The organism is Rhodoferax koreense (assembly GCF_001955695.1).
GTDB classification, from domain to species: domain Bacteria; phylum Pseudomonadota; class Gammaproteobacteria; order Burkholderiales; family Burkholderiaceae_C; genus Rhodoferax_B; species Rhodoferax_B koreensis.
The window spans coordinates 4,975,574-5,087,964 of the sequence record NZ_CP019236.1 but is presented as its reverse complement, the minus strand read 5'-3'; the positions used below and the strand labels follow the sequence as shown (position 1 = coordinate 5,087,964).

Here is a 112,391-nt window from a genome sequence, read left to right as displayed (position 1 = left end):
CAGCGTCCGCACGCCGGGCAGGCTCGGCAAGGGCACCGGGCCGGCGACGGCGAGCGCGCGCAGCTGGCCGCTGCGGATGAAGGGCAGGGCGGTGAACAGGCTGGGGAACATCAGCTGCGTACGGCCGCTGGCGGTGTCGGCGATGGCCGGGGCCGCGCCTTCGTGTTTCACGCCGGTCATCACCGTGTCGGTGCCGAGCTGGAACAGCGCGGCGGCGAAGTGCGGCGGCGTGCCGTCGCCGGCCGAGGCATAGGTGATGCGGCCGGGTTCGGCCCGGAGCTGCGCCACCAATCCGGCCATGGTCGCCGCGGCCACGCCGGGATGGGCCACCATCAGCGTCGGCGAGGAGCCGACGAGTCCGATGGGCGCGAAGTCGGCCACCGGGTCGTAGCCGAGCTTCTGCAGGGCCGGGTTCATGGCGTGGGTGCCGACATAGCCGAACATCAGGGTGTGGCCATCCGGTTCGGCATGGGCCACGTATTCGCTGGCGATGGCGCCGTTCGCACCGGCGCGGTTGTCGACCAGCACCTCCTGGCCGAGCAGCGGCCCCATCTTGCTGGCGACGATGCGCGCCATGGTGTCGTTGCCGCCGCCGGCGCTGGTCGGCACGATGATGGTGATGGGTTTGCGCACGGGCGTGGCCGCCGTGGCCGTTGTTGCCGTTTCGGCGGGGCGCGAAAAGACGTAGTCGGGCAGGTGCATTTCGCCCTGCATGATCTTGCGTGCGGTGCGCACCAGCGCGGCGCGCTTCACCTGAGCCTCCTGGCCCTGTCCTTCGAGTTCCACTTCCACGTCGATCTGCCCCGCGGGGTGCAGCACCACCAGTTGGTGTCCGCCAGGCGCGCGGGCGATGCCGCTGGCCACCGTGCCGGGCAGGGCGAAGGCGCTGGCCACGCCGATGGCGCCGGTGACGGCATGGGAGGCGTGGCAGCGACGCGGCGTGAAATAGCGCGAGGTGATGCTGTTCGGCGTGTCGCCCTCGCTCACCAGCACCGGCTTGGGGATCACGCTGTTGGACACGTCGCCCAGGCCCATCATGCGGCCGGCCTGCAGGCGCAGCGTTTCGATGCGTTCGAGCAGTTCGGTGTTGGCGTCGAGGGCCACCGGCTTCTCGCGGCCGGTGACGCCCAGGTCCGCGGCGCGGATGATCATCAGCGGCATGGCCGCATCGATGCAGGTGACGGCCGTGCCGTCGATGTGATCGATGCGCCGACCGGTGGGAAACACATGGCCGGTGACGGCGCCCCAGGCGTCGAGGAAATCCAACAGGATCGGCGCCGCGGTGCCGGCCACGCCGTCGATGCGGGCCTCGCCCTCGTAGGTCACGCGGCGGTTGGGTGTGCGCACGGTCACGTCGATGCGCGAGCGGGTATTGACGTTGAAGACACGCACGCGGGTGATGCCTTCCTGCGCCTGCACCAAACCCTGTTCGATGCCGAAAGGCGCCACGCCGGACAGCATGTTGCCGCAGTTGGGCCGGGTGTCGACCGAGCGGTGGCCCACGCCGACCTGGGCGAACAGGTAGTCGAGGTCGCAGTCGGGCTGGGTGGAACGCGAGACGATGGCCACCTTGCTGTTGAGGGTGCTGCCGCCGCCCACGCCGTCGAGCTGCAGGGGGTCGGAGGCACCGATGGCGCCGATCAGCGCTTCGTCGCGGGCCGCGTCGCTCTCAGGCAGCCATTCGCGCAGGAAGAACGGGCCGCGCGAGGTGCCCGCGCGCATCAGGACACAGGGGATGATTTTGTTCATCCCTCATTCTGCGAACCACGGCAACGTTTGTGAATTGCATAATTGGGATCGATTGATCCACGCTTTGCAACAAAACGGTTCAGGGCGGCGGATTGCGGTCGGGCCCCGGTCCCCATCCGCCAGGCCGGCGCTGCGCCTGCTGCTCGCGTTCCTTGGCCATCTGCTCCTCGAGTTGCTGCCGGCCGCGCTTGGCCACCGCCAGCGCCTTCACGCGGTCGCGGCGGTGCGGGTACAGCTCCTCGAACAGCGCAATGTTGTGCAGGCGAAAACGCATGGTCTTCTGTCGCGCGATGTTGGGTGTGAGGCCGAGCAGTTCCATCACCGAACGGGCGCTGCGCAGGCTCGACTCGAACAGTTCGCGCTCGACCTGGACCACGCCACGGTCGCGCAGCTCGCCCCAGTGCGGCACGTCGCGGGCACGCGCCACGATCTTCAAATGCGGGAAATGTTCACGTGCGATGTCGACGATCTTCAGGCTCTGTTCGACCTCATTGACCGCCACCACCAGCACCTTGGCCGTGGCCGCACCCGACATGCGCAGCAGGTCGAGCCGCGTCGCGTCGCCGTAGAAGCAGCGGTAGCCGAAGGCGCGGATGGCCTCCACCGTGTCGGCGTCGTGGTCGAGCACGGTGCAGCCGATGCCCTGGGCCAAGAGCGTGCGGCCGACGATCTGGCCGTAGCGGCCGAAGCCGGCGATGATGATCGGTGCCTCCTGCTGTTCCGCAATTTCCTCGAGCGTCCTGCCGGTGCCACGCATCGCGAAACGCGGCATCAGAAGCTTGTCGACCGCCACCAGCAGCAGCGGGCTGACCAGCATCGACAGGGCCACGGCCGCCACGAGCTGCGAGGCCACCTCGGCCGAGAACACATGGGCGCCGGCCGCGGCCTGGAACACCACGAAGGCGAACTCGCCACCCTGGGCCAGCAGGATGGTGAACACCGGCCGCTCCTGGAACGGCAGGCCCATGGCCTTGGCCAGGCCCCAGATCACGGCCATCTTGGCGGCGAGGAAGCCGACCACGATCAGCGCCGTGGTGCCGGGCTCGCGCAGCAGCACGCCGAAATCCACGCTCATGCCCACGGCGATGAAGAACAGCCCGAGCAGCAGGCCCTTGAAAGGCGCGATGTCGGTTTCGAGTTCGCGCCGGTATTCGCTCTCGGCCAGCAGCACGCCGGCGAGAAAGGCGCCAAGCGCCATCGACAGCCCGACGAGCTGCATCAGCGCGGCGATGCCCACCACCAGCAGCAGCGCGGCGGCGGTGAAGATCTCGGTGCTGTTGGTGCGCGCGATCCAGCGAAACAGGGGGCGCAGCAGGAGCCGGCCGCCAAGGATGATGCCCACGATGACTGCTACGATTTTGAGAGCTTCCACCGCGCGATTGGTGTGCTCTGCAGCCTGATTTGGCTCCAGACCCTGGCCGAGCAGCGGGATCAGCGCGAGGATGGGGATGGCGGCCACGTCCTGGAACAGCAGGATCGAGAAGCTGGCCTGGCCGCTGCTCGTGGGCAGCAGGTTGCGCTCGCCCATGACCTGCAGCGCGATGGCGGTGCTGGAAAGCGCCAAGCCGAGCGCCGCCGTCAGGCCGACCTGCCACGGCACGCCGAAGGCGCAGGCGCCGAGGAAGATGGCGGCGGCGCAGCCCGCGACCTGGGCCGTGCCCCAGCCGAAGATCGGCCGGCGCAGGCTCCACAGGCGTTTGGGCTCGAGTTCCAGGCCGATCAGGAACAGCATCAGCACCACGCCGAATTCGGCGAAATGCAGGATGTCCTGCACGTTGGTGACGAAGCCCAGGCCCCACGGACCGATGGCGATGCCCGCGGCCAGGTAGCCGATGATTGAGCCCAGGCCGAGGAATTGCGACAGCGGCACGATGATGACCGCGGCGCTGAGGTAGACGAGGCTGTTGACCAGCCAGGCGGGTGCGTGTTCCATGGCAGTGTTAGACGTCCGCTTCGATGCCGGGGCCGGTGCGGCGCATCGCCTCGTAGGCCAGGGTTTCCGCGCCGGCCCAGGCGGGGTAGGTCTGCAGGTGCTGACGGAAACTTTCGACATGGGCCACGACCGCGTCGCGGCCTACGCTGTGCGCGCCGTGCAGGATCAGCGGCGGCAGGAAGCGCATGCCGCACAGCGATGCGGTCTGCTCGTAGGGCGGCAGGAAGGCATCGAAGTAGTAGCGGTTGTAGCTCTCTGGGTGGTAGGACTCCTCCTGGCCGCCGGTGGTGGCCACCAGCCACAGGTCCTTGCCGCGCAGCGCCGTGCCGGGCGCGTTGGCCGGCGCGGCGGCGTTGTCGCCGGTGCCGCTGGAGACCGCGCCGTAGGCCCAGCCGTAGGTCAACACGTCGTCGAGCCAGAGTTTCTGCAGTGCCGGCATGGCGTACCACTGGATCGGATGCATCAGCACGATCAGCTGCGCCGCGGCCACGCGGGCCTGCTCGGCCGGCACGTCGATGCAGTAGTCGGCGTAGGTGGCGTAAAGGTCCTGGATGTCGACACGGGGCGCGCCGATGCCTTGGCTGTCGGCCACGCTGCGCGCGGCTTCCAGCAGGCGGCGGTTCACCCGGGATTCGTTCCAGTCGGGGTGGGCGGCGATCAGGTAGACCGATGGGGTGGCGTCGGGAGGATGGGAAGGTGCGGAGGGAGCAGGAGAGGAATCGGCCATGCCGGTAACATAACGCAAGTTGGCGTTAGCAAAGTGTGTCGATCGGCAATTCCATCCAGCAAGGAGCTTCGCATGCAGGTTGTGGTCGTGGCCAATCCCAAGGGCGGCGTGGGCAAGACCACGCTGGCCACCAATATCGCCGGGTACCTGGCGTCCAGGGGGCATGCGGTGATGCTGGGCGACGCCGATCGCCAGCAGTCGTCCCGGCTGTGGCTCGGCCTGCGCGCGCCCACCGCCGCACCGATCCAGACCTGGGCGCTCGGCGACGACGACATCGCCCGCCCGCCCAAGGGCACGACCTACGTGGTGCTCGACACCCCGGGCGGCCTGCACGGCAAGGCCTTCAACCGCGTCATGAAGTTCGCCGACCGGCTGGTGATTCCCTTGCAGCCGAGCGTGTTCGACATTTTCGCCACGCGCGCCTTCCTCGACCAACTGGCCGAACACCGGCATGGCAACAAGCTGCAGATCGCCCTGGTGGGCATGCGGGTGGACGCGCGCACGCTGGCGGCGGACAAGCTCAAGGCCTACGTCGACAGCCTGGGCCTGCCGGTGCTGGGTTTCCTGCGCGACACGCAGAACTACGTGCACCTCGCGGCCAGCGGGCTGACGCTGTTCGACGTGGCGCCCGGCCGGGTCGAGAAGGATCTTGAGCAATGGGCCCCGATCTGCCAATGGCTGGACGGCGGTCCGTGACTTCGTTTTAGGCGAAGCCGCACTGCCGCCAGGCTTCGAACACCGTCACCGCTACCGCGTTCGACAGGTTCAGGCTGCGCTGGCCCGCGCGCATCGGCAGCTTGAGCCGCTGCGACGGGTCGAAGGATTCGCGCAGTCCGGGCGCCAGGCCACGGGTTTCCGAGCCGAACACGAACCAGTCGCCGGGCTGGAACTGCAGTGTGTGGGCGATGCGGCTGCCGTGCGTCGTGAGCGCGAACATCCGGTCGGGCGCGGGGCGTTCATCGGCCAGAAAGGTGGCCCAGTTCGCGTGGCGGCGCAGTTCGGCGTACTCGTGGTAGTCGAGCCCGGCGCGGCGCATGTGTTTGTCGTCCATCGAGAAGCCCAGCGGCTCGACCAGGTGCAGCGTGCAGCCGGTGTTGGCGGCCAGCCGGATCACGTTGCCGGTGTTGGGTGGGATTTCGGGTTCGACGAGGACGATATGGAACATGCCGCCATTTTCACCGGCGACGGGCTCAGTCCGCCGGCGTTCGCGCCAGCACCAGCGCCGAAACGCTGGCGGCGCCGCCCTCGCGCACGGCCAGCGCCGCGGCGAACAGCGAAGCGCCGCTGGTCATCACGTCATCGACCAGCACCACGCGCTTGCCGCGCGCCACGGATGCCCGCAGCGGATCGAGCACGAAGGCCCCGCGCACGTTGCGCTGGCGCTCGGCCCGGCTCAGGTCGCGCTGCGGCGGGGTGTCGCGCACGCGCAGCAGCAGGTGGGCGTCGAGCTTGTGCGGCGCGAGGCAGCGCGACAGTTCCAGCGCCTGGTTGTAGCCGCGCTCGCGCAGCCGCCCGCTCGACAGCGGCATCGGCAGCACGAGGTCGGCGACCTCCAGCGTGGGTTCGGTCCAGGGGCTGTGCCGCATCAGGTCGGCCAGGGCGTGCGCCCAGCCCACCTCGTCGCGGAACTTGAAGGCCGCGATGCAGCCCGACCACGGGTAGGCGTAGTCCACCGCGGCGAAACAGGCATCGAGCGGCGGCGGATGGCGCAGGCAGCTGCCGCATTGGGCGGCGCCGGTGGAGGCCGCGGGCAGCGCCAGGGCGCAGGTCCGGCAGCGCGGGCGCGGCTGGCCGAAGCGTTGCACGCAGGCCTCGCACACGGGCCGGGCCGGCCAGGCGCGGCAGATCGCGCACTGGCTCGGCCATGCCGCGCCGGTGCGGGCCAGCCGCCGCAGCGCATGCAGGGTCTGGACGGCGAGCCTGGGCGCGAACTGCATCGCCTCAATATACTCGCAGGCTTTGTGCGCGGCCACCGGCCGCCGCCGCCCGATGCCCACCGAACTTCCCCCCACCATCGACCCCCAGGCCGCCGCGCGCTGGGCGGGCCTGCGCACGGCCGCTTCGCCCTGGCTGCACGAAGAAGTGGCGCGGCGCATGGAAGACCGCTTGCAGTGGATCAAGCTGCAGCCCAAGGCCTGGGCCCACTGGCGCCCCGTGCGCGGCGGCCTGCAGGCGCATGGCCTGCTTTCGGCGCGCTACCCAGAAGCCACATGTTATGTGGTGGAGGGGCACGCGGATCAAGCGCAGATAGCTATTCAATCTGTAGCAAAACCATGGTGGACGGCGGCCCGCTGGAAGGCCGGTGCGCAACGCGCCGAACTGCCGCCGGACAGCAGCGTGCAGATGCTCTGGGCCAACATGCTGCTGCACAGCGCGGCCGATCCGCAGGCGCTGATGGCGCAGTGGCACCGCGCGCTCGCGGTCGACGGCTTCCTGATGTTCTCCTGCCTCGGCCCCGACACGGCGCTGGAGCTGCGCGCCGTCTACGAGGCGATGGGCTGGCCCGCGCCGGGCAACGAATTCACCGACATGCACGACTGGGGCGACATGCTGGTCGCTGCGGGCTTCGCCGAGCCGGTGATGGACATGGAGCGCATCCACCTGAGCTACGCGACGGCCGCCAGGCTGCTGCTGGACCTGCGCGAGATCGGCCGCAACCTGCATCCTGGACGCTTCCCGGCGCTGCGCGGCAAAGCCTGGCGCGCGGATCTGGAGCAGGCGCTGGCCCGGCAACTCGCCGATGCCGAGGGGCAGGGTCGGCTGTCGATGACCTTCGAGCTGATCTATGGCCATGCGCTCAAGCCGAAACCGCGGCTCAGGCTCGATGCGCAAAGTGCGATATCGCTGCGTGACATGCGCGACATGCTGCAGCGCGGCCCGCCGGGCGCTTCGTAGCGGGCATTCGGCGAGGCGGTACAGGGTTTTCCCGCCGTCGGAAATCCACCACGGGCCGCCGTGCCACGGGGAGCCCATGGGGTAACCATGGCTACAATCAAGAGTTGTAAATAGATTTTGGGTATCTCCCCACGCAGTCGGCGGATGAGTTCACACATAGGACCGAATACAGGTCCGGGCGATCCACCGAGTTTTGTGAGCGTCAACCGTGTCGAACCTGGTATTTCGTTTCGCCACTGTTTCGGGCCAGAACATCCACTGGTTCCTGAAGCGCAACTGCTCGGTGACACCGGCGCAGCTGGGCTGGCTGTACGCCTCGATCTGCGTGGTGTCGCTCGGCATCGGGACGTTCTTCTGGGTGCAGGGCGCCAGGCTGATCATGCCGTTCGCCTGGCTGGAACTGGCGGTGGTGGGGCTGGCCTTCATGGTCTATGCGCGCCATGCCACGGACGGGGAAAAGATTTCGCTGCAGGACGGCCAACTGGTGGTCGAGCTGGAAAACGCCGGCCGGCTCGAGCGGGCAGAGTTCCAGCGCGAATGGGTACGCATCGAACCCAAGGCCGGCGACCACTCGTTGATCGAGGTGTCGGGGCGGGGGCGGTCGGTGGAGGTGGGGCGCTATGTCAGGCCGGAACTGCGGCCGGCACTGGCCCGGGAGATCCGCATGGCCCTGCGCGGTGCGTGATGCGCGCGGGCCGGGGGGCGAGCGGATGGGGCAGACAAATGGGTTCGATCGAGCTGTTGAATAAATGAACACGATGAAGATGATGCATAAAAAGTTCAAGTTCGCTTCACTGATCTCCGCGCTGGGCGTGGCGGGCGGTGCCTGGTTCAGCACGGCGGCCCACGCCGTGAGCGATCTGCCGGGCGGGCCCGCCGTGCGTCAGCTCAATCTTGGCCCTGCCGTGACCAAGATCGCCGAGGAGCAGCAATGGCTGCACTGGTTCATGCTCATCGTCTGCACCGTGATCTTCATCGCGGTCTTCGGCGTGATGTTCTATTCCATCTGGAAGCACCGCAAGTCCAAGGGCTACAAGGCGGCCAACTTCCACGAGTCGGTGGTGGTCGAAATCATCTGGACCATCGTCCCCTTTGTCATCGTGATCCTGATGGCCCTGCCGGCCACCAAGGTGGTGGTGGCCCTGAAGGACACCACCAACGCCGACCTGACCATCAAGGCCACCGGCATGCAATGGAAGTGGGGCTACGACTACCTCAAGGGCGAAGGCGAGGGCATCGGCTTCGTGTCCACGCTCGATGCCTCGCAACGCGCCATGTCCAACAGCGGCGACGTGAGCAAGGCCGCCGACGACTATTTGCTGAAGGTCGACAACGCTTTGGTGGTGCCCGTGAACAAGAAGGTGCGCATCATCACCACGGCCAACGACGTGATCCACGCCTTCATGGTGCCGGCCTTCGGCATCAAGCAGGACGCGATCCCCGGCTTCGTGCGCGACACCTGGTTCCGCGCCGAGAAGATCGGCAGCTACTACGGCCAGTGCGCCGAGCTGTGCGGCAAGGAGCATGCGTACATGCCGATCCACGTGAAGGTGGTGTCCGCCGAGGACTACACGAAGTGGGTCGACGTCGAGAAGAAGAAGGCGGCCGCCAAGCTCGACGACCCGAACAAGGTCTGGACGCTCGACGACATCCTCAAGCGCGGCGAGAAGGTCTATGCGGCCAACTGCGCGGCCTGCCACCAGGCCAACGGCAAGGGCGCCGGCCCGATCAAGCCGCTGGACGGTGCGGCCGTGGTGCTCGACGCCGACCACAACAAACAGATCCATGTGCTGCTGAACGGCCAGAACAATGGTGCGATGCCGTCGTGGAAACAACTGAGCGACACCGACATCGCCTCCGTCATCACCTATACCAAAAACAACTGGTCGAACAAGACAGGCCAATTGGTGCAGCCGGCTGAAGTGCTGGCCCAGCGTGGCAAGTAAGCCCGCAGCGCGACACCACGGCAAAGACTAGACAAGGAATCCAGATGAGTGCAGTTCTCCCCCACGGCCACGACGACCACGCCCATGACGACCACCACCACGCGCCCACGGGCTGGCGCCGCTGGGTGTTCGCCACCAACCACAAGGACATCGGCACGCTGTATCTGCTGTTCAGCTTCACCATGCTGATGGTGGGCGGCGTGCTGGCACTGCTGATCCGCGCAGAGTTGTTCCAGCCCGGACTGCAACTGGTCAATCCCGAGCTGTTCAACCAGCTCACCACCATGCACGGGCTGATCATGGTGTTCGGCGCGATCATGCCGGCCTTCGTGGGCTTCGCCAACTGGATGATCCCGCTGCAGATCGGCGCCTCCGACATGGCCTTCGCGCGCATGAACAACTTCAGCTTCTGGTTGATGATTCCCGCCGCCGTGACCCTGGTGAGTTCGTTCTTCATGCCCGGCGGCGCGCCCGCGGCCGGCTGGACGCTGTACGCGCCGCTCACGCTGCAGATGGGCCCGTCGATGGACGCCGGCATCTTCGCCATGCACATCCTGGGCGCCTCGTCCATCATGGGTTCGATCAACATCATCGTCACCATCCTCAACATGCGCGCCCCCGGCATGACGCTGATGAAGATGCCGATGTTCTGCTGGACCTGGCTCATCACCGCCTACCTGCTGATTGCCGTGATGCCCGTGCTGGCCGGTGCCATCACCATGACGCTGACCGACCGCCACTTCGGCACCAGCTTCTTCAACCCCGCCGGCGGCGGCGACCCGGTGATGTACCAGCACATCTTCTGGTTCTTTGGCCATCCCGAGGTCTACATCATGATCCTGCCGGCCTTCGGCATCATCAGCCAGATCGTGCCGGCCTTCGCGCGCAAGAAGCTGTTCGGCTACGCCTCCATGGTCTATGCCACCTCGTCGATCGCGATCCTTTCGTTCATCGTCTGGGCGCATCACATGTTCACCACCGGCATGCCGGTGACGGGCCAGCTGTTCTTCATGTACGCCACGATGCTGATCGCCGTGCCCACCGCCGTGAAGATATTCAACTGGATCGCCACCATGTGGCAGGGCTCGATGACCTTCGAGACGCCGATGCTGTTTGCCGTCGGCTTCATCTTCGTGTTCACCATGGGCGGCTTCACCGGCCTGATCCTGGCCGTGGCACCGATCGACATCCAGCTGCAGGACACCTACTACGTCGTGGCCCACTTCCACTATGTGCTGGTGGCCGGCTCGCTGTATGCCATGTTCGCCGGCTTCTACTACTGGAGCCCGAAGTGGACCGGCGTGATGTACAACGAAGCGCGCGGCAAGATCCACTTCTGGTGGTCGCTGATCGCGTTCAACGTGACCTTCTTCCCGATGCACTTCCTGGGCCTGGCCGGTATGCCGCGCCGTTACGCCGACTACCCGATGCAGTTCGCCGACTTCAATGCGATCGCATCCGTAGGTGCTTTTGCCTTCGGCCTGGCGCAGGTGTATTTCTTCTTCTTCATCGTCCTGCCCTGCATGCTCGGCAAGGGCGAGAAGGCGCCGCAAAAGCCATGGGAAGCCGCCGAAGGACTGGAATGGGAAGTGCCGTCCCCTGCACCGTTCCACACCTTCGAGAATCCGCCCAAGCTCGACGCCACCGCGACCCGCGTGATCGGCTGAAGGCACTTCACCCATGACGCCCGAACAGAAAAAGAACAACCGCCGCACCGGCCTGATCCTGGCGTCCGTGGCCCTGGCCTTCTTTGTCGGCTTCATGGTCAAGATGATCCTGCTGAGCCGCTAGGCCACCGTCATGAACATCCGCACCGAAAACGCCAAGATGGTCGGCAAGCTCGCCGTGGTGGCGGCCGGCATGTTCGCGTTCGGCTACGCGCTGGTGCCGATCTACAACGCCATCTGCGAGATGACCGGCATCAACATCCTGGCCTTGGCCGAGCGCGAAGTACCCGGTGTCGGCAACGCGGGCAAGAACGTGAAGTTGCCCACCAACACCCAGGTCGACATGAGCCGCACGATCACGGTGGAGTTCGATGCGAATTCACGCGGTCCGTGGGAGTTCAAGCCGGAGAAGCGCTCGGTGCAAGTGCATCCGGGCGAGCTAACGACGGTGATGTACGAATTCCAGAACACGCAGAACCGGCGCATGGCGGCCCAGGCGATTCCGAGCTACGCGCCGCGCCAGGCCCAGGCGCATTTCAACAAGCTCGAATGCTTCTGCTTCAACCAGTACACGCTTGATCCCGGCGAAAAGAAGCAGTGGCCGGTGGCCTTCGTGATCGACCCAAAGCTGTCGAAGGACGTGACCACGATCACGTTGTCCTACACCTTCTTCGAAGTCGGGGGCAAGACGCCGCCGGCGCCGGAATCCACCGCGGACGCGAGCAAGATGGTCGCGCCCGCCAAGGGTTCCTGAGGTTCATGCGATGAGCGAGCCGGCCGAAGGCAAAGGATCGTTGTGGTCGACCATCAAGGCGGTCGGCTGGGGGCTGGTGGGGATTCGCAAGCGCAGCGGTTTCGAGAGCGATCTGGTGAAGATCAATCCGCTGCACCTGATCGTGGTCGGTCTGGTGACGGTGCTGGTGATCGTGGTGGGTTTGATCGTGCTGGTCAATTGGGTGGTGGCGAAGTAGCCTGTTCCCGGGTGATGGGTCGGGTCTGCGAAAAGATGAGAAAAGACTTCAGAAGAGAATGAGGAGCTGAAATGAGTTCAACTGCACACGGCGCAACGCCCTATTATTTTGTGCCAGGTCCATCGCGCCATCCGGCGATGGCGGCGCTCGGCCTGTTCTTCGTGATCCTCGGCGCGGCCCAGTGGATCAACGGTGCCGACTGGGGCAAATGGTCTCTGGCCTTCGGCATGCTGTTCTGGTGGGGCGTTTTGTTCCAGTGGTTCCGCGACGCGATCGGCGAAAGCGAAGGCGGGCTGTACGGCCACAAGATCGACCTGTCGTTCCGCTGGAGCATGAGTTGGTTCATCTTCTCGGAAGTGATGTTCTTCGGCGCATTCTTCACCGCGCTGTGGTGGGCCCGTTCCCATTCGGTGCCGGCGCTGGGCAGCCTCGACAACGCGCTGCTCTGGCCTGACTTCAAGGCTGTCTGGCCCAGCCTGGCCGCCGGCGTGACCGCGTCGCCGGCCGGCACCATCGAGCCGTTCACCACCATGACGCCGTTCTGGCTGCCGACCATCAACACCGCGCTGCTGCTGAGTTCGGGCGTGACCTTGACGATTGCGCACCATGCGCTGATCGCCGGCCAGCGCAGCAAGACCATCCTGTTCATGTGGGCCACGGTGATCCTGGGCTTCGTGTTCCTGTGTGTGCAGGGCTACGAATACTTCCACGCGTACAGCGAGTTGAACCTGAAGCTGAGCTCTGGCGTCTACGGCTCCACGTTTTTCCTGCTGACCGGCTTCCACGGCTTTCACGTGTTCGTCGGCATGTTGATGCTGCTGTTCATCACGCTGCGGCTGATGAAGGGCCACTTCACGCCGGAAAAACACTTCGGCTTCGAAGGTGCGGCCTGGTACTGGCACTTCGTCGACGTGGTCTGGCTCGGCCTGTACGTCGTGGTCTACTGGATGTGATCCGCGGTGACTGACCCCCGAAAAAGCGCCGCTTCGGCGCTTTTTTGTTGGCCGCCTACTTGCCCGTCGGTATGCCGGTCGGATGCAGATAGCCGAGTTTCCAGCCCACCAGGATGCAAATGAACAGCAACACCGAAAAGCCGATGCGAAACGCCAGCGCCCGCGCCATGCGGCCGGCCTTCGGGCGGGACTGCGCATCGTCGTCCTGTCCACCCCTGAGCATGAAATACAGGGCCGCGGCCAGGCTGAGGAAGATGGCGGCGAATGCGGCGGCGGCGAGGTACAACATGGGCTGCATTATCCCGTGAGCGCGCGAACGCGGTTCTGGCTGATGACAGTGGCGGCCCTGCTGGGCCTGGCCGCGACCGTTTCGCTCGGCCGCTGGCAACTGTCGCGCGCCGCGCAGAAGGAAGCCCTGCAGGCCGCCATCGACGCGCAGAACCGCCTTCCCGCCATCGACCTGTCCCGCGCCCTGCCCGGTGCGCCGGAACTCGTCGCCCTGGAACACCGTCAGGCCGTGGCACGCGGCCGCTGGCTGCCGCGCTACACGGTGTTCCTGGACAACCGGCAGATGCATGGTCAACCCGGCTTCGATGTGCTGACGCCGCTGCAACTTCCCGGCGGCGGCGCAGTCCTACTCGTGCAACGCGGCTGGGTGCCACGCAATTTCGTCGACCGCACGGCGCTGCCGACGATCGACAGCCCGGCGGGAGAGGTCGAGGTGCGCGGCCGGATGGCCCCGCCGCCCGGCAAGCTTTATGAGTTCGGGGGCGGGCAGGGTGGCGCCATCCGGCAAAATCTCGACATGGCGGCATTTGCGGCGGAGACCGGCTTGCCGCTGCTGCCGGTATCGCTGCTGCAGACCGGCGCCGACGAAACGGGTGGGCCGTTGCAGCGGGACTGGCCTGCGGCCAACCTCGGGGTCGAGAAGCACTACGGCTATGCGTTCCAGTGGTTCGGGCTGGCCACCCTCATCGTTTTTCTTTATGTCTGGTTCCAAATTGTCCGACGCTACTTTCTCCCGCGCAGGCGCCAGTGATCTGCCATCCGGCGACCAGCCGCTGGGGCTGACCGTGCATACCATGCCCACTCCGCAGGAGGTGATCGACGGCCATCCGCGCCGCCGCATTTCCGGCCGCTGGAAGATGCTGGCCGTGATGCTGGTGTGCGCCGCGCCGGTCATCGCCTCCTACCTCACGTTCTACGTGATCCGCCCCGAAGGCCGCAGCGTGTTCGGCGAACTGATCCAGCCGCCACGCCCCGTGCCCGACCAGGTGGTCATGGGCATGGACGGCAAGCCGCAGAACCTGCAGGCGCTCAAGGGCCAGTGGCTGCTGATCAGCACGGCCGGCGGCGCCTGTGACGCGGCGTGCGAAAAGCACCTGTACCTGCAGCGCCAGATCCGCGAAAGCCTGGGCCGCGAGAAAGACCGGCTCGACTGGGTCTGGCTGGTGAGCGACGCCGAGCCGGTGCGCGAAGCCCTGCTGCCCGCGGTGAAGGGGGCCACGGTGCTGCGTGTCGGTGAACTGCAGATCGCCCAGTGGCTGTCGCCCGCGGTCGGCCACCTGCTGCCCGACCACCTGTACGTGGTCGACCCGATGGGCAACTGGATGCTGCGCTTCCCGGCACAACTCGACATGGCTGGCGCCGCAAAGGCCAAGCGCGACATCGACCGCCTCTTGCGCGCCTCCGCGGCCTGGGACGAGCCAGGAAGATGAGCAGCCAGGACCTTTACGACCTGTCGCCGATCGCACGCATCATGCTGATGGGCGTGGTGGTGGCGCTCGGTCCGCTGGGCTGGGTGTGGGTGCGCAACCAGCGGGCGTCCACCACGCGCCGGTTGCAGGCCCTGACCGTGCTCACGCTGTTCCTGACCTTCGACCTGGTGCTGTTCGGCGCCTTCACGCGGCTCACCGATTCCGGCCTGGGCTGCCCCGACTGGCCCGGCTGCTACGGCAACGCGAGCCCGGTCGGCGCGCATGCCGACATCGCCGCGGCGCAGTCGGCCATGCCCACCGGTCCGGTCACGCACGGCAAGGCCTGGATCGAGATGGTGCACCGCTACCTGGCCACGGGCGTCGGCGTGTTGATCCTCACGCTCGCCGTGGTGAGCTGGGTCGAATACCGGCGCAACCGTGGCTCGGCGCGCAGCGCGGTCAGCCCATGGTGGCCGACCTTCACGCTGCTGTGGGTGTGCCTGCAGGGCGCGTTCGGCGCGCTCACCGTGACCATGAAGCTGTTCCCGGTCATCGTCACCCTGCACCTGCTCGGCGGCCTGGCGCTGCTGGCCTTGTTGTGCGTGCAGTCGCTGCGCTACGCCCAGGCCGATGGCCGGCAGCGGCCCGAGGCCGTGGCGCCGGCGCTGCGCGGCCTGCTGCTGGCGACCTTCGCGCTGCTCGTGGTGCAGATCGCGCTGGGTGGCTGGGTCAGCACCAATTACGCGGTGCTGGCCTGCAGCACGTTCCCGATGTGCCAGGGCAGCTGGTGGCCCGACATGAACTTCACCCAGGGCTTCGAGTTCTGGCGCGCGCTCGGCCGGCTGCAGGATGGCAGCCACATCAGCTTCGCCGCGCTGACGGCGATCCACTACGTGCACCGGCTGATGGCCTACGTGGTGCTGGCGGCGATGCTGGTGCTGGCCTGGCGCCTGCGGGCGGGCAAGGTGCTGCCCGGCCCGGCGCGCTGGCTGCTCATCCTGGCCGCGTGGCAGTTCGCCACCGGCCTGAGCAACGTGGTGCTCGACTGGCCGCTGGTGGCTGCGGTGTCGCATACCGGCGGCGCCGCGGCGCTGGTGGTGGTGTTCACCTGGGCGGTGTGCACCAGCCGCGCTATTCCCCTGCCTGCGGCCTCGGCCGACGCCGCCGCTTCCCGAATGAATGTTCCGAGACCTCTTGCATGAGTGCCGTTGATCCCGTTTCCCCTGTCCCTCCCGCGGCCCCGGGTGCGCCCACGCTGCGCGCGCCTTCGCGCATCCGCCAGTTCTATTCGCTGACCAAGCCGCGCGTGGTGCAGCTCATCGTGTTCTGCGCGCTGATCGGCATGGTGCTGGCCGTGCCGGGCCTGCCTTCGCTGGCCGAACTGCAGCTCGGCCTGATCGCCTGCGCCGGCATCTGGCTCGTGGCGGGCGCGGCCGCGGCCTTCAACTGCATCGTCGAGCAGGGCATCGACGCCAAGATGAAACGCACGGCCTGGCGGCCCACGGCCAAGCACGAACTGCAGGACTGGCAGACGCTGCTGTTCTCGGCCGTGTTGTGCGCGGCCGGCTCGAGCATCCTGTACTTCCTGGTCAACCCGCTGACCATGTGGCTCACCTTCGCCACCTTCGTCGGTTATGCCATCGTCTACACGGTGATCCTGAAGCCGCTCACGCCGCAGAACATCGTGATCGGCGGTGCGTCCGGCGCCATGCCGCCCGTGCTGGGCTGGGCCGCGATGACCGGCGAGGTCGGCCCCGAGGCGCTGATCCTGTTCCTCATCATCTTCCTGTGGACGCCGCCGCATTTCTGGGCGCTGGCGCTGTACCGCGTGGAGGACTACCGCAAGTCCGGCCTGCCGATGCTGCCGGTGACGCACGGCAACGAGTTCACGCGGCTGCAGATCCTGCTCTACACGCTGATCCTGTTCGCCGCCTGCCTGATGCCGTTCATCTACGGCATGAGTTCCTGGCTGTACCTGGTGGTTGCGATCGCGCTCTCCATCGGCTTCTGCGGCTATGCCGTGGCGCTGTGGCGCAACTATTCGGACGCGCTGGCGCGCAAGACCTTCCGTTTTTCCCTGATCCACCTGAGTGTGCTGTTCGCGGCCCTGCTCGTCGACCACTATGTCCTCTGATCCGATGCGTGCTGCCATGAACAAACGAGATGCTATCAAAAAAATAGCTGCCTGCGCCGTTGTGGTGGGCGTGGCAGGCCTTTTGGGTGCTTGCTCCGAAACCAAGCCGAACTTCAATGCCATCGACCTGACCGGCGCCGACTATGCGCGCGATTTCCAGCTCACCGACCACACCGGCCAGCCGCGCAGCCTGAAGGACTTCAAGGGCAAGATGGTGGTGGTGTTCTTCGGCTACACCCAGTGCCCCGACGTCTGCCCGACGTCCATGGCCGAACTCGCCGAGGTCAAGGCTTCGCTCGGCGCCGATGCCGGCAAGCTGCAGGGCGTCTTCATCACCGTCGACCCGGAGCGCGATACGCCGGAGGTGCTCAAAGCCTACATGGGCAACTTCGACCCGAGCTTCATCGCCTTGCGGCCGACGCCCGAGCAGCTCGTGGCCGTGGCGAAGGACTTCAAGATCTACTACAAGAAGGTCGACGGCAAGACACCCACCAGCTACAGCATGGACCACTCGGCCGGCAGCTACGTCTACGACACGCAGGGCCGGCTGCGGCTGTACGCGCGTTACGGCAGCGGCGCGCAGGCCCTGTCGTCGGACCTGAAGCAGTTGCTCAAGCAATCCAGCTGAAGGTCCAGCCGGGGCCTTTTACTCCGCCTTGATGCCGCGCGAGCGGATCAACGCACCCATCTCGGCCGTGTCGGCCTTGATGCGGTTGGCCAGGCCCTCGGCGGAGGAGCCAACCACCACCCAGCCCTGGTTGAACAGCTTCTCGCGCATTTCCGGCGTGCGCACGATATCGCTCACCATCGCCGAGAGCCTGTGCACGATGGCCGGCGGCATCGAGGCCGGCGCCGCGACACCGTTCCAGATCTCCAGCCCGAAACCGCGGATGCCGACTTCGGCCAGGCTCGGCACCTCGGGCATGAGCGTGCTGCGGCCGTACGACGTGACGCCGATCGCCTTGAGCTTGCCGGCCTTGATCTGCTGCGCGGCCAGTGCCGGCGGCAGCAGCGCCAGTTCGATCTGGCCGCCGAGCATGCTGTTGAACACCTGGGCGTAGCCGGGGAAGGGGATGTGCACCGGCTTGATGCCGCTCTTGTCCTTGAGCAACTCCATGCCCAGATGGCCGACGGTGCCCACGCCGGGCGTGCCGTAGCTCCACCGGTCGCCGGCCGCGCGTGCCGCGTCGAAGAAGCTCCGGGCGTTGCCGGTGCCGCCCACGGCCACGGGCGCCGCCAGCACCAGCGGCGCGGTGCCGATCAGGCTCACCGGCGCCAGGTCCTTGAGCGGGTCGTAGGCGATGTTGGGATTCAGCAGCCTGGCGATCGTCATGTTGCCGTTGATCATCAGGCCGATGGTGTGCTGGTCGGTAGCCTTGGCCACGATGTCCGCACCGATGTTGCCGCCCGCGCCGACCTTGTTGTCCACGATCACCGGCTGGCCGAGCAACCTGGCCAGCGGCTCGGCGATGGCGCGCGCCGTGAGGTCGGGCGACGAGCCCGCCGGGAAGCCGACGATGATCTTCAACGGCTTGATCGGCCAGGCGGCGGGTGCGGTCTGGGCGACGGACCAGTTGGCGATGGCGGACAGGCCCAGCGCCAGGGCCGTGCGGCGGGAAAATGTTGGAGCGAACATGGGCGGCGGGCGAAACGGTTGAACAACGGTTGAAAGCAGGCGGCCATGAAAAAACGCCAGCGCTGGAGGGCGCTGGCGTTCGAGGGGCGACGAAGCCGGTGCGTCAGGCGTAGTATGCCAGCGCCTTTTTCATCTTCTTCATCGCGGCCGATTCGATCTGGCGGATACGTTCGGCGCTCACGCCGTAGTCGGCCGCCAACTCGTGCAGCGTCATGCCGCCGGAGCCGTCGTCGTTCACCTTGAGCCAGCGCTCTTCCACGATGCGGCGGCTGCGGTCGTCGAGTTCGCTCAACGCATTGGTGATGCCGTCGCTGGCCAGCGTGTCGCGTTGGCGCGCTTCGAGCAAGGCGGTCGGCTCCTGGTGCGTGTCGGCCAGGTAGGCGATCGGGCCGAAGCTGTCTTCGCCGTCGTCGCCCGGACCGGGATCGAGCATCACGTCGCCACCCGACAGGCGGGTTTCCATCTCGATCACGTCGGAACGCTTCACGTTGAGCTGGCTGGCCATCGACTCGATCTCGCCTTCGCTCAGCGTGTCGCGGTGCGTGACTTCATTCGCGGTATCGGCCTTGAAACCCTGCTTCATGGACCGCAGATTGAAGAACAGCTTGCGCTGTGCCTTGGTGGTCGCCACCTTGACCATGCGCCAGTTCTTCAGGATGTACTCGTGAATCTCGGCCTTGATCCAGTGCAGCGCGTAGCTCACCAGGCGCACGCCCTGGTCGGGGTCGAAACGCTTGACGGCCTTCATCAGGCCGACGTTGCCTTCCTGGATGAGGTCGCCATGCGGCAGGCCGTAGCCGAGGTATTGGCGGGCGACGGAGACGACCAGGCGCAGGTGGGACAGCACCAGCTTACCGGCGGCATCGACGTCGTTGTTGTCCTTGAGCTGGCGCGCGTACTGCTGTTCCTGCTCGAGCGTGAGCATGGGCATGCGGTTGACTGCCGAAATATAGGCGTCCAGGTTGCCCAGGGACGGCACCAGCGTCCATGGATTGCCGGCAGACAGTGCGGGGGCCATGGTTCCAGTTTGAATGTTCATACCAGATTCCTTTTCTCTAAGGCTAAATGTTAGCACTCGATTGGATAGAGTGCTAAGGCCGAAGTTCCCATTCTGACTATGGCCGCGATAGCTTTACCCTACGTTGACGAGACGCAAGCCCGGGCCCGCTGTCAACCCACGACCGCGGGGTAGGCGGCCAGGCCAGGCTGTTGGGCAGCGTTATGACCCGCGCCGTCGTGGCCCCACCAATCCTTGAATTCCGTGAACGTGACCTTGCAACCCGTGCAACGGTATTGCCCCGTCGGCCGCAGCGCGCCGGTCGCATCGCGGCCGATCACGGGCTGGTAACTGGTGGTCCCGCATCGACCGCACTTGTAGATGGTTTTATAGGTCGTCATCATGCCCACACTGTAAGGGCATCCATGCTTTGGCACGTAGGACAGGGGTGTAAGCGCCTGTAAGCAGAAGGGAATAGGCGATGAAAATACTACTGAATTGGCGTCAAACGCAGAATCTGTCTGCGCATTCAGCTATCAAAATAGAAGCTTAGGCTTGCAGAGGAATGCCTGGTTCGAATTTCGACCGCTTCAGGCTGAAGAAGGCCTTCACGTTGCGCACGTTGGCGTCGCTGGTGAACAGCCGCTGCGCCAGCGCCAGGTAGTCGGGCATGTCCCGTGCGAACACCACCAGGCAGAAATCCGGCCCCGGCGATACGCGGTAGCACTGCTGCACCGCCTGGTCGGCAGCCACACGCGCCTCGAAGGCTTCCAGCAGGTCCGCGCCCTGCCGGTCCAGCGTGATCTCGACGATCGCCGTGAGGCCGTAGCCCAGCGTCGGCGCCAGTTTCTCGGTGTTCAGGATGGCGACCTGCCGCTCGATGAACCCGGCCTCCATCAGCCGCTTGATGCGCCGAAGGCATGTCGGCGGCGAAATGTGCACGCGTTCGGCCAGCGCCTGGTTGCTGAGCGAGGCATCGCGCTGGAGCTGATCTAGCAAGCGGAGATCGGTGGCGTCGACGTCGATTGATTCCATTGAATGATTTTATTTGAAATTAAATTTCCCATTAATTTTTCAACGAAATCAGATTTCATAAAGCGTGAAAAATTGACGGCCGTGCAAAGGCCATCCACCTTACGATGCGGCCTCAATCTACCTGGAGCTTCTTATGTGCGGCATCGTCGGCGCGGTATCCACCCGAAACATCGTTCCCATCCTCGTGCAGGGCCTGCAGCGGCTCGAATACCGCGGCTACGACTCCTGTGGCGTGGCGGTGCATGAAGGCGGCGGCCTGCAGCGCGCCCGCAGCACTTCGCGGGTCGCCGAACTCATGAGCCAGGTGGCCGAGGACCACATCGAAGGCGGCACCGGCATCGCCCACACCCGCTGGGCCACCCACGGCGCGCCGGCCGTGCACAACGCGCATCCCCATTTCAGCCACGGCACCGGTGCCGACGCCGACACCCGGCCCGGGCGCGTGGCCCTGGTGCACAACGGCATCATCGAGAACCACGACGAACTGCGCGCTGCGCTGCAGGCCAAGGGTTATGTGTTCCACAGCCAGACCGACACCGAAGTCATCGCCCACCTGGTCGACAGCGTCTACGACGGCGACCTGTTCGAAGCCGTCAAGGCCACCGTGCGGCAACTGCGCGGCGGCTATGCCATCGCCGTGTTCTGCAAGGACGAGCCGCACCGCGTGGTCGGCGCACGCGCGGGCTCGCCGCTGATCCTGGGCGTGGGCCAGGAGGGTGCGGGCGGCGCCAGCGGCGGGGAGAACTTCCTGGCCAGCGACGCCATGGCCCTGGCCGGCGTGACCGACCAGATCGTCTACCTGGAGGAAGGCGATGTCGTCGACGTGCAGCTCGGCAAGTACTGGATCGTCGACAAGGCGCACAAGCCCGTCACCCGCGCGGTGCGCACCGTGCGCGCGCACAGCGGCGCCGCGGAGCTCGGCCCGTACCGCCACTACATGCAGAAGGAGATCTTCGAGCAGCCGCGCGCCATCGCCGACACGCTCGAAGGCGTCATCGGCATCGTGCCCGAGCTCTTCGACGGCCAGCCGCGCGAGGACGGCACGCACGTGGCCGCCTGGCGTGTGTTCAAGGAAATCGACTCGGTGTTGATCCTGGCCTGCGGCACCAGCTATTACAGCGGCTGCGCGGCCAAGTACTGGCTGGAAAGCATCGCCAAGATTCCGACCCAGGTCGAGATCGCCAGCGAATACCGCTACCGCGATTCGGTGCCGAACCCCCGGACGCTGGTGGTGACCATCACCCAGTCCGGTGAAACCGCCGACACCCTGGCCGCACTGCGCCACGCCCAGAGCCAAGGCATGACGCATACGCTCACGGTCTGCAACGTGGCCACCTCGGCCATGGTGCGCGAATGCGAACTGGCCTACATCACGCGCGCCGGCGTGGAGATCGGCGTGGCTTCCACCAAGGCCTTCACCACGCAGCTCGCCGGCCTGTTCCTGCTGACGCTGGCGCTCGCGCAAAGCAAGGGGCGCCTCTCGGAAGCGGAAGAGGCGCGCCACCTCAAGGCCATGCGCCACCTGCCCGCCGCGCTGCAGGCCGTGCTTGCGCTCGAGCCGCAGATCATCAGCTGGGCCGAAGACTTCGCCAGCAAGGAAAACGCCCTGTTCCTCGGCCGCGGCCTGCACTATCCGATCGCCCTGGAAGGCGCGCTCAAGCTCAAGGAAATCACCTACATCCATGCCGAGGCCTACGCCGCAGGCGAGCTCAAGCACGGCCCGCTGGCCCTGGTGACCAGCGACATGCCCGTGGTCACCGTGGCGCCGAACGACGCCCTGCTCGAAAAGCTCAAGAGCAACATGCAGGAAGTCCGCGCGCGCGGCGGTGTGCTCTACGTGCTGGCCGACGCCGACACCCACATCCAGAGCGAAGAAGGCCTGAACGTGATCCGCATGCCCGAACACTACGGCGAGCTTTCCCCGTTGCTGCACGTCGTGCCGCTGCAGTTGCTGGCCTACCACACGGCCTGCGCACGCGGAACGGATGTGGACAAGCCGCGCAATCTGGCGAAGAGCGTGACGGTGGAGTGAGCCTGGCCGATCGGGGCGGAATCCGCCCCGACGCCCCGCCTTCTTCATGGAGAAGGATTGGGTTACAGTGTTTTACATTGTTAACCGCGGGCTGCGATGCCGAGCGAGACGGATGAGGGAAGCTCCGGTGGACGTCGTGTGCGACGCATCAGCCAAGGAGAACCCATGAAGCACGGAATCCGCTCGCCCATCGACGGCGCCCGCAACGCCATCTCGTCGCATCGTCGGTCGTTCAGCCAGGCCTGAATTCGCGACCCGCCGCGAGCGATCACCGCCATGAGCCACAGATTCTGGCGTTGGGTTCCAGCCTTGGTGGTGCTGGGTGGTTTCCTGCTCTCGGGTTGGGTCGCGCGCCAGCTTTGGCTGGACGAACAGGCGCAATGGCAGGCGCGGGCGCGGGCGGAGACCAAGCGGCTCACCGAATCGCTGCATGAAGCCATCGACGCTTCCTACGGTACGCTGTCCGCGCTCGCGGCGCTGGCCGAATTGAACCCGGACATCGAGGAATCCAGCTTTCTCACCGCGCTCAACAGCATGGAGTCGCGCGCCGCCAATGCGTTCGGGCGCGGCGTCGGCCTGTTCCAGCTGCGCAGCAACCGTTGGGAACTGCGCGCGGGCAGCGAGCGCGTGCCGGAGGCCCACCTGCTCGACCCGTTCGACCCAGAGTCGGGCAGCGCGCTGATCGCCGTGCTCGAATCCGCCCGCACGCGACCGAACGCGTGGACCATTTCCGAGCCCGTGACGCACAACGACGCCACCTACGTGCGGGTGGCCCTCGCGTTGACCTCCGCTCCCGAGATCGTGGTGGTGGGCACCGTGGACCTGGAGCGCATGGTCGGCAGCCTCCTGTTCAGCGGCGCCACCGACGGCATCCAGGCGCGGGTGTTCATCGACCGGGTCGACGGCAGCCACACGCCCTGGCTGCGCGTCGAAGACGAGGAGCCCGGACGCTTGATCGTGCCCACGCAGATCTTCACGGCCGGCGTCACCTTGGGCATCGACTGGATCGTCAGCCCCCGCTTCGGCGGCGCGCTGCGGCAGACCGCGGCCTGGACCGCGCTGGGCGCAGGTGGCGCGCTGTCGCTGCTGATGGGCCTGCTGTTGTGGCGGCAACTGCGCGCCAACGAAGTCGTGAGCCGGCGCGTGGAAGTCGCCACCGCCGCGTTGCAGGACAAGCAGGCCGAGCTGCGCCTGCTGCTCGAATCCACCGCCGAAGGCATTTTCGGCCTGGATGCGCAGGGCCGGGTGACGTTCGCCAACGACGCGGCAGCGGCCTTGCTCGGCCATGCCGACGCGGCAGCGATGATCGGCAGCGACGGACGGGCGCTCACTGGCGCGGGGGCCGGCCCCGGTTCCGAGCTTGATGCCGACCCATCGGCCCAGGGTGCGCCCTACTGGAACGCGGTGCGGCGCCTGGAAACCGTGGACAGCGAAGACGAGCAGTTCGTGCGGCAGGACGGCAGCCGTTTCTTCGCCGCCTACGTGGTGTCGCCCCTGCGGCGCCATGGCGCGTTCCAGGGCGCGGTCGTCGCCTTCTCCGACATCAGCGAACGCAAGAAGGCACAGGCCCTGCTGCAGGAGGAGCGGGCGCAACTGCAGTCCATGCTCGACGCGGCACCCATCGGCGCGGCCATCGAGGTCGATGGCCTGTTGCGCTTCGCCAACCGCCACATGCGCGAGCTGGGTGGCTTGCGGCTGGGCGAGCCGGTGGCCGGCATGTACGTGCATCGCGCAGACCGCGAGCGCGTGCTGGGCCTGGTGCAGGCCACGCCGGTGGTGCGCGACGTGGCGGTGCAGGTGTTCGCCGCCGGTGGCGAGGTGCGCGACATCCTGCTCACGCTGATGCACCACAGCTTCGAGGGCCGGCCCGGCCTGCTGGTCTGGCTCGATGACGTGACGCAGGCGCGCGAGGCCGAACGCGTGATGGACGAGGCCCGGCAGAAAGCCGAAGAGGCCACCCAGGCCAAGAGCGATTTCCTGGCCAACATGAGCCACGAGATCCGCACCCCGATGAACGCCATCATCGGCATGTCGCAGCTGGCGCTGCAGTTCCCGCTCGACGACAAGCCGCGCAACTACATCGAGAAGGTGCACCGCGCCTCCGAACACCTGCTGGGCATCATCAACGACATCCTCGACTTCTCCAAGATCGAGGCGGGCAAGATGCGCGTGGAGGCCATCGGTTTCGAGCTGGCCGAAGTCATGGACCACCTGGCGAGCCTGGTGGGTTTGAAGGCCCGGGAAAGCGGGCTGGAGCTGCACTTCGATCTGCGTGGTGCCTTGCCGATGGCTTTGGTGGGCGACCCGCTGCGGCTGGGCCAGGTGCTGGTCAACCTGGGCAACAACGCCGTCAAGTTCACCGAGGCGGGTGACGTGGTCGTCGGCATCGAGGAAGTCTCGCGCGGCGAGGGGCGCACCGTGCTGCATTTCTGGGTGCAGGATTCCGGCATCGGCATGACCGCGGCGCAATGCGCGCAACTGTTCCAGTCGTTCAGCCAGGCGGACGCTTCCATCACCCGGCGTTATGGCGGCACCGGGCTGGGCCTGGCCATCTCCAGGCGCCTGGTCGAGCTCATGCAGGGCCGGATCTGGGTGGAAAGCGTGCCCGGCGCCGGCTCCACCTTCCACTTCCACGCCACCTTCGGCCTGCCCGGCGCGCAGCGCATGCTGCATGCCGAAGAACTGGCCGGCGTGCGCGTCCTGGTGATCGACGACAACCGGCTCGCACGCGAACTCATGGCCGGGCTGCTCACCGGCTTCGGCATGGTTGCCGAACTGGCGGCCGATGGCGCCGAGGGCTTGCGTTGCGCCGTGGCCGCCCACGCGGAGGGGCGGCCCCATGCCCTGGTGCTGGTCGACTGGCAGATGCCGGTGCTCGACGGGCTCGGTTTCATCGCACAACTGCGCAAGACCCTCGCCATCGCCACTCCGCCGGTGGTGCTGGTCACCGCCTACGACCGCGAGGAGGCCCGGGTCGCGGCACAGCGCGCCGGCCAGCCGCTCGACGGCATGCTGGTCAAACCCTACACGCCGTCCAGCCTGCTCGAACAGGTCGGCCTGGTGCTGGGGCACACCGGCCTGGTCGAGCGGCCCGAGCGCCGGCGCAACGGCATCGACCCGCGCGACCATCGCCACCTGCGCGGCGCGCGGCTGTTGCTGGTGGAGGACAACGCCATGAACCAGGAGCTCGCGCTGGCCCTGCTTCAGGGCGCGGGCATCGAGGTGGTGGTCGCCAACCATGGCGCCGAGGCGCTCGACATCCTCTCGCGCGACGCGGCGTTCGACGGCGTGCTGATGGACTGCCAGATGCCGGTGATGGACGGCTTCACCGCAACCACCCGGCTGCGCGAGAACCCGGCCTGGGCCGCGCTGCCAGTGATCGCCATGACCGCCAACGCCATGGCGGGTGACCGCGAACGGGTGCTGGCGGTCGGCATGAACGACCACATCGCCAAACCGCTGGACGTGGCCGAGATGTTCGCCACCATGGCGCGCTGGGTCACGCCGCGCCATCCAGCGCCGGCTTTCGCGTCCGCCCCCGTGCTCGAGCCAGGGTCGGGCGCCGAGCAATCGCCGGTGCCTCGGGAGGCCGCCTTGCCCTTGCTGCCTGGCATTGACAGCGCGGCCGGCCTGGCACGCACGCTGGGCAACGATGCGCTGTACCGCCGCCTGCTGCTGCGCTTCCTGCAGGGGCAGGCCGGTTTCGCTGAGCGCTTCGTGGCGAGCCGGCGGGCGGGCGATCTTGAAACGGCGCGGCGCGAAGCCCATACCCTCAAGGGCACGGCGGCCAGCATCGGGGCGATGGCCGTGGCCAGCGCGGCGGCTGCGCTGGAACGCGCATGCGATGCAGAGAGCGAGGATGTCGACGACCTGCTGGACGCGGTGCAGCAGGCGTTGGCGCCGGTGCTGGATGGGCTACGGTCGATCGAGGCGCCCGAGCGCGCCGCAGGCGCCGACCGCCCGGACGTCAGCCATGTCGCCGCCCTGCTGCATCGCATCGCTGTGATGCTCAAGGACAGTGACCCGGACGCCATCGCGCTTGGCGAAGACCTGCTGGAGGCCTGCGGGGGTGGCGCCTGGGAAACGCAGGCCCGCGTCCTGCATGGCGCGCTCGAGTGTTACGACTTCGACAAGGCGCAGCCGCTGGTCGAGGCTTTCCTGCTCGGCCTGGCGCAAGGCAGCCCGGCGGATTCCACGGCATGATGCGGTGAGGAACACCAACCCCAACGAATGCCACGACATGCCCGACACCCCATCTCCCTGCGAACCCGGCGACACCGCCGACAGCCCGCATCGTCCCGCCGGCGGCATGCGCAAGGGACTGACGAGTTACGGCGACCAGGGTTTCTCGCTGTTCCTGCGCAAGGCCTTCATCAAGGGCGCAGGGTTTACCGATGCCGCGCTCGACCGGCCGGTGATCGGCATCGCCAACACCGGCAGCAGCTACAACCCCTGCCACGGCAACGCGCCGCAACTCATCGAGGCGGTGAAGCGCGGCGTGATGCTGGCCGGCGGCCTGCCGATGGACTTTCCGACCATCTCGGTGCATGAGAGCTTTGCCGCGCCCACCAGCATGTACCTGCGCAACCTCATGGCCATGGACACCGAGGAAATGGTGCGCGCCCAGCCCATGGACGCGGTGGTGCTGATCGGCGGCTGCGACAAGACCGCGCCGGCCCAGCTCATGGGCGCGGCCTCGGCCGGCCTGCCGGCGATCCAGCTCATCACCGGCTCCATGCTCACCGGCAGCCACCGTGGCGAACGCGTCGGCGCCTGCACCGATTGCCGCCGCTACTGGGGCAAGTACCGCGCGGGCGAGATCGACGCCGAGGAAGTGGCCGACGTGAACGACCAGCTCGTCGCCAGCGTCGGCACCTGTTCGGTGATGGGCACGGCCAGCACTATGGCCTGCATCGCCGAGGCGCTGGGCATGACGGTGCCCGGCGGTGCATCGCCGCCGGCCGTCACCGCCGATCGCATCCGCATCGCGGAGCAGACCGGCGCGCAGGCCGTGCAGATGGCGCGCGACGGCCTGTCCATCGACAAGGTGCTCACGCCCGCAGCCTTCGAGAACGCCATGCGCGTGCTGCTGGCCATCGGCGGCTCGACCAACGGCATCGTGCACCTCACGGCCATTGCGGGCCGCATGGGCCTGGAAGTCGACCTGGATGCGCTGGACCGCATGGGCCGCGAGACGCCGGTGCTGCTCGACCTCAAGCCCTCGGGCCAGCATTACATGGAGGATTTCCACCACGCCGGTGGCATGGCCACGCTGCTGCGCGAATTGAAGCCCTTGCTGCGGCTTGACGCGATGACCGTCACCGGCCGCACCCTGGGCGAAGAGCTGGAACGCGCCGGCCCGGGCTTTCCGCAGGACGTGGTGCGCACCATCGCCCACCCGATCTACCCGCAGGGCGGCATGGCGGTGCTGCGCGGCAACCTCGCTCCGGCGGGCGCCATCATCAAGCAGTCCGCGGCCGACGCCCGGCTCATGGAGCACGAGGGCCGCGCGGTCGTTTTCGAGAACCTCGAAGACCTGGCCACGCGCATCGACCGCGACGACCTCGACGTCACGGCCGACGACGTGCTGGTGCTGAAGAACATCGGCCCCAAGGGCGCCCCGGGCATGCCCGAGGCCGGCTACATCCCGATCCCGCGCAAGCTGGCGCGCGCCGGGGTGAAGGACATCGTGCGCATCTCCGACGGGCGCATGAGCGGTACGGCCTTCGGCACCATCGTGCTGCACGTCACACCCGAATCCGCCATTGGCGGGCCGCTGGCCCATGTGCAGAACGGCGACCGCATCCGCCTCAGCGTGAAGAACCGCGAAATTGCCCTGCTGGTGCAGGACGAGGAATTGGCCCGTCGCATGCGTGCGAACCCCGTGGTGGCGCCGACGGCCGAGCGCGGCTACCGCAAGCTGTTCCTGCACAGCGTGACCCAGGCCGACCAGGGTGTCGACTTCGATTTTCTGCGTGCCGCCACGATGGTGGGCAAGGTGCCGCGGTAGGCGGATCGCCCCGAAGGCCCGCTCCGGCAAGGTCAAAAGTTAAATTTGTGGCAAAAAGTAAGCAATTTTGAGGTCATGATGGCCGGTTCGGTTTGACGCTGGGGAAGCGTGCATTCGATACTTGTTATCAGTGCAAACCAAATTCTCGCTCCATCTTCATGCAATTCGCCTGAAATTCGGCCGAAAAGCGCTTTACGGCGTTCTGGGCCTGGCGCTGGCTTTGCTCGCTGCGCTGGAGTTGGGCTGGTGGCACAAGCTCGATGCGCTCGACAACCGTGTCGGCGACCGCATGCTGCGCTGGCACGCCAAAGGCCGGACACCACCGGCCGACGTGGTGCTGATCGACATCGACCAGCCATCGCTGCAGAACGTGCAGATGCTGGACGTGGCCGGCGCGTGGTCCTGGCCGCGCGTGATCCACGCCGAACTGATCAATGCGCTGGCGGCCCAGCACCCGCGCGCCATCGTGCTCGACCTGATCCTTTCCTCGCCCGACCGTTTCCGCCCGGAAAACGATGCGCAGCTGGCCAAGGCCCTGGCCTTCGAGCATGCTTTCGTGCCGATCATCCTCATGGAAGACGCCGCCCGCCAGGCCACCTTGTCGATGGCGCCGAAGGCCATGGGCATCCGCGCCTTGCCCGGCGCCGACCCGGCGGCCCATTACGGCATCGAAGGCCCGGCGGCCCTGCCGGCCGAGGTCTGGCGCACCGGCTACATCAACTTCGTGAAGGACCGCGACGGCATGGGCCGGCGCACCGAGACCGGCCGCCAGATCGGTGGCTGGTGGGTGCCGCACATCATCGGCCGCGTGGCCGACGCGCTGCAGCTGCCGCAGCCGGCTGAAGCCACGTTCCGGCTCAACTGGTACGGCAGCGAGTTCACGCGCATTCCCTATGCGCAGGCCTATCTCGCCAGCCAGAGCGGGGACGGCAAGCTTCCGTTTGACGCGCGCGGCAAGATCATCGTGATCGGCGCCACGGCCACCGGGCTGATGGACTTCGTGCCGACGCCGATCGACGCCACCACGCCCGGCCCGTTCCTGCTGGCCACGGGGCTGGCCAACCTGCAGGCCGGCGATTGGCTGCGCGCCGCGCCGCGCTGGGCGAATCCTGCGTTGGCCATTGCGCTCATCGCCGGCCTGTGCCTGTCCTTCATCGGCCGCGTGTCGCCGGTGTGGATCGTGGCCGCGTTCGCCGGCGTTGCCGCGGCGGCGCTCGGTGCGGCGTATGGCGCGCTGGCCGCCAACCTCTACTGGATGCCGGTCTCGGCCCTGGCCATGGGTGCTGCCGCCTTGCTGGGTTTCGGGCTGCTGTCCGCGCGGTCCGAGATGGGCCAGCGGCGCCACGTGCAGGCCATGTTTTCGCGCTTCGTCGATCCGCGCATCGTCGATCGGCTTTCGGAGGCCGACCAGGTGGCGCAGGCCGAGGTTTCCGCGAGCCGCGAGATCACCGTGCTGTTTTCCGACATCCGCGGCTTCACCAGCCTGTCGGAACACCGCCGGCCCGAAGAGATTGTGGCCATCCTCAACCGTTATTTCGAGATGCAGGTCGACGTGATCTTCCGCCACCAGGGCACGCTCGACAAGTTCATCGGCGACGCCATCATGGCCTTCTGGAGCGCGCCGGTGCAGCAGCCCGACCATGCGGCGCTCGCGGTGCAGGCCGCGCTCGACATGTGCGACGCGTTGACGCGCTTCAGCGAGGACATGGCCCGCGAAGACGCGAGCGCGCGCTTCGACATCGGCATCGGCGTGCACACCGGCCAGGCCGTGGTCGGCTTCCTCGGCACGGCCAGGCGGCTCGACTACACCGCCATCGGCGACACGGTGAACCTGTGCAGCCGCATCGAAGGCTGCACCAAAGGCGTGGCGCGCGTGCTGGTCTCCGAGGAGACGCGCCGCAGGTGCGCCGATGCCTTCGACTTCACGGACCGCGGCGCCTTCGAGGTCAAAGGCCGCGAGCAGACCGTGCAACTGTTCGAACCCCGCCCACGCGGCTCGTCTTCACCCGATTCCCTTTCCTCTCCATCTATCCCATAGCAGGACCAGCCGATGCTTATCCCATGGATCCATTTTCTGAAGGGCCTGATCGCGGCCGGGCTCATCGGCTTCGGCCTGGCCGCCGCGGCCCAATCGATCGAGGTCACCACCGCCACCGAACTGCGCGCGGCGCCCGCGCTCGATGCGAAGGTACTGGCTCGGGTGGGCCTTGGCGCCCGCGGTGAACGCACGGGCAGCCAGGGCGGCTGGGTCAAGGTGCGCATCGTCGAGCGCGAAGGCTGGCTGCGGCTCACGCACACCAAGTCGCTGGAGGCCGCGCCCGCCGTGGCGGCGCAGCCGGCGGTGGCGAACCCGATCACCGGCCTGGCGGGCATGTTCGCCGCCACCAGCAACAAGCCCACGGCCACCACCGGCACGCGCGGCCTGACGCAGGAACAACTGGCGAACGCGCAACCGGCGCCGGCCGAGGTGCAGCAACTCGAACGTTATGCCGTCACCGGCGACCAGGCTGCGCAATTCGCGCGCACCGGCAAGGTCGTCGGGCAGTCGTTCGAGCAATACACCGGAGCCGACAAATGAAGATCCAGCGCCTCGCCGCCGCGCTGTGCGCGACCTCGTTGTTGCTCGCCTCCGGCTGCCAGACCAACCCGGCCGCGCCAGGGCAGGGCGGCGTGCTGAACGGCCTGTCCTCCGCACTGTCGGGCAACGGCGGCAAAGGGAACGGCCTGGCCGATGGCATCCGGGACGTGATCGACGGCACCACGGCCGTGTTCAAGGACTACTCCGGCGCCGACCAGCAGGCCCTCGGCTTCGAGTTCTCCTCGGTGCTGCTCGGCGCGCGGCCACTGCTGCGCAACGATGCCGTGCAGCGTTACGTCAACCAGGTCGGCCGCTGGGTGGCGATGCAGGCCGAGCGCCCGCTCGACAAGGACGGCAAGGAGATCAACTTCGCGTGGCGCTTCGGCGTCATCAACTCCGATGCGGTCAACGCCTATGCCACGCCCGGCGGCTATGTTTTCGTGACCGTCGGCCTGATGCGCCAGCTCAACTCCGAAGCCGAACTCGCCGGCGTGCTGGCCCATGAGATTGCCCACGTCATGCGCGGCCATTATCTCGTGGCGATGAAGAAAAGCGGCTTCACGCAGATCGCCGGCGGCATCGTGCGCGCCAAGGCCGACAACGCCCAACTGAGTGAGGCCGTAGTCAACGCGGTGCGCAACATCTACGCCAAGGGACTGGACCAATCGGACGAGTTCGATGCCGATCGCCAGGGCCTGCTCTATGCCGCACGCGCCGGCTACGCACCGGCGGGGCTGCCAACCGTGCTGAGGATGTACGCTGCGAAAGGCTCGAAGAACGACAGCAACTACCAGATGTTGTTCGGCACCCATCCGGCTCCCGCCGAAAGGGCGGCCAAGCTCGAAACACTGCTCGGCGGCAAGTTCGGCGCGGCCACCGGCGCGACCAACGAGGCGCGCTTTGCCGCGATCAGGCGCATGCTGCGCTGAAGACGCTCAAGCGCTCGTTTGGGTGCGCGGACCGAGGCGTCGTCGTACTTCTTCGACATCGGTGCCGACCGCTCGCACCGCCTCCTTGAGCTCGATCTCGGTGCAATGCAGGGTGCGCGCCCAGTAGCGCACCTCGTAGTCACGGTCGATGCTGATGGGTTCGCTGGTGGTCGTGGGCGTGCGTTCGGTCTGAATGGGATTCATGGTGATTTGTCTCCGTCATGCTGATTTTTGCCAATGCCCCCGGTTCGTGCTGTAGGACGGCCCAGCGTGCGGTTGAAGGCTGTTGTCCGCACCGGCGGGCCCGGTGGCTGGGTGTAGGCGGTCACCCACAGCGCGGCTGGTGCTTGGCCGATGCACAGCGGTGGCCGATACGGCAGAGTGGAAGCCATCCACAGGGAGGCCCGCGATGACGCCAGTTCTTCAGCCCCACACCTCCATCGCGGCGCCGCACCGTCCAGGCCACGGGCTGCTGCTGGACTGCCGCCCGCAGATCGTCATGCCTTACACCCAGGGCCTGCGCGGGCATGCGAGCGACCATGAGAAGGCCACGCGCGACGAGATCGTGCGGCGTCTCGCGCTGCTCAAGGGCTGCGCCAGTTCCGCCGAAAAGCCGCAGGCCGAGTGGGGCGCGGCCGGCGGCGCCGTTTACCTGGTGCCGAGCGACACCCTGGTGGTAACATCCCAGGCCCACGCGCTCGGCGTGCACGGCGTGTCCGATCTCTTCGGCGGCGTGGTGCCGCATGCCTTCATGGCCACCAAGGCCATCACCCATCCGTTGTACAGCGCCGACGCCGCGGCACCCCCGCATTGGAGCGTCGATTTCCCGGCGCAGGTGGCGTCGGCCGTGCTGCCCGGTTTCACGGCCTTCTCGCGCGAGGATGCGCGGCTGGCGGCTACGGCGCTGCTGGCGCTGGGCCCGGTGCGCGTGAAGATGGTCTGCGAGACCGGCGGCCGCGGGCAGACGGTGGTGGAAGATCTGCTTGGATTCGACGCGTGCCTTGCGCCCGTCGGCGATGACGTGCTGGCGCAGGATGGCGTGGTGCTCGAACACCATCTCGACCAGGTCCAGACGCTGAGCGTGGGCCAGGTCAGCGTGGCGGGCACCGTGGCGTCCTATTTCGGCACGCAGCGCCTGACGCGCAGCAACCACGGCGCGATGGCCTATGGCGGCTCCGAGTTGACCGTGGTGCGCGGCGGCTTCGATGCGTTGCGCAGCATTGCGCCGAACGAGTGCGTGCGCACGGCGGTGCAGCAGGCCCTGGTGTACGACCGTGCCGCCAAGACCTGCTTCGACGGCTTCTTCGCGTCGCGGCTGAACTACGACGTCGCCCAGGGGCTGGATGCCGCGGGCCGCTGGTGCTCGGGTGTGCTCGAGCAATCCTGGCGCGTGGGCGGCGCCACCGGGGCGGAGATCGCCGCGCTCGAAGTTTTCGACGCCGCGCCGGACCGCTGTGCCGTGCGCACGCGCTGCATCGAGATCTTCGGCCCTTGCGAGCCACCGCCGGCGGACGCCGTCGTCTACTTCCAGGGCGAGGACAGCCAGGCCGGCCCGCTCACCAAATACACCACGGTTTCCAGGACGTTTTGAACCATGCCCACACGCCACAAGACCATCCACATCCCCGTCGGCCGGCGCAGCATCGCCGGCACCCTGGTCGCGCCCAACACCGTCGTGCCCGGCGTGATGCTGGTGCATGGCTGGGACGGCAGCCAGGAGCAGTACCTGGCGCGCGCGCACGAGATCGCGGCACTGGGCTGCATCTGCCTGACCTTCGACCTCAGCGGCCATGCCAGCGACAAGGCCCAGCGCAACTGCGTGACGCGTGAGGACAACCTCGCCGACATGCTGGCCGCCTACGACACCCTGGTCGGCCATCCGGCGGTGGATGCGTCGGCGGTGGTGGTGGCCGGCAGCAGCTACGGCGGCTATCTCGCCACGGTGCTGAGCGCGCTGCGGCCGATCCGCTGGCTCGGGCTGCGCGCGCCGGCGATCTACAAGGACGAGGACTGGCTGGTGCCGAAGAACCAGCTCAACAAGCAGGAAGTGGCGGCCTACCGCAACACGGTGATCGCGCCGCAAACCAACCGCGCGCTCGCGGCCAGCGCGGCGTTTCGCGGCGACGTGCTGATCGTCGAGTCCGAACACGACACCACCGTGCCGCACCCGGTCATCGAGAACTACCTCGCCGCCTTCAAGCAGACGCAGTCGATGACCTACCGGGTGATCAAGGACGCCGACCACAGCCTGTCGAACAAGGCCTGGAGCCAGTCGTACACGTCGATCCTGGTGAAGTGGGTGTGCGAGATGGTGGAGGGCGCGAAGGAGGACGCGATCCGGGCCAAGACTGGCGGCAAGCTGCCGACGAAGCCGGTGTTGCAGGAGGCGGAAAGCGACGACGAGATGTTATTGGGCCATTGAAATCAGGTCTCACCAGGTGCCGAGTATTGCATCGCCACGCGCGCGGTGCGGCGCAAAAGCTTCGAGCAGGAAGTCCACCAGTGCCCGGGTCTTGGCCGAGATGTTGTGTTTGGTCTGGAACACCAGGTAGATGTCGGATTCGGGCGGTGTCCATTCGGGCAGCACGGGCACCAAAGCGCCGCTGCGCAGCAGTTCGGCCGCGTCCCACTGCGACCGCATCAGGATGCCGTGGCCCTCGAGCGCCCAGCCCAGCACGGTTTCCCCATCGTTGCTGCTCAGCGGCCCGCGCACCTTGACCGTCTCCTGGCGCGCACCGCTGTGCAGGTGCCAGGTGCCGAAGGTCTCGTCGCCCTCTCGCAGGAAGATGCAGCGGTGCTGTGCGAGTTCACGCGGCGTCGCCGGTGTGCCGGCCTGTTGCAGGTAGCCAGGCGCGGCGCACAGCATGCGCCGGTTCGACGCCAGGCGGCGTGCCGTGAGCCGGGCATCGGGCAGTTCGCCGAAGCGCACCTGCAGGTCGAACCGCTGCTCGACCAGGTTCACCGGCCGGTCGTTCAGGTGCAGTTGAACTTCCACCAGCGGGAACGCGAGCGCGAAGCGCGACAGCACCGGCGCGATGCGGCGCCGCCCGAAACCCAGCGTGGCGCTCACGCGCAGCACGCCGCGCGGCAGTGCGCGGCTGCCGGCCACGCTGCGCTCCAGCGCCTCGAGGTCTTCGAGCACACGCGCGCCGTCGCCGAGGTAGATCTCGCCCTCGGGCGTGAGGTTGATGCGGCGGGTGGTGCGGTTCAACAGGCGCACGCCGAGCCTGCGTTCCAGCGCGGCCAGGCGTTTGCTGACCGCTGGCGGCGTCACGCCGAGCTCCTGCGCCGCGGCCGACAGGGAGCCCTGACGCGCCAGCAGCGAGAAAAATGCGAGATCGGAGAAGCCGTCCATCAGTGTCGATTCATAACTTGCAAGACCGGAAGCATTGCCATAATGGATATTATGAGGTGCGGATTCATGGATACGATCGAGTCATCCTTCAGGAACCACCATGTCCCTCACCACGACAGAGCCCGCGCCGCTCTTCCCGGGCTTCGAAGCCCGCGACATCCCGACCGACGATGGCGTACAGATCCACACGTTGACGAACGCGCCGAACCACGAGCGCCCGCCGTTGCTGCTGCTGCACGGCCATCCGCAGACCCACGCCTTGTGGCACAAGGTCGCGCCGAGGCTGGCCGCGCATTTCACGCTGGTGCTGGCCGATCTGCGCGGCTACGGCGATTCGTCCAAGCCATCGGGCGACGCGGACCACGCCAACTACAGCAAGCGGGTGATGGCGCGCGACATGCTGCGCGTGATGCAGTCGCTCGGCCACAGGAAGTTCTCGGTGCTGGCCCACGACCGCGGCGCCCGCGTGGCGCACCGGCTGGCGGCCGACCATGGCGACGCGGTGCAACGCATGGTGCTGCTCGACATCGCGCCGACCCTGGCCATGTACGAGCAGACCGGCGAAGCCTTCGCGCGCGCCTACTGGCACTGGTTCTTCCTGATCCAGCCCGCGCCGCTGCCCGAGCGCCTCATCGCGTCCGACCCGGTCGCCTACCTGCGCGAAGTGATGGGCGGGCGCAGCGCGGGCCTGGCCCCGTTCGACCCGCGCGCCTTCGCCGAATACAGCCGGGCGGCAGGCCTGCCCGGCACGGCGCACGGTGTGTGCGAGGACTACCGCGCCGCCGCCGGCATCGACCTGGAACACGACCGTGCCGACCGCGATGCCGGCCGCCGCCTGGCCATGCCGCTGATGGTGCTGTGGGGCGAAGAGGGCGTGGTGCACCGCTGCTTCAAGCCGCTGGACGAATGGCGCCGCGTCGCCGCCGACGTGCGCGGCGAAACCCTGCCCTGCGGCCATTACGTGGCCGAGGAGGCACCCGAGGCGCTGCTGGCCAAGGCACTGCCTTTCCTGACCGGGGCGGCCGAATGAAGACGCTGTACCGCAAGCTCGTCGATTCACACGCCGTCGCGGTGCTCGACGCGCAGAACGTGCTGCTGTTCTGCGACCTGCACCTGATGAACGAATACACCAGCCCGCAGGCCTTCGCCGGCCTGCACGAGCAGGGCCGCGGCGTGCCCCTGCCGGGGCAGAACGTGGCCGTGGTGAGCCACATCATTCCCACGCATCCGGTGATGAAGCGCGTGATCAACGATCCCGCCTCCGCCCTGCAGGCAAGCAACCTCAAACGCAACTGCGAACGCCACCGGATCCCGCTGTTCGACACCAACGATGTGCTGCAGGGCATCGAACACGTGGTGGCGCCCGAGCACGGCATGGTGCGGCCGGGCATGGTCATCCTCTGCGGCGACAGCCACACCACCACCTACGGTGCGCTCGGCGCGCTGGGCTTCGGCATCGGCACCTCGGAAGTCGAACACGTGCTGGCCACGCAGACCCTGGTGTACCGCCTGGCGCAGGACATGCACATCCGCATCGACGGCCAGCTGCCGCCCGGCACCACGGCCAAGGACCTGATCCTGATGGTGATCGGCCGCATCAGCGCGCAGGGGGCCCGCGGCTTCGTCGTCGAATTCAGCGGCAGCGCGATCGATGCCCTGTCGATCGAAGCCCGCTTCACGCTGTGCAACATGGCGGTGGAGGCCGGCGCACGCGGCGCGCTGATCGCCCCGGATGCCAGGGCCATCGACCACGTGCTGCAGCGGGCGCCCGACATCGACACCGCGGAGCGCGACATGGCGCTGGCCCACTGGGCCACGCTGCGCAGCGACGCCGGCGCGCGGTTCGACGTGACACATCGCTTCAACGCGGGCGAGGTGGTGCCCCACGTCACCTGGGGCACGAGCCCGGACCAGGTGTTGCCCATCGACGGCCTGGTGCCCGGCGTGGACCCGGCCTCGGATGCGGCCACGCAGCGCAGCACGGCCCAGGCGCTGCGCTACACGCGGCTTGCGGTCGGCGCGGCCCTGGCGGGCACGCCGGTGCAGCACGTGTTCATCGGCTCCTGCACCAACGGCCGCATCGAAGACCTGCGTGCCGCGGCCGACGTGGTGCGTGGCCGCCGTGTGGCCGCGGGCGTGCGCGCCATGGTCGTGCCGGGTTCGGGCGCGGTGAAGTCCCAGGCCGAAGCCGAGGGCCTGGCCGCGCTGTTCACCGGCGCGGGATTCGAATGGCGCCAGCCCGGCTGCTCGATGTGCCTGGCGATGAACGACGATGTGCTCGCCGACGGGGTGCGTTGCGCCTCGACCACCAACCGCAATTTCGAGGGCCGCCAGGGCCGTGGCGCCATCACCCACCTCATGAGCCCGGCCATGGCCGCGGCCGCGGCCGTCACGGGCCGGCTGATCGACGTGCGTTCACTGGAGCCTGTGCATGGATGAGATTTCAGTTCCCCATCTCGTCGCCGGCCGCGCCGCCGCGATCCGCATCGAGAACCTCGACACCGACCAGATCATGCCCAAGCAGTTCCTGCGCGGCATCGACAAGGCCGGCCTGGCCGACGGCCTGCTGTACGACCTGCGCTTCGACGCGCAGGGCCAGGTGCGGTCCGACTTCGTGCTCAACCGGCCGCAGGCCGCCGGCACGCGCATGCTCATCGCGGGTGCGAACTTCGGCTGTGGCTCGAGCCGCGAGCATGCCGTGTGGGGCTTGCAGCAATACGGCGTGCGGGCGGTGATCGCGCCCAGCTTCGGCGAGATTTTCTATTCGAACGCGATGAACAACCGCCTGCTGCTGGTGATGCTGCCGCAGGCGCAGGTCGAAGCGCTCATGGCCGAGGCCGACGCGCGGGCAAAGGGTGCGGAAATCGAAATCGACGTCGCTGCAATGCGCCTGCGCAGTGCCGACGTGGACACGGCATTCACTTTGTCTGACCGGCACCGGCGCATGTTCCTCGAAGGGCTGGACGTGATCGGCCTGTCGCTCGCGCACCAGGCGCAGATCGATGCATTCGCCGCACGCCACTGGGCGGCCCAGCCCTGGGTGCGGGACGTGGCCCGCAAGACGCGCGAACGGCTGGCGACATGGAACGCCGCGCCCGCACCGGGGGGATGACCCCGTCCGCCTGCGGCTGCCACTGCGAAAGCGGTGGTGGACTACAGCCCAGGCGCTTTCCGCGGGTTATGCTCGGCCCCCCCCATTACCACGCCCGCAAGGGTTCAGACCGACATGACCGCATTCACCACCTTGAAGAACTCCCTGCGTCCCCTGGCTGTGGCCGGCGTCACCACCGTGCTGGTGCTGAGCCTGAGCGCCTGTGCCGGCATGTCGCGGCGTGACACCAACATGGTCGTCGGCGCGGGTGTTGGCGCGGTGGCTGGCGCGGCGTTGGCCGGTGGCGCACTGGCCACGGTCGGCGGTGCGGCCGTGGGTGCGGTCGTGGGCAACCAGATCGGCCGCAAGTAACCGCAGGGCTCTGCGGCGGCCCGATGGTTCAGCCCGGGGCGCGCCGCAGCCACCACCACGCGGCGCACAGCGATGCGCCGACGAGGTACAGCAGCCAGGTCTGGTCGATCGCATACGGGTAGAGCATCAGCCCCACGCCGAGCCAGAGGCTGGTCCGGTCGTCGCATTTGCGGCCGTGGCGAAAAGCCGCGAGGCCCACCAGGCCGAAGACCACCGAGCCGAAGATGTAGGCCGGGCTCGGCAAGGTGAGGCCGAGCGATTGCAGAGTGGAAATGGTGTCCATCGTCACCCGAGCAGACCACATCGGCGCCGCGTTACCAAGCCGGCACGGCTTTCTTTACCTTCGCTTGACCATTTACCCCGGTTTTGGCCGCCGCAGCGCTTGAACAAATGCGGCCGGATGTCATCTGAGCGGTGTGGCATTCACATCAACGGAGGTCTCCCCATGAACACGTCGGAGCGTGAACAACTCGCGCAGTTTCTCCAGCAGCTGGTGCAAGCCCAGGCCGGCGCCAAGGACGCGGAGGCGCAAAGCCTGATCAGCCGCGCCATGGCCCAGCAACCCGACGCCGCCTACCTGCTGGTGCAACGCGCGCTGCTGCAGGACGGCGCGATCAAGGTCGCCAACGAGCGCATCGCCGCACTGCAGGAAGAGCTGAACCAGATGAAGCAGCCGGCGCGCAGCGGCGGCGGTTTCCTGGACGCGATCGGCTGGGGCCGGTCTCCGGCACCACCCAGCACGCCGGTTGCGCCGCCTTCACCGCAGGCGAGCGTGCAGCCGCCCCAGGCGCCGCCGTCGTATTACGCGCCACCGCCGGCTGCAGCGGCGGCACCTGCAGCCGCGCCTGGCTTCCAGGCCCCGAGTTTCCTCACCAGCATGGCCACCACCGCGGCGGGCGTGGCGGCAGGCGCATTCCTGTTCCAGGGCATCGGCCACCTGATGGGCGGCGGGCATCAGAATGCGGGCGCGTCGGCCTTTGGCCTGAGCGGACCGCAGGCCTTCGACGGGCTGGGCAACGCGCCGCAGACCGAGGTCATCAACAACTACTTCGATACCCCGCCGAGCGCCGACAGCCGACTTGGCGTGGACACGAGCGACCGCTTTCTCGACGCCTCCTCGAGCGGCGACGGATTCGATGGCGTCGACCTGGACCCGAACAACGACTGGACCTGATGGCCGACGCGGGCCAGGAGATGGGCGCCGGGGCAGGGCGGCGTCCGTCACGCCAGGGGTTTTCATCCTATAGTCGCCGCAGCATGCTCGCGCGACTGCAACAGCTCATCGTCTTCGGCCTGCTGGCGCTGGCTGCCGGCTGGCTGTGGCTTTTCCTGCCGGCCCATCCCTTCGTGGCGTGGGCGGGTGCGCTGCTGATCCTGCTGGGCTACGCCGTGGTGCTCGGCATCGAATTCATACTGCTCGCGCGCGGCCATGGCGCGGATGTAACGCCCCGCGCCAGCCGCGGTCAACTGTGGCGTGCGTGGTGGGGCGAGGTCCGTGCGATGCCGCGCGTGTTCTTCTGGCGCCAGCCTTTCTGGTCGAATGCCGTGGCGGATTTCCTGCCGGCGCAAGCCAAGGGCCGGGGCGTTGTCCTGGTCCATGGGCTGTTCTGCAACCGCGGTTTCTGGACGCCGTGGATGCATGCGCTGCGCGCACAGAACCGCGCCTTCGTGGCTGTGAACCTGGAGCCGGCCTGGGGCAGCCTCGACGCCCACGCCGGGGTGCTCGAAGACGCCGTGCGCCGCGTCACGGCTGCCACCGGCATGGCGCCGACCCTGATCGGGCACAGCATGGGCGGCTTGGTGGTACGGGCCTGGATGGCGTCCGCGCAGGCGCCAGCCAGGGTGCACCGCGTGATCAGCATCGCCTCGCCGCACGCGGGCACCTGGATGGCGCGATTCAGCCCGACGGTGCATGGCCGCCAGATGGGATTGCGCAGCGAATGGCTCGGTGCGCTGCAGGCCAGGGAAGCAGCGGCGGGTTATGCGCGGTTCGTCTGCTGGTATTCGAATGCCGACAACATGGTGTTTCCGCCCGCCACGGGCAGCCTGCCCGGCGCGGACAACCGCTTCGTCATCGGCACGGCCCATGTCGCGCTGGCCTTTCACCCGCGCGTGATGCAGGAGTCGTTGGCGCTCCTTTGAGCGTTCGGCTAGCGGTCGAGCTTGGGCTCGCTCAGCGGTGCGGGCCGGGTCGACAGGCCCGCCGGCCGCGTCACCACCGGGGGCTCCCACGGCATCTTGGCGATGCCGCGCAGGCGCAGGCCCACGCACACCAGCAGGAAGCCGAACACCAGCGCGTAGGCGGCGATGAGCCAGACCACGGCCAGCGCGCCGGCCGCGGGCGCGGCGATCATGGCGGCACCGAACAGCACCGAGATCAGGCCCGACGCCACCAGCATCCACTCGCCCTGGATCGATTTGCGCATGCGCAGCGCCGTAACGATCTGGAACAGGCCCATCAGCACGGCCCACACGGCGATGAACAGCAGCAGGCTCACGGCCGTGGCGACGGGCCAGATGAAGCTCACCAGGCCGGCCGCCACGCCGACCACGCCGACGAGGGCCATGGACCACCACGGCCGATTGCGTTCGCGAATCTGGTAGGCGGTGAGCAGCGCGATGAAGCCGTCGACGAAAGCGTACACACCCCAGCACAAGGCCAGCACCTGGAGAGTCTGGCCCGGCATCACGAACCCGAGCAGCCCAAGCGCCATCGCTACGAGTCCACGAAGCACCAGCCACTTCCACTGGCGTCCCATCTGGGTCAGAAAATAGTCTGTCTGCATGCGGTTCCTGGTGGGCTGTGATAAGGCGCGGGTTGGAGAGGGTGAGTGCGCTGACGCATCCACGATGTGCAATTTTGCCGTATTGTTTGCAATTTGTGTGCCTGCTGACTTTTGTGCAACACCTGTGCGGTTTTTGCAATCGGAGGTGGATTCGACGGGCCGACGGCGTGATTTTTGCCACGCAGATACGGGAGAACCCGTATATTTGAAGGATGCTCGCCACCAAGCCAACCACCCAGCTGCCAGCCGCTCCGGCGCGCGGTCGCTCCGGTCCGCCGGACGACGGCCCGCGGCGCGCCGCGCCGCTGATGGTGCCGATCCGTTCGCTCGGCATGGCGCACCGCGAGCGCATCGCCCAGCACCTGTTGGCGCTGGCGCCGCACGACCGCTACCTGCGCTTCGGCTATCCGGCGAACGACGAGCAGATTCGCCGCTACACCGACGGCCTGAATTTCGATGCCGACGAAATCTTCGGCATCTACAACCGCAAGCTGCAGCTGATCGCCATGGCGCATCTGGCGTTTTCGGTGAACCCCGACTGCCGCGCCTGCGCCGAATTCGGTGTGTCGGTCTCGGGCCATGCGCGCGGACGCGGCTTCGGCGCGCGCTTGTTCGAGCGGGCCGCGATGCACGCCCGCAACGAAGGTGTCGAGCTGCTGTTCATCCACGCGCTGAGCGAAAACACGGCCATGCTGCGCATCGCGCGCAATGCCGGCGCCAAGGTCGAGAAGGACGGCTCCGAGGCCGAGGCGTTTCTGCGCCTGCCCGCGGCCACGCTGGACAGCCGGATGACCGAGATCGTCGAGGAGCAGATCGCCCTCACCGACTACCGCCTCAAGGCCCAGGCCAAGCAGTTCTGGGACTTCATCGGCGGGCTGCAGGAAATCCGCAGCAACCTGCGTGCGGGGCGCCATCGTTCGGGCCCGTAGGCGTCAACGGGCCGGTCGTGCGCCCATCTAGGCTATCCTTGGGTTTCCTCAACAACCGCACGTCCTGCACCCAAGGCTGTGTCAGACCCGTACCCCGCGCGTTCCTCCTCCCTGCCCGAGAAGGAAGACAAGCGCAGTTTTCTGCAGAAACTGGCCGAATTCATCCACCCCGGGCCCGACTCCCGGGCCGAGTTGATCGAGACCCTGGCCGAAGCGGAAGACAACCAGATCATCGGGGCCGAATCCCGCGTCATGCTCGAAGGCGTGATCCGCATGGCCGACATGACCGCGGGCGACGTGATGGTCGCCGCCACCCGCATGGATTGCCTGAACATCGACGCCAGCGGCGACGAGCTGATGCACCAGGTGATCGACACCGCCCACTCGCGGTTTCCGGTGTTCGAGGGTGAGAAGGAAAACATCATCGGCATCCTTCTGGCGAAGGATCTGCTCAAGTTGCAGCGCGCGCCCGAACTCAACATCCGCGCGCTGCTGCGCCCGGCTGTGTTCGTGCCCGAATCCAAGGGGCTGAACGACCTGCTGCGCGAGTTCCGCGGCAACCGCAACCACCTGGCCATCGTCATCGACGAATTCGGCCGCGTGGCCGGCCTGATCACCATCGAAGACGTGCTCGAGCAGATCGTCGGCGAAATCGAGGACGAATTCGACATCGCCGAGGACGAGGGCGACATCTTCGGCCTGGCCGACCGCACCTACCGCGTGAGCGGCGACACCCCCATCGAACGCGTCAACGAAGCCTTCGGGGTGCACCTGGTCGGCTCCGACCCGGAGGACACGTTCGACACCATCGGCGGCCTGATCGCCCACGAGATGGGCCACGTGCCCCGGCGCGGCGAACACCTGGCCCTGGCCGGCCTGAACTTCGTCGTGCTGCACACCAAGGGTGGCGCGGTGCGCTGGTTCAAGGTCTCGCCCGTGCAGGACGACGATCCCACCGGTTGACCTCAGTCGATGCACTTTTTGTCCCGTGGGTCTGACCGCATCCGACCGGTCGCGCTGTCGTGTGCCCTCCTTGCCGGCCTGCTGCAGGCCGCGTCCATGGCCAACCCGTTCGACGGGCGGCCGCTGTGGTGGCTGCAACTGCTGTCGATGGCGGGCCTCGTCGGACTGGTCGAATCGCGCGCCACGCCGAAACACGCGGCGCTGACCGGCTGGGTCTTCGCCACGGCCTGGCTCACCGGCACCTTCTGGTGGCTGTTCATCTCGATGCACACCTACGGCGGCCTGGCGGCGCCGCTGGCCGTGGCAGCCGTGGTGGGGCTGGCCGCCGTGCTGGCGGTTTACTACGCGGTGGTTTGTGGGTTTTTCAGGGCCTTCGCGCCCGCCAATCCTGCGCTGCGTGCTATTGTTTTTGCGTCCTGCTGGCTGTTGGCGGAGCTCGCGCGCGGTGTCTGGTTCACCGGTTTTCCGTGGGGGGCGGCCGGGTATGCGCACCTCGACGGACTAGGTGTGTTCGCGCGGTACGTCGGTGTCTACGGCATCGGCTGGATCGCCGCCGTGCTGGCCTGCCTGTTCGTTGACGGGCTGCGCCGCCCCCTGGCCATGCGTTCCTGGGGGCCGTTGCTGTTGATCGGCGCCGTCGCAGTTGCCGCACATGTCTTCAAACCCGCAGAGGCGCCCTCCGGCGGCAAACTGCCGGTCACGCTGCTGCAGGGCAACATCCCGCAGGACGAGAAGTTCGAAGCCGGTACCGGCGTGGCGGTGGCGTTGCAGTGGTATGGCGAACAGCTGAACACGGCGAAGACGCCGCTGGTGGTGGCGCCCGAGACGGCGCTGCCGCTGCTGCCGCAGCAACTGCCGCCGGGCTACTGGGACGCGCTGCAGCAACGCTTCCGCAGCGGTGCGCAGACCGCGCTGATCGGCGTGCCGCTGGGCAACCGCCATGACGGCTACACCAATGCGGTGATCGGCCTGCAGCCCGGGCTGCCTTCGATGTACAGCTACGCCAAGCACCACCTCGTGCCGTTCGGCGAATTCATCCCGCCGCTGTTCAAGTGGTTCACCGAGATGATGAACATCCCGCTGGGCGACTTCAACCGCGGCGCCGTGGGCCAGGCCTCGATGGCGGTGGCCGGCCAGCGGCTCGCGCCCAACATCTGCTACGAGGATCTGTTCGGCGAGGAGCTCGGCGCACGGTTCAGGGATCCGGCCCAGGCGCCGACGATCTTCGTCAACGTGAGCAACATCGGCTGGTTCGGCGATTCGCTGGCGATCGACCAGCATCTGAGCATCTCGCGCATGCGCACGCTGGAGTTCGAGCGCCCGATGATCCGCGCCACCAACACCGGCGCCACCGCCATCATCGACCACCGGGGCGTGGTGGTGCAGGAACTGCCGCGGCTCACGCGCGGCGTCCTGGTGGCCGAGGTGGAAGGCCGCGGCCTGGGCGGCGCCCAGGGTTGGGAGATCACGCCGTTCGCCTGGTGGGTGTCGCGTTTCGGCCTTTGGCCGCTGTGGGCGCTTGGGGTGCTGGGGCTGGTGGTGGGATGGTTTACACCTCGGCGCTCAGCGGCGTTCTAACCCATCTGAATCTGCGGTTCAGTTCGTATCGTTTTTCGTATTCCCAGAAGGCCGACTAGAGCCGCAACGAACAAGGGCAGGGATCCGGGCTCTGGTACCTCAGCGGTAGCCAAGGGCGACATGCTTAGGTAAGTGAGCCGGCCGAAGATGTTCAAGCTGCCTTCGTCGAAGATTGCACCATCTGGGCAGCCATCAACGACGTAGGCGCACATGTATCCCGAATTCGAAAAAATGATTTGCGATGAAGCCGGGTCGAAGTGTTGCAAATCAGGTAGCTGTTCAAGGTTCAGGACATCGCCGATCCAACTTGTATCTCCATAACCGATGAAGCTGAGACTGCGCCCCGTGGCGGTGTAGTACGCATCGCCCGAAATGTTCACGATCTCAGTACGGGAGGCAGCAACTCCGACGCGGTAACTGGACACCGGGCCCTCAAGTGCTTTACCCACCCAGGAGCCTTCGGTCGGCACTGTCAACTTACCGTATGTATGACCATCGTAGGTGATCGAAAAACTGGACACGATGGAAGCGTCGGCGGTCCCATTGGTTGTTCGATTCGCCTCGTAGTGACCGATCTGGGCCGGGGCGTTCATTCCTGCCGAAAGAACCCCCTGGCTTCCGTCAAAAGTGATCGAGCCTGAAAAACTGTGCCCAACGGGGGTGCCTACCCACTGACCGTTTCTAGGGTCCACTACAGTGCCACTCTCGACGGTGCCCGCGAAGTACACAGTCGTGGGCGCGGCGAGGGCAAAGCTGGATGCTGCTAGTGCGATGATTGCAATGAGTGATTTCATTAAATATTTTCTGATTTGTAGACTAAGTAAAATTTTCGTATGCAAGTTTAATTTTTTTAATTTGCACCGATTAAGTGTGCCGTACCTTAGTCATCTTGTTTGGGTCATCTGAACATCAACAACATTCTGTAACCAGCCTCGCCATGAGGTTATGCGCATGAGGCATGGCTCTTGCGTACCACATTTCGGGGCACCTCGCTACCATCGGTCACCCTCCGGGCTGTGCGGTTTTTCTGCTTTGCGGGCCGGAGTGGCGTCCAGACGTCCTCGTCTTCATCCACTTCCAATGGAGCTTCCATGCAAGCGCGTTCAATATTCGGAAAACTCGTAGCGGGCGTGGCGTTTGCCACGCTGTCGGCGCTGACCAGCCTGGCCCATGCCCAAGCCGCCAAACCCAACGTGGTGATCCTCGCCACGGGTGGCACCATCGCCGGCGCGGGTGCCTCGGCCCTCAACAGCGCCACTTACGCGGCCGCCAAGGTCGGTGTCGAAAAGCTGATCGCCGGCCTGCCCGAACTGGGCACCGTGGCCAACGTGCGCGGTGAACAGGTGTTCCAGGTGGCCTCCGAGAGCCTGACCAACGACAACCTGCTGACGCTGGCCAAACGCGTGTCCGCGCTCGCCAAGCAGCCCGATGTCGATGGCATCGTCATCACCCACGGCACCGACACGGTCGAAGAGACCGCCTACTTCCTGACGCTGACGGTGCACACCAGCAAGCCCATCGTGATGGTCGCCTCGATGCGTCCGGGCACGGCCCTGTCGGCCGACGGCGCGCTGAACCTGTTCGACGCGGTCAGCGTGGCCGGCAGCAAGGACGCCATGGGCAAGGGCGTGCTGCTGACCATGAACGACAGCATCGAAAGCGGTCGTGACGTGAGCAAGAACTTCAACATCAAGCCCAGCGCTTTCGTCAGCCAGTGGGGTTCGCTCGGCATGGTGGTCGAAGGCAAGAACTACTGGTTCCGTGCGCCGGTGAAGCGTCACACCATGAATTCCGAGTTCGACATTGACACCATCACCTCGCTGCCGAACGTCGAGATCGCCATGGGTTACGAAGGCGTGTCTCCCACCGCGATCGAAGCCCTGGGCAAGAGCGGCGTCAAGGCGCTGATCCACGGCGGCCCGGGCAACGGCTCGGTGGCCGACCGCATCGTGCCCTATCTGCAGAAGGTGCGTGCCGATGGCGCCATCGTGATCCGCAGCTCGCGCGTGCCGGACGGTTTCGTGATCCGCAACGCCGAACAGCCCGATGACAAATACGACTGGGTGGTGGCCCACGACCTGCGCCCGCAAAAGGCTCGCATCCTGGCCATGGTGGCTCTGACCAAGACCAGCGACACGAAAGAACTGCAACGGATCTTCTGGGAGTATTGATCCCAGCCAGGCCGTAGCACGGCCTTGCGAATCGAAACCCACGCCGGGCGACCCGCGTGGGTTTTTTTATGGCCGGCGGAGGGTTTGGCACAATTCTCGCATGTGAGAATTATCAAATGAAAGAATTCAACACCATCATCTTCGGCGCCGGCATCGCGGGCGCATCGCTGGCGTGGCGCCTCGCGGGTCAGCGCAGCCTGGCCATCGTCGAGCGCGAGAGCCAGCCTGGTTACCACGCCACCGGCCGTTCGGCCGCGATGTTCATGGAGACTTACGGCCCGCCGCAGGTGCGGGCGTTGACGCGTGCCAGCCGCGACTTCTATGCCACGCCCCCGGCCGGTTTCAGCGATGTGGCCTTGATGCATCCGCGCGGCGTGTTGTACGTGGCCACGCAGGGCCAGGAGGCGGAACTCGCGCACCTGCATGCCGAACTCGCGCCCGCTGGTGCCGGCCTCGAAGTGCTGGACGCGGCGACCACGCTGACCCGTGCACCCTGCCTGCGACCCGAACTGGTGCATGGCGGCCTGTACGACCCCGGCGCGCAGGACTTGGACGTGCACGCGCTGCACCAGGGTTTCCTGCGCGGCTTCCGGCAGAAGGCCGGCACGGATGGGGCGCTGTATCTCGGGGCCACCCTCGTCGATGCGCGGCATGAAGACGGTCGCTGGGTCATGGCATTCGCCGATGGCCAGGTGCTGGCCGCCGAAACCGTGGTGAATGCCGCCGGTGCCTGGGCCGACGAGCTGGCCGCGTTGTTCGGCGCGCGGCCGGTCGGCATCGTGCCGCGCCGGCGCAGTGCCTTCACCTTCAAGGCGCCCGAAGGCGTGGATGCCAGCGGCTGGCCCGCCGTGGTGGGTGTGGACGAGAGTTTCTACTTCAAGCCCGATGCGGGGCAGTTGCTCGGTTCACCGGCGAACGCAGACGACACCGTGCCGCACGACGTCGTGCCCGAAGAGCTCGACATTGCCATGGGCATCCACCAGATCGAGCAGATTTCCACCCTGAGCATCCGCCGCCCGGCCAGCACCTGGGCGGGTCTGCGTTCCTTCGTCGCCGATGGCGAAATGGTGATCGGTTTCGACGCCGCCTGCCCTGGCTTCTTCTGGCTGGCCGGGCAGGGCGGCTACGGCATCCAGAGCGCGGCCGGCGCCAGTGCCCTGGCCGATGCGCTGTTGCGCGGCGGACCGTTGCCCGGTGCGTTGCAACGCGAAGGGGTGGATGCGGCGGCGCTCTCGCCCGGGCGCCTGCGCTGAGCCACACCCACGGATTCGATTTTCTTTCTGGAGCTTTCCATGCACAAACCGCCATTCTTCAAGACCTCCGCCATCACGCGCCGCCTGTTGTCCTTCGGCCTGGCGCTGTCGGCCGTCGCCGGTGTGGCCGGTACCGCCCATGCCGCCGATTTCCCCGAGCGCCCGATCACGCTGGTGGCGCCGTTCCCCGCGGGCGGGGCTGCCGACGTGCTGGCGCGCCTGCTCGGCAAGACGCTGCAGGACCAGCTCGGCCAGCCGGTGATCATCGAGAACAAACCCGGTGCCGGCACGGCCATCGGCGCGGCCTATGTGGCCAATGCCAAACCCGACGGCTACACGCTGTTGATCAGTTCCAACTCCACCTTCACGCTGAATCCGGCGCTGCAGACCAAGCTTTCCTACGACGCGGCCAAGGGCTTCGACGCGATCGGCATCGTCGGCTCGGTGGCGCTGGCCGTGCTGGTCAATCCCAAGGTCCAGGCCACCAACCTGCAGCAACTCGTCGCCGCGGCCAAGGCCAGGCCCGACGACTTCGTCTATGGCAGCTTCGGCAACGGCACCAGTTCCAATTTCGCGGGCGCGATGTTCAACAGCGCCACCGGCCTGAAGATGACGCACATCCCCTACAAGGGCAGCGCACCGCTGATGACGGACCTGATCGGCGGCCAGATCCCGATTTCCTTCGACACCGTGGTGGCGGCCTCCCAGCAGCTCAAGAGCGGCAAGGTGCGTGTGCTGGCCGTGGCCACGGCCAAGCGTTCCGCGCTGCTGCCCGACGTGCCCACCGTGGCCGAGGCGGGTTTCCCCGGCGTGGACATGAATGCCTGGCTGGCGCTGGTGGCGCCGCGCGGCCTGCCGCCGGCCGTGAAGGCGCGGCTCGAGAAGGCGCTGGCCACGCTGATGGCCAGCCCCGACACGCAGGAGAAGATGAAACTCGCCGGCTTCGAGCCCGGTTATGCTGCCGTGGCCGATTGGGCCGGAATGGTGACGGCCGACATCGCCAAGATGAAGGCCATCGCCGAACGCGACCAGATCAAAGTCGAATGAACATGACCTCCAGCCTTCTCCCCGAACTCTCCGCCGTCGAACTCCGTCGCCTCATCGGTGCGCGGCAACTCTCGCCGGTGGAGCTGATGGACGCCTGCATCGCGCGCATCGAAGCGGTGAACCCGGCGATCAATGCCATCTGCGCCACGGACTTCGACCGCGCCCGTGCCTCGGCACGCGAAGCCGAGGCCCAGGTGATGCGCGGCGCGGCGCTGGGCCCGCTGCACGGTCTGCCGCTCGGCGTGAAGGACCTGCAGGACACGGCCGGCCTGCTCACCACCTACGGCAACGTGCGGCTGCGTGGCAACGTGCCCGCGGCCGATGTGGTGCTGGTCTCGCGGCTGCGCGCGGCCGGTGCCATCGTCACCGCGAAGACCAACGTGCCCGACATGGGCGCTGGCGCGAACAGCCGCAACCCGGTGTGGGGTGCGACGGGCAATCCGTTCGATCCGTCGTTGAACGCGGGCGGGTCTTCCGGCGGTTCGGCCGCTGCATTGGCGGCCGACTTGCTGCCGATCTGCACCGGCTCCGACACGGGTGGTTCGCTGCGCATTCCCGCCGCACTGTGCGGCGTGGTCGGGCTGCGGCCTTCGCCGGGGCTGGTCGCCAACGACGCGCGGCCGCTGGGCTGGTCGGTGATCTCCGTGCTCGGGCCGATGGGTCGCACCGTCGCCGATACCGCGCTGATGCTCGCGTCGAGCGTGGGGCCTGACGCGCGCGATCCCTTGTCCTATCCCGTGGACGCGTCGCAGTTCTGGCCGCTGAAGGACGTGGACCTCTCCAGGCTGCGCATCGGCACGACGGAAGACTTTGGCGTGTGCATCGTCGACCCCGAGATTCGCCGCGTGTTCCGCCAACGCGTGGAGGCGGTCCGCCCGCTGGTGGCGCAGTGTGAACCGGTGGACCTGCAACTCGGCGAAGCCGACCGCGCCTTCGACATCCTGCGCGCCGAGAGCTTCGTCGCCGCTTTCGCCGACACCTTCCGCAACGCGCCTGAAACCCTGGGGCCGAACGTGCGCGCCAACGTGGAGATGGCAGCCGCCATCACGCTGGCCGACCGCGCCTGGGCGCACCTGGAGCAGACGCGCATCCAGCGTCGCTTCGCCAAGGCCTTCGCGCAATACGACCTGATCCTGGCACCGGTGACGCCGGTGTCGCCGTTTCCATGGACGGAACTGTTCGCCGGCCGCATCGATGGCCAGGCCATGCGCAACTACTACCACTGGCTCGGCCTGACGTATGTCGTGACGCTGGCAACGAATCCCGCGCTTTCCCTGCCTTGTGGCACGGACGAACACGGCATGCCCTTCGGCCTGCAGGTGATCGGCCGGCTGCATGCCGATGCCGAGCTGTTGGCGGCCGCGCAGGCGCTCGAGCAGGCGTTTGCGGCGGTGCCGGGCCTGCGCCGGCCGCGGCCGGACATGGCGGCGTTGCAGCAGCCGCGGCCCGAGTTGAAGTCCATCGTCACGCATCCGCCGCTGTTCGGCAACGCGGCCGCGCAGGGTGGCGGGCTGAACGCGGTTTGATGCGGTTGAAGGCGGCGATCGCGTAGGCCGCCTTCGAAGCGGCCCAGGCCTCAGATCTTGGAGTCGACCACGGTCTGGCGCCATTCGTGGAACTTGCGGCGCGCCTCGCGTGCGGCCTCGCGCCTTTCGCGGCGCCGGCGAACCTTGTGTACCTTCCAGCCGAGGGCCAATACTGCGACCACGGCAACGATGGTCCAGAAGACCACCATCACGAATGTCAACAGGGTGTCGGTTGGAGAATCCATCGCCTTAGGATCGAAAAAATGGAAGCGGCCGAGGCTTGCCGGGATGAAACTGCTACCCTGAGCGGGTAACGGGTTGAAACATTTGCAATCATAAACTCTGTCGCGCAGCCGCGCCAGCGAAAAGCGCGGGCGCGGCGGCCCTGGTGTCGGCGGCCCGTAAAATGAGAAGCCATGCCGGCCTGGGCGCCGGCATGTTATTCGCTAGCACCAGCCTGAATCCCGACGCGGCCTCTGCCGCGGCCAACGAATCCGACCTTCATGTTGACATTCCAGCAGATCATTTTGAAATTGCAGTCCTACTGGGCTGAGCAGGGCTGCGCGCTCCTGCAGCCCTACGACATGGAGGTCGGCGCCGGGACGTCGCACACGGCGACCTTCCTGAGGGCACTCGGCCCCGAGCCCTGGCGCGCGGCCTACGTGCAGCCCAGCCGCCGGCCCAAGGACGGCCGTTATGGCGAGAACCCGAACCGCCTGCAGCACTACTACCAGTACCAGGTGGTGCTCAAGCCCGCGCCGAGCAACATCCTCGAGCTCTACCTCGGCAGCCTGGAAGCGCTCGGTTTCGACCTCAAGAAGAACGACATCCGTTTCGTCGAAGACGATTGGGAGAACCCCACGCTCGGCGCCTGGGGCCTGGGCTGGGAGGTCTGGCTCAACGGCATGGAGGTCACGCAGTTCACCTATTTCCAGCAGGTGGGCGGCATCGACTGCAAGCCGATCACCGGCGAGATCACCTACGGCCTGGAGCGGCTGGCCATGTACCTGCAGGGCGTGGACAACGTCTACAACCTGACCTGGACCGATGGCCTCAGCTACGGCGACGTGTACAAGCAGAACGAAGTCGAACAATCGACCTACAACTTCGAGCACAGCGACGCCGACTTCCTGTTCACCGCCTTCACGGCGCACGAGAAACAGGCCAAGCACCTGATGGAGGCGCAGCTGGCGCTGCCGGCCTACGAGCAGGTGCTCAAGGCCGCACACAGCTTCAACCTGCTCGACGCGCGCGGCGCGATCAGCGTGACGGAGCGCGCCGCCTACATCGGCCGCATCCGCAACCTCGCCCGCAGCGTGGCGCAGAGTTATTACGAGAGCCGCGAACGCCTGGGCTTCCCGATGGCGCCGCGTGAATGGGTGGAACAGATGACGAAGAAGGCGGCGTGAACGCCATGACAACCATGACTGCGACCAAAAACCTGTTGGTGGAACTGTTCGTCGAGGAACTGCCACCCAAGGCGCTGAAGAAGCTCGGCGAGGCCTTTGCCGGCGTGCTGTTCGAGCAACTCAAGGCGCAGGGCCTGACCTCGCCCGCATCGGCCTTCACGCCGTTCGCTTCGCCGCGCCGGCTGGCGGTGCACGTCACCCAGGTGGCCGCGCAGGCGGTCGACAGGGCCGTGTCGCAAAAGCTCATGCCCGTGACGGTGGGCCTGGACGCCGGCGGCAACGCGACACCGGCGCTGCTGAAGAAGCTCGCCGCGTTCGGCGCCGACGCCTCGGCCGTGGCCGGCCTCAAGCGCCAGCCCGACGGCAAGGCCGAGGCGCTGTTCTTCGAGAGCACGGTCAAGGGCGCCACGCTCGCCGAAGGCCTGCAGAAGGCGCTGGCCGAGGCCATCGCCAAGTTGCCGATCCCGAAGGTCATGAGCTACCAGCTCGAAACCGGCTGCGAGCTGCCCGGCTGGACCAGCGTGAGCTTCGTGCGCCCGGCCCATGGTCTGGTGGCGCTGCATGGCGCCGACGTGGTGCCGGTCACGGCGCTGGGCCTGCAGGCCGGCCGCGACACGCACGGCCATCGCTTCGAAGCGCGCATCGACCCCGTGCCCTTGAAAGACGCCGACGGCTACGCCGACACCCTGAAGGCCGATGGCGCGGTGATCGCCAGCTTCGCCGAGCGCCGCGCCGACATCGCTCGGCAGCTGAATGCGGCTGCGGCGCAGATCGGTGGCGGTTTGCGGGCGATCGAAGATGAAGCGCTGCTCGACGAGGTGACGGCGCTGGTCGAGCGTCCGAACGTGCTGGTCTGCAGTTTTGAGGAGGAATTCCTCGATGTGCCGCAGGAATGCCTGATCCTCACGATGAAGGCCAACCAGAAATACTTTCCATTGCTCGACGCGGCGGGCAAGCTCACGCACCAGTTCCTGGTCGTCAGCAACATCCGCCCGGATGACGCCAGCGCGGTGATCGGTGGCAACGAACGTGTGGTGCGCCCGCGCCTGGCGGATGCGAAGTTCTTCTTCGACCAGGACCGCAAGAAGACGCTCGAATCGCGCGTCGAAGGCCTGGGCAAGGTGGTCTACCACAACAAGCTCGGCACGCAGGGCGAGCGGGTGACCCGCGTGCAAGCCATTGCGCGCGCGATCGCGGCGCAACTTGGCGACGCCAACCTCGTGGCGCGGGCCGAACAGGCCGCACGCCTGGCCAAGACCGACCTCGTGACCGACATGGTCGGCGAATTCCCCGAGTTGCAGGGCACCATGGGCCGCTACTACGCGCTCAACGACGGCCTGCCTGCCGAGGTGGCCGACGCCATCGAGGACCACTACAAGCCGCGCTTCGCGGGCGACACGCTGCCGCGCAATACCGTGGGCGTGGTGGTGGCGCTGGCCGACAAGCTGGAGACGCTGGTGGGCATGTTCGGCATCGGCAACCTGCCGACCGGCGACAAGGACCCGTTTGCGCTGCGCCGGCATGCGCTGGGTGTGATCCGGATGTTGGTGGAGAAGCGGTTACAGCTTGATTTGGATACGCTTCTTGAGAGTGTCTTCAAGGTAGTTGATGAGGCCATCGCAGAGCGAGGACTGGTCGAAGCCGTTCAGGCAACGGATCGCGCTGGCAGCACCTTAGAGTTGACAAAGACAACACGACGTTTCTTGGACGTCTTGACGCCTGATTTGCTTGCCGAGTTCATCTACGACCGCCTCGCCGGCAGCCTGCGCGAGCAGGGCTACAGCGCGCAGGAAGTCGATGCCGTTCTGGTCCAGCGGCCGCAGCGGCTGGCCGACGTCGGCAAACGCCTGACCGCCGTGCGTGCCTTCGCCGCCTTGCCCGAGGCCGCCGCCCTGGCCGCCGCCAACAAGCGCATCGGCAACATCCTGAAGAAGGCGACGGAAGTCGCCGTGGACGCCCATGTCAGCGAGATCCTCGTCGAGGACGGTGCCGAGCGTGCGTTGTACGCGGCGATGAACGAGGTCGTTCCGAAGGCGGATGCGCAGTTCGAAAGCGGCGACTACACGGCGTCCCTGCAGGCCTTGTCGGCGCTGCGCGATCCAGTGGACGCGTTTTTCGAGGGCGTCATGGTCAACACCGAGCAGATCGATGTGCGCCGCAACCGGCTGGCGCTGCTGACCATCCTGTTCAACGCCATGAACCGCGTGGCCGACCTCTCCAAGCTCGCTTGACCAGGCCCGCATCGCCATGAAACTCGTCATCCTCGACCGCGACGGCACCATCAATGCGGACAGCGACGAATTCGTGAAGTCGCCCGAGGAATGGCTGCCGCTGCCTGGCGCGCTCGAGGCGATCGCGCGGCTCAACCACGCGGGCTGGCACGTGGTGGTCGCATCGAACCAGTCGGGCCTGGGCCGCGGGCTGTTCGACGTGGCCTCGCTCAACGCCATGCACACCAAGATGCACCGGCTGCTGGCGGCGGCGGGCGGGCGCATCGACGCCGTGTTCTACTGCCCGCATGCCCCGGACGACGGCTGTGCCTGCCGCAAGCCCCGGCCGGGGCTGTTCGAGCAGATCGGCGAACGTTTCGGCGTCGAGCTCGCGGGTGTGCCCACGGCCGGCGACAGCGCACGTGATCTGCAGGCCGGTGCGGCGGCCGGCTGCGAGCCGCACCTGGTGCTGACCGGCAAGGGCGCGGCCTACCGCGGCCAGCCGTTGCCGCCATCGCTGCCGGCCAACACCATCGTGCACGAGGACCTCGCGGCTTTTGCGGGCTTCATCGTGGAGCGCGAGGCGGCGTTCAAGAAAGCGCCTTCGCCATGACGGCGAATACTATTCATTTCATAGCTACTCACGCAGATTCCGCCTGCGCTGGAAACTTAAAAGATCACTGATGCGCCTGCTACGTTCAATTTTGCATTTGTTGTGGATGGCCGTGACCATCGTGCCCTGGGCGCTGACGGTGATGGTGGTGTCGCTGTTCGCCAGCCCCACGCGCATCTACTGGCTCTGCGCCGGCTGGCTCAAGGTGGCGGTGAACGGCGGCACGGCGATCCTCGGCATCCAGAACCGCATCACCGGTTTCGAGAACCTGCCCGTCGGAACGACTGCGCCGGCGGTGCTGCTGGTCAAGCACCAGTCCACCTGGGAGACGCTGGTGATGCCGGCCATCATGCCGCACCCGCTGGCCTACGTGTTCAAGAAGGAACTGCTGTACGTGCCGTTCTTCGGCTGGTCCATGGCGCGCATGGACATGATCCACATCGACCGCAGCCAGGGCGCGCAGGCGTTCAAGAAGATGGTGGCCGAAGGCAAGCGCCTGCTGGCCCAGGGCACCTGGATCATCATGTTCCCCGAGGGCACGCGCATCCCGCGCGGCGAGGTGGGCGAATACAAGACCGGCGGCACCCGCATGGCCATCCAGTGCGGCGTGCCGGTGATCCCGATCGCCGTCACCTCCGCCAAATGCTGGCCGCGCAAGGCCTTCATCAAGTCACCGGGCATCGTCGACATCTCGATCGGCAAGCCGATCCCGAGCGAGGGGCGCCGACCGGACGAGTTGATGCAGGAGGTCAAGGAATGGATCGAGGCCGAGATGCGGCGGCTCGACCCCGAGGCCTACCAATGAGCCCCGGCCTGAGGTAGCGACATGGCACCGCGCTGGCTTCAGACCACGCTGGACCTGTTCGGTGCCGAGCCCGCGCCCGAACCCGTGCCACCGGCCGCCGGGCCGCGCCGCGGTGGCACCAAAAGACCGCAGGTGCCGCCCGCACCGTCACCATCGGCCCCCCCGAAATCGAGGCCGATCACGCCGACGCTGGCCGAACGCGACACCGGCGCCATCGTCGGCATCGCGGCTACGCCGGCGGAGCCGCTGGACCGGCAACTCGCCCCCGCGCAGTTCCGCCACCCGCGCGCCAACCGCGAGATCCGTTTGCCCGGTGCGCTGGTGGCCTACGAATTCAAACGCGGCAAGCGTCGCACCATCGGTTTCGTCGTGGGCGCCGACGGCCTGGTGGTCAGCGCGCCCAAATGGGTGGCGCTGGGCGAGGTGGACGCCGCCGTGCGCGAGAAGGGGCGCTGGATCGTCGCGAAACTCGGCGAGGCGCGCGAACGCCACAGCCGGCTGGAGAGCACGCGCATCGTCTGGCAGGATGGCGCGGAACTGCCCTTCCTCGGCGAAACCGTGGTGCTGGTGCTGGATCCGACCCATGGCTTCAAGGGCATCGGTGCCGAACTGCATGCCGAGCCCTTGGCCGGTGTGCCTGGTGTGGCGGATGGCGCGGTGCGCCGAGTGCTGCGCGTCGGCCTGTCGCAGAGCGCCGCGCCCGAGCAGATCCGCGACGCGGTGCAGGCCTGGCTGATGCGCCAGGCCAAACGCATCTTCACCGAGCGCATGAACCACTACGCGCCGCTGCTCGGCGTGCAGTGGCGATCGCTGCGCCTGTCCAGCGCCGGCACGCGCTGGGGCAGTGCGAGCGTGGACGGCTCGGTGCGGCTGAACTGGCGGCTGATCCACTTCCGGCTGCCGATCATCGACTACGTGGTGGCCCACGAGCTGAGCCACCTGCGCGTGATGGACCACAGCCCGCGTTTCTGGGACACGGTGCGCACCGTCGTGCCCGATTACGCCGAGCTGCGCGGCCAGCTCAAGGCGGTGCCGATTCCCAAGTGGGATTGAGGGCCCGCCGCGCCTTCAGTCATTTCGTACGAAACGCATCACCATGTCGATGGTGCTCGCCCGGCGTTGGGCGATGGCCCGCGGGTCGTCGAAATCGTATTTGAAGATCAGCGAAAACGTGTGCCGGTTCGCCACGTTGAACACGCACAAGGCGCTGATCGACATGTGCAGGTCGAGCGCATCGATGCCGTGGCGGAACACGCCCGCGCGCACGCCGCGATCGCAGATGGCCGACAGCGTGGTGATGGCGGTGGCGTTCATCTCGCGGATGGATGCGCTCTGGGCCAGGAACTCGCCGCGGTGCTGGTTTTCATTGGCCACGAGCCGCAGGAAGTCGGGATTGGCGAGCTGGTAGTCGTAGGTGAAGCCCACCAGCGTGGCCAGGGCCTCTTCGGGCGCAAGATCTTCCAGGTGCAGCCCGCCCTCGATGTCGCGAATGCGCTGGTAGGCGCTCTCGAGCACGGCCAGGTACAGCCCGTTCTTGCTGCCGAAGTAGTAGTAGATCATCCGCTTGCTGGTGCGCGTGGCATCGGCGATCGCGTCGATGCGCGCGCCGCTGAGCCCGCGCTCGGCGAACTCGCCGGTGGCCACGGCCAGGATGTCGGCCATGGTGCGTTGCGGGTTGTTGGTACGCGGCGTGCGGGCGGGTGCGGCGGGGTTTCCCGGCTCAATGGGTTCGGTTTTGCGCATGGTTGCGTAGCATAGCCAAGCGCCCGATCGTTCGGACGCGTCGAGCACATCCGGCACGGCGGTCAGCCATTGTCTTCGTCGGCTTCTTCCAGCAGGAGGCGTTGCGGCGCTTGAATTGTGCAGCGCTGCACGCAAACCATCGGGGCCGCGGCGTCGGCGGCGCCCGCGGCTTGGCCATGCGCTCGCGCGTAGGCCACGCCGCGCAGGGGGCCGGGCGCGGTCTCGGCGCATTCGATCCGGTCGCGGCCGCGGTCCTTGTCGTCGAAGTGGTAGACACAGCCTTCCAAGGCCTGCAGCCGACGTCCTTTGCGCAGCGCGTGCACCGTCACCCGGACCGTCTGGACCGAGCCGCTGCGACCGACGTACGCGCCACCGTGCAGGTAGATGCGGAATTCGCCGCCGTCACGGCTCGTACCCAGGTAGTGCGCGTCGAGCGCGCCGAAGGCGCTGCCGCCCGTGGCCATCATCGCCAGCAAGGCCAGCGCGGCGGTCTGCAGGCTGCTGACGATTCCCATGCCGCGCTCAGGCCAGCGCCACCGTGAGCTTGTAGCTGCTGGTGGACGTACCGTCGGGCGAGACGACATCGATGCTGATGACGTTGCCCACCGCCACGGCGACGGTGATGCTCGCGCCCTGGGCGACCGCCGTGCCGTTGACCTTCATGGAGGTGACGTTGTTCGACATGGCCGTCGGCTTGATGACGATGCTGGTCGTGCCGCTGGCCACCTTGACGGTGTAGGCGTAGGCCCAGGGATCGAACTTGTTCGACACCTTGTTGGCAACGCCGTTGGCCGGTGGCAGCCAATAGACGTCGACACCGACCAGGCTCGCGCCGGCGAACTCGATGTTGCTCAGCACCGAGTATTTCTTGTAGCCATCGGCCGTGTTGTAGTTGACCGTGGCGCCGCAGGGAAAGGCTGTGGTCGGCGCGGTGAAGTAGTCCACCGGGCTGTCCAGGCCGGTGCCGATCGAATTGCCGATGGCCATCCAGTTCTTGTCGCGCCACATGTCGCCGACCATGCTCATGCGCGAGTTGCGCGTCGTCGGCGCGGTCGGATTCCCGACGCGGCCGCCGCGGATCGAAGGCGCGCTGGCCGCATCGCCCTTGTCGATGAGTTGCTGGAAACACTTGATGAAGTTGTTCACGCCTTCCATGCCGACGGACACGTCCTGGTGCGCGTTGGTCACCTCGGTGACCAGGCCGAGCGCGCTGCTCTTCTTGTAGTTGGCCAGCAGCTGCTGCGTGAGCGACAGGAACAGGTCGACCTTGACCTGGTTGTACTGCGTGGTGTCGGCGGTGTAGGCGCGGTTGCAGGCCCACATGTCCGAGCCGAAGACCCAGCCGGTCTGGTTGACGATGGCCGTCATCAGGCCGTTGGTATGACCTGGCTGCGTGTAAGCCGTGACCTGCACGTTGCCCAGGTCGAGCACCTGGCCGTCGGCGATCGCCACGGCGGCGGCACCGGCCGCCTTGAAATCGGCGCGGCTGGCGGCCATGAAGGCCGCCTTCTCGATGGCCGAGGCATACAGCGTGACGCCCGCCGAGGTGAAGTTGTAGATCTGCTCGGCGTGGTCGGGGTGGTTATGGCCCACGATGATGTCGTAGGGCTTGGTGGCGATGCTGTCGATGAAAGTCTTGAGGTTGGCCTTCTGGTAGCCGTATTCACCCGCGTCGAAGACCAGGCCGCGTGTCGTGCCTTCGATGTAGAACACGAAGGCCTGGAAGTACTCGGCCGGGTTGTTGATCTTCCACACCGTCGGCGTGGTGGCCGTGCCGGGATGCATCAGCTTGGCCTGGAAGGCGCCGACGTTGGGTCGGACGATGTTCCAGGTGAAGGATTGCACGGCGCTGGTCGCCAGCCCGTTTTTCTTGGCCACGGCCTTGAGCCGGTACAGGCGGAAGTCGGTGGTCGAGGTGAGCGGATTGACGAACTGCAGCACGCCGTTCTGCTCGAAGTCGTAGGCGATGCCGGCCGAGCCGCTCGGGTCGGCGGGCTCGCTGCCGTCGAAGGTGTAGGTGTAGTAGATCTGCGCGCCCGGCGTCGGCGTGGAGATCCGCACATAACGCCGCGGCGCCGTCGTGCCGGACTTGCACATCACCTGCGGCGGCGCCACCAGCTGGCTGGTGATGGTGTCGAGGATGGCCTTGGCTTCGGTGCCTGTCAGTGTGGCGGCGGGGGCGAACAACGTGGCGCTGCTGCCCTTCATGTAGCCCGCGGCCACGAGCGCGTTGACGCTGGCCTTGCGGCTGGCGGTGATCGCGCCCGCATCGGTGAAAGATGCCAGCGCGTTCGTGCTGGAGGCCGGCACCTTGAAGGCCTTGGCGAAGATCTCGGCCGCTTCCTCGCGCGTGACCAGCTGGTCCGGGTAGAAATAGCCCAGCACGTTGCTGACGATGGACTCCTCCAGCGCGGTTTCGATTTCCTTGGCATTCGCCGTCACGCCCAGCTTCACGTCGACGAAGGTCGGCTGCGCCAGCTTGTACGGGTCGTTGTATTCCGAGGAGTGCACCCAGTCGAAGTACTTGGAGATCGATGCCACGAAGGCGGCGCGCGTCATGGCGGCCGCGTTGGGGTCGGGCGCGGGCGCGGGCGCGTCATCGCCGCCGCCGCAACCCGTCACCACGGAGGCCGTGGCGGCGGAGGCCATGACGGCCGGGAGTCCGAGCAATTGGCCGAAGAAGCGGCGTGAAACCTTGGCCGGCTGGGCCGCGATGGCCTCTTTGCGGGCGGGGGTCGATGTTTGTGTCATGGCGCGAGTTCCTCCTGGGTTGTGTTTGAAACGAGCGGGCTGCATTGCGCAATGCAGCCCATCGTTCCTCTGGTTTCCCAAAATGTACGAACTGGTGAGTTCGTACGGTATTGGGTGAAACCCCCGGGTGGTGGCGACAACCGGCCGTGTCCGGCCTTTCGGATCTTCAGGCGTTGACCGGGACGTCCTCGCTGTCGACGGCAGGCACGGCGATCGTGTCAAGCCGCCGCTGGCCTTGGGCCGTGACACTGAAGCGCATCACGCCGTCGGCGTCCAGCGCGCGGTGCAGATCCCCGTCGAACCAGAGCTTGTGCAGGTGGGCGATGGCCTCGCCCATGGCAAAGGTCGTCTGGTGCGCATCGAGCTTGCGGCGGAACATGACCGGCAGCACGTCGGCCGCGCTGCACGGCGCGCCGGCGACGCCCGCGAGCACGCGGTTCAGGTGCTGGCGGTGGTGCGCGTGGAGTTGCGCGATGCGCGTGTGCAGGCCCTGGAACGGTTTGCCGTGCGCGGGCAGGGTCAGCGTGTCGGTGGCCAGCGGCGCGAACTTGTCGATCGAGTCGAGGAACTGCTGCAGCGCGTTGGACTCGGGCTCGTTGTCGTACACGCTGACGTTGGTCGAGATGCGCGGCAGCATCATGTCGCCGCCGATCAGCAGCGCGGAAGAGCGACCTGAGGGGGCGTCGACTTCCTCGCCGGACGCCGCCTCGCTGTACAACGCGATGTGCTCGGGCGCGTGGCCGTAGCCGCTGATGCAGCGCCAGCGCCGCCTGGCCTGGCGTGCGCCGATGGTGATCACGTCGCCGTCCTGCATGCGGTGGAAGCTGCGCGGCAGCGCCGGCACCAGGGCGGCGAAATAATCGCTGCGCGTGCCGATGACCGCCAGCGCCTTCGGGTCCTGCAGCCCATGCATCCGAAAGAAATTCGCGGCGTCCTGCCCGCCGTTGCCGGTGGTGCCCATCGTGTTGAGCCGCGCGACGAAATAATCCGTGCCGCTGATCCACAGCGGCGCCTGCCATTTCGCGCAGAGCCAGTGCGCCAGGCCGATATGATCGGGGTGCATGTGGGTCACGATCACACGCAGGATCGGCAGGCCCTGCAGATGCTGTTCGAAGATGCCTTCCCACTGCGCCCGCGCCTCGGGCCGGTCGATGCAGCAGTCGACCACGGTCCAGCCCTGGACGCGCGTGCCGCTGCCGTCGGGCGCGTCCATCTCGTCGCGCAGCAGCCAGAGGTTGATGTGGTCCAGCACGAAAGGCAGGGCCATCCGGATCCAGTACACGCCGGGCGCCACCTCCAGGGCCGTGCCCGGCGCGGGCAGGGTCTCGCCCAAGGGGTAGCGCAGTTGGCTTTCGAGTTCGTTCATGGCGCCTTCTTTTTGATTCATAATTGACGTTTACGTAAACGTCAATCGATGTGCTGCATTGTAAAAGCCATGGCGAGTTTCGGCAGTCACCTCGGTTGAACCCTTTTCCTGGACGGCATTGGACGGCAACATGGGCACGACCTACACCATCGGCGATCTGGCCAAAGAGTTCGATCTGACCACGCGCGCCATGCGTTTCTACGAAGACATGGGCCTGTTGCAGCCCGAGCGTTCCGGCCCCGGCGGGCGCAGCCGCGTCTACAGCGCGCGTGACCGCGCCCGGCTCAAGCTCACGCTGCGCGCCAAGCGCCTCGGCCTGAGCCTGACCGAGGCCAAGGAGGTCATCGACATGTACGACAGCCCGCGCGACACCGGGCCGCAATTGAAGAAGTTCCTGGCGGTGCTCGGCGAACACCGCAAACAGCTCGAGGAGCAACTCACCGACCTGCTGGCCAACCTCGAGGAGATCAAGGTGCACGAGCGCGAGGCGCGGGCGCTGTTGGCCAAGAGCGAGCGCAAGAGCGGCGCCAAGGGCGTCGAGGAAGCACTGAAATAGGCCTCGCGTCTTTCATCCAAGAATCAACCATTTCCACCTCTGGAGACAAAACCATGAACGACCTGCCCGGACTCAACTTCCAGCTCGGCGACGACATCGACGCCTTGCGCGACGCCGTGCGCGAATTCGCCCAGGCCGAAATCGCGCCGCGCGCGGCCGAGATCGACCGCAGCGACCAGTTCCCCATGGACCTGTGGCGCAAGATGGGCGAGCTCGGCGTGCTGGGCATCACCGTGTCCGAGGAATACGGCGGCGCCGACATGGGCTACCTGGCCCACATGGTGGCGATGGAGGAGATCAGCCGCGCCTCGGCCTCGGTGGGGCTTTCGTACGGTGCCCACAGCAACCTGTGCGTGAACCAGATCAAGCGCAACGGCACGGATGCCCAGCGCCGCAAGTACCTGCCCAAGCTCATCAGCGGCGAACACGTGGGCGCCCTCGCGATGAGCGAACCCGGCGCGGGCTCCGACGTGCTGAGCATGAAGCTCAAGGCCGAGGACAAGGGGGGCTACTACCTGCTCAACGGCAGCAAGATGTGGATCACCAACGGGCCCGATGCCGACACGCTGGTGGTCTACGCGAAATCCGAGCCCGAGCTCGGCGCGCGCGGTGTCACGGCCTTCCTCATCGAGAAGGGCATGCCCGGCTTTTCCATCGCCCAAAAGCTCGACAAGCTCGGCATGCGCGGCAGCCACACGGGCGAACTCGTGTTCCACAACGTCGAGGTGCCGATGGCCAACATCCTCGGCCAGCACAACGGTGGCGCGAAGGTGCTGATGAGCGGGCTGGACTACGAGCGGGCGGTACTCACCGGCGGGCCGCTGGGCATCATGCAGTCGGTGATGGACAACGTGATCCCCTACATCCACGACCGACGCCAGTTCGGCCAGAGCATCGGCGAATTCCAGCTGATCCAGGGCAAGTTGGCCGACATGTACACCGTGCTGCAGGCCGGCCGTTCGTTCGCCTACACCGTGGCCAAGAATCTCGACCTGCTTGGTGCCGAGCATGTGCGCCAGGTGCGCAAGGACTGCGCCTCCGTTATCCTCTGGTGCGCCGAGAAGGCCACCTGGATGGCTGGCGAGGGCGTGCAGATCTTCGGCGGCAACGGCTACATCAACGAGTACCCGTTGGGCCGGCTGTGGCGCGACGCCAAGCTGTACGAGATCGGCGCGGGCACCAGCGAGATCCGCCGCATGCTGATCGGGCGCGAGCTTTTCGCCGAGACGATGTAAGCCAACTCCTTATTTCCAACCACGACAATCTCATCATGCCAATCGACGAACTTTTCTCCCACAACCGCGCATGGGCTGCGCAGATGGAGCGCGAGCGCCCGGGCTTCTTCACCGGCCTCGTGAAGCAGCAGACGCCCAAATACATGTGGATCGGCTGCTCCGACAGCCGCGTGCCGGCCAACCAGATCACCGGCCTCGAACCGGGCGAGGTTTTCGTGCACCGCAACGTGGCCAACGTCGTCGTCCATTCCGACCTGAACGCGTTGTCGGCGATCCAGTTCGCCGTGGAGCGGCTCAAGGTGGAGCACATCATGGTCGTCGGCCATTACGGCTGCTCGGGCGTGCAGGCGGCGCTGGAGCGCGCGCGCATCGGCATCGCCGACAACTGGCTGCTGCACGTGCAGTCGGTGCGGGTGCGCCACGCCGCGCTGCTCGACCAGTTGCAGGACGGCCAGCGCGCCGATGCCCTGTGCGACCTGAACGTCATCGAGCAGGTGGTCAACGTGTGCGTGAGCACGGTCATGCAGGACGCCTGGGCCCGCGGCCAGCAGGTCAGCGTGCACGGCTGGGCCTTCGGCGTGCACGACGGCCTGCTGCAGGACCTGCACATGACGGTGGCCAGCACCGACTCGATCGAGCCCGCGTATCGCGCCGCGCTGGACGGCGTGATCGCGGCGCGCGGCCCCAAGGGCGTGCCGCAGACCTGAGCCCCGGGCCGAGATCGTTCAAGCGGGGCCCACCATGTTCCCCCAGCGCCTCGATTCCCCGCTGGCCTACGACATCGCCCGCGCGATGCTGGACGGCTTCAACCGGCACTACCGGCTGTTCCGCGCGGAATCGGCGCGTGCCAAACACCGCTTCGAGACGGCGGACTGGCGCGGCCAGCAGCGCGCGCAGCGCGAACGCATCGAGTTCTACGACCTGCGTGTCAAGGAATGCGTGATGCGGCTGGCCAAGGAGTTCAAGGCGGGCGAACAGGCCATGGACGTATGGCAGCAGGTCAAGCTGCACTACATCGGGCTGCTGGTCGACCACCACCAGCCCGAGTTGGCCGAGACCTTCTTCAACTCGGTCACGACCAAGATCCTGCACCGCAGCTACTTCCACAACGACTTCATCTTCGTGCGGCCTGCGGTCAGCACCGAATACATCGAGGTCGGCATCGGCGGGGCGAACCAGCGCCCGACCTACCGCGCCTACTACCCCACACCCGGCACCTTCGACGCGGTGCTGGTGCAGATGGTCAATGACTTCGACCTGCAGCGCGTGTTCGACGACCTGCCGCGCGACGCCGCGCGTGTGCGCCAGTTGCTGCAGGCCTGGCTCGGCGACGCACCGTTGCGCGCCAATTTCCAGATCCAGATGCTCGCCACACCCTTCTTCCGCAACAAGGGTGCCTACCTGTGCGGCAAGCTGATCAACGGGTTCTCGGCGCATCCGTTCGCGCTGCCGGTGCTGCACGGTGCGAACGGCCGCCTCGCCATCGACGCCGTGCTGATCGGCGAAGACGACATGCTCATGCTGTTCAGCTTCGCGCGGGCGTATTTCATGGTCGACATGGAGATTCCGTCGGCCTACGTGCAGTTCCTGCGCAGCATGATGCCCAGGAAACCGCGCAATGAGATCTACAACGCGCTCGGCCTGGCCAAGCAGGGCAAGACGCTGTTCTACCGCGACCTGCTGCAGCACCTGAACCATTCGAGCGACCGCTTCCGCATCGCCCCGGGCATCAAGGGCATGGTGATGCTGGTGTTCGACCTGCCGTCGTTCCCCTACGTGTTCAAGCTGATCAAGGACCATTTCCCGCCGCAGAAGGAGACCACGCGCGAACAGGTGAAGGGCAAGTACCTGCTGGTCAAGCAGCACGACCGCGTGGGCCGCATGGCCGACACGCTCGAATACAGCGAGGTGGCGTTGCCACGCGAGCGATTCGACGACGAGCTCATTGCCGAGATCGAGAAGTTCGCGCCGAGCCAGATCGAGATCGGCGACGGCCGCGGCGAGGTGGTGCTCAAGCATGTCTACATCGAGCGGCGCATGATCCCGTTGAACCTGTACCTGCAGGAAGCCTTCGACGCCGGCGCCGACAGCCCGCGCGGCCGTGCACAGATCGAGAGTGCGGTGGTCGAATACGGCAACGCCATCAAGGACCTGGTGGCCGCCAACATCTTCCCCGGCGATATGTTGTGGAAGAACTTCGGCGTGGCCCGCCACGGCAAGGTCGTGTTCTACGACTACGACGAGATCGAATACCTCACCGACTGCAACTTCCGCAGCGTGCCCTTGCCGCGCAACGAGGAAGAGGAAATGAGCGGCGAAGTCTGGTACCGCGTCGGCCCGAAGGACGTGTTCCCCGAAACCTTCGCACCCTTCCTGCTCGGCCACCCCGCGGTGCGCGAAGTCTTCATGCGGCACCATGCCGACCTGCTGGCGCGCGACTTCTGGCAGGCGCAGAAGGAGCGCATCCAGGCCGGCTGCGTGCACGACGTTTTCCCCTACGCGCAGCACAAGCGCTTCAATCAGATTTTCACCTCGAAGGAGACACCATGAGCAGCAAAACAGTCAAAGACCCGGTGGTATTCGTCGGCGCCGCGCGCACGCCCATGGGCGGCTTCCAGGGCGATTTCGCTAGCCTGGCCGCGCACGACCTCGGCGGCGCCGCGATCAAGGCGGCGATGGCGCGCTCGGGCCTGGCGCCGGAACTCGTCGGCGAGGTCCTGTTCGGCAACTGCCTGATGGCCGGCCAGGGCCAGGCGCCGGCGCGGCAGGCCGCGTTCAAGGGCGGCTTGCCGCAGGGCGCGGGCGCGGTCACGCTGTCGAAGATGTGCGGCTCCGGCATGAAGGCCGCGATGCTGGCGCACGACATGCTGCTGGCCGGCAGCTTCGAGGTGATGGTGGCCGGCGGCATGGAGAGCATGACCAATGCGCCACATCTGCTGCCCAAGGGCCGCAGCGGCATCCGCATCGGCCATGGCCAGATCTTCGACCACATGATGCTCGACGGCCTGGAAGACGCCTACGAGGCCGGGCGCTCCATGGGCACCTTCGGCGAGGACTGCGCCGCCAAATACAGCTTCAGCCGCGAGGCGCAGGACAGCTTCGCCACCGCCAGCGTGCGCCGCGCGCAGGCTGCCACCGAATCGGGCGCCTTCGCCCAGGAAATCGTGCCGGTGGCGGTGAAGGGCCGTGCCGGCGAGGTGCTGGTGTCCATCGACGAAGGCCCGGGCAAGATCAAACTCGACAAGATCCCCACGCTCAAGCCCGCGTTCAAGAAGGACGGCACCATCACCGCCGCATCGAGCTCGTCGATCAACGACGGCGCCGCCGCGCTGGTGATGACATTGGCTTCCACCGCCGAACGCCTCGGCGCCAGGCCGCTGGCCCGCATCGTCGGCCACACCACCCATGCGCAGGCGCCGAACTGGTTCGCCACCGCCCCCGTCGGCGCGGTGCAGAAATTGCTCGCCAAGACCGGGTGGGCCGTGGCCGATGTCGACCTCTGGGAGATCAACGAGGCCTTCGCCGTGGTGCCGATGGCGCTGATGGCCGAGCTGTCGCTGTCGCACGAGATCGTGAACGTCAACGGCGGCGCCTGCGCGCTGGGTCACCCGATCGGCGCGAGCGGTGCGCGCATCCTGGTCACCTTGATCCACGCGCTGCAGGCCAGAGGTCTGAAGCGCGGTGTCGCCACCCTGTGCATCGGCGGCGGGGAGGCTACGGCGATGGCGGTCGAACTGGTGTGAGAACGAGAGCCCAGCGGGCTCCCCGCGTTCAGGCGGGTTCTGACTGGGCAGACGGCAGCTCGCTCCACAACCGCACGACGAGGCCCAGGATGTCGTCGAAACTCACCGGGCGCTTGCTGTAGATGGCATGGATCGCTAAACCTCGCACCATCGCCAGCAACATGCGGCGGAAGGTGAAGAGGTCTTTTTCGGGGATCTGCTGGTCGGCGAAGATCTCGGTCCAGTTCTTGTCGCGCTGCGAGTCAATGGACTGCATCAGCCGGTCGATGCGGTCGACGAGGTCGACGTCCTGCACCGAGCCGATCCAGATCAGCAGCACGGCGCGGTATTCCGGGCTCTGGTAGACATGCCAGTAGCGCAGCGCGATGGCGCGCAGGCGCTCGTCCGGCGATGCGAGCCGGATGCTTTCGAGTTCGATCTGGCCCACGAGGTCGTGCGACAGGTGCTGCACCATCTGCAGCATCAGGTTCTGCACCGTGCCGAACTGGTGCTGGAACGCGCCACGCGACACGTTCGCCCGCTTGGCAATCAGCAGCGAGGTGGTCTTGGAGAAACCGACCTCGTTGAGCACCGCCACGCCGGCTTCGATCAGCTTGGCGCGCGTCTCGCCGGTGCGCTCTTCCTGCGAGCGGCGCCGTCGCGGCGCCGCGGCGGTGGAACTGGTGGCGGTGCTGGTGGAAGTATCTTTCTGGGCCCGCGGCTTGCGCGGGGGCGTGGCGGAGTCGACCATGTGAAACGCTTTCAAACCCCCTTCGGGGTGCGGACCAATTGGATGAGTTCATCGGTGGAGCGCACATCGGCGAACCACAGCAGCATATTGCCCAAGGTCGCATTGTGTTCGGCGTCGCTGCGCGCAGCGTTGGCGTCCGAGACGAAATGCACCTTGTAGTTGAGCATCATCGCATCACGTGCGGTCGATTCGCAGCAGACGTTGGTGATCGTACCGGTGACGATCACGGTGTCGATGCCGCGGCTCTGCAGCCGTTCGTGCAGATCGGAGGAGCCCTGGATCAGCGCGCTGAAGCGTGTCTTGTCGACCACGTCGTCTTCCGGCCGGGTCTGCAGCGCAGGGTAGAGCGCGTGGCCCTCCCCGCCGGGCACCAGGGCGGCATTGAGCGCCTGGCCCCAGCCTGCCGCCGCGAACTCCAGGAAACGCGGCCACGGCTGGCCCGCCGCCGGGCCGCCATGCGTGTGGCGCACCCACACCACGTGGCCGCCGGCCTCGCGCAGCGTGCCGGCAAGGCGGTTGACGTTGTCGACAATGGCCCGCGCCTGCGCCAGTTCGCCGGGCTGGCCCGGCGCCATGAAGCCGTTTTGCAGGTCGATCACCAGCAGCGCCGTGCGCGACGGCTCCAGATGGTCGAAGACCTGCAGCGCGCCACGGCGTGCAATCGCGCGGTCGATGGCGTCCTGGGGAATTTGGATCTTGTGCATGGAGCCGTCCTGGGTCGCGTGGTTCAGCGTGTGCCGATGACGTCGCCGAACAGTTGCCAGGCCTTGCCGTCAAAGCTGGCCAGCTGCATGGAGCGCAGTGCGGTGCGTTTTTCAGGCGTGGTCTTGACGAGGATGCCGGGCAGCACCATCGGCAGAGCCAGGTTGTCGATGCTGGTGGCCTGGCGCATGAGATTCTCGCGCGACAGGTCGTCGCCGCACTGCTTGAGCACGTGGGCGAGCGTCTGCGCCGCGGAGTAGCCGAAGACGTTGAGCGTGTCGTACACGTTGTCGCCGGGCATGTACTTCTTCATGAACTCCAGGTAGTCCTTCATGCCGGCGTCGTTGGCCCAACGCTTGTCGGAGGGGTCCTTGAGGTAGGCCACCGAGATGATGCCCACCGACTTGTCCAGTCCGGCCGGCTCGAGCACCGCGCCGACCGACGAGGCCAGGCTGTTGAGGTATTGCACCGGCTTCCAGCCGATGTCGTAGGCCTTGCGGATTGCCTGCGCCGCGAACTTCTGCGTGGTGATGCTGAAGAAGACGTCGGCGCCTGCGCCCTTGAAGGAGACGATCTGCGAGTCGATGGTCGGGTCGCTGACCTCATAGGACTTTTCGGCAACGATCAGCGAGGCCTTGTCGCCCAGTTCGTCCTTGAAGCCCTTGAGCGCGTCCTTGCCGTAGTCGTCGTTCTGGTAGAGCACCGCGATCTTCGCGTCGGGGCGGCTCGCCAGGATGTGCTTGGCGTAGATGCGGGCCTCGGTCTGGTTGCTCGGCTGCCAGCTCGTGGTGAACGGATGCGCCTTGCCGTCGGCCCACTTCGAATCGCCCGAGATGGCGAACAGGTTGGGGACCTGCTTGGCGTTGACGTATTTCTCGATCGCGGTGTTCGATGCCGTGCCCAGGTTCTGGAACAGTGCCAGCACCTCGTCGCGCTCCACCAGGCGGCGCACCTGCTCGATGGTCTTGGGCGGGCTGTAGCTGTCGTCCAGGCTGATCAGCGTGACCTTGCGGCCGTTGATGCCGCCGCGCTCGTTCAGCATCTTGAAATAGGCCTGCTCGGCTCGGCCGTATTGGCCGTAGGCGGACACGGGGCCGCTGTAGGCCATGGTCTGGCCCAGGCGGATCTCGGTCTTGGTCACGCCCGGCGTGGGCTCGGCGGCCATTGCCGGCCCGGCGCTGAGCACGCCGGCCGCACACAGCAGCGCGATCTGGAATTTCCGGATGGATTTCATGATGCTCCTCTTTCTCTCTTGGTTGGGTAACGGGTTGCGGGTCAGTGGCGCGCCGGCTGTGCCGGCCGGCGCGCGCGAAGCAGGACGCCGGCGAGGCCGCGCGGCGCCAGGAAGGTGAATCCGATCAGCACCACGCCGTAGATGGCCCATGGCGCGCCCTCCGAAATGGAAGCGGCGAAGTTCGGGACGAACTGGATGAAGACCGCGCCCAGGATGGCGCCGGGGATGGTGGCCACGCCGCCCACCACGATCCCGACCAGGAACGAGATGGACAGGAAGATCGTGAAGCTCTCCGGCGACACGAACTGCACCGCGATCGCGCCCAGTGCGCCGGCGACACCGGTGAACATGGCGCTGACGCCGAACGCGAGCGACTTGTACAGCGAGGTGTTCACGCCCATCGTGGCGGCCGCGATCGGATGGTCGCGCACCGCCATCAGCGCGCGGCCGATCCGCCCGCGCAGCAGATTCCAGCCCAGCAGGAACATCAGGGCCGCGATCGCCAGCGTGAAGAAATAGAGCCACTGGTCGGCGTTGACCGGCAGGCCGAACGGCGCGTCCGGCTTGGTCAGGATGATGCCGTGCACGCCGCCGGTCCAGCCCTCGAACTTCTTGAACTTCAGCAGCTGCGGCAGCGCGACGCCCAGGGCATAGGTGGCCAGCGCCAGGTAGAGCCCGGCCAGCCGCAGCGCCGGCAGGCCGAACAGGAAGCCGACCACCAGGCACACGGCGCCTGCGGCGGGCAGCGTGAGCCAGTAGGACACGTTCCACTGGTCCATCAGGATCGCGGCCACGTAGGCGCCCATGGCGTAGAACGCACCATGGCCGATCGAGATCTGGCCGTTGTAGCCGGTCAGGATGTTCAGGCCCAGCAGCGCGATCGCATAGACCATGACCATGGTGCACTGGAACAGCAGGTAGTTGCTGGCGAAAAACGGCGCGACCAGTACGACTGCGGCGAGGCCGGCCGCGCCCGCCACGCGGCCGGCAGGCCATGCGCGGGCGGGACCGGTGGACGCAGCGGGTGCAGCGGGTGCAGCGGATGAGAGGGGGGTGGAAGTAGCTTGGTTCATCATGGCTCAGACCTTTGTCACGTGTCGCGTTCCCAGCAGGCCGGACGGCCTGATCACCAGCACGCCGACGATCAGCAGCAGCGCGACGGTGAGCTTGAGTTCGGTGCCGATCAGGTAGGTGCCGACCAGGTTCTCCAGCACGCCCACGATGAGGCCGCCGATCACCGCGCCCAGCGGGCTGTCGATGCCGCCCACCAGCGCGGCGGCCAAGGCATAGAGCAGCACGCCGGACATCATGTTGGGGTCCAGGTACAGCACGGGTGCGACCATCATCCCGGCAACCGCGCCGATGGCCGAGGCCAGGCCCCAACCGAGCGCGAGCATCCAGCCGACCCGGATGCCCACCAGGCGGCTGGACACCGGGTTCTGCGCTGCCGCGCGCATGGCCAGGCCCAGCGAAGTGAAGCGGAAGAAGCAGAACAGCAGCAACAGCACGGCCAGCGTGACGCCGACGGTGCCCAGTTCGTGCGACGAGACATAGGTCTGGCCGAACGGCGGCCGGTCCGGGAACGGGCTCGGGAAGGACTTGATGGTGTAGGTGAAGAGCCAGCCCGCGACGCTGTTGAAGATGACGAGCAGGCCGATGAACACGGTCACCATCGACAGCACCGGCACGTTGCCAAGGGGGCGCAGCAGCAGGTGCTGCACGCCCGCGCCCAGCACGAAGGCGAAGGCCACGGTCAGCACGAAGGCCGCCCAGTAGGGGATGCCGGCGTGGATCAGCGCCCAGGCGATGTAGGTGCTGAACATCGCCATCTCGCCCTGCGAGAAATTGACGTTGCCGGTGGCCTGGTAGATCATGACCAGGGCCAGCGCCATGCTGGCATAGATGCCGCCGGTGGCGAAGCCGGCGACGGTCTGGTGGATGAGAGTCTCCATCTTGTCCTCTTTGGTGAATGGGTGCTTGTGCGCTTCAGTAGCCCAGGTAGGCCTTGCGCACGTTGTCGTCCTGCTTGATGTCCTCGGCCCGGCCCGCGAGCACGATGCGGCCGGTCTCCATCAGGTAGGCGTGGGTGGCGAACTCCAGGGTCAGCGCCGCGTTCTGCTCGACCAGCAGGATGGTGGTCTTCTCCGTGCGGTTGATGCGGCGGATCAGTTCGAAGATCTCGCGAACCACCATCGGCGCCAGGCCGAACGACGGCTCGTCCATCAGCAGCAGCTTGGGCCGCAGCATCAGCGCGCGCGAGATGGCCAGCATCTGCTGTTCGCCGCCCGACAGCGTGCCGGCCTGTTGCGCCCGGCGTTCCTTCAAGCGCGGGAAATAGCCGTACATCTTCTCCATGTCCTCGGCCACCGCCGCGCGGTCGCGGCGGATGTAGGCGCCCAGGCGCAGGTTCTCGTCCACCGACAGGCCGGCAAAGGTGCCGCGGCCGTCGGGCACGTGGGCGATGCCCCGGCGTGCCACGGACTCGGGGCTGCTCCCGTCCATCGGTTCGCCCTCGAACTGGATGCTGCCCTCGGTGCGGATCATCTGCGACAGCGCGCGCAGGGTGCTGGTCTTGCCGGCGCCGTTGGCGCCGAGCAGCGTGGTGATCTCGCCCTTGCGCAGGCGGAAGTCCACGTCGTGAAGCACCTGGAAAGGTCCATAGAAGGCCGACAGGCCCTTCACGGTCAAAAGATGGTCGCTCATGGCGTGCTCCCCAAGTAGGCTGCAATCACATCCGGGTGCCGTTGCACCTCCTGCGGTGTCCCGGCGGCGAGGCGGCGCCCGAAGTCGAGCGCGACCACCGCGTCCGAAACGCCCATCACCAGTCCCATGTGGTGTTCGACCAGCAGCACCGTCACACCCAGGCCCTGGCGGATGTTCAGGATGACGCGGCCGAGTGCGTCGACCTCCTCGTGGTTCAGCCCCGCGGCCGGTTCGTCCAGCAGCAGCAGGCGCGGCTTGTTCATCAGTGCGCGCGCCAGTTCGATGCGCTTGCGGGTACCGAAGGGCAACTGACCGGCCGGTGCGTGCATCACGTCGTTCAGTTCCAGGAAGCCGATGAGCTCGGTGGCGCGCTCTGTCAGCTCGAGTTCCTCCCGGCGCACGTGCGGCAGGCGCAGCGCGTTGGCCGCGAAGCCGCTGGAGGTCGTGCAGTGGCCGCCGATCTTCACGTTCTCCAGCACCGTCATGGAATCGAACAGCGCGAGGTTCTGGAAGGTGCGTGCGATGCCCAGGCCGGCGATGCGGTGGGTGGGCACCGAGCGCAGCGACTGCCCGTTGAAGCTGATGTCGCCCGACTGCCAGGCGTACAGGCGCGACAGGCAGTTGAAGAGCGTGGTCTTGCCGGCGCCATTGGGGCCGATCAGCCCGGTCACGTGGCCGGCGTGCACGTCGAACGACACGCCGTCCAGGGCCACGATGCTGCCGAAGCGCACGCAGACGTCCCTGACCGTGAGCAGCGGAGGGCCGGCAACCGCCGGCGCGGCCGGCGGAGCGGGGTGGAGATGATGGGTCTTCATAATGACAGTTATATTAACATTCAATCATGATTGATTGTAAATTTCAGGGGGAGTAGAAACCCTTGTTTCGGGCATGGCGGGCAGCGGCGAAGCTGCCATCTCGAACACTGTCCGCAGTGCCGGCTCATCCAGCCAGACGAGCAGATCGGCGGGCGCTGCGCTGTCGAGCCGGGGCACCACGCCCAGGCATGGCGCGCCGTGGCGCTCCATCGCCTCGAACAGGAAGCCGAGGTTGTCGCCAGCGTGCGGCATGGCGGGGTCGATGGTGTTCCCGATCCAGCCGGCCAGTCGCAGGCCGCGCGCGGCCACCGCCTCGGCGCTCAGCAGCGCATGGTTGAGGCAACCCAGCCGAAGGCCGACCACCAGCACGACCGGCAGGCCCAGGTCCGCAGCGAGATCGCCACCGTCGAAATCCTCGCCCAGCGGCACGCGGAAGCCGCCAGCGCCTTCGATCACCAGCCGGTCGGCACGGGCGGCCAGCCGGTGGGCGCCGGCCAGTAGCGCGGCGCGCGCGATGCGCCGGCCTTCCAGCGCCGCCGCGATGTGCGGCGCGCAGGCCGCCGCGAACTGGCACGGGCCGACCTCGGCATCGGTCAACGGCACGCCGCTGGCGTGGCGCAGGGCGCGCACGTCTGGGTTGATCCAGGTGCCGTCCAGCCATTCCATGCCTGCGGCCACCGGCTTGTAGCCGGCGCCGCGCCAGCCCTGCGTGGCCAGCCAGTGCAGCAAAGCCGCGCTGACGCGTGTCTTGCCCACGTCGGTATCGGTGCCGGTGACGAAACACCCGCGCAGGGCGTCCGCCCGGCCGCGTTCGCGCGCGCAGCCGTTCACGACGGTCTCCCTGCGGCCAGCGCCAGACCGCTGGTCAGGGCCCGCACGTCCTCTTCAGCGTGCGCGGCGCTGAGCGTGATGCGCAAGCGGGCGGTGTTCGCGGGCACGGTGGGTGGCCGGATCGCAGGCACCCACAGGCCCTGCCGCTCCAGAGAGGCCGCCAGTGCCAGCGCCATGTTGTTGCTGCCGACCACCAATGGCTGGATCGGCGTGTCCGACGCCGCCAGGCGCCATCCCAGCCGCGGCGTCTCCCGCGTCAGCGCGCCCAACTCCGCGCGCAGGATCGCGGTCCAGCGCCGCAGCCGGGCACGCCGGGCGTCGCCTTCGGGGCCGGCGATCAGCTGCAGGCTGGTACACACCGCATGTGCGATCGCCGGCATCGCCGCCGTGGTGTAGATGTAGGGGCGAGCGGCCTGCACCAGCCAGTCGATCACCACCGGATGCGCCGCCACGAAGGCGCCAGCCAGGCCCGCGGCCTTGCCGAGCGTGCCCATGTAGACCAGGCGTTCGCTGCGCAGGCCGAAATGCGCCAGGCTGCCGCCGCCGTGTTCGCCCAGCACACCGAAACCGTGGGCATCGTCGACCACCAGCCAGGCATCGTGCGCCTCGGCCAGCGCCAGCAGTTCCGGCAGGTCGGCCAGGTCGCCATCCATGCTGAACACCGCGTCCGTCACGATCAGCTTGATCGGCGTGCGGCACTGCGCCAGCTGGCCTGCCAAAAGGTCGAGCCGGCCATGCGGGTAGCGCTGCAGCGACGCCTTGGCGAGCAGGGCTCCATCGATCAGCGAAGCGTGGTTGAGCTTGTCCGCGAAGATCGAGGCCTGGCCGTCGCCCAGCGCGGTGAGCAGCGCCAGATTGGCCAGGTAGCCGGTGGCGAAGCTCAGCGTGCGGGCCCCGGGGATGTGGGGCGACAGCCAGCCGGCCAGCGCTTCTTCCATCTGCTCATGCGCGAGCGAGTGGCCGCTGACCAGGTGCGAGGCGCCGCTGCCCGCGCCGAAGCGGCGCGCGCCTTCGGCCAGCGCGTCGACCAGCGCCGGGTGATTGGCCAAGCCGAGATAGTCGTTGCTGCAGAAGGACAGCATGGGACGGGCCGGCGCATGCGCGGCGCCCGTCTGCCGGTGGGGCGCGCAGGGTGATTGCGCGATGCGCCGCTGCCGGCGCAGGCTCTGGGTGTCCAGCTCACGCAGTCGCCGGCTCAGGTGTTGGATCAGCATGGGTGTTCTCCTTGTGGGCCACGGCATCGAGGGTCTGCATCACCCGCCCCGCCAGCCACTGCGCCAGCGTGTCGTCGAGCAGATAGGGCGGCATCAGGTAGACGGTGTGCCCGATCGGGCGGATCAGCAGTTCGCGTTCGCGCCCGGCGTGGTGGAAGCGTTCGGCGAAGCGTTCGCCTGCCCAGTCCGCGCGCACGTCGAAAGCCCAGATCATTCCGTGCTGGCGGAAATGGCGGACCCGCGGGTCCGCGCGCAACGGTGCCAGCGCTGCGCTCAGGGCCGCGGCGCGGTGCGCATTGCGCCGCAGCACGTCGTCCTCCACGAAGCGGTCGAGCACCGCCAGCGCCGCGCGGCAGGCCATGGCGTTGCCGGTGTACGAGTGGGAATGCAGGAAGCCGTGTGCCACGTCCTCGGCCAGGAAGGCCGCGTACACCGTGTCGCGCGTCATCACCAGCGACAGCGGCAACACGCCGCCACTGATGCCCTTGGACAGACACAGGAAGTCGGGCCAGATACCGGCCTGCTCGCAGGCGAAGAAGCTGCCGGTGCGGCCACAGCCGACGGCGATCTCGTCGGCGATGAGGCTCACGCCGTAGCGGTCGCACAAGGTGCGTACCCGCCGCAGGTAGGCCGTGTCGTGCATGGCCATGCCCGAGGCGCATTGCACCAGCGGTTCGACGATCAGCGCCGCGATGTGCGCGTGGCGCGACGCGAAGAGGGCCTCCAGTTCGGCGGCGGCGCGGTTGGCCACGCCGGCGGCCGACTCGCCCGGCTGCGCCTGCCGCGCATCGGGCGACATGACCTGGTGCACCCGCATCAGCAGCGGATCGTAGGCGTCGCGGAACACCGGCACATCGGTGACGGCCAGCGCGCCCAGCGTCTCCCCGTGGTAGCCGCGGCGCAGGCAGACGAATTCGCGCTTTTCGGGATGCCCGCGCTTGCGCCAGTGGTGAAAGCTCATCTTCAGCGCGATCTCCACCGCCGAGGCTCCATCGCTGGCGAAGAAGCAGTGGCCGAGCACGCCGCCGGTCAGTGCCGAGAGGCGCTCGGCGAGCTCCACGGCCGGCGCATGCGTGCACCCGGCCAGCATCACATGCGGCAGGCGGTCGAGCTGATCCTTCAGCGCCGCGTTGATGCGCGCGTCGGCGTGGCCGAACAGGTTGACCCACCAGGAACTGGTGGCATCGAAGTAGCGCCGGCGTTCGTGGTCGAACAGCCACGGGCCCTCACCACGCGCGATCGGCAGCGGGGGCAGGGCCGCTGCGCGTTGCATCTGGGTGCAGGGGTGCCAGACGCTGCGCAGGCTGCGCCGCTGCCACCCCGCGTTGGCGCCCTCTGGATCGGCGCCGGGCACCGACCGGCGTGCGGGCGCCTGGGCCGCGGGCGTGGCGGGGTGAGGACCGGTGGTCACCGGGGGCGCGCTGCAGCGCACCGGCAACGCGTCCAGGCCGCGGTACACCGCGTTGCCGTTCCAGCGCGCAGCACCTTCGGCAAGTTCCAGGTCGGGATACCGCCGCAACAGCCGGTCGAACACGATCTCGGCCTCCATGAGCGCCAGGCCGGCACCGATGCACACGTGGGGGCCGGCGCCGAACGACAGCAGGCCGCCGCCTCGGCGCGCCAGGTCCAGCCGATCGGGGCTCGCGTACCGCGCCGGATCGCGGTTGGCCGAGCCGATGAGCGCGATGACCAGTTCGCCCCGGCGCAAGGGCTGGCCGTGCAGCATCAGGTCGGCGGCCACACGGCGGCCGGTGTATTGCACCGGGCTGTCGAAGCGCAGCAGTTCGCGCACGGCGCCCGGGAGCAGGCCGGGCTCCTCGCGCAGCCGCCGCCAGGCGGCGCCGTCGGCGAGCAGCGCGCGCAGGCCGTTGCCCAGCAGATTGCGCGTGGTCTCATGCCCGGCGAACAGCAGCATCGCGCACTGCGACAGCAGTTCCGCGCCGCCGTGGATGGCGCCGCTGGCTTGCGCACGCAGCAGCTGGCTGGGCAGGTCGTCGCCCTCCGCGTGACGGCGCTCGGCCACGACGCGACGGAAGTAGGCGCTCATCTCCAGCAAGCTGGTGCGTGCGCTGCGCGCCTGTGCCAGCGATGGCGCCGGGGCACCGATGAACGTGGCGAGATCCTCCGACCAGTCCGTGAAGTCGAGCAGGTCGGTGGACGGGATGCCCATCAGCATCGCCATCACTTCGACCGGCAGTGGGCGGGCCACGGCGTCGATGAAATCGAAACCCGCGCCGGCATCCACGGCATCGAGCAGGGCGTCCACGCGTTGGGCGATGGCCGGTGCGCGCGCGAGCAGCTGGTCGGCGCGAAAGCCTGCGTTGAGCACGCCGCGGATACGGCCGTGGTCCGGTGCATCGAGGAACAGCAGCGCCCGCGCGAAGAGGGCCTGGAAGTCCCGCAGTTCCGTGCGCGCCGCCGGGCTTTGCATCACCCATCCGCCGGTGCGCTGTGCGGAGAACCGCACCGTGTCGCGCAGTACCATGTCCACGTCGGCGTGCCGCGTGAGCAGCCATGCGCCGCCGAAGAACTCTTCGCTCCAGTGCAGCGGACCGGCCTCGCGCAGCTCGGTGTAGGTGGCGTAGGGGTCGGCGCGGAACGCATCGTCGACCAGGAGGCGGCCCAGCGTGCGGGACGCCGGCCTCGGCGGGGCTTTCATTGCGCCGCCCGTGCCTTCAGCCCCAGCCGGGCGAACAAGGCCCGGTCGCGTTCGGCCTGGGGGTTGTCCGTGGTCAGCAGCTTGTCGCCGTAGAAGATCGAATTGGCGCCGGCGGCGAAGCACAGGGCCTGCAGCGCGTCGTCCATCTGCTCGCGCCCCGCCGACAGGCGCACCATGGCCGTCGGCATGGTGATGCGCGCGACGGCGATGGTGCGCACGAACTCGAAGGGATCGATCGGCGCGGCGTCGGCCAGCGGCGTGCCGGGCACGGGCACCAGGTTGTTGATCGGCACCGACTCGGGCCAGGGCGTGAGGTTGGCCAGCTGGGCGACCAGGGCCGCGCGCTGCGCGCGGCTTTCGCCCATGCCGACGATGCCGCCGCAGCACACGTTCAGGCCGGCATCGCGCACGTGCTCCAGCGTGTCCAGCCGCTCCAGGTAGGTGCGCGTGCCGATGATGTTGCCGTAGAAATCGGGCGCGCTGTCCAGGTTGTGGTTGTAGTAGTCGAGACCCGCCTCCTTCAGGCTGCGGGCCTGTTGCGCGTCAAGCATGCCCAGCGTCACGCAGGTCTCCAGGCCCAGGCCCCGCACCTCGCGCACCATCTCGGCCACCTTCTCCATGTCGCGCGCCTTCGGACTGCGCCAGGCCGCGCCCATGCAGAACCGCGTGGCGCCGCTGTCCTTGGCCGCCTGCGCGGCCGCCACCACCTCGGGCAGCGCCATCAGCTTGCCGGCCTTCAACCCCGTGGGATGGTGCGCGGACTGCGGGCAATAGCCGCAATCCTCCTCGCAGCCGCCGGTCTTGATCGACAGCAGCGTCGACAGCTGCACTTCGTTGGCATCGAAATGCTCGTGGTGGACCTGCTGGGCGCGCCGCAGCAGTTCCATGAACGGCAGCGCGAACAGTGCCTCGACATCGGCGACGTTCCAGCGGGCCGCCGCGCGGGGCGCCTTGCGGCCGAGGGTGGACAGGAGAACGGCGGTGGTGGTGCCCATGGCGTCTTTCTGAAGAGATGGAAGAAGGGGCTCAGCGCACCGTCTCGGGCGCGCTGGCGTGTCCGATGAGTGGGCTCAGGCCGGTGCGCGTGACATGGCCGAGCAAGGGGCGGTTCAGCGCCTTCTCGCAGAGCTCGGCGGTCTCCAGCAGGCTGTCCAGGTCGATGCCGGTGCGCACACCCTGGGCCTCGAACAGGTTGACCAGGTCTTCGGTGCAGACGTTGCCGGTGTAGCCTCCGCCGTAGGTGATGGTGGCCGGGTGGCCGCCCACGCCGCCGAAGGCCGCATCGAAGTGGCGCACGCCGGCCTCGTAGGCCGCCAGGCAATTGACCAGGCCGGTGCCGCGCGAGTCGTGGAAGTGCGCCACCAGCGTCACCCCCGGCACCTCGGCGGCGATCTGGCCGACCAGCGCATGGATGGCGCGCGGTGTCGCCATGCCGGTGGTGTCGCCGAGTGCCACCATGGTCACGCCCAGGCGGGCAAAGGCCTCCACGTCCCGCACGACCTGCTGCGGATCGACACGGCCCTCGAAGGGGCAGCCGAAGGCCACCGAGACGGTGCCGACGATGCGAAAGCCGTCGCCGGCGAGTTCGCGCATCTGGCGTACGTTGTCCCACTGCGCCGCACGGCTGCGCTTGAGGTTGCGTTGCGAATGCGATTCCGAGGCCGAGACGAGGAAGCTGATCTCGTTGGCGCCGAAGCCGAGCTGGCGGTCGGCCGTGGCGCGCTCCACGGCGCGCGGGTTGGCGCAGGTGGCCTTGTAATAGGCGCCGGCGCGCCGAGGCAGTTGCTGCAGCAGCGCGCTGGCGTCCTGGAACTGCGGCACCAGGCTCGGGTTCGAATAGGAGGTGGCCTCCACCCGCTCGAAACCGATGGCGGCGAAGCGGTCGATCAGCGCGGCCTTTTGCGGTGTCGGGATGAAGGCCGGTTCGTGCTGCAGGCCGTCCCGCGCGAAGCATTCACAGAGTACGACGTCGCGCGGGCGCGGGGCGGCGCCCGTGGCGGCGTCCGCATGGATGGGGTTCGACATGGCGGTCCTTTCAGTGCGTGGCGGGCTGCGCCTTGCGAAAGCTGCGCATGAGCATGTTGGTGTCGCGGCCGGCCTGCAGCGCCTCGGCCAGCGGCAGGTCGCAGACGCGGTAGAAGAGCCGTTTGGTGGTGGCCATCGCCAGCGGCGACCAGGCGGCCATGCCGGACGCCACAACGACGGCGGCCTCCACGACCTGCTCCGCGGGCACGGCTTCCAACGCCAGCCCGAGGCGCGCGGCCTCCGTTCCCTGCAGCGTGCGCTCGGTGGCGAGCAGCGCGAACGCCTGCTTGCGCCCGAGCTGGCGCACCAGGTTGGCCATCACCACCGCAGCCACGATGCCGTGGCGCAGTTCCGGATAACCCAGGCGCATGTTCTCGGCCGCCACCATCAGGTCGCAGGCCAGCGCCAGGCCGGCGCCGCCGCCGAGGGCATTGCCCTGCACCGCGGCCACCACCGGCTTGTCGATGGCCGTGAACGCTGCATGCAGCCGGGTCGTCAGGTCGGCGCGGTCCAGTGCGAGCTGGGGGTCGTCGGCCGCGAGCGCGCTGAATTCGCTGGTGTCGGCACCGGCGCAGAAGCTGCGGCCCGCGCCCGCCAGCACGATGGCGCGGCATTCGCCGTCGTGGTTCGCGCTATGCAAGGCCTCCAGCAATGCGCGGGTCAGCGCCGTGTTCAGCGCGTTGTGCTTGGCAGGCCGGTTGAGTGTGAGGATGCGCACGCCGTCGGCGCGGTCCTCGGTCAGTAGTTCGTTCATCTTGGGTCCTTCGGAAAAATCGGCCGATGCCGGGCCGCTCAGGGCGCCGGCTCCATTTCGACCAGCACGCGCCCCGTCGCCACGGAGTCGCCCACGGCCACCAGCACCGCGCGCACCACGCCATTGGCGGCGGCCACGTGCATGTGTTCCATCTTCATGGCCTCCACGGTGAGCAGGGGTGCGCCGGCCTCGACCACCGCACCCGGTGCCACCAGGACCGAGGCGACGCGCCCGTTGGACAGCGCACGCACGCGGCCGTCCGCGGCCGCATCGCCGGCGGGTGCGGCGGGGGCGTGGGTGACGTCGGTGAAGGACGCGGCCAGTCCGGCCCACTGCACGTGCACGCGGCCCTCCACCACCTGCCACAGCAGTGGACGGTCCACGCCCGCATAGGTGAAGACGGCCTGCGGCGCTTCGCGCAAGCGCAGCGCCAGCGTGTGCTCGTGCTCGCCGCTCACCACCTGGAAGCTGCCGTGTTCGCCGCCCGATACGCGCACCTCGTGGGTGGCGCCGGCGTCGTCACGCAGCAGCAGGGTCGACGGCGCGGCGCGGCTTGGGTTAGCGGCACCGGCCTGGCACAGCACCAGCGCGGCCAGCGCCAGCGCCAGCGGTGGGGCGGCTGGCACCGCGAGCGCCGCCTGGTGGCGCTGCAGGAAACCGGTGTCGACGCCACCGGCGGCGAAGTCGGGATGCTCCAGGAAGCGGACCAGCGATTGCCGGTTGGTCTTCACGCCGAACACGACGGTCTCGGCCAGGGCCTTGACCAGCTTGCGCCGGGCTTCCTCGCGGTCGCGGCCGTGCGCGATCAGCTTGGCGAACATCGAGTCGTAGTAGGGCGGGATCTCCATGCCCGAGGCCACGGCATGCTCCACGCGGATGCCGGCCGGCGCGCGGAACAGGTCGATGCGGCCGCTCTGCGGCATGAAGCCGCGTGTCTCGTCTTCCGCGCACAGGCGCACCTCGATGGCGTGGCCCGTGAAGCCGATGTCGGCCTGGGTGATGCCCAGGGGCTCGCCCATGGCCACCCGCAGCTGCCAGGCCACCAGGTCGACCCCGGCGATGGCCTCGGTCACCGGATGCTCCACCTGCAGCCGGGTGTTCATCTCCATGAAGTAGAACCGTTCGCCACCCTCGACCAGGAACTCGAAGGTGCCCACGCCTTCGTAGCCCAGCTTGACCGCCGCGGACACGGCGGCCTCGCCGAGCCGATCGCGCAGCCCGGCGGGCAGGCCCGGTGCCGGCGCTTCCTCGATGACCTTCTGGTGGCGGCGCTGGACCGAGCAGTCGCGTTCGCCGAAATGCACGCCCTGGCCGTAACGGTCGACCAGCACCTGGATCTCAATGTGGCGCGGCTCGCGCACCACGCGTTCGATCAGCATGCGTTCGTCGCCGAAGGCATTGCGGGCCTCCGAGCGCGCCGACTCCAGTGCCGGCCCGAAGTCGCGCGCCGACTCGACCACCCGCATGCCGCGCCCGCCGCCGCCGGCGGTGGCCTTCACCAGCGCGGGGTAGCCGATGCGCTCGGCCTCCGCGGCCAGCGTGGCGGCACTCTGGTCGTCGCCGTCGTAGCCCGGGATGCAGGGCAGTCCGGCCTCGCGCATGAAGCGCTTGGCCCGCGCCTTGTCGCCCATGGCGTCGATGGCGCGCGGCGATGGACCGACGAAGACCAGCCCGGCCTGCGTGCAGGCCTCGGCGAAGGCCGCGTTTTCCGAAAGGAAGCCGTAGCCCGGATGCACGGCATCGGCACCGGTGGCCGCGGCAGCGCGCAGCAGGGCGCTGATGTCGAGGTACGACGCCGAGGGGGCCGCGCCGCCGATGCACACGGCCTGGTCGGCATAGGCCACGTGCGCCGCGTCGCGGTCCGCCGTCGAGTAGACGGCGACCGTCTGGATGCCCATGGCGCGCGCCGTGCGCATGATGCGCAGCGCGATCTCGCCACGGTTGGCCACCAGCAGGTTGCGGATGGAGCGCACGGCCGGTGCGCCCGAGGGGGTTGTCGATGAAGTGTTCACGGTCTTGCCACGCCGAATTGGATGGGATGGGGCTGGCGCTGCGCCGCGTCGGCACAGACATCCAGGGCGAGCGCGAGCACCGCGCGGGTGTCGCGGGGATCGATGACGCCGTCGTCCAGCAGCAGCGCGCTGGTGGCGAACACGTCCATCTGCCGCTCGAAGTTGGCCCGCACCTGCGCGTCCAGGGCTTCGAGCCGGGCTTCGTCGACGGTGCCGTGCTTGCGCTGCAGCGTCGTGCGCTGGACGTTGACCATGGTCTGCGCCGCCTGCTCGGCGCCCATCACCGCGGTCTTGGCGTTGGGCCAGGAGAAGCAGAACCGCGGCAGGAAACCGCGCCCGCACATCGCATAGTTGCCCGCGCCGAAGGAGGCGCCGCAGTACAGCGTGATCTGCGGCACGGTGGCGTTGGTGATGGCCTGGATCATCTTGGCGCCGTGTTTGATGCTGCCGCCCTCCTCGAAAGCGCGGCCCACCATGAAGCCGGTGATGTTGTTCAGGTACAGCAGCGGCGTGCCCGACTGGCAGCAGGCCTGGATGAAGTGCGTGGCCTTGGCGGCGCCGGCGGGCTCGATCGGGCCGTTGTTGGTGATCACGCCGACGGCGAAGCCTTCGATGCGTGCGTGCCCGCAGACCGTGGCCGCGCCGTAGAGTGCGCCGAATTCGCGGAAGTCCGAGCCGTCGACGATGCGGGCGATGACCTCGCGCATGTCCACCGGCCGGCGGTGATCCTCGGGCATCACGCCCAGCAGCTCCTCGGCGTCGTAGCGCGGCGGCACGATCTCACCGCGGCTGATGGTGCGCTGATGCCGGTTCCAGTCGAGCGAGCCCACGATCTCGCGGGCGATGCGCAACGCATCGCGGTCGTCTTCGGCCAGGTAGTCGGCCAGTCCGGATACGCGTGCGTGCATTTCCGCGCCGCCGAGTTCCTCCTCGGTCGCGACCTCGCCGGTGGCGGCCTTGAGCAGCGACGGGCCGGCCAGGAAGGCGCGGGAGCGTCCGCGCACCATCACGATGTAGTCGGACAGGCCGGTCTGGTAGGCGCCGCCGGCCGTCGAGGGGCCGTGCGTCACGGTCACCACCGGCAGCCCCGCCGCGGACAGCCGGGCCAGGTTGCGGAACTTCTGGCCGCCGAGCACGAAGTTCTCCACGCGGTAGTTCAGCAGGTTGGCGCCAGCGCTTTCCACCAGTTGGACGAAGGGCAGCTTGTTTTCGAGCGCGATTTCCTGGATGCGCAGCAGCTTTTCGAGCCCACGCGGCTGGAACGCGCCCGCGTCGATGCCCGAGTCCGACACGCACACCATGCAGCGTGCGCCCGAGACCCAGCCGATGCCGGCGATGAGGCCGCCGCCGGCGATGGCGCGGCCGTCCGGACGCGGGCTGCCCAGGCCGTAGCCGGCCAGCGTGCTCAGGGGCAGGAAGGGCCGGCCGCGGTCCAGCAGCAGCGCCAGGCGCTCGGAGGGCAGCAGTTGGCCGCGTTTGCGAAAGCGCGGGCCGGCCGCATCGGAGGCCTCGCGGGTGGTGCGTTCGATTTCGCGCAGCCGGGCCAATTGCGCCAGCATCGCGGCGCGGCTGCGGGCGAAGGCCGGTGCGTTCGTGGCCAATGTGGTTTCGATCAGAGCCATTGCGGGTCTCCGGTAGGGCGGGTGCGCTGGGCCGCGGGGCGGTGGGCGCAAACCTGGTGGGACAACATGGGGAACACTCCTGTGGTGAAGATGGACGTACGGCAGCCGGCTCAGGGCGTGGCCGCGCCGGGGGCCGGCGCCGCGGGTGGCGTGGCGGCGGCCATGGCCGTGGCCAGCACCGGGCCGAGCACGCAGTCGGGCAGGCCCAGGCCGGCCAGTACTTCGGCGGTGTGCTCGCCGAGCCGTGGCGGCGCGGCGGGCGCCACTTGGCTGGCACTCAGTCGCAGCGGGAAACGGGGGAAGCGCAACTGCGTATCGGCGCCCAGCGGCAAGGACTGGAAGAAGTCGACGGCGCGCAGATGCGGGTCCTCCTCCAGCTCGTCCAGCCGGTTGAGCCGCGCGCACGGGATGTCCATGGCCTTGCACAGCGCCAGCCAGTCCGCCGTGGTGCGCCCGGTGACGATGTCGCCGACGCAAGCGAGCAGTTCGGCCACGTGGCGCGAACGGCTGGCGTGGCTGAGGAAGCGCGGGTCGGCCAGCAGGTCCGGCCGCTCGACCGCGGTGAAGAAGCGATGCCAGTTCTCGTCGGTGTAGGGCATGATGCAGACATAACCGTCGGCCGCGCGGTACGGGCGGCGCCAGGCCGCGAGCGAGCGCGGATAGCCCAGTTCCTGCTCGGTGGCGCGGTCCGGTGCGGGTCCTTCCTGCAACTGCCGCGCGAAGAAATGCTCGACCAGCAGAAAGGCGGTGACGGACTCGAACATCGGCACCTCCACCTCCTGGCCCAGGCCGGTGCGCTCGCGCTGGAACAACGCGGCCATGATGGCGTGCACAGCCATCTGGGCCGCAACCTTGTCGGCCATCACGGTGGGCAGGTAGCCGGGCGTGCCCGACTGCCGGCGGACCAGGTCGGCCGCACCGCTGAGCGCCTGGATGGTGTCGTCGTAGGCCGGCTTGCCCGCATAGGGGCCGCCTTCGCCGAAGCCATGCAGCGCGGCGAATACCAGGCGAGGATTGCGCGCCCGCAGCGCCGCCGCCGACAGGCCGAGACGAGCCAGCTTCTGCGGCCGGATATTGTGCACGAACACGTCCGCCGTGTCGCACAGCGCGTGCAGCGCCTGGCGGCCTTCGGGCTGTTTCAGGTCGAGCACCACGCTGCGCTTGTTGCGGTTGGAGCCGAGGAACATCGACGACATGCCATGCTGTGCCGCCGGTCCGTTGAAGCGGGTGCCGTCGCCGGCCGGCGTCTCGATCTTGATCACATCGGCGCCGTAGTCGGCGAGCGTCTGGGTGGCATATGGGCCGAAGACGACCGTGGTCAGATCGACGATGCGTACGCCACGAAGTGCTGCGTCGGGGGATTGATTGCTTTCCATGTGGGGAAGATTACAAAGCGATGGCGTATCAATCAAATATATGAATTTGATGGATATGTATAATTTTTAAATATGTATCTGCGCGCCGCCCGCGCGCCCCTTTGCTTCTGGAGGTCACGCATGGCACTGCATTTCGGTTTGCGCCAACTCGAGCATTTCGTCGCGGTGGTGGAGGCCGGCAGCTTCTCCGAAGCGGCCGAGCGCTCCTTCATCGCCCAGCCCGCGCTGTCCATCTCGATCCGCAAGCTCGAGGAGTCGGTGGGCGTGCCTTTGCTGCTGCGCGGCACCCGCGGCGTGAGCCTGACCGCCGCCGGCACCGAGTTGCTGGACGAGGCGCGCCGCTGCCTGTTGCACGCGGAGCGCGCCCGGCAGAACGCGCGGCTGGCGGCGTTGGGCGAACTCGGCGTGGTGCGGCTGGGCTTCGTCGGTTCGGCGATCTACCAGCTGCTGCCGCGGCGGCTGCCCGGCTTCATGGCCCGGCATCCGGGCGTGCGGCTGGAGGTGTCCGAGGGCGTGACCATCACGCTGCTGCAGGCCATGCGCGAGGGGCGCATGGATGTGGGCGTGATCCGCCTGCCGGCCGACGACGTGGACGGCTTTCGCATCATCGAGGTGGAGAAGGACGACATCATCGCCGTGCTGCCGCGCGGCCACCGCCTGGCCGAGCGGCAGAACATCGAGTTGGCCGAACTGGCGGACGAGTCCTTCGTGATGTTCTCCCGCACGCAGGTGCCGCGGCTGCGCGGCACGTTGTTCGACGCCTGCCGCGCCGCGGGCTTCGTGCCGCGCGTGGTACAGGAAGCCACCCAGGCGTTCACCATGGTCGGTCTGGTCGGCAGCGGCGTGGGCGTGGCGTTGATGCCGGGCGTGATCCGGCATTTCCAATCCGAACAGGTGCGCTTCGTGCCGCTGTCGGGCACGGGCGTGCACGGCTGCCTGACGCTGGCACTGGCCACGCTGGAAGGCGGCACCTCGGCGGCCACGGAACGGCTGTGCGAGGCCATCATGACGCCGGAGGCCGCGGCCGCGGCCTAGCTGGCGCTAGCATGCGGTTTTTCTTCCGGACATCGCCATGGCCAACATCCTCATCCTGGGCGCTTCGCGCGGCATCGGCCTCGAATTCGTGCGCCAGTATCTCGACGCCGGCGACCGCGTGATCGCCACCGCGCGCGGCGCCGACGGCCTCGCGCGGCTCAAGGCGCTCGGTGCCGAGGCCTTGCGGCTCGACGTGGCCGAGCCGACCAGTGTCAGCGGCCTGGCCTGGCAACTCGACGGCGAAAAAATCCACACGGCGGTCTACGTGGCCGGCCTGTTTTCCGAAGGCGACGCCACCGCGCCTCCCACGCGCGAGGACTTCGACCGCGTGATGCACACCAACGTGCTGGGCGCGATGCAGGCGTTGCCGCAGGTGGCGCCGCTGGTGGAAGAAGCGGCGGGCGTCTTCGCGTTCATCACCAGCGGCATGGGGCAGATCGCCGGCGTGGCCGCCAGCAACGCCTGGACCTACCGCGTGAGCAAGGCGGCGCTGAACATGGCGGTCGCCTCGGCCCAGCAGGACTATCCGCGCGCCACACTGATCGCCCTGTGCCCGGGCTGGGTGCAGACCGACATGGGCGGCCCGGGCGCGCCGCTGACGGTGGCCGCCAGCGTATCGGCCATGCGCCGCACGCTGGCCGCGGCCACGCCCGGGGAGCGCGGCCGGTTCCTGCACCACGACGGCCGACGCTACGAGGGTTGGTAAGTCCCGGTACAGACTGTCTTGGGTGGCGGTCATAATTGACGTTTACGTCAACGTCAATCGAGAAGCCCACCATGCTGCTGACCCCCGACCAGGAAATGATCCGCGATGCCGTGCGCGTGTTCGCGCAGGAGCAGCTCTGGCCCAACGCCGGCCGCTGGGACAAGCAACATCATTTCCCCAAGGCCGAGCATGAGGGACTGGCCGAACTCGGCGCCTATGGCATCTGCGTGCCGGAGGAGTTCGGCGGCGCCGGCCTGGACTACTTGAGTCTGGCGCTGGTGCTCGAGGAAATCGCCGCTGGCGATGGCGGCACCAGCACCGCCATCAGCGTGACCAACTGCCCGGTCAACGCCATCCTGCTGCTCTACGGCAACACCGCGCAGAAGCAGAAGTGGCTGGTGCCGCTGGCCCAGGGCCGCATGCTCGGCGCGTTCTGCCTCACCGAGCCGCAGGTCGGCAGCGATGCCTCGGCGCTGCGCACCACCGCCGTGCGCGACGGCGACGCCTATGTGCTCAACGGCGTGAAGCAGTTCATCACCAGTGGCAAGAATGGCCAGGTGGCCATCGTCATTGCCGTGACCGACAGGGCCGCGGGCAAGAAGGGCATGAGCGCCTTCATCGTGCCGACCAGCACGCCCGGCTACCACGTGGCGCGGCTCGAAGACAAGCTCGGACAGCACAGCAGCGACACGGCGCAGATCAATTTCGACGACTGCCGCATCCCGGTGGAGAATCTGATCGGCCAGGAGGGCGAGGGCTACCGCATCGCGCTCGGCGCCTTGGAGGGCGGGCGCATCGGCATCGCCGCGCAAAGCATCGGCATGGCCCGCAGCGCCTTCGAGGTGGCGCTGGCCTATGCGAAGGACCGGCAAAGCTTCGGCCAGCCGATCTTCAACCACCAGGCCGTGGGGTTCCGCCTGGCCGAATGCGTCACGCAAATCGAGGCCGCACGCCAGCTCGTCTGGCACGCCGCCGCCCTGCGTGATGCCGGCCGGCCCTGCCTGCAGGAGGCGGCCATGGCCAAGCTGTTCGCCAGCGAGATGGCCGAGCGCGTGTGCAGCGCGGCGATCCAGACGCTCGGCGGCTACGGCATCGTGAGCGACTTTCCTGTCGAGCGGATCTACCGCGACGTGCGGGTCTGCCAGATCTACGAGGGGACTTCGGACATCCAGAGGATCATCATCCAGCGGGGGTTGTGACGCGCCGACCTTCGGGTGGTTTGTATAATCACCCGATTCCGAGGAGCGCTGCAGCCCCTGGCCCGTTGAGACATCGGGTCACGGTGTGAGGCTCGGAAAACCGTCCATCAAGTGATAACGGCGCTCACCCACTGCCCGCGCGTGAGGTGAGCCAACCACATTACGCTCGTCCCATGCGCTGGCAGTGGCTGTACCAACCTGTTTTGGAGCCACCATGAACGCAGTCCTCAAACCCATTTCCACGGCCGACCAGGCCATCGCCGACCTGTCCCTGGCCGCCTGGGGCCAGCGCGAAATCCGCATCGCCGAAACCGAGATGCCCGGCCTGATGGCCATCCGCGAGGAATTCGCCGCGGCCCAGCCCTTGAAAGGCGCACGCATCACCGGCTCGCTGCACATGACGATCCAGACCGCCGTGCTGATCGAAACCCTGCAAGCCCTCGGCGCCCAGGTGCGCTGGGCTTCGTGCAACATCTTCTCGACGCAGGACCATGCCGCCGCGGCCATCGCCGCCGCAGGCACACCGGTGTTCGCCATCAAGGGCGAGTCGCTGAAGGACTACTGGGACTACACGCATTCGATCTTCGACTTCGGCGCCAAGGGAACCCCTGGCGAAGGCCCGAACATGATCCTCGACGACGGCGGCGACGCCACGTTGCTGATGCACCTGGGCCAGCGCGCCGAAAAGGACATCTCGGTCGTCGCCAACCCGACCAGCGAAGAGGAAACCCTGCTGTTCGCCGCGATCAAGGCCAAACTGGCCGTGGACCCGACCTGGTACACCCGCAAGTCGGCCGAGATCATCGGCGTGACCGAGGAAACCACCACCGGCGTGCACCGCCTCAACGAGATGAGCGCCAAGGGCACGCTGCTGTTCCGCGCCATCAACGTGAACGATTCGGTGACCAAGAGCAAGTTCGACAACCTGTACGGCTGCCGCGAGTCGCTGGTGGACGGCATCAAGCGCGCCACCGACGTGATGATCGCCGGCAAGGTTGCCTGCGTGGCCGGCTATGGCGACGTGGGCAAGGGTTCGGCCCAGGCGCTGCGCGCATTGAGCGCCCAGGTGTGGGTGACCGAGATCGACCCGATCAACGCCCTGCAGGCCGCGATGGAAGGCTACCGCGTGGTGACCATGGACTACGCCTGCGAACACGCCGACATCTTCGTCACCACCACCGGCAACAAGAGTGTCATCACGCACGACCACATGTCGCGCATGAAGGACCAGGCCATCGTCTGCAACATCGGCCACTTCGACAACGAGATCGAGGTCGCTTCGCTCGAGAAGTACGAGTGGGAAGAGATCAAGCCGCAGGTCGACCATGTCAAGTTCCCCGATGGCAAGAAGATCATCCTGCTGGCCAAGGGCCGTCTGGTGAACCTCGGCTGCGGCACCGGCCATCCGAGCTTCGTGATGTCGGCCAGCTTCGCCAACCAGACGATCGCGCAGATCGAACTGTTCACCAAGAAGGAAGCCTACGAACCCGGCAAGGTCTACGTACTGCCCAAGCACCTGGACGAAAAGGTCGCGCGGCTGCACCTGAAGAAGGTCGGCGCGATGCTGACCGAACTCACGGACGAGCAGGCGGCCTACATCGGCGTGAACAAGAACGGCCCGTACAAAGCTGAGACGTATCGCTACTGATGCGTGCGGATCAATTGCTGGTTGAGCGCGGCCTGGCCGCCTCGCGCTCGCAGGCCGTGCGCCTGATCGCAGGCGGCATGCGCTGGTTCGACGGCGCCAACTGGCGCACCGTGGGCAAGAACAAGGACGACATCCCGGTCGAGGCGAAGATCGAGCTGCTCGACGATGCCGAGGCGCGCTACGTCTCGCGCGGCGGCCTCAAACTGGAGGCGGCGCTGAAACACACGGCCCTGGCCGTGGCCGGCCTGCGCGTGCTCGACGTCGGCCAGTCCACCGGCGGCTTCACCGACTGCCTGCTGCAGGCCGGTGCGGCCCAGGTCATCGGCGTGGACGTGGGCCACGGCCAGCTGCACCAGAAGCTGCGCGAGGACCCGCGCGTGCTCTGCGTGGAAGGGCTCAACGCGCGGTCGCTCACACCCGAGTCGCTGGAAGAAGCGTGCGAACACGTGTTGTCCGAACACTGGGAGCCGCCCGCCGTGGACGACCCCGAGCCCGAGGCCCCGTACAGCTGGATGCGCGGCGGCGGCGAGGTGACCGACTACGACGACAGCGAAGATGCGGATGATGCCGAAGTCGACGCCCATCTGGCCCAGGCGTCCGGCAAGGTGAATGCGCGCGCCACCGAGGCCGCGTCCGCCGAGGAACTGGCCGACGCGGAGCTACGCCGCAAGGCGGGCTTCGACGACGTCGACACCACGCCCGAGTTCGACGTGGTCACGGGTGACGTGTCCTTCATCTCGCTCACGCTGATCCTGCCGGCCCTGGTGCCCCTGCTCAAGCCCGCCGGTCATTTACTCATGTTGGTCAAACCGCAGTTCGAGTTGCAGCCCGGCCAGGTCGGCAAGGGCGGCATCGTGCGCGACGAGGCCATGTACGCGATCGTCGAAGAACGGCTGCGCACCTGCTGCGCCGAACTCGAACTCGAAGTGCTCGACTGGTTCGACAGCCCCGTGGCCGGCGGCGACGGCAACCGTGAGTTCTTCATTTTTGCAAGGAGTGCCTGATGCCTGTTCAGGACCCATCTTTCCCCCTGAGCCTGGAGTTCTTCCCGCCGAAGACGGCCGAAGGCATGGTCAAGCTGCGCGGCCAGCGCCAGGCCCTGTATGCGCTGAAGCCCGAGTTCTGCTCGGTGACCTTCGGCGCCGGCGGCTCCACGCAGGAGGGTACCTTCGCCACGGTGGCCGAAATCCTGGCCGAAGGGGTGCCCGCCGCCAGCCATTTCTCGTGCATCGGTGCGACGCGTGCCACGGTGCGGGCGCAACTCGAAACCCTGCGCGCCATGGGCGTGAAGCAGCTCGTGGCCCTGCGCGGCGACCTGCCGAGCGGTTATGGCGCCGGCGGTGAATTCCAGTATGCGAGCGACCTCGTCGCCTTCATCCGTGCAGAGACCGGCGACGCCTTCCGGCTCGAGGTCGCGTGTTACCCCGAGGTGCATCCGCAGGCGCGCTCGCCCGAGGCCGATCTCCAGGCCTATGTGGCCAAGGTCCAGGCCGGCGCGGATTCGGCGATCACCCAGTATTTCTACAGCGCCGACGCCTACTTCCGTTTCGTCGAGGAGGCGCGTGCGGCCGGCGCCGACATTCCCGTCGTGCCGGGCATCATGCCGATTGGCAGCTCGACGCAGCTCATGCGTTTCAGCGATGCCTGCGGCGCCGAGATTCCGCGCTGGATCCGGCTGCGGCTGCAGGGCTTCGGCGACGACGTGGCTTCGATCAAGTCCTTCGGCCTCGACGTGGTGACCGCGCTGTGCGAACAGCTGCGCCGCGGCGGCGCGCCGGGCCTGCACTTCTACACCATGAACCAGAGCGCGGCAACGCTGGAGATCGCCAAGCGGCTGGGGCTGGGCGGCTAGGCTTCGTCTTCCAACCTGTGCTTCGACAGGCTCAGCACGAACGGAAATGACTTCTCCGTTTGCCCTGAGCCAGTCGAAGGGCCTGGTTCCGTCAGAACGGACGCTCGTCGTTTCACAACGCGTGCGTCACCAGCCGGAAATCGGCATCCTCCGCATACGGCTTGACCACGAAGCCCAGGCTGCGCATCAGCTTGAGCATGTTCGGGTTGTGCGTGAGCACCAGGCCCTGCATTTCCTGCAGGCCCTTCTCGCGCGCGAAGTCCATGATGGACAACATCAGCCGCGAGCCCAGGCCCTTGCCGCTGAAGCTGTCGGCCACGGCCAGTGAGAACTCGCAGGTGGTGCGGTCGGGGTTGGTGACGTAGCGCGACACGCCGACGATGCGCGACGTCTCCACCGTATCGCCGTCCGCGCCGACATGCCGTTCGCGCACCACCGCCACCAGCGCCATCTCGCGGTCGTAGTCGATCAACGTGAAACGCGACAGCATGCCCGGCGGGAGCTCGTGCATGGACGACACGAAGCGGAAGTAGCGGCTCTCGGGCGAGAGTTCTCGCACGAACTGCTGCAGCATGGTGGCGTCGTTCGGGTGCACCGGCCGCACCGTGTATTCGCCGCCGCCGCGCAGCGGCCACACCTGTTCGTGCTGCGCGGGGTAAGGCAGGATGGCCAGGTGGTTGTAGGGCCGCGCGGTGGGTGGCGCGTTGTCGACCACGATGCGCGCATCCACCGCGAGCGCGCCCGAGGCGTCGACGATGATGGGGTTGATGTCCATCTCGCGCAGCTGCGGCAGCTCGCACACCATCTCCGATACACGCAGCAGCACCTGCTCCAGCGCTTCCATGTCGATGGCCGGCGCGCCGCGCCATTCGCCGAGGGTCTCGGCAACGCGCGCCCGCGCGATCAGGTGTTGCGCGAGGAAGCGGTTCAGTGGCGGCAACTCCATCGTGCGGTCGTTCAGCAGCTCGATCATGGTGCCGCCGGCGCCGAAGGCGATCACCGGGCCGAAGGGGTCGTCGGTGACCAGGCCGATGTAGACCTCGCGCCCGCGTTTCTGGCCGGACATGTTCTGGATGGTCACGCCGTTGATGCGCGCCTGCGGCTGCAGCCGGGACACGGTCTGCACCATGTCGTTGTAGGTGTCGCGCACACCCGCGGCGTTGAGCACGTTCAGCGCCACGCCCGACACATCGGACTTGTGGTGGATGTCCGGCGAGTCGATCTTCAGCGCCACGGGGTAGCCGAGCTGGCTCGCGATCAGCATGGCCTCGTTGGCGCTGCGGGCCAGGATGGTGCGGGTCACGGGAATATGGAATGCCGCCAGCAGGGCCTTGGATTCCATCTCGGTGAGGACCTTGCGGCGTTCGGCCAGCACGGCCTCGATCAGCAGCCGCGCGCCTTCCACGTCGGGCTTGGCCAGGCTGGCCTCCAGCGGCGAAGGAGTCTGCTGCAGCAACTGCTGGTTCTGGTAGAACGAGGCGATGTTGCCGAACGCGCCCACGGCCGCTTCGGGCGTGCGGAAGGTCGGGATCGTGGCGGCATTCAGGATGCTGCGCGCCGCGCCCACGCTGGCCTCGCCCATCCAGCAGCTCAGCAGCGGCTTGCCCAGTTCGGCCTGCACCTCGGCCAGCACCTGGGCGATGGCCGCGCCGTCGTGGTTGACCTTGGGGGAATAGATGACCAGCACGCCGTCGATCTGCGGCGCCTGGCCGGCGGCCAGCACGGCAAGCCGGAAATGCTCGGCGCTCGCGTCTTCCGACAGATCGATGAGGTCGTGCAGCGAGGCGAGTTTGCCGAGTTGCGGCTGCAGCAGCCGGACCTGCTCGGCGCTGAGGATGCCGAGCTGCAGCTCGATCTCGCTGATCCAGTCTGCCGCCAGCACGCCCGGGCCGCCACCGTTGGTGACGATGGCCAGGCGCCGTCCCACCGGCCGGTAGCGCGAGGCCAGGCATTTGGCCGCCGAGAACAGCTGCACGAAAGAGCGCACCCGCACGGCGCCCGCGCGGCGCAGCGCCGCGTCGAACACGTCGTCGCTGCCGACGATCGAGCCCGAATGGGTGAGCGCCGCCTGGTTGCCCGCGGCCTTGCGTCCGGCCTTGAGCACGACCACCGGCTTGGCGCTCGCGGCCGCGCGCAACGCGCTCATGAAGCGGCGCGCATGGGTGATGCCTTCGAGGTAGACCACGATGCTGCGCGTCTGCGGGTCGGCGGCCAGGAAGTCGAGCACCTGGGCCATGTCCACGGCGGTCTGCGGCCCGAGCGAGACCACGGCCGAAAAGCCCACGCTGTTCTGCCGCGCCCAGTCGAGGATCGAGGCGGTGAGCGCGCCCGACTGCGACACCAGGCCCAGCGTGCCCGGCGCGCCCAGCGGCCCGGCCACGCTGGCGTTGAGTTGCAGGTGCGGACGCTGGAAGCCCAGGCAGTTCGGCCCGAGCAGGTGGAGGTTCTCGCGCCGCGCGATCTGCTGCAGTTCGTTGGACAGCGCGGCGTCGATGCCGGAGGAGATCACGAGCGCCGCGCGGCACTTGATGCGGCCGGCGATCTCCAAGGCCCCGGCCACCTCGCCCGGCGGCAGCGCGATCACGGCCAGGTCGGCGCGCACCTGCGCCAGGTCGGCCAGCGTGCCGCTGGTGTGGATGTCGAGGAAGGTCAAGGTGCCGGAGTAGCGCTGCGCGCGCAGCGCGGCATGCAGCACCCGCGCCTGGGGCGTCTGATCGCCGGCGTCGTCCGGCTTGCCGCCGAGCACCACGATGGCGTCCGGGCTGAACAGCGGGGCGAGGAAGTGTTTGTCCATGGGAAATCCGATCGGTTGGTCAGTCGGCGCGCGCGGCACGGGCCGGCAGCGCATCAGCAGGGCCGTCGCGGCGGCGGGAAGCCTGCGTCACGAGGTAGACGCCGCCGAGTACCAGCACCAGCCCGACCGCATGGTGCAGGTGGACGGCTTCTCCAAGCACCAGCCAGCCGAGGCCCGCGGCATACAGCGGGCCGAGGTACTGGATCACGCTGGCGCGCGCCGCCCCGAGTTCCTGCTGGATCACCGCGTAGCCCCAGTAGGCGGCGTAGCCGGGGAACAGCGCCGAGGCCGCCACCAGGCCCAGGCCTTCGAGGGTGAGCGGCGCGTGCGTGCTGTTGGCGACTTCCCACGCGGCGAACGGCAGCAGCACCAGCACGCCGCAGGCGCTGATCACGGCCAGCCGCGCGCTGGTCGACAGCGGGCTGGGCCAGCGTTTGAGCAGCAGGGCATAGGCCGTCCACGACAGCGCCGCCGCCAGGATCCAGCCGTCGCCGGGCACGAACTGCACTTCGGACAGGGCGGCCCATCGTCCCTGGAGGATGACGTGCAGCACGCCGGCGAAGGCCAGCGCGATGCCCACCGCCTGCAGGCGCACGAAACGTTCGCGCAGCCACCAGGCCGATGCCAGCACGATGAAGATCGGCGACAGGGCATAGATCAGCGCGATGTTCACCGCCGTCGTGGTACGCCCGCCGATGTAGACCCAGGCCCCGCAGATCCACATCCCGAGCGCACCGAGCACCAGGTAGCGCCGCCAGTCGGCCACGATGTGGGCACGGTGGCCGCGCAGCTCGCGCCAGCTCAAGCCGGCGTAGATCGCGCCCGCACCCATCCAGCGCAGCATGGCCAGCAGGTTCGGCTCGATCACCCCGGGTGCACGCCGCGCCACGAGGTAGTTGATGGCCCACAGCGCAGGGGTGATGAAGATCAGCGCAATGGCCAGTCGCTGGCGGGAGGTGAGGGGCATGCGCCGATGTTAAGCCTTGTCAACAGGCGTTGCACCGCCGGGGTGCGCGCCGGGCGGGCGTGGCTGGCCGTCTTGTTCGTCACTTGCGACAGTGGTGCGTAGCCGCTGCGGCACCGCCGGTTTCGCCGGCCCGGCCCTCTGCGCCAGCCGGCGTTTTTCTGGCATGCGGATTGCGTTGCCGGTTTCTTGATGTAACCAAAGGGAGAATGCGATGAAACCACAAACGATGGGCGCCCTGGCGCTTGCGGCCGCAGCCGGATTCGGCTTCAACACCGCGCAGGCGGCGGAATGGAGCGACACCTCCATCGGCTACCGCTACGGGACCCGCTTTGCCGAACCGTACAACCCGAGCAAGATCGAGAAGAGCATCGTCAACTTCACCCACCTCAGCGGCTACAAGTACGGCACCAACTTCATCAATGCCGACTTCCTGATGTCCGACGGCAAGGAAAACGACGCGCACGAGATCTACATCGTCTACCGCCACACGCTGGATCTGGGCAAGGTCACCGGCAAGAGCTTCGCGTTCGGCCCGGTGAAGGGATTGGGCCTCACCGGGGGCTTCGACGTGAACTCCAAGAGCGGCGACAGCTACGAGTCGAAGAAGCGCATGCTGGTGCTCGGCCCGACGGCCTTCATCGACGTGCCCGGCTTCCTGAGCGTGAGCGTGCTGTGGCTCAATGAGAGCAACAAGCCGCGCACCGCACCGGCGGGCCGTCACACCTACGACCTGCATCCGATGCTGAACCTGGTCTGGGGCCTGCCGATCGCCAAGACCGGCCTGTCGTTCGAAGGCTACATGAACTACATCGCCTCCAAGGGCGACAACGAATTCGGTGGCGGCACGGCGCCCGAGACCAACATCGACGCCACGCTGTGGTACGACGTCGGCACGGCGGCCGGCATCGGCAAGAACACCATCCGGGTCGGCCTGGGTTACCAATACTGGCGCAACAAGTTCGGCAATCCGCACTCGGTGACGAACTCGACGGCCAGGACACCGATGATCCGCGCCGAATACCATTTCTGAAGTGGCGCGGGTTCCGGTCGGTTCCGGTCGGTTGTGGCCGGTGCTTCTACAACCGCCTGGTCAGCCGCCGGACTCGAGCGTCGAGGTGGCGTGCTTGTCCTGCGCGAGCCGCTCCACGAGCTGGGTCAGCGCCGCCTGCAGCACCGGCTTCATCGTGTAGGGCGGGTTGATCAGGAACATGCCGCTGGCCGGCAGGCCCGGCCGCTTGGTGTCGCCGGCTTCGTCGGTGAGGATCTTGCTCGACTTGACGGTCAGCGTGGCGTGCAGCCAGCTCTTGCCCGCGCGGTTGGCCAGGGTCTTGAGCTTCCTCGGCAGGTCGTGCGCCTCGGGCCGCGGAATGATCGGATACCACACGGCATAGGTGCCGGTGGCGAACCGCTTGAGGTTTTCGTTGACCATCTCGGCCACGCGGGCGTAGTCGCTCTTGATTTCGTAGCTGGGGTCGCACAGCAGGAAGGCGCGGCGGCTCGGCGGCGGCAGGAACTTGCGCACGCCTTCGAAGCCGTCTTCGCGGAACACGGCGACCTGCCGGCCGGCTTCGAGCTGCGCCACGTTCGCCGACAGCGTCTTGGCGTCGGTGGGGTGCAATTCGAACAGCTTGAGCCGGTCGTGGTCGCGCAGCAGGCGCTGCATGATGAACGGCGAGCCGGGGTAGACCTTGCGGCCGCCCGGCGCATTGAAGCTGGCCACCATGTCGAGGTAGTCCTGCAGCGCCGGGGCCAGCGCTGGCGCATCCTTGGGTGCATCGAGCAGTCGCAACACGCCATTGGCCGCCTCGCCGCTGGTTTCGGCATAGTCGCCGTCCAGCCGGTACAGGCCGGCCCCGGCATGGGTGTCCAGCACGGCGAGCGCGGCTTCTTTTTCGGTGAGGTGCTTGAGCGCGGCGATCACGACCATGTGCTTGAGCACATCGGCGTGGTTGCCCGCATGGAAGGCGTGGCGGTAACTGAACATGGTCCGATGGTAACGGGTCCGCGTCCCGCGGTCAGGGCAGCTCCACGTCGCCGCTGCGCGCCACGATCACCGACGCTCGGTGAGACAGGTAGCCGGAGTTCGGAACCTTCTCGAAATACTTGGGCCGCGGCAGCATGACAGCCAGGCGCGCGCCCTCGTAGGCGCTGAGCCGGCTCGCCGGCTTGCGGAAGTAGTGCTGCGCCGCCGCCTCCGCGCCGAACACGCCTTCTCCCCATTCCACGCTGTTGAGGTAGATCTCCAGGATGCGCTGCTTGCTCAGCACCAGCTCGAGCATCATCGTCAGCACGAATTCCTGCCCCTTGCGCAGCAGCGTGCGTTCGCCCGACAGCAGCAGGTTCTTGGCCAGTTGCTGGGTGATGGTGGAGCCGCCGACGATCTTGGGCGCGCGCGCCCCGGGTTTGGCCGCAGCGCTGAACTTGGCAGCCTGCTCCTGCGCCTTCTCGTTCTTCTGCCAGGCCTTGTCGAGGGCTTCCCAATCCACGCCCTCGTGGTTCACGAAGCCGCCGTCCTCGGAGGCGATCACGGCGCGCTTGAGGTTGTCGGAGATCTCGGCATACGGCAACCAGCGCTGGGCCCAGCGGAAACCGGTGTCCGCCTTGGCGGGCGCCTTGCCGGCTGGCTTGGCGACGGTAGGCCCTTCGGTGGCGAGGCGCCAGGCCTCCGAGCGCTGGAACGCGGTGGACTGCGGGTCGATCACCGCCATCGCCGCGATGCGGCCGAGGAAAAACAGCTCCAGCGCCAGGCCGGACATCAGCAGCAGCGCGATCCAGCGCCAGAAGGTTCTCATGCCGGTCGTTCCTCGGACATGCAGCCGCGGCTGCGCCTCACGGATTGCCCGACAGTTTGGTCTCCAGCGTCTGGTCGCGCGTGAAGCGGAAACGGGACACCACGAGGATCTGGTCGGCCTTGGCCCGCATGGCCTGGCTGAAACGGCCGTACGGCCCGGCACTGCGGGCGATGGCTTCGGCCCGGCGGTCCAGCGTGCGGTTGCCCGAGCTCTCCACGACCTGCGTGTCGAGCACCTGGCCGTCGAAGTTCACGGTGACGATCATGGTGAGTTCGCCATACAGCTTCCTGCCGTTGGCCTCGGGGAAGTTTTCCGTGCCCTTGTCCTCGACGCGGCGGCGCAGGCTGTCGTAGTAGATGGCATACACCTCCTCGCGCGTGGCCGGGCTCACGTAGCGGCGTTTCGGCCGGGAGTTTTCCTGGTTGATGCGGCGCTCGATCTCGGCCAGCAGCTTCACCAGCTGACGGCGTTTTTCTTCCTGGGCCTGGTTTTCGGGGGTGTTGCTGGGCTGTTTCGGGTCGGGCAGGGGCATCGATGCCAGCTGCTTGGTGACCTGGGCCAGCAGCATGGCCTGCTGCTCCTGCATGGTCTCCATGCGGCGCTGGGTTTCCTCCATGGTCTCGCCGAGGTCGGTCAGGGCCGAAGGCGGCAGCGGCGAGGTGGCGCGGCCCTTGTCGGCCTCGCCGCCGCCGGCCAGCGTGGCCTGGGCGATGGCCATGGCTTTTTCGGGCCGCTCGTCGGAGCGCGCATTCACCAGGACCACTTCCAGCGGCGTGTCCTGGAACACGCGGTTGAAGCCCTCCGGGTTCACGAAGCGCACCGTCAACACCACCGCATGCACGGCGAAGGACACCAGCAGCGCAAGCTGCAGGGTGCTGAGCGCACGCAGATGACGGAGGACGCTGGGAAAACGTTGGTTCACGGCTGGGGATTATCGGCGGCGGCCGCGGTTTCCGTCTGTTCGGCTTCCTCCATGTCGACCGCGATCGCAATCGGGCCGGCTGCCGCGTCTTCTTCGTCGTCCAATTCCTCTTCGGCGGTTGGTGGCGCGGCATCGGCCACGGCGTCCAGACGTTCGAGCACCGTGCCGGCCACGTCGAGCGTGATCTCGTCGATCGCGCCGAGCTTGACCCGCACCCGGGCGCCGCGTGGCAGGTCCTGCGTGCCCATCACCGGCAGCACCAGCGGCAGCTCGTCGGCGCGCACCAGGCCTTCCTTGAACACGGTGCCGACGACTTCGGTGATGCCGTTCTGCTGCAAATACTTCAGCGTCCAGAAGCGCTCCATACCGCCTTGGTAGCCGTTGTAGGCCGCATAGGCGGCGTCGAACATCGAGATGATGGAGAACAGTTCGGCGTCCTTGGGCTTGAATGGCGCGGCCAGCGCGGCCGTCTTGCCGTGGCGCGCGCAGGCGATGATCTGCCACTGGTTCACCAGGTCGGTGTAGCGGCGCAGCGGCGAGGTGCTCCAGGCGTAGCTCTTCACGCCGATGCCCGCATGCGGCAGCGCCTTGGTGCCCATGCGCACCTTCACGCCGGGCGCGAGGCTGGCCTGGCTGCGGTAGATGCCGGGCACGCCGTTGTCGGCCATCCAGCCGCCCCAGGTGCTGTTGGCCAGGATCATGGCCTCGGCGACGATCAGGTCCAACGGCGAGCCGCGCTGGCGCGTGCTGATGAGGACCTGCTCGTTGCCCGTGGGCTCGGCGCCGTCGTTGCCGACCAGCCGGAAGTTGTAGTCGGGCCGGTTGAAATTCTCCGGCTTGCCGCGCACCACTTCGCGCAGGGCTTTCAGGTGTTTGGCCAATCGGTATAAAAACGATAGCTGCTCGCGCTCTATTCCCGGGCGGAGGTCCGTGTTTTCATGCTCGAAACCGGGGTTTTCCAGCCATTCGGCCGTGACCACCTGGTCGAGCTGGTCGTGGCGCAGGTTGGCCGCGATGTGTACGCGTTCGAGCCGCGTCTCGGAGGCTTTGATCTCCAGCGTGGCTTCGTCGAGCGTGACGTACAGCGACACGGCGGGACAGTCGCGACCCTCCTGCAGCGTGTAGGTCTGCACCACCGCGTCGGGCAGCATCGTCACCTTGTAGCCGGGCATGTAGACCGTGGACAGGCGCGCGCGGCCCACCTGGTCGATGGCGCTGCCCGGCGCGAGTGCCAGGCCCGGGGCGGCGATGTGCACGCCGACCGTCACCGTGCCGCTGCCCAGGCCCTGCACCGACAGTGCGTCGTCGATCTCGGTGGTGGCCGAGTCGTCGATGGAATAGGCCTGCACCGGCGACAGCGGCAGATCGTCCTTGATGAGCGGCGCCTCGAGCGCGGGAAAGCCCACGCCCTTGGGAAAGTTCTCGAACAGGAAGCGGCGCCAGTGGAACTGGTAGGGCGAATCGATGGCGCCGGCCTTTTGCAGCAGCAGCAGCGGCGGGGTGTGGGTGGCGCGCGAGGCCTCGACCACGGCCTTGTACTCCGGCGCGTTCTTGTCCGGCTTGAAGAGGATCTTGTAGAGCTGCTCGCGGATGGCGGGCGGGCATTCGCCGCGGCCGAGTTCCTCGGCCCAGTTGGCGATCTGCTGCAACTGCTGCTGCTTCTTCTCGATCGCGGCCAGTGCCAGCTGCAGGATCTCGGCCGGCGCCTTGCGAAAGCGCCCCTTGCCCGCGCGGCGGAAATAGTGCGGTGCCTCGTACAGCCGGAACAGGGCGGCGACCTGCTGCTCCTGCGTGGCATGGGCGCTGAAATACTCGCGCGCCAGGTCGGCGAAGCCGAAGTCTTCCTCGGGGGCGAATTCCCAGGCCAGGTCGAGTTCGATGGTCTGGGCGAGGGTCTGCGCGTCGCGCATCAGCACCGCGGGCGCGGGTTTCTCGAACTTCAGCAACAGGTTGGCGGCCTTGACCTTGACACGCTTGCCGCTGTCGAGCTCCACCTGGGCCGACGACTCGGCCTCGGAGAGCACGCGCCCGGCCATGAATTTTCCAGCTTCTTCAAATAATGCAAACATGGGCCGGATTGTCCCATGCGGGCCGGCCGGCTTTGCGGCCATTGCCGCGTTTCAGGCCAGCGCCAGGAAGGCCATGATCTCGCCGATGTGGTCGTCGAAGTCGCCGAGCGCATGGTCGCCGCCGTCGAGCAGCTTGATGCGCGTACCGGCATGGCGCGTGTAGCGCGTGTGCATCTCGCGCCAGTCCAGCACCTCGTCGCCCTTGGCGATCACGGCCATCAGCCGGTCCGCCTCGGCCGGGCCGGGGGTGGCGGGGCATTCGAGCGCCTTCAACTCGTCCACGAATTCGGGCTGGAAGAAGAAGCGCTCCCGCGGGTCGTGCCAGGACGTCTGCTCGCCGATGTAGCGGCGCAGGTCGCGCGCCGGGTCCACCGCGGGATTGAGCAGCACGGCCTTGCAGCCGGTCTGCGCCATGACCCAGGTGGCGTAGAAGCCGCCGAGGGAAGAGCCGACCACCGCCATGCACTCGCCGGGCCAGCCGGCGATGCCGTCGGCCACCATGCGCATCGCCTCGCGCGGCGAAGGCGGCAACTGCGGGCACCACCATGTCACGGCGGGATGGGCGTTTTGCACCAGGGCCGCCATCTGCCTGGCCTTGGCCGAGCCCGGTGACGAACGAAAGCCGTGCAGGTACAGCAAATGGGTCGTGCGCATGGCTTGCATGCTAGCAAAGGCAGAGCAACCAGTGTCAAGCATTGCTTGGACTTCGCCTACATTCTCGTTACGATCCCCCGATTGCCCCGCCCGTGCCAAAAACCGCCAAGAGTGCCGCTTTCCTATGTCAGACCGTTCCCCCAGTGAAATAGCCCGCGAGACGTTCAAGCTCCTGGCGGTGAAGAGGCTGGCGCCCACGCCGGACAACTACCAGGTGCTCTACCACGAGGTCGCCGGCACCCTGGCGCCGGCGCACTTCCCTTCCGAGCACCTGCGCAAGATCGCGGGCGTGCTGCCGGCCAAGAACCCGGGGCAGCAAAAACACCTGGGCCTGCTCAATTCGGCGATCAACCAGCGCAGCTGGGAAGGCGTGCAGAACGCGCTCATCGGTTTTGCCGGCTTCGGCATGGTGTCGTCCGGAAATACCGAGCCCTCGCCGCTGACGCCGCTTTCGCCGGCGGCCGGCCCGCTGGCCACGCCCGAATTCCTGGAGCAGATCGCAAGGCTCATCGAAAACGCCTTGCCCGCGCTGGGCAACGACGACCTGCGTTTCATCGAGCAGGCACGGGAGCTGGTCAACCTGCTGCGCCAGCCCGCGGTCGACCTGATCCGCATGAAGACCATGCTCGGCAACTTCAGCCATCGCCTGTCGTTCACGGCAGAAGACCAATCCGAGATCCGCGCCACCTTGCTGCACCTGCTGCACATGGTGTTCGAGAACATCGCCGAGTTGTGCCTCGACGACCGCTGGCTCAAGGGCCAGATCGACGCGCTGATCGACGCCTCCACCCCGCCGCTCACCCTGCGCCGGCTGGACGACGTGCAGCGGCGGCTGAAAGACGTGATCTTCAAACAGGCCGAGGCCAAGGGCCGCGCCTACGAGGCGCAGGCCCAGATGCAGCAGTTGCTGGCCACCTTCGTCGACCGGCTTTCGCTGATGACCGAATCCAGCAGCGCCTACCACGGCACCATCGAGGAATGCGCGCGCCAGATCGAGCAGGCCAAGACCCTCGAGGAACTCGGTCCGGTGCTGCAGAACGCCATCGCCGCCACGCGCCACATGGCCTCGGAGACGATGCGCTCGCGCGACGACCTGCAGGCCATGCGCGCGAAGACCGAGTCGGCGGAGGCCGAGATCAGCAAGCTCCATCACGAACTCGACCGGGTCAGCGCACAGGCGCGCCACGATCCGCTCACCGGCGCGCTGAACCGGCGCGGCCTCGACGAAGCCATCCAGCGCGAGATCTCCACCGCCCGGCGCAAGGGCACCCACCTGTGCCTGGCGCTGCTGGACATCGACAATTTCAAGAAACTCAACGACGACCTCGGCCACGAAGCCGGCGATGCCGCGCTGACGCACCTGGCCAACGTCACGCGCGAATGCATGCGGCCCCAGGACACGCTGGCGCGTTACGGCGGCGAGGAATTCGTGATCCTGCTGCCCGACACGGAGCTGGAGCACGGTATCGCCACGCTGACGCGGCTGCAGCGTGAACTCACCAAGCAATTCTTTCTGCGCGAAAACATGAAGGTGTTGATCACCTTCAGCGCGGGTGTGGCCCAGCTCACGCCGGACGAGACCGCGATCGACGGCATCAAGCGCGCCGACCAGGCCATGTACATCGCCAAGCGCACCGGGAAAAACCGCGTGCTCGGCGGCTGAGCCGGGTCGCGAGAATATGCTGCCTTTGCCATCCACCGTGCCTGGCGAGTTGCCGACGCCGCTGGACCTGCTGATCGAGCGCATGCAGCGCCGCGGCGAGTTTCCCGCTTTGTCCGCGGCGGTGGCCGGCATCCAGAACGCCACCAATTCCGAGCGCCAGAGCGTGAGCGAACTCACCCACGAGGTCTTGAAGGACGTGGCCTTGACGCAGAAGCTGTTGCGCCTGGTCAACAGCGTGCACTACGCCCACGCGGGCCGCGGCACGGTGAGCACAGTGTCACGGGCGGTGGCGCTGGTGGGCTTCGACGCGGTGCGCAACCTCGCGCTGAGCCTGGTGCTGCTGGAGCACATGCGCGACGTGAAGCACGCCGAACGCATGCGCGAGGAATTCCTGCGCGCGCTGATGGCCGGCTCGGTGGCGAGTGCGCTGTGCGCGTTGTCTTCGGAGAGCGAAGAGGCCTTCATCGGCGCCATGTTCCAGAACCTGGGCCGCATGCTCACCGCCTTCTATTTCCCGTTGGAGGCCGCCGAAATCCGCGAGCTCGTGCACACCGGCAAGTACCAGACCGGCGAGGAGGGCGCGGCGATGAAGGTGCTGGGGCTGGGCTACGAGGCGTTCGGCACCGGCGTGGCCCGGCTGTGGGGGCTGCCCGAAAGCCTGCAGCGCTGCATGCGCAAACCCATCGGGCAGCCGCCGGTGCGTCCGCCCGAGTTGCCCGCGGAGCGGCAGCGCTGGGTGGCCCAGGCCGGCAATGCGGTGGTCGATGCACTTTTGCAGGGGGGCGGCGGCCCTTTGCGCCAGGTGGCCGACCGCTACGCGCGCTGTCTGGCGCTTGCGCCGCAGGAAATCCTCGAGGCCACGGCGCGGGCGCGCGAAAAACTCGCGGTGCTGGTCGAGGTGCTGAACCTGCAGCCGGCCGCGGGTTCGGCGGTAAGCCAGCTGCTCCTGTGCGCACCGGCCGAAGCTCCGCCACCGCCCGTGCCGCAGGAAGACGTGCTGGCCCCGCATGCCTTGAAGGCATCGCCCCCGGCGCAATCGGGCTTCGCGCCGCTGGCACGGCGCAACAGCCCGCAGGTCGCCGATCTGCTGGCCGCCGGCGTGCACGACATCGCCACCGCGATGAGCGAGCCGTTCCAGGTCAACGACGTGGTGCGCATGGTGATCGAGACCATGTTCCGTGCCTTGTCCTTCCAGCGCATCGTGTTCTGCCTGCGCGATGCCAAGACCGATACGCTGGTCGGCCGGCTCGGCCTGGGCGAAGGCTGGCTGGCCACCGCCCATGCAATGAAAGTACCGCTGAAGACGCCCGGCGACCTGTTTGCCGCGGTCTGCCTGAAGGGCGCGGACACCTTGATCGCCGACACCACCGAGCCGCGCATCGCCCAGCGCCTGCCGGCCTGGTACCGCCAGCACGTGCAGGCGCAGGCCTTCCTGCTGCTGCCGCTGACGTCCAGGCAGATGCCGTTCGCGCTCATCTACGCCGACCACGCGGCGCCGGGCGGCATCGTGCTTGACGAGAAGGAACTGGCGCTGCTGCGCACCCTGCGCAACCAGGCCGTGACCGCGTTCCGCCAGCACGGTTGAGGCCAGCGCTGCCAGGCCTGGGGTCCGTGCCCCGCCCGGCCGCGTGGTGATCGGCGCGCCGGGCGGCGCCGAGCACCGATAATTCGGCATGTCCGTTGTATTTGAAAAGCCGCCCCTGTGGCGGCGCGCCATTCCCTTGTTCCGGGGCTTCGACGGCCCGCTCGCCTTCGCCGTGCTGTTGCTGGTCTGCGCGGGCCTGCTGACCATGTATTCGTCGGGCTACGACCACGGCACGCGTTTCATCGACCACGGCCGCAACATGCTGCTGGCCGGCGGCATCATGTTCGTCGTTGCCCAGGTCCCGCCGCAGCGGCTGATGCTGGCGGCCGTGCCGCTCTACACGATCGGGGTGACCCTGCTGGTGGCCGTGGCCCTGTTCGGCATCACCAAGAAGGGCGCGCAGCGCTGGATCAACCTGGGCGTGGTCATCCAGCCCAGCGAGATCCTGAAGATCGCCATGCCGCTGATGCTGGCCTGGTGGTTCCAGAAGCGCGAGGGCCAGCTGCGTTCGCTCGACTTCATCGTCGCCGGCCTGCTGCTGATCGTGCCGGTCGGCCTGATCATGAAGCAGCCCGACCTGGGCACCTCGCTGCTGGTGCTGGCCGCGGGCCTGGCTGTCATCTTCTTCGCCGGTCTGAGTTGGAAGCTGATCGCGCCGCCGGTGTTGCTGGCGCTGGTCGGCATTGCGCTGGTGGTGGGCTTCGAGTCGCAGATCTGCGCCGACGGCGTGCGCTGGCCGGTCCTGCACGACTACCAGCAGCAGCGCATCTGCACGCTGCTCGACCCGCGCAAGGACCCGTTGGGCAAGGGCTTCCACATCATCCAGGGCATGATCGCCATCGGCTCGGGTGGCGTCACCGGCAAGGGCTTCATGCAGGGCACGCAGACGCACCTGGAGTTCATTCCCGAGCGCACCACCGACTTCATCTTCGCCGCCTATTCCGAGGAGTTCGGCCTGCTCGGCAACCTGTTCCTGATCGTGTCCTTCGTGTTCCTGATCCTGCGCGGGCTGATGATCGCGCTCGAGGCGCCCACGCTGTTCTCGCGCCTGCTGGCCGGCAGTGTGACGACCATCTTCTTCACCTACGCCTTCGTCAACATCGGCATGGTCAGCGGCATCCTGCCGGTGGTGGGCGTGCCGCTGCCCTTCATCAGCTATGGCGGCACGGCCATGGTGACGCTGGGCATGGCGCTGGGGATTCTGATGTCGGTGGCGAAGGGCCGCAGAGTGGTTTAAGAACACCCCCAGGTCGCGCACTCCGTGTCGCTCTCACCCCCTTGCAGGGGGCGGCACCGGTGGCCTGGCAAAGCCAGTTCCACGGTGCCCCTGGAATGAGGCAGGCCACCCTCGATTCGCCGATGCTGAACGCGGCGAGGTGTGCAAAAATGCCTCGATGATCTCTCGCGAACCCACCATTGCACGCCTCGCCACCGCCCAAGCCCTGCTGCTGGAGCCGTTCGGCCTGACCCCCGCCCACCTGAGCAGAGCGCTGGCCGAAATCACCGCGCACAAGGTCGACGATGCCGACCTGTACTTCCAGTACACGCGCAGCGAGGGCTGGAGCCTGGAGGAGGGCATCGTGAAGACGGGTTCGTTCAGCATCGACCAGGGTGTCGGCGTGCGTGCGGTCAGCGGCGAGAAGACGGCGTTCGCCTATTCCGACGACATCTCCGAGGCGGCCTTGCTGGATGCGGCGCGCACCGTTCGGTCGATTTCATCCGCAGCGCAGAGCCGGCGCGCGAAGGTTGCTACACAGAAGATAGCAAAGAGCCGTTCCCTGTATGGTGGCGAAGATCCGATCGCCAGCCTGGACAGCACCGCCAAGGTCAAGCTGCTGGAAAAGGTGGAGCAACTCGCGCGCGCCAAGGATCCGCGCGTGGCGCAGGTCATGGCCGGCCTGGCCAGCGAATACGACGTGGTGATGGTGGCGCGCGCCGACGGCACACTGGCCGCCGACGTGCGGCCGCTGGTGCGCCTGAGCGTGACCGTGATCGCCGAGGCCTCGGTCAAAGGCACGGTGCGCCGCGAAATGGGCTCGGGCGGCGGCGGCGGCCGGTTCGGCCTGGCCTACTTCGACGACGCCATCATCAACGAATACGTGGACCAGGCCGTGCACGCCGCGCTGACCAACCTCGATTCCCGCCCGGCCCCGGCCGGCGAGATGACGGTGGTGCTCGGCGCGGGCTGGCCCGGCATCCTGCTGCACGAGGCCATTGGCCACGGCCTGGAAGGCGACTTCAACCGCAAGGGTTCGAGCGCCTTCAGCGGCCGCATCGGCCAGCGCGTGGCCGCCAAGGGCGTGACCGTGCTCGACGACGGCACCATTGCCGACCGCCGCGGCTCGCTCAACGTGGACGACGAAGGCCATGCGAGCCAGCGCAACGTGCTGATCGAGGACGGCATCCTCAAGGGCTACATCCAGGACGCGATGAACGCGCGGCTGATGGGCGTGCCCGCCACCGGCAACGGCCGCCGCGAAAGCTACGCCCATGTGCCGATGCCGCGCATGACCAACACCTACATGCTCGGCGGCGACAAGGAGCCGGCCGAAATCATCGCCAGCATCAAGAAAGGCCTGTACGCCAGCAACTTCGGCGGCGGCCAGGTCGACATCACCTCGGGCAAGTTCGTGTTCTCGGCCAGCGAAGCCTACTGGGTGGAAAACGGCAAGATCCAGTACCCTGTTAAGGGCGCGACCATCGTCGGCAGCGGCCCGGAATGCCTGAAGAAGGTGAGCCTGATCGGCAACGACATGAAGCTCGACAGCGGCGTGGGCACCTGCGGCAAGGAAGGCCAGAGCGTGCCGGTGGGCGTCGGCCAGCCCACCCTGCGCATCGACGGCCTCACCGTTGGCGGCACGGCCTAACCCGCCCGGGCAGACCCTGAGCCGACCCCTCAAGAAGCTGTGCTACATTCGCCACTCATGCATCACGTCAGCTTTTTCTTTAGCTACTTTTGGTTCTCAAGCGCTTCCGGCGGTAGAGAGAATTGAACGTACCTGAAAAAAGCGTACGGATTCTTCCAAAAAACCGCCGGACCACCGGCGGTTTTTTTTTTGCGCGTTTTCTTTTTCACCCCAACGAACCAGCAGGAGCCATCACGATGAACAACAAAACCGCCCCCGCCAGCGATACCTGGTATGCGAACGTCGAAAAAACCAGCCGAACCGACGACGAACGCATCAAGGACATCAACGTGTTGCCGCCTCCTGAACATCTGATCCGCTTCTTCCCGATCCGCGGTACGCCGGTCGAGACCCTCATCTCCGACACCCGCCAGAACATCCACAACATCATGGCCGGCAACGATGACCGGCTGCTGGTGGTGATCGGCCCGTGCTCCATCCACGACCCGGTGGCCGCGCTCGAATACGCGCGCCGCCTGAAGGAGCAGCGCCTCAAATACGCCGACACGCTGGAGATCGTGATGCGCGTCTATTTCGAGAAGCCGCGCACCACGGTCGGCTGGAAGGGCCTGATCAACGACCCCTACCTCGACGAGAGCTTCCGCATCGACGAAGGCCTGCGCATCGCGCGCCAGCTGCTGATCGAGATCAACCGCCTCGGCCTGCCCGCAGGCAGCGAGTTCCTCGACGTGATCTCGCCGCAATACATCGGCGACCTGATCGCCTGGGGCGCGATCGGCGCGCGCACCACCGAAAGCCAGGTGCACCGCGAGCTGGCGTCTGGCCTGTCGGCGCCGATCGGCTTCAAGAACGGCACCGACGGCAACATCCGCATCGCCACCGACGCCATCCAGGCCGCGGCGCGCGGCCACCATTTCCTGTCGGTGCACAAGAACGGCCAGGTCGCCATCGTGCAGACCAACGGCAACAAGGACTGCCACGTGATCCTGCGCGGCGGCAAGGCGCCGAACTACGACGCCGCCAGCGTCAGCGCGGCCTGTGCCGAACTCGCCGCGGCGCAGATGCCGGCCACGCTGATGGTCGACTGCAGCCATGCCAACAGCAGCAAGCAGCACGAGCGCCAGATCGAGGTCGCGCGCGACATCGCCGGCCAGGTGGCGGGCGGTTCGCGCCATGTCTTCGGCCTGATGATCGAAAGCCACCTGCAGGGCGGCGCACAGAAGTTCACGCCCGGCAAGAACGACGTGCAGGCGCTCGAGTACGGCATGAGCATCACCGACGCCTGCCTCGGCTGGGACCAGTCGCTGCAGGCGCTGGACATCCTGTCGGAGGCCGTCAAGGCCCGCCGTCTGCGCAGATAAGGAACAATTCACCTGTTTTATAGGCGAATTTTCGTGCGAAAAAGGATAGGCTGATGGCTTTCATCGACAGCGTTCGCCGATGGCCGGCGGCCTGTCCCATTTAGAACGAGGGTGCCACGACATGCTTCTCGAGCGTCCGATCTTCTGGCTTGGCCTGGCCGGGCTTTCGCCGCCGCAACGCGCCTTGCTGACCGCCTGCCTGCCGGCCGAACCGGGCAGCCTGCCGGCCTGGCGCGTCGCCAAGTTCAGCGAAGCCGACGCCTGGTGCGTGAGCGGTGCCGCGGCGCAGTTGACCGACGAAGGCCATCTGCTCGTGCCCGACAGCCGCCGCGGCCAGCCCGACATCACCATCGATTTCAGCAAGCTCGACCGGCCACTGGCCTTCACCAAGCCGCTGGCGTGGGACGAATTGGCGCCGCTGGACCAGTTCGATCCCGCGTCCGAACGCGCGGTGCAGATGACGCTGAAGAAGTTCGAAACCGCGCTTCAGGGCCTGCGGGCGCAGTTCTCGCTCGGCGCCTTCATCCGGCGTTCTCTGCCGGACCTGCAGCCGCTGGCCTACCACGTGGTGCATCGCACGACCTTGCTGGCGGTGGTGGACCTGTCGCTGCGCCATGTGCATTACCTGGCCGATGTGAGCCCGCTGCAGCTGGAGCAGGCGGTCTGGCTCGCGCGGCAGCCTTCCGGTGATCTGGCCAGCGGTACGGCGGCCGCCACGGCCAAGTTCGCGCAGGCCAGTCTCAGCGAGATCATGTGGCAGTTCGCGCAGCGGTCCGCGGCAGATGTGCTGCCGGAACAATTCGAAACCGGGGCGATCCGGCTGCGGCACGCGCCACGGGTTCCGAAGGCTTGGCTGAAGGAGTCGCAGCTCACGCTGCTGCGCATGCTCGCGGCCAGGCCGACCAGCCTGGGTGAGCTGCTGCAGCAGAACGCGAGTTTCAACCGCGCCCAGCTCGGGCGCGACCTGGCGGGGTTGTATTTCGACGGTGCAATTGCGTCGTCGCACGTCGACGTGGCCTGGCTGCCGGCGTCGGGGCATTCGAGCCGGTCTGCGTTGCTCGGTTGATTCAGGGCTGCAGCGCCGCCAGCAGTTTGGTGTGCACGTCCCCGAAGCCGCCGTTGCTCATGCAAAGGATGTGATCGCCGGGCCGGGCCACGGTGGCCACCTGCGCCACCAGGCTGCCGATGTCGCCGGCCACCTGGGCCTTGTCGCCCATTTCGGCCAGCGCCTCGGTGGCGTCCCAGCCCAGGCCTGCCGTGTGGCAGAAGGCCAGGTCCGCCGATGCCAGGCTCCACGGCAGTTGCGCCTTCATCGCGCCCAGTTTCATGGTGTTGCTGCGCGGCTCGAACACCGCCAGGATGCGGGCCTCGGCGCCGAGCTTGCGGCGCAGGCCGTCCACCGTGGTGCGGATGGCGGTCGGGTGATGGGCGAAGTCGTCGTACACCGTGACGCCACCCACGGTGCCACGCACTTCCATGCGGCGCTTGACGTTCTGGAACCTGGCCAGCGCGGCGGCTGCCTGCACTGGCGACACGCCCACATGGCTGGCCGCGGCGATCGCAGCCAACGCATTCATTTGGTTGTGAATGCCCGTCAGCGCCCATTCCACCTGCGCAATCTGCTCTCCTTTTAGGAGCACTGCGAAATTCGACGCGTCGCCCTCGGCCGACCAGTCGCCGCCATGGCCGAAACTCGCCGTGCCGCTCCAGCAGCCCTGGGCCAGCACGCGACGCAGGCTGGCTTCCTCGGCGTTGTAGACCACCTGGCCCGTGCCGGGCACGGTGCGCACCAGGTGATGGAACTGGCGTTCGATCGCGGCCAGGTCGTCGAAGATGTCGGCGTGGTCGAACTCGAGGTTGTTCAGCACGGCGGTGCGTGGCCGGTAGTGCACGAACTTGCTGCGCTTGTCGAAAAATGCCGTGTCGTATTCGTCGGCCTCGATGATGAATGGCGCCCCCACGCTGGCCACGCGGTGTGTTGCGCTGCCCAGTCGCGCCGAGACCCCGAAGTTGAGCGGTACGCCACCGACCAGGAATCCGGGGCTGAGGCCCGCGTGTTCGAGAATCCAGGTCAGCATCGCCGTGGTCGTGGTCTTGCCGTGCGTGCCGGCGACGGCCATCACGTGCCGGCCCTGCAGCACGTGTTCGGCCAGCCACTGCGGTCCGCTGGTGTAGGGCAGGCCGGCATCGAGGATGGCTTCCATCAACG

The 112,391-nt window shown here is 67.5% G+C and carries 102 protein-coding genes, 1 pseudogene and 1 riboswitch (2 of these 104 running past the window's edge); of the genes and pseudogenes, 58 read left to right on the top strand and 45 right to left on the bottom strand.

Annotated elements, in window-relative coordinates:
- From RD110_RS23530 to kefF, 3 genes are all read right to left on the bottom strand, one after another.
- Window positions 1-1,749: the 5' portion of a 4-oxalomesaconate tautomerase gene (locus tag RD110_RS23530; RefSeq protein ID WP_076202501.1), read on the bottom strand. Its footprint begins 285 nt before the window's first position; only the first 1,749 of its 2,034 coding nucleotides appear in the window; its start codon is at window positions 1,747-1,749; the stop codon falls past the left edge of the window.
- A 79-nt stretch (window positions 1,750-1,828) separates the two neighbouring features.
- Complete coding sequence (gene kefC / locus RD110_RS23525; protein ID WP_076202498.1) at window positions 1,829-3,682, bottom strand: glutathione-regulated potassium-efflux system protein KefC; 1,854 nt, start codon at window positions 3,680-3,682, stop codon at window positions 1,829-1,831.
- A 7-nt stretch (window positions 3,683-3,689) separates the two neighbouring features.
- Entirely contained in the window at window positions 3,690-4,409 is a 720-nt protein-coding gene (gene kefF, locus RD110_RS23520) for a glutathione-regulated potassium-efflux system oxidoreductase KefF (protein WP_076202495.1), read from the bottom strand.
- A 72-nt stretch (window positions 4,410-4,481) separates the two neighbouring features.
- Between kefF and RD110_RS23515 the strand changes: the two genes are divergently transcribed.
- On the top strand, window positions 4,482-5,105 hold the full coding sequence (locus RD110_RS23515; protein ID WP_076202492.1) for a ParA family protein: 624 nt from the start codon (window positions 4,482-4,484) through the stop codon (window positions 5,103-5,105).
- A gap of 7 nt (window positions 5,106-5,112) precedes the next feature.
- Here the strand turns inward: RD110_RS23515 and RD110_RS23510 are convergent, their stop codons facing one another.
- Window positions 5,113-5,574, bottom strand: coding sequence for a tRNA (cytidine(34)-2'-O)-methyltransferase (locus tag RD110_RS23510; RefSeq protein WP_076202489.1), 462 nt, complete (start codon window positions 5,572-5,574; stop codon window positions 5,113-5,115).
- Between the two features lie 25 nt (window positions 5,575-5,599).
- A complete protein-coding gene (locus RD110_RS23505) occupies window positions 5,600-6,346 on the bottom strand; it encodes a ComF family protein (RefSeq protein WP_076202486.1) in 747 nt (248 codons plus the stop codon).
- Window positions 6,347-6,398: 52 nt separating this feature from the next.
- Here RD110_RS23505 and RD110_RS23500 point away from each other — a divergent pair, with 52 nt between their 5' ends.
- The 8 genes from RD110_RS23500 (at window position 6,399) to RD110_RS23470 (ending at window position 12,841) form a co-directional block, all read left to right on the top strand.
- On the top strand, window positions 6,399-7,304 hold the full coding sequence (locus RD110_RS23500) for a class I SAM-dependent methyltransferase (RefSeq protein ID WP_076202483.1): 906 nt from the start codon (window positions 6,399-6,401) through the stop codon (window positions 7,302-7,304).
- Between the two features lie 208 nt (window positions 7,305-7,512).
- On the top strand, window positions 7,513-7,989 hold the full coding sequence (locus RD110_RS23495) for a DUF2244 domain-containing protein (protein WP_076202480.1): 477 nt from the start codon (window positions 7,513-7,515) through the stop codon (window positions 7,987-7,989).
- A gap of 82 nt (window positions 7,990-8,071) precedes the next feature.
- Entirely contained in the window at window positions 8,072-9,250 is a 1,179-nt protein-coding gene (gene coxB / locus RD110_RS23490) for a cytochrome c oxidase subunit II (protein WP_394329463.1), read from the top strand.
- Window positions 9,251-9,294: 44 nt separating this feature from the next.
- On the top strand, window positions 9,295-10,917 hold the full coding sequence (ctaD, locus tag RD110_RS23485) for a cytochrome c oxidase subunit I (protein ID WP_076202477.1): 1,623 nt from the start codon (window positions 9,295-9,297) through the stop codon (window positions 10,915-10,917).
- Between the two features lie 13 nt (window positions 10,918-10,930).
- Window positions 10,931-11,041, top strand: a complete 111-nt coding sequence (locus RD110_RS28710) for a cytochrome oxidase small assembly protein (protein ID WP_239467108.1) — start codon at window positions 10,931-10,933, stop codon at window positions 11,039-11,041.
- Window positions 11,042-11,050: 9 nt separating this feature from the next.
- Window positions 11,051-11,671 (top strand): cytochrome c oxidase assembly protein, encoded by a 621-nt coding sequence (locus RD110_RS23480; protein WP_076202474.1) that lies wholly within the window; start codon window positions 11,051-11,053, stop codon window positions 11,669-11,671.
- Window positions 11,672-11,681: 10 nt separating this feature from the next.
- A complete protein-coding gene (locus RD110_RS23475; RefSeq protein WP_076202472.1) occupies window positions 11,682-11,888 on the top strand; it encodes a DUF2970 domain-containing protein in 207 nt (68 codons plus the stop codon).
- A gap of 71 nt (window positions 11,889-11,959) precedes the next feature.
- A complete protein-coding gene (locus tag RD110_RS23470) occupies window positions 11,960-12,841 on the top strand; it encodes a cytochrome c oxidase subunit 3 (RefSeq protein WP_076202469.1) in 882 nt (293 codons plus the stop codon).
- Window positions 12,842-12,896: 55 nt separating this feature from the next.
- Here the strand turns inward: RD110_RS23470 and RD110_RS23465 are convergent, their stop codons facing one another.
- Window positions 12,897-13,130 (bottom strand): twin transmembrane helix small protein, encoded by a 234-nt coding sequence (locus RD110_RS23465; RefSeq protein ID WP_204250001.1) that lies wholly within the window; start codon window positions 13,128-13,130, stop codon window positions 12,897-12,899.
- A gap of 42 nt (window positions 13,131-13,172) precedes the next feature.
- Between RD110_RS23465 and RD110_RS23460 the strand changes: the two genes are divergently transcribed.
- From RD110_RS23460 to RD110_RS23440, 5 genes are read left to right on the top strand one after another with little or no spacing between them, the layout of a single operon-like run.
- Window positions 13,173-13,880 (top strand): SURF1 family protein, encoded by a 708-nt coding sequence (locus RD110_RS23460; RefSeq protein WP_076202464.1) that lies wholly within the window; start codon window positions 13,173-13,175, stop codon window positions 13,878-13,880.
- Entirely contained in the window at window positions 13,828-14,559 is a 732-nt protein-coding gene (locus RD110_RS23455) for a hypothetical protein (RefSeq protein ID WP_083686525.1), read from the top strand. The genes RD110_RS23460 and RD110_RS23455 overlap by 53 nt, the downstream gene beginning before the upstream one ends.
- Window positions 14,556-15,740, top strand: a complete 1,185-nt coding sequence (locus tag RD110_RS23450; RefSeq protein ID WP_076202461.1) for a COX15/CtaA family protein — start codon at window positions 14,556-14,558, stop codon at window positions 15,738-15,740. Before RD110_RS23455 ends, RD110_RS23450 begins: the two co-directional genes overlap by 4 nt.
- Complete coding sequence (gene cyoE / locus RD110_RS23445; RefSeq protein ID WP_076202459.1) at window positions 15,737-16,672, top strand: heme o synthase; 936 nt, start codon at window positions 15,737-15,739, stop codon at window positions 16,670-16,672. The genes RD110_RS23450 and cyoE overlap by 4 nt, the downstream gene beginning before the upstream one ends.
- A gap of 16 nt (window positions 16,673-16,688) precedes the next feature.
- On the top strand, window positions 16,689-17,300 hold the full coding sequence (locus RD110_RS23440; RefSeq protein ID WP_239467107.1) for an SCO family protein: 612 nt from the start codon (window positions 16,689-16,691) through the stop codon (window positions 17,298-17,300).
- 18 nt (window positions 17,301-17,318) lie between these two features.
- On the opposite strand, the gene RD110_RS23435 is transcribed toward RD110_RS23440, so the two are convergent.
- The 4 genes from RD110_RS23435 to RD110_RS23420 form a co-directional block, all read right to left on the bottom strand.
- The gene (locus tag RD110_RS23435) at window positions 17,319-18,308 is read right to left on the bottom strand and encodes a Bug family tripartite tricarboxylate transporter substrate binding protein (RefSeq protein ID WP_076202456.1); all 990 of its coding nucleotides are present in this window, start codon (window positions 18,306-18,308) and stop codon (window positions 17,319-17,321) included.
- Between the two features lie 103 nt (window positions 18,309-18,411).
- A complete protein-coding gene (rpoH, locus tag RD110_RS23430) occupies window positions 18,412-19,347 on the bottom strand; it encodes an RNA polymerase sigma factor RpoH (protein WP_076202453.1) in 936 nt (311 codons plus the stop codon).
- A gap of 131 nt (window positions 19,348-19,478) precedes the next feature.
- A complete protein-coding gene (locus tag RD110_RS23425) occupies window positions 19,479-19,709 on the bottom strand; it encodes a hypothetical protein (protein WP_076202450.1) in 231 nt (76 codons plus the stop codon).
- Window positions 19,710-19,854: 145 nt separating this feature from the next.
- On the bottom strand, window positions 19,855-20,340 hold the full coding sequence (locus RD110_RS23420) for an Lrp/AsnC family transcriptional regulator (RefSeq protein WP_076202447.1): 486 nt from the start codon (window positions 20,338-20,340) through the stop codon (window positions 19,855-19,857).
- A 133-nt stretch (window positions 20,341-20,473) separates the two neighbouring features.
- Between RD110_RS23420 and glmS the strand changes: the two genes are divergently transcribed.
- The 6 genes from glmS to RD110_RS23390 all read left to right on the top strand — a co-directional run bounded on the left by glmS (window position 20,474) and on the right by RD110_RS23390 (window position 31,889).
- Window positions 20,474-22,372, top strand: coding sequence for a glutamine--fructose-6-phosphate transaminase (isomerizing) (glmS, locus tag RD110_RS23415; protein ID WP_076202444.1), 1,899 nt, complete (start codon window positions 20,474-20,476; stop codon window positions 22,370-22,372).
- Window positions 22,373-22,648: 276 nt separating this feature from the next.
- The gene (locus RD110_RS23410) at window positions 22,649-26,575 is read left to right on the top strand and encodes a hybrid sensor histidine kinase/response regulator (RefSeq protein WP_083686521.1); all 3,927 of its coding nucleotides are present in this window, start codon (window positions 22,649-22,651) and stop codon (window positions 26,573-26,575) included.
- A 37-nt stretch (window positions 26,576-26,612) separates the two neighbouring features.
- On the top strand, window positions 26,613-28,382 hold the full coding sequence (locus RD110_RS23405; protein ID WP_076205561.1) for an IlvD/Edd family dehydratase: 1,770 nt from the start codon (window positions 26,613-26,615) through the stop codon (window positions 28,380-28,382).
- 130 nt (window positions 28,383-28,512) lie between these two features.
- The gene (locus tag RD110_RS23400) at window positions 28,513-30,420 is read left to right on the top strand and encodes an adenylate/guanylate cyclase domain-containing protein (RefSeq protein ID WP_083686520.1); all 1,908 of its coding nucleotides are present in this window, start codon (window positions 28,513-28,515) and stop codon (window positions 30,418-30,420) included.
- Between the two features lie 12 nt (window positions 30,421-30,432).
- The gene (locus RD110_RS23395; RefSeq protein WP_076202439.1) at window positions 30,433-30,960 is read left to right on the top strand and encodes an SH3 domain-containing protein; all 528 of its coding nucleotides are present in this window, start codon (window positions 30,433-30,435) and stop codon (window positions 30,958-30,960) included.
- Window positions 30,957-31,889 (top strand): M48 family metalloprotease, encoded by a 933-nt coding sequence (locus RD110_RS23390; RefSeq protein WP_076202436.1) that lies wholly within the window; start codon window positions 30,957-30,959, stop codon window positions 31,887-31,889. The genes RD110_RS23395 and RD110_RS23390 overlap by 4 nt, the downstream gene beginning before the upstream one ends.
- Window positions 31,890-31,895: 6 nt before the next feature.
- On the opposite strand, the gene RD110_RS23385 is transcribed toward RD110_RS23390, so the two are convergent.
- The gene (locus tag RD110_RS23385; RefSeq protein WP_076202433.1) at window positions 31,896-32,093 is read right to left on the bottom strand and encodes a DUF3606 domain-containing protein; all 198 of its coding nucleotides are present in this window, start codon (window positions 32,091-32,093) and stop codon (window positions 31,896-31,898) included.
- Window positions 32,094-32,298: 205 nt separating this feature from the next.
- Here RD110_RS23385 and RD110_RS23380 point away from each other — a divergent pair, with 205 nt between their 5' ends.
- Both RD110_RS23380 and RD110_RS23375 read left to right on the top strand, forming a co-directional pair.
- Window positions 32,299-33,480 (top strand): DUF3182 family protein, encoded by a 1,182-nt coding sequence (locus RD110_RS23380; RefSeq protein WP_083686518.1) that lies wholly within the window; start codon window positions 32,299-32,301, stop codon window positions 33,478-33,480.
- 3 nt (window positions 33,481-33,483) lie between these two features.
- Window positions 33,484-34,311: an alpha/beta hydrolase family protein gene (locus tag RD110_RS23375; protein WP_083686516.1), complete on the top strand. Its 828-nt coding sequence runs from the start codon at window positions 33,484-33,486 to the stop codon at window positions 34,309-34,311.
- Window positions 34,312-34,320: 9 nt separating this feature from the next.
- On the opposite strand, the gene RD110_RS23370 is transcribed toward RD110_RS23375, so the two are convergent.
- Window positions 34,321-35,244, bottom strand: a complete 924-nt coding sequence (locus RD110_RS23370) for a LysR family transcriptional regulator (RefSeq protein WP_076202430.1) — start codon at window positions 35,242-35,244, stop codon at window positions 34,321-34,323.
- Between the two features lie 100 nt (window positions 35,245-35,344).
- On the opposite strand from RD110_RS23370, the gene RD110_RS23365 reads away from it, so the two are divergent.
- The 4 genes from RD110_RS23365 (at window position 35,345) to RD110_RS23350 (ending at window position 38,707) form a co-directional block, all read left to right on the top strand.
- Window positions 35,345-36,274: an alpha/beta fold hydrolase gene (locus tag RD110_RS23365; RefSeq protein WP_076202427.1), complete on the top strand. Its 930-nt coding sequence runs from the start codon at window positions 35,345-35,347 to the stop codon at window positions 36,272-36,274.
- Window positions 36,271-37,683: a 3-isopropylmalate dehydratase large subunit gene (leuC, locus tag RD110_RS23360; RefSeq protein ID WP_076202424.1), complete on the top strand. Its 1,413-nt coding sequence runs from the start codon at window positions 36,271-36,273 to the stop codon at window positions 37,681-37,683. Before RD110_RS23365 ends, leuC begins: the two co-directional genes overlap by 4 nt.
- Window positions 37,676-38,356, top strand: a complete 681-nt coding sequence (leuD, locus tag RD110_RS23355) for a 3-isopropylmalate dehydratase small subunit (RefSeq protein ID WP_076202421.1) — start codon at window positions 37,676-37,678, stop codon at window positions 38,354-38,356. Before leuC ends, leuD begins: the two co-directional genes overlap by 8 nt.
- A 114-nt stretch (window positions 38,357-38,470) precedes the next feature.
- Window positions 38,471-38,707, top strand: a complete 237-nt coding sequence (locus tag RD110_RS23350; RefSeq protein WP_076202418.1) for a glycine zipper 2TM domain-containing protein — start codon at window positions 38,471-38,473, stop codon at window positions 38,705-38,707.
- Window positions 38,708-38,735: 28 nt separating this feature from the next.
- Here RD110_RS23350 and RD110_RS23345 read toward each other — a convergent pair whose 3' ends face one another.
- Window positions 38,736-38,990 (bottom strand): hypothetical protein, encoded by a 255-nt coding sequence (locus tag RD110_RS23345; RefSeq protein WP_076202415.1) that lies wholly within the window; start codon window positions 38,988-38,990, stop codon window positions 38,736-38,738.
- A 162-nt stretch (window positions 38,991-39,152) separates the two neighbouring features.
- Here RD110_RS23345 and RD110_RS23340 point away from each other — a divergent pair, with 162 nt between their 5' ends.
- Complete coding sequence (locus RD110_RS23340; RefSeq protein WP_076202412.1) at window positions 39,153-39,881, top strand: DUF2076 domain-containing protein; 729 nt, start codon at window positions 39,153-39,155, stop codon at window positions 39,879-39,881.
- A gap of 83 nt (window positions 39,882-39,964) precedes the next feature.
- Window positions 39,965-40,849: an esterase/lipase family protein gene (locus tag RD110_RS23335; protein ID WP_076202409.1), complete on the top strand. Its 885-nt coding sequence runs from the start codon at window positions 39,965-39,967 to the stop codon at window positions 40,847-40,849.
- A gap of 8 nt (window positions 40,850-40,857) precedes the next feature.
- On the opposite strand, the gene RD110_RS23330 is transcribed toward RD110_RS23335, so the two are convergent.
- Entirely contained in the window at window positions 40,858-41,493 is a 636-nt protein-coding gene (locus tag RD110_RS23330) for an HdeD family acid-resistance protein (protein WP_083686513.1), read from the bottom strand.
- Between the two features lie 212 nt (window positions 41,494-41,705).
- On the opposite strand from RD110_RS23330, the gene RD110_RS23325 reads away from it, so the two are divergent.
- The 3 genes from RD110_RS23325 to lnt all read left to right on the top strand — a co-directional run bounded on the left by RD110_RS23325 (window position 41,706) and on the right by lnt (window position 44,963).
- A complete protein-coding gene (locus RD110_RS23325) occupies window positions 41,706-42,422 on the top strand; it encodes a GNAT family N-acetyltransferase (protein ID WP_076202403.1) in 717 nt (238 codons plus the stop codon).
- Between the two features lie 78 nt (window positions 42,423-42,500).
- Window positions 42,501-43,385, top strand: a complete 885-nt coding sequence (locus RD110_RS23320; protein WP_076202400.1) for an HlyC/CorC family transporter — start codon at window positions 42,501-42,503, stop codon at window positions 43,383-43,385.
- 9 nt (window positions 43,386-43,394) lie between these two features.
- Window positions 43,395-44,963 carry an apolipoprotein N-acyltransferase gene (gene lnt, locus RD110_RS23315; RefSeq protein WP_076202398.1) on the top strand — a complete coding sequence of 523 codons (1,569 nt, stop codon included), beginning with the start codon at window positions 43,395-43,397 and terminating at the stop codon, window positions 44,961-44,963.
- Here the strand turns inward: lnt and RD110_RS23310 are convergent.
- Window positions 44,960-45,757, bottom strand: coding sequence for a PEP-CTERM sorting domain-containing protein (locus RD110_RS23310; RefSeq protein WP_157900311.1), 798 nt, complete (start codon window positions 45,755-45,757; stop codon window positions 44,960-44,962). The two genes, lnt and RD110_RS23310, sit on opposite strands and share 4 nt — an antisense overlap.
- Before the next feature lie 297 nt (window positions 45,758-46,054).
- Here RD110_RS23310 and RD110_RS23305 point away from each other — a divergent pair, with 297 nt between their 5' ends.
- From RD110_RS23305 to RD110_RS23290, 4 genes are all read left to right on the top strand, one after another.
- A complete protein-coding gene (locus tag RD110_RS23305; RefSeq protein WP_076202392.1) occupies window positions 46,055-47,134 on the top strand; it encodes a type II asparaginase in 1,080 nt (359 codons plus the stop codon).
- Between the two features lie 116 nt (window positions 47,135-47,250).
- On the top strand, window positions 47,251-48,387 hold the full coding sequence (locus RD110_RS23300) for an NAD(P)/FAD-dependent oxidoreductase (RefSeq protein ID WP_076202389.1): 1,137 nt from the start codon (window positions 47,251-47,253) through the stop codon (window positions 48,385-48,387).
- Between the two features lie 39 nt (window positions 48,388-48,426).
- Window positions 48,427-49,434 carry a Bug family tripartite tricarboxylate transporter substrate binding protein gene (locus RD110_RS23295; RefSeq protein ID WP_076202386.1) on the top strand — a complete coding sequence of 336 codons (1,008 nt, stop codon included), beginning with the start codon at window positions 48,427-48,429 and terminating at the stop codon, window positions 49,432-49,434.
- Window positions 49,431-50,960: an amidase gene (locus RD110_RS23290; RefSeq protein ID WP_076202383.1), complete on the top strand. Its 1,530-nt coding sequence runs from the start codon at window positions 49,431-49,433 to the stop codon at window positions 50,958-50,960. The genes RD110_RS23295 and RD110_RS23290 overlap by 4 nt, the downstream gene beginning before the upstream one ends.
- Before the next feature lie 50 nt (window positions 50,961-51,010).
- Here the strand turns inward: RD110_RS23290 and RD110_RS23285 are convergent, their stop codons facing one another.
- Complete coding sequence (locus RD110_RS23285) at window positions 51,011-51,205, bottom strand: hypothetical protein (RefSeq protein WP_076202380.1); 195 nt, start codon at window positions 51,203-51,205, stop codon at window positions 51,011-51,013.
- A 258-nt stretch (window positions 51,206-51,463) separates the two neighbouring features.
- On the opposite strand from RD110_RS23285, the gene glyQ reads away from it, so the two are divergent.
- From glyQ to RD110_RS23260, 5 genes are all read left to right on the top strand, one after another.
- Window positions 51,464-52,369 (top strand): glycine--tRNA ligase subunit alpha, encoded by a 906-nt coding sequence (gene glyQ / locus RD110_RS23280; RefSeq protein WP_076202377.1) that lies wholly within the window; start codon window positions 51,464-51,466, stop codon window positions 52,367-52,369.
- The gene (gene glyS / locus RD110_RS23275) at window positions 52,336-54,600 is read left to right on the top strand and encodes a glycine--tRNA ligase subunit beta (protein ID WP_394329425.1); all 2,265 of its coding nucleotides are present in this window, start codon (window positions 52,336-52,338) and stop codon (window positions 54,598-54,600) included. Before glyQ ends, glyS begins: the two co-directional genes overlap by 34 nt.
- Before the next feature lie 16 nt (window positions 54,601-54,616).
- Window positions 54,617-55,192 (top strand): D-glycero-beta-D-manno-heptose 1,7-bisphosphate 7-phosphatase, encoded by a 576-nt coding sequence (gmhB, locus tag RD110_RS23270; RefSeq protein WP_076202374.1) that lies wholly within the window; start codon window positions 54,617-54,619, stop codon window positions 55,190-55,192.
- 70 nt (window positions 55,193-55,262) lie between these two features.
- Complete coding sequence (locus RD110_RS23265; RefSeq protein WP_076202371.1) at window positions 55,263-55,997, top strand: lysophospholipid acyltransferase family protein; 735 nt, start codon at window positions 55,263-55,265, stop codon at window positions 55,995-55,997.
- Between the two features lie 21 nt (window positions 55,998-56,018).
- Window positions 56,019-57,050, top strand: a complete 1,032-nt coding sequence (locus RD110_RS23260; RefSeq protein WP_204250000.1) for a M48 family metallopeptidase — start codon at window positions 56,019-56,021, stop codon at window positions 57,048-57,050.
- Between the two features lie 15 nt (window positions 57,051-57,065).
- Here the strand turns inward: RD110_RS23260 and RD110_RS23255 are convergent, their stop codons facing one another.
- The 4 genes from RD110_RS23255 to RD110_RS23240 form a co-directional block, all read right to left on the bottom strand.
- The gene (locus RD110_RS23255) at window positions 57,066-57,740 is read right to left on the bottom strand and encodes a TetR/AcrR family transcriptional regulator (RefSeq protein WP_076202368.1); all 675 of its coding nucleotides are present in this window, start codon (window positions 57,738-57,740) and stop codon (window positions 57,066-57,068) included.
- A 62-nt stretch (window positions 57,741-57,802) separates the two neighbouring features.
- Window positions 57,803-58,255, bottom strand: coding sequence for a hypothetical protein (locus RD110_RS23250; RefSeq protein ID WP_076202365.1), 453 nt, complete (start codon window positions 58,253-58,255; stop codon window positions 57,803-57,805).
- 7 nt (window positions 58,256-58,262) lie between these two features.
- Window positions 58,263-60,491, bottom strand: coding sequence for a cadherin-like beta sandwich domain-containing protein (locus RD110_RS23245; RefSeq protein WP_076202362.1), 2,229 nt, complete (start codon window positions 60,489-60,491; stop codon window positions 58,263-58,265).
- A gap of 166 nt (window positions 60,492-60,657) precedes the next feature.
- On the bottom strand, window positions 60,658-61,857 hold the full coding sequence (locus RD110_RS23240; protein ID WP_083686709.1) for an MBL fold metallo-hydrolase: 1,200 nt from the start codon (window positions 61,855-61,857) through the stop codon (window positions 60,658-60,660).
- Window positions 61,858-61,987: 130 nt separating this feature from the next.
- Between RD110_RS23240 and RD110_RS23235 the strand changes: the two genes are divergently transcribed.
- From RD110_RS23235 to RD110_RS23215, 5 genes are read left to right on the top strand one after another with little or no spacing between them, the layout of a single operon-like run.
- On the top strand, window positions 61,988-62,413 hold the full coding sequence (locus RD110_RS23235) for a MerR family transcriptional regulator (protein WP_076205548.1): 426 nt from the start codon (window positions 61,988-61,990) through the stop codon (window positions 62,411-62,413).
- A gap of 53 nt (window positions 62,414-62,466) precedes the next feature.
- Window positions 62,467-63,648 carry an isovaleryl-CoA dehydrogenase gene (locus tag RD110_RS23230; protein WP_076202357.1) on the top strand — a complete coding sequence of 394 codons (1,182 nt, stop codon included), beginning with the start codon at window positions 62,467-62,469 and terminating at the stop codon, window positions 63,646-63,648.
- 35 nt (window positions 63,649-63,683) lie between these two features.
- Window positions 63,684-64,355, top strand: a complete 672-nt coding sequence (gene can, locus RD110_RS23225; protein WP_076202355.1) for a carbonate dehydratase — start codon at window positions 63,684-63,686, stop codon at window positions 64,353-64,355.
- Between the two features lie 34 nt (window positions 64,356-64,389).
- Window positions 64,390-66,198: a bifunctional isocitrate dehydrogenase kinase/phosphatase gene (gene aceK / locus RD110_RS23220; RefSeq protein WP_076202352.1), complete on the top strand. Its 1,809-nt coding sequence runs from the start codon at window positions 64,390-64,392 to the stop codon at window positions 66,196-66,198.
- A complete protein-coding gene (locus RD110_RS23215) occupies window positions 66,195-67,391 on the top strand; it encodes an acetyl-CoA C-acyltransferase (RefSeq protein ID WP_076202349.1) in 1,197 nt (398 codons plus the stop codon). The genes aceK and RD110_RS23215 overlap by 4 nt, the downstream gene beginning before the upstream one ends.
- A gap of 28 nt (window positions 67,392-67,419) precedes the next feature.
- On the opposite strand, the gene RD110_RS23210 is transcribed toward RD110_RS23215, so the two are convergent.
- The 17 genes and pseudogenes from RD110_RS23210 to RD110_RS23130 form a co-directional block, all read right to left on the bottom strand.
- Entirely contained in the window at window positions 67,420-68,121 is a 702-nt protein-coding gene (locus RD110_RS23210) for a TetR/AcrR family transcriptional regulator (RefSeq protein ID WP_076202346.1), read from the bottom strand.
- Window positions 68,122-68,132: 11 nt separating this feature from the next.
- The gene (locus RD110_RS23205) at window positions 68,133-68,825 is read right to left on the bottom strand and encodes an isochorismatase family protein (protein WP_076202344.1); all 693 of its coding nucleotides are present in this window, start codon (window positions 68,823-68,825) and stop codon (window positions 68,133-68,135) included.
- A 23-nt stretch (window positions 68,826-68,848) separates the two neighbouring features.
- A complete protein-coding gene (locus RD110_RS23200) occupies window positions 68,849-70,057 on the bottom strand; it encodes an ABC transporter substrate-binding protein (RefSeq protein ID WP_076202342.1) in 1,209 nt (402 codons plus the stop codon).
- Window positions 70,058-70,098: 41 nt separating this feature from the next.
- Window positions 70,099-71,133, bottom strand: a complete 1,035-nt coding sequence (locus tag RD110_RS23195) for a branched-chain amino acid ABC transporter permease (protein WP_239467106.1) — start codon at window positions 71,131-71,133, stop codon at window positions 70,099-70,101.
- Window positions 71,134-71,136: 3 nt separating this feature from the next.
- The gene (locus RD110_RS23190; protein WP_076202340.1) at window positions 71,137-72,009 is read right to left on the bottom strand and encodes a branched-chain amino acid ABC transporter permease; all 873 of its coding nucleotides are present in this window, start codon (window positions 72,007-72,009) and stop codon (window positions 71,137-71,139) included.
- A gap of 34 nt (window positions 72,010-72,043) precedes the next feature.
- On the bottom strand, window positions 72,044-72,760 hold the full coding sequence (locus RD110_RS23185) for an ABC transporter ATP-binding protein (RefSeq protein ID WP_076202338.1): 717 nt from the start codon (window positions 72,758-72,760) through the stop codon (window positions 72,044-72,046).
- Window positions 72,757-73,575, bottom strand: coding sequence for an ABC transporter ATP-binding protein (locus RD110_RS23180; protein WP_076202335.1), 819 nt, complete (start codon window positions 73,573-73,575; stop codon window positions 72,757-72,759). The genes RD110_RS23185 and RD110_RS23180 overlap by 4 nt, the downstream gene beginning before the upstream one ends.
- A 24-nt stretch (window positions 73,576-73,599) precedes the next feature.
- Window positions 73,600-74,406, bottom strand: a complete 807-nt coding sequence (gene bioD, locus RD110_RS23175; protein WP_076202332.1) for a dethiobiotin synthase — start codon at window positions 74,404-74,406, stop codon at window positions 73,600-73,602.
- Window positions 74,403-75,620 (bottom strand): 8-amino-7-oxononanoate synthase, encoded by a 1,218-nt coding sequence (bioF, locus tag RD110_RS23170; RefSeq protein ID WP_076205543.1) that lies wholly within the window; start codon window positions 75,618-75,620, stop codon window positions 74,403-74,405. Before bioF ends, bioD begins: the two co-directional genes overlap by 4 nt.
- Window positions 75,586-76,974 carry an adenosylmethionine--8-amino-7-oxononanoate transaminase gene (gene bioA, locus RD110_RS28270; RefSeq protein WP_076205541.1) on the bottom strand — a complete coding sequence of 463 codons (1,389 nt, stop codon included), beginning with the start codon at window positions 76,972-76,974 and terminating at the stop codon, window positions 75,586-75,588. Before bioA ends, bioF begins: the two co-directional genes overlap by 35 nt.
- 165 nt (window positions 76,975-77,139) lie before the next feature.
- Window positions 77,140-77,790 (bottom strand): annotated as a pseudogene (locus RD110_RS28705) (cytochrome P450); the annotation flags it as partial.
- 485 nt (window positions 77,791-78,275) lie between these two features.
- Window positions 78,276-79,274, bottom strand: a complete 999-nt coding sequence (gene bioB, locus RD110_RS23155) for a biotin synthase BioB (protein WP_076202329.1) — start codon at window positions 79,272-79,274, stop codon at window positions 78,276-78,278.
- A gap of 31 nt (window positions 79,275-79,305) precedes the next feature.
- Complete coding sequence (locus RD110_RS23150; protein WP_076202326.1) at window positions 79,306-80,304, bottom strand: hydroxymethylglutaryl-CoA lyase; 999 nt, start codon at window positions 80,302-80,304, stop codon at window positions 79,306-79,308.
- Between the two features lie 10 nt (window positions 80,305-80,314).
- A complete protein-coding gene (locus tag RD110_RS23145; protein WP_076202324.1) occupies window positions 80,315-81,058 on the bottom strand; it encodes an enoyl-CoA hydratase/isomerase family protein in 744 nt (247 codons plus the stop codon).
- Between the two features lie 38 nt (window positions 81,059-81,096).
- On the bottom strand, window positions 81,097-83,070 hold the full coding sequence (locus tag RD110_RS23140; RefSeq protein WP_275425857.1) for an acetyl/propionyl/methylcrotonyl-CoA carboxylase subunit alpha: 1,974 nt from the start codon (window positions 83,068-83,070) through the stop codon (window positions 81,097-81,099).
- Window positions 83,067-84,692 carry an acyl-CoA carboxylase subunit beta gene (locus RD110_RS23135; protein WP_076202319.1) on the bottom strand — a complete coding sequence of 542 codons (1,626 nt, stop codon included), beginning with the start codon at window positions 84,690-84,692 and terminating at the stop codon, window positions 83,067-83,069. The genes RD110_RS23140 and RD110_RS23135 overlap by 4 nt, the downstream gene beginning before the upstream one ends.
- 110 nt (window positions 84,693-84,802) lie before the next feature.
- The gene (locus RD110_RS23130; protein ID WP_076202317.1) at window positions 84,803-86,068 is read right to left on the bottom strand and encodes a CaiB/BaiF CoA transferase family protein; all 1,266 of its coding nucleotides are present in this window, start codon (window positions 86,066-86,068) and stop codon (window positions 84,803-84,805) included.
- A 120-nt stretch (window positions 86,069-86,188) separates the two neighbouring features.
- On the opposite strand from RD110_RS23130, the gene RD110_RS23125 reads away from it, so the two are divergent.
- The 6 genes from RD110_RS23125 (at window position 86,189) to metF (ending at window position 92,508) form a co-directional block, all read left to right on the top strand.
- A complete protein-coding gene (locus RD110_RS23125) occupies window positions 86,189-87,103 on the top strand; it encodes a LysR family transcriptional regulator (protein WP_076202314.1) in 915 nt (304 codons plus the stop codon).
- Window positions 87,104-87,140: 37 nt separating this feature from the next.
- A complete protein-coding gene (locus RD110_RS23120) occupies window positions 87,141-87,809 on the top strand; it encodes an SDR family oxidoreductase (RefSeq protein ID WP_076202311.1) in 669 nt (222 codons plus the stop codon).
- A gap of 71 nt (window positions 87,810-87,880) precedes the next feature.
- Window positions 87,881-89,008, top strand: coding sequence for an acyl-CoA dehydrogenase family protein (locus RD110_RS23115; RefSeq protein WP_076202309.1), 1,128 nt, complete (start codon window positions 87,881-87,883; stop codon window positions 89,006-89,008).
- Window positions 89,009-89,042: 34 nt separating this feature from the next.
- Window positions 89,043-89,141, top strand: a riboswitch (S-adenosyl-L-homocysteine riboswitch).
- Between the two features lie 81 nt (window positions 89,142-89,222).
- Window positions 89,223-90,656 (top strand): adenosylhomocysteinase, encoded by a 1,434-nt coding sequence (gene ahcY / locus RD110_RS23110; RefSeq protein ID WP_076202306.1) that lies wholly within the window; start codon window positions 89,223-89,225, stop codon window positions 90,654-90,656.
- A complete protein-coding gene (locus RD110_RS23105) occupies window positions 90,656-91,660 on the top strand; it encodes a TlyA family RNA methyltransferase (RefSeq protein WP_076202303.1) in 1,005 nt (334 codons plus the stop codon). The genes ahcY and RD110_RS23105 overlap by 1 nt, the downstream gene beginning before the upstream one ends.
- Entirely contained in the window at window positions 91,660-92,508 is an 849-nt protein-coding gene (gene metF / locus RD110_RS23100; RefSeq protein WP_076202301.1) for a methylenetetrahydrofolate reductase [NAD(P)H], read from the top strand. The genes RD110_RS23105 and metF overlap by 1 nt, the downstream gene beginning before the upstream one ends.
- Window positions 92,509-92,620: 112 nt before the next feature.
- Here the strand turns inward: metF and RD110_RS23095 are convergent, their stop codons facing one another.
- Complete coding sequence (locus RD110_RS23095; protein ID WP_076205538.1) at window positions 92,621-95,302, bottom strand: bifunctional acetate--CoA ligase family protein/GNAT family N-acetyltransferase; 2,682 nt, start codon at window positions 95,300-95,302, stop codon at window positions 92,621-92,623.
- Between the two features lie 19 nt (window positions 95,303-95,321).
- Window positions 95,322-96,269, bottom strand: a complete 948-nt coding sequence (locus RD110_RS23090) for a DMT family transporter (protein WP_076202298.1) — start codon at window positions 96,267-96,269, stop codon at window positions 95,322-95,324.
- Between the two features lie 211 nt (window positions 96,270-96,480).
- Here RD110_RS23090 and RD110_RS23085 point away from each other — a divergent pair, with 211 nt between their 5' ends.
- Window positions 96,481-97,299 carry an outer envelope protein gene (locus RD110_RS23085; protein WP_076202295.1) on the top strand — a complete coding sequence of 273 codons (819 nt, stop codon included), beginning with the start codon at window positions 96,481-96,483 and terminating at the stop codon, window positions 97,297-97,299.
- A 60-nt stretch (window positions 97,300-97,359) separates the two neighbouring features.
- Here RD110_RS23085 and RD110_RS23080 read toward each other — a convergent pair whose 3' ends face one another.
- The 5 genes from RD110_RS23080 to RD110_RS23060 are packed head-to-tail and all read right to left on the bottom strand — an operon-like array spanning window position 97,360 to window position 102,706.
- Window positions 97,360-98,253 carry a 23S rRNA (adenine(2030)-N(6))-methyltransferase RlmJ gene (locus tag RD110_RS23080; RefSeq protein ID WP_076202293.1) on the bottom strand — a complete coding sequence of 298 codons (894 nt, stop codon included), beginning with the start codon at window positions 98,251-98,253 and terminating at the stop codon, window positions 97,360-97,362.
- Window positions 98,254-98,284: 31 nt separating this feature from the next.
- Window positions 98,285-99,061, bottom strand: coding sequence for a monofunctional biosynthetic peptidoglycan transglycosylase (mtgA, locus tag RD110_RS23075; protein ID WP_076202290.1), 777 nt, complete (start codon window positions 99,059-99,061; stop codon window positions 98,285-98,287).
- 37 nt (window positions 99,062-99,098) lie between these two features.
- The gene (locus RD110_RS23070; RefSeq protein ID WP_076205536.1) at window positions 99,099-99,950 is read right to left on the bottom strand and encodes an energy transducer TonB; all 852 of its coding nucleotides are present in this window, start codon (window positions 99,948-99,950) and stop codon (window positions 99,099-99,101) included.
- Between the two features lie 29 nt (window positions 99,951-99,979).
- On the bottom strand, window positions 99,980-102,052 hold the full coding sequence (locus tag RD110_RS23065; protein ID WP_076202288.1) for a ribonuclease catalytic domain-containing protein: 2,073 nt from the start codon (window positions 102,050-102,052) through the stop codon (window positions 99,980-99,982).
- A 51-nt stretch (window positions 102,053-102,103) separates the two neighbouring features.
- Window positions 102,104-102,706, bottom strand: coding sequence for a YqiA/YcfP family alpha/beta fold hydrolase (locus RD110_RS23060; RefSeq protein ID WP_076205533.1), 603 nt, complete (start codon window positions 102,704-102,706; stop codon window positions 102,104-102,106).
- Window positions 102,707-102,830: 124 nt separating this feature from the next.
- On the opposite strand from RD110_RS23060, the gene RD110_RS23055 reads away from it, so the two are divergent.
- From RD110_RS23055 to RD110_RS23030, 6 genes are all read left to right on the top strand, one after another.
- The gene (locus RD110_RS23055; RefSeq protein WP_076202287.1) at window positions 102,831-104,369 is read left to right on the top strand and encodes a GGDEF domain-containing protein; all 1,539 of its coding nucleotides are present in this window, start codon (window positions 102,831-102,833) and stop codon (window positions 104,367-104,369) included.
- A gap of 16 nt (window positions 104,370-104,385) precedes the next feature.
- Window positions 104,386-105,954: an HDOD domain-containing protein gene (locus tag RD110_RS23050; RefSeq protein ID WP_083686506.1), complete on the top strand. Its 1,569-nt coding sequence runs from the start codon at window positions 104,386-104,388 to the stop codon at window positions 105,952-105,954.
- Between the two features lie 88 nt (window positions 105,955-106,042).
- Entirely contained in the window at window positions 106,043-107,191 is a 1,149-nt protein-coding gene (gene rodA / locus RD110_RS23045) for a rod shape-determining protein RodA (RefSeq protein ID WP_076202283.1), read from the top strand.
- Window positions 107,192-107,348: 157 nt separating this feature from the next.
- Window positions 107,349-108,821: a metalloprotease TldD gene (gene tldD / locus RD110_RS23040; RefSeq protein ID WP_076202282.1), complete on the top strand. Its 1,473-nt coding sequence runs from the start codon at window positions 107,349-107,351 to the stop codon at window positions 108,819-108,821.
- A gap of 236 nt (window positions 108,822-109,057) precedes the next feature.
- Window positions 109,058-110,182 (top strand): 3-deoxy-7-phosphoheptulonate synthase, encoded by a 1,125-nt coding sequence (locus RD110_RS23035; protein WP_076202280.1) that lies wholly within the window; start codon window positions 109,058-109,060, stop codon window positions 110,180-110,182.
- A gap of 121 nt (window positions 110,183-110,303) precedes the next feature.
- A complete protein-coding gene (locus RD110_RS23030) occupies window positions 110,304-111,248 on the top strand; it encodes a hypothetical protein (RefSeq protein ID WP_076202278.1) in 945 nt (314 codons plus the stop codon).
- Window position 111,249: 1 nt separating this feature from the next.
- Here RD110_RS23030 and mpl read toward each other — a convergent pair whose 3' ends face one another.
- Window positions 111,250-112,391, bottom strand: the 3' portion of a protein-coding gene (gene mpl / locus RD110_RS23025; RefSeq protein ID WP_076202277.1) for a UDP-N-acetylmuramate:L-alanyl-gamma-D-glutamyl-meso-diaminopimelate ligase. It continues 250 nt past the right edge of the window; only the last 1,142 of its 1,392 coding nucleotides appear in the window; its start codon lies beyond the right edge, outside the window; it ends in the stop codon at window positions 111,250-111,252.

What these genes read in the sequence shown, in the direction of transcription:
- RD110_RS23340 (WP_076202412.1), top strand. Translation starts at nt 39,153, where the DNA reads ATGAACACGTCGGAGCGTGAACAACTCGCGCAGTTTCTCCAGCAGCTG.
- RD110_RS23185 (WP_076202338.1), bottom strand. Translation starts at nt 72,760, where the DNA reads ATGAGCGACCATCTTTTGACCGTGAAGGGCCTGTCGGCCTTCTATGGA.
- RD110_RS23300 (WP_076202389.1), top strand. Translation starts at nt 47,251, where the DNA reads ATGAAAGAATTCAACACCATCATCTTCGGCGCCGGCATCGCGGGCGCA.
- RD110_RS23130 (WP_076202317.1), bottom strand. Translation starts at nt 86,068, where the DNA reads ATGGAAAGCAATCAATCCCCCGACGCAGCACTTCGTGGCGTACGCATC.
- RD110_RS23180 (WP_076202335.1), bottom strand. Translation starts at nt 73,575, where the DNA reads ATGAAGACCCATCATCTCCACCCCGCTCCGCCGGCCGCGCCGGCGGTT.
- bioF (WP_076205543.1), bottom strand. Translation starts at nt 75,620, where the DNA reads ATGCTGATCCAACACCTGAGCCGGCGACTGCGTGAGCTGGACACCCAG.
- lnt (WP_076202398.1), top strand. Translation starts at nt 43,395, where the DNA reads ATGCACTTTTTGTCCCGTGGGTCTGACCGCATCCGACCGGTCGCGCTG.
- RD110_RS23030 (WP_076202278.1), top strand. Translation starts at nt 110,304, where the DNA reads ATGCTTCTCGAGCGTCCGATCTTCTGGCTTGGCCTGGCCGGGCTTTCG.
- RD110_RS23385 (WP_076202433.1), bottom strand. Translation starts at nt 32,093, where the DNA reads ATGAATCCCATTCAGACCGAACGCACGCCCACGACCACCAGCGAACCC.
- RD110_RS28710 (WP_239467108.1), top strand. Translation starts at nt 10,931, where the DNA reads ATGACGCCCGAACAGAAAAAGAACAACCGCCGCACCGGCCTGATCCTG.
- RD110_RS23470 (WP_076202469.1), top strand. Translation starts at nt 11,960, where the DNA reads ATGAGTTCAACTGCACACGGCGCAACGCCCTATTATTTTGTGCCAGGT.
- glyQ (WP_076202377.1), top strand. Translation starts at nt 51,464, where the DNA reads ATGTTGACATTCCAGCAGATCATTTTGAAATTGCAGTCCTACTGGGCT.
- cyoE (WP_076202459.1), top strand. Translation starts at nt 15,737, where the DNA reads ATGAGTGCCGTTGATCCCGTTTCCCCTGTCCCTCCCGCGGCCCCGGGT.
- leuC (WP_076202424.1), top strand. Translation starts at nt 36,271, where the DNA reads ATGAAGACGCTGTACCGCAAGCTCGTCGATTCACACGCCGTCGCGGTG.
- kefC (WP_076202498.1), bottom strand. Translation starts at nt 3,682, where the DNA reads ATGGAACACGCACCCGCCTGGCTGGTCAACAGCCTCGTCTACCTCAGC.
- RD110_RS23145 (WP_076202324.1), bottom strand. Translation starts at nt 81,058, where the DNA reads ATGAACGAACTACTGACCGAGGACCGCGCCGACGGCGTGCGCATCCTC.
- RD110_RS23365 (WP_076202427.1), top strand. Translation starts at nt 35,345, where the DNA reads ATGTCCCTCACCACGACAGAGCCCGCGCCGCTCTTCCCGGGCTTCGAA.
- RD110_RS23250 (WP_076202365.1), bottom strand. Translation starts at nt 58,255, where the DNA reads ATGGGAATCGTCAGCAGCCTGCAGACCGCCGCGCTGGCCTTGCTGGCG.
- RD110_RS23235 (WP_076205548.1), top strand. Translation starts at nt 61,988, where the DNA reads ATGGGCACGACCTACACCATCGGCGATCTGGCCAAAGAGTTCGATCTG.
- RD110_RS23450 (WP_076202461.1), top strand. Translation starts at nt 14,556, where the DNA reads ATGAGCAGCCAGGACCTTTACGACCTGTCGCCGATCGCACGCATCATG.
- mtgA (WP_076202290.1), bottom strand. Translation starts at nt 99,061, where the DNA reads ATGAGAACCTTCTGGCGCTGGATCGCGCTGCTGCTGATGTCCGGCCTG.
- RD110_RS23265 (WP_076202371.1), top strand. Translation starts at nt 55,263, where the DNA reads ATGCGCCTGCTACGTTCAATTTTGCATTTGTTGTGGATGGCCGTGACC.
- RD110_RS23035 (WP_076202280.1), top strand. Translation starts at nt 109,058, where the DNA reads ATGAACAACAAAACCGCCCCCGCCAGCGATACCTGGTATGCGAACGTC.
- RD110_RS23375 (WP_083686516.1), top strand. Translation starts at nt 33,484, where the DNA reads ATGCCCACACGCCACAAGACCATCCACATCCCCGTCGGCCGGCGCAGC.
- RD110_RS23455 (WP_083686525.1), top strand. Translation starts at nt 13,828, where the DNA reads ATGTCTGGTTCCAAATTGTCCGACGCTACTTTCTCCCGCGCAGGCGCC.
- RD110_RS23215 (WP_076202349.1), top strand. Translation starts at nt 66,195, where the DNA reads ATGAGCAGCAAAACAGTCAAAGACCCGGTGGTATTCGTCGGCGCCGCG.
- RD110_RS23505 (WP_076202486.1), bottom strand. Translation starts at nt 6,346, where the DNA reads ATGCAGTTCGCGCCCAGGCTCGCCGTCCAGACCCTGCATGCGCTGCGG.
- RD110_RS23390 (WP_076202436.1), top strand. Translation starts at nt 30,957, where the DNA reads ATGAAGATCCAGCGCCTCGCCGCCGCGCTGTGCGCGACCTCGTTGTTG.
- RD110_RS23255 (WP_076202368.1), bottom strand. Translation starts at nt 57,740, where the DNA reads ATGCGCAAAACCGAACCCATTGAGCCGGGAAACCCCGCCGCACCCGCC.
- RD110_RS23285 (WP_076202380.1), bottom strand. Translation starts at nt 51,205, where the DNA reads ATGGATTCTCCAACCGACACCCTGTTGACATTCGTGATGGTGGTCTTC.
- glmS (WP_076202444.1), top strand. Translation starts at nt 20,474, where the DNA reads ATGTGCGGCATCGTCGGCGCGGTATCCACCCGAAACATCGTTCCCATC.
- RD110_RS23310 (WP_157900311.1), bottom strand. Translation starts at nt 45,757, where the DNA reads ATGAAATCACTCATTGCAATCATCGCACTAGCAGCATCCAGCTTTGCC.
- RD110_RS23350 (WP_076202418.1), top strand. Translation starts at nt 38,471, where the DNA reads ATGACCGCATTCACCACCTTGAAGAACTCCCTGCGTCCCCTGGCTGTG.
- RD110_RS23085 (WP_076202295.1), top strand. Translation starts at nt 96,481, where the DNA reads ATGAAACCACAAACGATGGGCGCCCTGGCGCTTGCGGCCGCAGCCGGA.
- RD110_RS23500 (WP_076202483.1), top strand. Translation starts at nt 6,399, where the DNA reads ATGCCCACCGAACTTCCCCCCACCATCGACCCCCAGGCCGCCGCGCGC.
- RD110_RS23515 (WP_076202492.1), top strand. Translation starts at nt 4,482, where the DNA reads ATGCAGGTTGTGGTCGTGGCCAATCCCAAGGGCGGCGTGGGCAAGACC.
- RD110_RS23435 (WP_076202456.1), bottom strand. Translation starts at nt 18,308, where the DNA reads ATGTTCGCTCCAACATTTTCCCGCCGCACGGCCCTGGCGCTGGGCCTG.
- RD110_RS23420 (WP_076202447.1), bottom strand. Translation starts at nt 20,340, where the DNA reads ATGGAATCAATCGACGTCGACGCCACCGATCTCCGCTTGCTAGATCAG.
- RD110_RS23150 (WP_076202326.1), bottom strand. Translation starts at nt 80,304, where the DNA reads ATGTCGAACCCCATCCATGCGGACGCCGCCACGGGCGCCGCCCCGCGC.
- tldD (WP_076202282.1), top strand. Translation starts at nt 107,349, where the DNA reads ATGATCTCTCGCGAACCCACCATTGCACGCCTCGCCACCGCCCAAGCC.
- leuD (WP_076202421.1), top strand. Translation starts at nt 37,676, where the DNA reads ATGGATGAGATTTCAGTTCCCCATCTCGTCGCCGGCCGCGCCGCCGCG.
- RD110_RS23240 (WP_083686709.1), bottom strand. Translation starts at nt 61,857, where the DNA reads ATGAACGAACTCGAAAGCCAACTGCGCTACCCCTTGGGCGAGACCCTG.
- RD110_RS23245 (WP_076202362.1), bottom strand. Translation starts at nt 60,491, where the DNA reads ATGACACAAACATCGACCCCCGCCCGCAAAGAGGCCATCGCGGCCCAG.
- RD110_RS23135 (WP_076202319.1), bottom strand. Translation starts at nt 84,692, where the DNA reads ATGGCTCTGATCGAAACCACATTGGCCACGAACGCACCGGCCTTCGCC.
- RD110_RS23080 (WP_076202293.1), bottom strand. Translation starts at nt 98,253, where the DNA reads ATGTTCAGTTACCGCCACGCCTTCCATGCGGGCAACCACGCCGATGTG.
- rodA (WP_076202283.1), top strand. Translation starts at nt 106,043, where the DNA reads ATGTCCGTTGTATTTGAAAAGCCGCCCCTGTGGCGGCGCGCCATTCCC.
- RD110_RS23060 (WP_076205533.1), bottom strand. Translation starts at nt 102,706, where the DNA reads ATGCGCACGACCCATTTGCTGTACCTGCACGGCTTTCGTTCGTCACCG.
- ahcY (WP_076202306.1), top strand. Translation starts at nt 89,223, where the DNA reads ATGAACGCAGTCCTCAAACCCATTTCCACGGCCGACCAGGCCATCGCC.
- gmhB (WP_076202374.1), top strand. Translation starts at nt 54,617, where the DNA reads ATGAAACTCGTCATCCTCGACCGCGACGGCACCATCAATGCGGACAGC.
- RD110_RS23200 (WP_076202342.1), bottom strand. Translation starts at nt 70,057, where the DNA reads ATGAAATCCATCCGGAAATTCCAGATCGCGCTGCTGTGTGCGGCCGGC.
- RD110_RS23345 (WP_076202415.1), bottom strand. Translation starts at nt 38,990, where the DNA reads ATGGACACCATTTCCACTCTGCAATCGCTCGGCCTCACCTTGCCGAGC.
- coxB (WP_394329463.1), top strand. Translation starts at nt 8,072, where the DNA reads ATGCATAAAAAGTTCAAGTTCGCTTCACTGATCTCCGCGCTGGGCGTG.
- RD110_RS23325 (WP_076202403.1), top strand. Translation starts at nt 41,706, where the DNA reads ATGCTCGCCACCAAGCCAACCACCCAGCTGCCAGCCGCTCCGGCGCGC.
- RD110_RS23480 (WP_076202474.1), top strand. Translation starts at nt 11,051, where the DNA reads ATGAACATCCGCACCGAAAACGCCAAGATGGTCGGCAAGCTCGCCGTG.
- RD110_RS23065 (WP_076202288.1), bottom strand. Translation starts at nt 102,052, where the DNA reads ATGTTTGCATTATTTGAAGAAGCTGGAAAATTCATGGCCGGGCGCGTG.
- RD110_RS23425 (WP_076202450.1), bottom strand. Translation starts at nt 19,709, where the DNA reads ATGATGACGACCTATAAAACCATCTACAAGTGCGGTCGATGCGGGACC.
- RD110_RS23465 (WP_204250001.1), bottom strand. Translation starts at nt 13,130, where the DNA reads ATGTTGTACCTCGCCGCCGCCGCATTCGCCGCCATCTTCCTCAGCCTG.
- RD110_RS23195 (WP_239467106.1), bottom strand. Translation starts at nt 71,133, where the DNA reads ATGATGAACCAAGCTACTTCCACCCCCCTCTCATCCGCTGCACCCGCT.
- ctaD (WP_076202477.1), top strand. Translation starts at nt 9,295, where the DNA reads ATGAGTGCAGTTCTCCCCCACGGCCACGACGACCACGCCCATGACGAC.
- RD110_RS23295 (WP_076202386.1), top strand. Translation starts at nt 48,427, where the DNA reads ATGCACAAACCGCCATTCTTCAAGACCTCCGCCATCACGCGCCGCCTG.
- RD110_RS23125 (WP_076202314.1), top strand. Translation starts at nt 86,189, where the DNA reads ATGGCACTGCATTTCGGTTTGCGCCAACTCGAGCATTTCGTCGCGGTG.
- rpoH (WP_076202453.1), bottom strand. Translation starts at nt 19,347, where the DNA reads ATGAACATTCAAACTGGAACCATGGCCCCCGCACTGTCTGCCGGCAAT.
- RD110_RS23050 (WP_083686506.1), top strand. Translation starts at nt 104,386, where the DNA reads ATGCTGCCTTTGCCATCCACCGTGCCTGGCGAGTTGCCGACGCCGCTG.
- RD110_RS23105 (WP_076202303.1), top strand. Translation starts at nt 90,656, where the DNA reads ATGCGTGCGGATCAATTGCTGGTTGAGCGCGGCCTGGCCGCCTCGCGC.
- bioB (WP_076202329.1), bottom strand. Translation starts at nt 79,274, where the DNA reads ATGGGCACCACCACCGCCGTTCTCCTGTCCACCCTCGGCCGCAAGGCG.
- RD110_RS23335 (WP_076202409.1), top strand. Translation starts at nt 39,965, where the DNA reads ATGCTCGCGCGACTGCAACAGCTCATCGTCTTCGGCCTGCTGGCGCTG.
- kefF (WP_076202495.1), bottom strand. Translation starts at nt 4,409, where the DNA reads ATGGCCGATTCCTCTCCTGCTCCCTCCGCACCTTCCCATCCTCCCGAC.
- RD110_RS23305 (WP_076202392.1), top strand. Translation starts at nt 46,055, where the DNA reads ATGCAAGCGCGTTCAATATTCGGAAAACTCGTAGCGGGCGTGGCGTTT.
- RD110_RS23230 (WP_076202357.1), top strand. Translation starts at nt 62,467, where the DNA reads ATGAACGACCTGCCCGGACTCAACTTCCAGCTCGGCGACGACATCGAC.
- RD110_RS23380 (WP_083686518.1), top strand. Translation starts at nt 32,299, where the DNA reads ATGACGCCAGTTCTTCAGCCCCACACCTCCATCGCGGCGCCGCACCGT.
- RD110_RS23330 (WP_083686513.1), bottom strand. Translation starts at nt 41,493, where the DNA reads ATGCAGACAGACTATTTTCTGACCCAGATGGGACGCCAGTGGAAGTGG.
- RD110_RS23115 (WP_076202309.1), top strand. Translation starts at nt 87,881, where the DNA reads ATGCTGCTGACCCCCGACCAGGAAATGATCCGCGATGCCGTGCGCGTG.
- RD110_RS23475 (WP_076202472.1), top strand. Translation starts at nt 11,682, where the DNA reads ATGAGCGAGCCGGCCGAAGGCAAAGGATCGTTGTGGTCGACCATCAAG.
- RD110_RS23370 (WP_076202430.1), bottom strand. Translation starts at nt 35,244, where the DNA reads ATGGACGGCTTCTCCGATCTCGCATTTTTCTCGCTGCTGGCGCGTCAG.
- RD110_RS23120 (WP_076202311.1), top strand. Translation starts at nt 87,141, where the DNA reads ATGGCCAACATCCTCATCCTGGGCGCTTCGCGCGGCATCGGCCTCGAA.
- RD110_RS23260 (WP_204250000.1), top strand. Translation starts at nt 56,019, where the DNA reads ATGGCACCGCGCTGGCTTCAGACCACGCTGGACCTGTTCGGTGCCGAG.
- RD110_RS23460 (WP_076202464.1), top strand. Translation starts at nt 13,173, where the DNA reads ATGACAGTGGCGGCCCTGCTGGGCCTGGCCGCGACCGTTTCGCTCGGC.
- RD110_RS23395 (WP_076202439.1), top strand. Translation starts at nt 30,433, where the DNA reads ATGCTTATCCCATGGATCCATTTTCTGAAGGGCCTGATCGCGGCCGGG.
- RD110_RS23210 (WP_076202346.1), bottom strand. Translation starts at nt 68,121, where the DNA reads ATGGTCGACTCCGCCACGCCCCCGCGCAAGCCGCGGGCCCAGAAAGAT.
- can (WP_076202355.1), top strand. Translation starts at nt 63,684, where the DNA reads ATGCCAATCGACGAACTTTTCTCCCACAACCGCGCATGGGCTGCGCAG.
- RD110_RS23090 (WP_076202298.1), bottom strand. Translation starts at nt 96,269, where the DNA reads ATGCCCCTCACCTCCCGCCAGCGACTGGCCATTGCGCTGATCTTCATC.
- RD110_RS23290 (WP_076202383.1), top strand. Translation starts at nt 49,431, where the DNA reads ATGAACATGACCTCCAGCCTTCTCCCCGAACTCTCCGCCGTCGAACTC.
- RD110_RS23410 (WP_083686521.1), top strand. Translation starts at nt 22,649, where the DNA reads ATGAGCCACAGATTCTGGCGTTGGGTTCCAGCCTTGGTGGTGCTGGGT.
- RD110_RS23190 (WP_076202340.1), bottom strand. Translation starts at nt 72,009, where the DNA reads ATGGAGACTCTCATCCACCAGACCGTCGCCGGCTTCGCCACCGGCGGC.
- RD110_RS23440 (WP_239467107.1), top strand. Translation starts at nt 16,689, where the DNA reads ATGAACAAACGAGATGCTATCAAAAAAATAGCTGCCTGCGCCGTTGTG.
- metF (WP_076202301.1), top strand. Translation starts at nt 91,660, where the DNA reads ATGCCTGTTCAGGACCCATCTTTCCCCCTGAGCCTGGAGTTCTTCCCG.
- RD110_RS23405 (WP_076205561.1), top strand. Translation starts at nt 26,613, where the DNA reads ATGCCCGACACCCCATCTCCCTGCGAACCCGGCGACACCGCCGACAGC.
- glyS (WP_394329425.1), top strand. Translation starts at nt 52,336, where the DNA reads ATGGGTGGAACAGATGACGAAGAAGGCGGCGTGAACGCCATGACAACC.
- aceK (WP_076202352.1), top strand. Translation starts at nt 64,390, where the DNA reads ATGTTCCCCCAGCGCCTCGATTCCCCGCTGGCCTACGACATCGCCCGC.
- RD110_RS23510 (WP_076202489.1), bottom strand. Translation starts at nt 5,574, where the DNA reads ATGTTCCATATCGTCCTCGTCGAACCCGAAATCCCACCCAACACCGGC.
- RD110_RS23055 (WP_076202287.1), top strand. Translation starts at nt 102,831, where the DNA reads ATGTCAGACCGTTCCCCCAGTGAAATAGCCCGCGAGACGTTCAAGCTC.
- RD110_RS23205 (WP_076202344.1), bottom strand. Translation starts at nt 68,825, where the DNA reads ATGCACAAGATCCAAATTCCCCAGGACGCCATCGACCGCGCGATTGCA.
- RD110_RS23095 (WP_076205538.1), bottom strand. Translation starts at nt 95,302, where the DNA reads ATGGACAAACACTTCCTCGCCCCGCTGTTCAGCCCGGACGCCATCGTG.